A 115,343-nucleotide genomic window follows, 5' to 3' on the forward strand; every position below is an offset into this window, starting at 1 on the left:
ATCCCAAACATCACACTCCGCCGAATTGTGGTTTTACATAACCACGGTTCGCCTCCATCATGAAAATCCATAACCGATTCCGGTTATGGATTTTTGCTTTCCCCAGATAAAAACAGGCCGAGCCTTTTCATTCTCCACTCGGAGCCGTCGCATGCAAAGCCATAGCCGCATGAGAATGTTACCATCCAGATTCCCAACCATAGGCCCACAGATATCCTTTGGATTCTAGCAGAGGGGCATCCGGCCTCTCTTTTGGTTTCATTACGATGCTATTATTCGTATTCATAATATAACCATCATTCATTCGTTCGATGACGATGGGAATATCAAGTTCCATAAACAGCTGACGCATCCGATAAATTGTATTATACAAATTAGAAAGCGCACGTTTTTCATCCACGTTCGCCCAAAGATCATCGATAATTCTCCACTTTTGGCATAATTTATTTTCATGAAGGAGCAAATAGTAAAACAACTCCTCCGTTATACGGGTAGGCCATTTCACAAGCTGCTCTCCTTTCATAACGGATGCTTCTCCATATAACTGAACATCGAGTTCCTTCTTATGAGCTAGCTTTGGTCTTTGCCCATAATACTTCTGAAGGCGTTCATCAAGTTGCTTCACTATATTCATGGTCAACGGTTTTAAAAGATAATCCAGGGCTTGCACGCGAAAGGCTTGTACGGCATATTGTTGGTGAGCGGTCGTGAAGATTACAGGTACGTCAATACCGTTCTCCACTAAGTTCTGAGCAAGCTGAAGTCCCGTCATTCTTGGCATTTCAATGTCGAGCACGAGTGCGTCCAATTCCAGCTTCGGAATTTCCTGCAGCGCATCGAACGGCGATTCGAAGCAGCCTACAACTTGAAAGGGGCCATACGTTTCAAGCAATCTGGCATGCAGGCCTAGAATCGGTTTCTCATCCTCCACGATGATGATTTTCCACATTACTCTTGTCCCTCCTTCAGGGGAATCATTATTTGAATGGTTGTTCCATTGCCCGGCGACGAGTTAATCTCCAGGCTTCCTTGGGTGAGATCATGGACGCGCCGACGAACATTAGTAAAGCCGATTCCGGTCTTGGCATTCGCTCCCCTCATTAACTGAGCGCACTGCCTGGCGGACATGCCTACGCCATCATCGGCGACGCATATGTTTAAGAAGGATTCGTGCAAGGAAACGGTGACCTGAACGTGACCTGGACCTTCCTTATCGAATAGGCCGTGGCGAATCGCATTCTCAACTAAAGGCTGTAGGAGCAGACTAGGAATCCGAACATGCTCCACGGCAACGGACGGATCGATGTCACTAGCGAAGGTCAACCGCTCGCCAAATCTAGCCTTTTCCACCTCTACATAGGCCTCGATAATCTCCATTTCCTTCTGGAGGGTAGAGAATTGTCCATCCCGGCTCGTCTCAAATATATAACGCAAGAAAGAACTGAGCATCGTTAGCAGATGAGCTGCACGCTCTCCATCCGTATAACAGAAGGCAATAATGTTGCTAAGCGCGTTATAGAGAAAATGCGGTTTGATTTGGGTTTGCAGAAATGCCATTTCATACTGGATCGCCTTCAGCATAGACTGCTTCGTTTGTTCTGTGGCGTTCAAGCGAGCCATTAAGGTCTCTTTGGAAAAAGGCTTTAGTAAATAATCATTAGCGCCAGCAGCGAAAATCATCTCAATATGTCTGGGATATTCGGAAGAAATCATCATTAAGATCGGCAGGTCCATTAAGGATGCCTGGGTACGGATTTGCCGCAGCAATTCCAAACTATTCATGTCGCCAGGAATGATATCATCTACGATCATCATCGCGATTTCAGGATGATTGCTATAATACTCAAGTGCTTCTTGAGCCGTATAAGCGATTCGCACCGTGTAGGTATCCCCCAGCATGTCCCTCATGACTTCCGCATGCATCGCGTCATCATCGACAATCAAGAGCGTTCCTAACGCCCGATCTTCCACATGCACCACAGATTGTAGGTTGTATTCAGGCTCGGTTACGGTAACCGGATCTTTAAATTCGCTAAAAGCTAGTGTGACCGTAAAGCGAATTTCGCCTTGTAAATGTTCATATGTGATGCCTCCGTTCATCTGTTGAATGAGTTCCTCCGTCATCATGAGCCCCGAAGAATGCGGGCGATCCCGATTCGTCGACGTTGATTCACCGGCAGACGTCACTCGAAGCAGGACATCCGTGCCGACCTGCATAGATTCAATGGTCAGTCGGTCTTCTGTGGTATCGTGAGAGATCTCTGTCATAATCCGGATGAATACCTGCGTCAAACGCTGCTCATCTGCCCATACGTAAAGCTGTTTCGGAATCTGTTCGTTGATTAGGATCTTCTTTTTCGTGAAGGTAAACTGCATCAGTTGAATGACATGGAGGATGACCATCCGAAGATTAGTGGATTTAAGCTGAATCGCGTAATCATCAAATCGAATGCGGGTAAAATCATGCAGATCTCTCAATAAGTACACCATGTTCCCCATTAGCTGTTCAGCCAAGTACAATTGCTCCGCTTGCTTCTCGCGACTGGGCTCCCGGGTAATCGCCCCCACTAGATGAATGGCATCATGCAGAGGCCTTTGCAAATCCTGAGTCGTGACTTTCAAGAAAGCATCCTTTGCATCGTTTGCCTTCTGCAGTCTGGTGCTAAGTTGCTCTGATTCCTCAGCCCGGTTCATCAGACGTATGCCAAGAAAAACATTCATCATCACGAGAAACCCAATAAATCCAATACGATTCATGTGGTTCCGCCCTGTGAAGAATAAACTATCCGATGAAGCGCTTATAGCGAATACGGCTAGAAACAGAAGCATCAATAAAAGGATGAAGGCTTCATTTCTACTTATATTAATTCGCTTTTTTAGCGTCAAATAGAAGATGCGAATAATAATGCCTAGGATTAATGCATCGAAGTAATACAAGAGCGGATACTGCGTAACCGATATTGTTCTGGCGGGGAGCACCGCATTTAAGAATGCATAGACCAGGATCGGCAGAAAAAGTAGAAACATCGTCTTTCGACTCATAATGGAAGGAATCATTTTAACGATAAAGACAATGAGCAAGATGGCGGCCAGGAAGGTAACGGTGTCCTGCAGGCGAAAATAGAGCTCAAAGGGAAACGACGGGAACTCCCGAATGAATAACCGCTCTCCTCGCAGGACAATGACCAACGCCAACAGCAGAAAGTGCAGCCCACTATACAAGAAGGCTTCGTCCTTCGTTCGCAACAAGTAGATCGTCATATGGAACATGCTGAAAAGAAGCAACCATAAGGTGGCCGTCCACTCCAGGGAAAGATCTCGCTGCACGTCTTCCTTCATCTGCTCGGCGTCGCCGAAATCGATCGGCAGGATGATGCCGCCTCTCGTGTTGTAGAAATTGGATGCATGAATGGTAAGAAGGAGCTGTCGGCTGCCCGGTTTAAAATAGGCTTCATAGGAAGGATTGTCCGGGGTTGTCGTTTGTTTGGTTGCGGCCACTGTTCCTATTTTTGAGAGGGGTATGCCATCGACGTAAATGGTGTGGGCGGACCAAATATTTCGAACGCGGAGACCAAGCTCATCTGACCAGTAGTCGGGCAGGTATACGATTAACTGATAGGAGCCCCACTCGACATCCGACGCCCAAGGACCGGGTACCGGCAGTTGATCGGCTTCACCATTAAATTCAGTCGGGTCGACAAAAGCTTCGGCGGTAAATTTCCAATCGCCAGCTAACGATACAAACGGTGAATCCTTGAGCTCTTGCAAGTTAAGTACGCCGTCTACGGCTTTGATTTTGACGGCGCCTGTGTCCTGGTCGCTAAAAATGATATAGAGAATGGCGATTAAGGCGCATATTGCACCCAGATAACCAATTAGTTTCTTCATACATAGTCACACCCCTATGGATACTATCATAGGGGAATGATCTCTCAAAAATCTACCTGTCGACAGATGTCGAATTTGAGAGATATTTGAGAGATACTTCTGATATGTTGGAATTAGCAATTTTTACAATATACTTCGTTGGAGGGTGTTGTAGCACAGTTTATTTATTCATGATTATGGGATAAGGGGTCACAGGTCGGTGTAGATTGTCATAGGGTTACTAAACTTACAGGATGGGTGAATTAGTTGAAAAAAACGAAAACGATAATCTCGATAATAGTGGCAACGCTGTTAATTATTACGAATATGCCGATGGCATATGCGCTCTCGCCGGTAGCAGAGGTTTACTATAATTCCGGAACGAGTGTCTATGATTCTAGTGATTTTGAGAGCCAATTGAATGATGCTGTTAAAGCTAAGCTGGTAGCGGGAGGCGTAAATCCTAAATATGTGTCGATCATGGACGCGAGCGCAGACCGGACAACGGTAACGGATACGACTTATGTGCATAACGGATATGACAGCTGGTATATAAAAAATGGTGGTTTTGGAGCTACCCCTCCGATGGTTGAAACCCCCGATTATAATCATGTTCAAATTTCCAATGGAGGCAACACGTTAACCTTCTATGGCTATACCTCACCTGCTTATAAGGATTTCATGCTGACGCAAGGAAGCCCTTCAGGCAAAAAAATCATCACCTTCGACATGGATGAATCCAAAGTGGATTACCACAGCATGGAAGGCGGCGGTTTTCTATTTAATACGGAGATCGACGGCAACGGAAAATTAAGCGGTTATTCGATTTTATATGTTCAAGGTGCTGTCAAAGTATATAAAATCGATGGTGTGGACGCAACCGCACTACATAATGAGACGGGAAGAGCTTTGAGTTCCATGCCAGGCGTTACCCAAATCGGAAATTTCTCGAAAGGGGCATCCACTCACCACAGCATTAAAGTCGTCGCAACGGATACGACGTTGAACATGTGGGATAATGGTGACCAAATCATTCGAAATTTAACCCTTCCGGATGTTTACGGGAATGAATTCGGTCCGATCGTTAGCCATATAGGCCATGGCTGCGGGATTATCTCGATTTTTGCATTTGATAATATGAAGTTGTTTTCGACTTCGAGCAAGCCATTGGATGTAGCCGCGGATAAGATCAATTGGGGAACGTCGCCGCTGCGTTATATCGTGAACATTAACGATGACCCTCGCGGAGAATTAGACGGGGGAACGAATCAATCCAAACTGACGGAGTCGTTCGATAGGAGCGGCGCACAATATATTGGAGTAACCAGCGCCACGTATGAGAGCATCGACCAAACGTTTATCGACGGCATTATAAACGGCGGTCAACATGTTAATTCCAATAAGTCCAGCACGGATATCATTCAAGAAATTGCTGATCGAATCGCGAACCAACTCATTTCAGATTATAAAGATGGTATTCTAGCCATTGAAAAGGCAGAGGACAAAACCGATATCCGGTATCAGCCCGGAGAAACGAAAAACTCGGTGAAAAACAATCTTACGCTACAACAAGACGATGGCGTAACCACCGTCTGGTCCTCTGACCAGCCGTCGGTCATCGCGCCAGATGGAACCGTGAAGAGGCCGGTAATCGCTCAATCGGGAACTTATGTAACCTTGACGGCAACTATCACCAAAGACGGACTTACAAGCGAGAAGACATTTACGGTTTATGTGAAAGCAGCTGACCCAGCTCCTTTAGGCGATTTGTCGGCTGTTGCAGGCAATCAGCAATTGACATTAAAGTTCCCTGCTTTAACAGGGGCAACGAGTATCGTTGTTGAACAATCTACTGATGGAACAAACTTTACTCCGGTTAGCCCGGTGGAGACGCTGGATGCTGCTTCAACAAGTGCAACCTTAACCGGATTAACGAACGGCGAAACCTACTATTTCCGACTGAACGTCGGATCGGGTCCATATGCGGGTCTGTCCAATGTGGTCGATGCCTCGCCTTCAAAATCGTTGACCACTTTGTCGGCCGTTGCAGGCAGTCAGCAAGTGACATTGAATTTCCCTGCTCTAACGGGGGCAACGAGCATCGTTGTTGAACAGTCTACCGATGGAACCAACTTTACTCCGGTTAGCCCGGTGGAGATGCTGGATGCTGCTTCAACAAGTGCAACCTTAACCGGATTAACGAACGGCGAAACCTACTCTTTCCGATTGAACGTGGGATCAGGTTCATATGCAGGCGTGTCCAATGTGGTCGATGCCTCGCCTTCGGAACCAATCACCACTTTGTCGGCCGTTGCAGGCATTGAACAAGTGACATTGAATTTCCCTGTTTTGACGGGGGCAACGAGCATTATTGTAGAACAATCTACGGATGGAACTACCTTTAGACCGGTTAGCCCATTGGAGACGCTGGATGCTGCTGCAATAAGTGCAACGTTAGCGGGTTTATCGAGTAACGAAACCTACTATTTCCGATTAAACGTGGAATCGGGTCCATATGCAGGCATGTCCAATGTAGTTACTATCAAACCAAACGCGCCTGCTGAAGTCCCACCTGTAGAAGTTCCACCTACAGGAAATACGGATGTTGTACAACAGCCTGCACCTACAATGAAACCGGAAGTCATTGTTTCGGACCAAGCGAACGGTGGCAAGGTCGTTCAGGAGATCATTACGAAGCTCGTCGGAAACAACTTGAAAGTGTCAGGGGAAATAATATCAGCAAACGGCCAAAAGCTGAATCTGCCGAATATTGTGATGAACCAAGACGGCAGCTTTACGCTTCCGCAACTCCCATCTGGCGAATATACCTTGTCGCTGAACGTGTTTGCGCCTAACGGAGAGAAGCTGGCGGGTCCTGCCGGTAAGCTAACTGTTGATAGCAATGGAAAGGCAAAGTTAGCGGTTGATCTGGTCGATCCATATGGTACTATTCTCGATAAGGTGACAAATCAGCCTGTTGCAGGAGTAAATATGCAATTGTATTGGGCGGATACGGAACTGAATCGTTCCAAAGGCAGAGTGCCGGGAACGCTTGTTCAACTTCCTGAGCTTCCGGATTTTGCGCCGAACAAAAATCACAACCCACAGATTAGCTCAACCAGCGGTCAATACGGCTGGATGGTTTACGCAGATGGTGATTACTACTTTACAGGTGAGAAGAATGGTTACATTATTTTTGACAGTCGTGCCGATAAGCGTGAAGAGCGTTTTGGGGATGACAGCTTTATTAAAGACGGCCTCATCCATGTCGGAGACACGATCGTGGAATTCAGTTTCTCTACAAAGCCGAAAGTGAAGGCAACAGGCGATCATAGTGCTTACATGGTTGGATATCCAGATGATACTTTCCAAGCGGATCGAGGAATTATCCGGTCGGAGATGGCTGCAATCTTGTCCCGTTTGTATACATCTGCAGCGGACTCTAACAAAGTATCGTATTCGGATGTAAGTGCAAAACATTGGGCTGCGAATGCGATCACGACTGCATCCAACAATGAATGGATGGTCGGATTCAGCGACAAGACTTTCAAGCCGAAGAAACAAATCACTCGGGCGGAATTCGCGCAGATCCTCATGAATGTGTACCAATGGGACACCGCACAGGGGAGCACATATACGGACGTAGCTGGACACTGGGCTGAAAAAGCCATCGCAACGGCCCAGAAGCAAGGTATGCTGTTGGATTTTACGGAGAAGAACTTCAATCCGAATCAATCCATTACGAGATTAGAGGTCATTAGAATCCTTAATGGGCTGCTGGATCGTAAACCTTGGGATATCAAGGTTGGACCGGAATGGACCGATATTCCGGAAGATCACAGCAATTATGTAGACATCATGGAAGCTTCGATTCCGCATTCGTTCGAGCAGCTTGAAACTGGAATTGAAAATTGGAAGGAATAGTGGTGGCAGCGAGCTGTGGCTTTTAATAGTCACGGTTCGCCTCTATACTACCTAAAGCCCGCTCTGTAAGCGGAGCAGAGTGCCGAGAAACCCGCGTCTTTTTTCAAGACGGTAGGGTTTCTCTTTTTATTCAGACCAAAATGAAGAGGGCTAAGGAGGATTATTCCTCTTTAGCCCTCTTCTCGTTGAGAAACGCCATCTTCTTCATTATCTGCACGGCTGCAGTCGTTCTATATGCTCCCTTTTTCCTCTTAGCGTGTAACTTGCGCAACCTGTCTCACCAAATACCTAGAAAAAGATCCCCATACTCAAGTAGCGTTCGCCCGTATCCGGGGCGATGCACAGCACCCGTTTGCCCGGGCCGAGACGGCGGGCTTCCTGAAGTGCCGCCCAGACGGTGGCGCCGGCGGACGGGCCGACGAGGATGCCTTCGCGGGAAGCGAGATTGCGCGTCGTTTGCACGGCGTCTTCGTCCTCCACCTGCACGATCTCATCGTAAACGTTCGTATTCAGAATCGCGGGCACGAATCCGGGGCTGGTGCCGACGAGCTTGTGGGGACCAGGCTCTCCGCCAGAGAGGACTGGCGAGCCCTTAGGTTCGACGACGAGAATGCGGATACCCGGCAGCTTCTCCTTCAGGACTTCGCCGGTTCCGGTAATCGTGCCGCCCGTTCCCGAGGAGGCGACAAAGGCGTCGAGACGGCCATCCATCTGCTCGATAATCTCGAGAGCTGTTGTCGTGCGGTGAATGTCCGGGTTTGCCGGGTTCTCGAATTGCTGCGGGATGAAGCTGTTCGGAATTTGTGCGTTTAGCTCCTGCGCTTTGCGAATCGCGCCAGGCATGCGCTCCGCTGCCGGAGTCAGCACGACTTCCGCGCCGTAAGCCTTCAGCAGGTTGATACGCTCTTTGGTCATGTTATCCGGCATGATCAGAATTGCCTTGTAACCTTTGGCTGCTGCATTCATCGCGAGGCCGATGCCGGTATTGCCGCTCGTGGGCTCAATAATCGTTGCGCCTGGCTGCAGCCGACCGTCTAGCTCGGCCTGAGCAATCAGGTTATAAGCGGCACGGTCTTTTACACTGCCACTCGGATTAAACATTTCAAGCTTGATGTACACCTCGGCATCGTTCGGGCCGACGAGACGATTAATGCGGACCGCCGGGGTGTCGCCAATCAATTCGATTACGCTGTTCACTATTTTTTTGCTCATTGCCTTGGGTGCTCCCTATTTCTCTGACTTAACTTCTTCAAGCATCGACAAGTCGACGAATTCGCTCAGGTCAAGGGTATCGACCGTAATATCTTTAATATAACCCGCTTCGATGGACACCTTCGCCATTTCTTCGATTGCTTCCTTACTGACATCGGAAGTGATGTGGCAGCGGGCCAGAGCAGCCTTAATCAGCTCGACGTCCATCGCTTTGCCCGTCAGCTCTTTCAGCTGGTTGTTAATCGAGGCATAGGCTTCGTCTGGAGATTTCTCAATGAAGTCGATGGCTTGAAGGTTAGCCTTAATCGCGGCTTTGACCAGATCGCGATGCTCTTTAATAAATTTATCACTCGCGACCATGATCGACAGCGGATAGTCGCCGTTATTTGGAGGAATCTTGTTCCAGTCGACGAGGATGGAGCCAATGCCCTCTTGCTCCATTTGAGTCCCCCACGGCTCTGGAATAAGAGTCGCGTCGATCTCCTTCTGGCGCATCGCAATAAGCGTGTCGGCAGGCGCGCGAGCGATGATCTGTACGCCCGTGGAATCGTCCGTTACTTTAAGGCCGGCCTGCTGGAGCAGCAGGCGTAGGGAGATTTCGTTTGTGCTTCCCTTGGTTGGAATCGCGACTGTTTTGCCAACGAGGTCTTTCACATCGGTGATTCCCGAATCCTTGCCTACGACGAGCACGGCGCCGCCGTTATTGGAGCCGGAGACGACGCGGAAGTTTTTCGATTTCACGTATTGGTTCGTGGACGGACCGGGACCGACTGTACCGAGGTCGATCTCTCCTGTAGCCAATGCGGTGGAAAATTCGGAGCCGTTATCAAACGAAAGCACTTCGATTTTCACGTTGTCTCCAAACTCTTTCTGGAAGTAGCCTTTATCAAGCGCGACATAACTCGGTGCATGTGTAATGTTTTTGAACACGCCGAGACGGACGGTGATCGCTTTGGAGGATGATCCTTCGGATCCGCTCGGAGCCTCACTGTTTTTGCCGCCACAGGCGGTCAGTACCGTCATGGTCAGGACCACGGAAACAAGAGTGGTGATCAGCTTTTTCATCTACTATACCTCTTTCGTAAGTTGAATTTATTTCTTAACACCGGCTAAGCCATAACGGACAAGAATTTTTTCCTCAAGCTTCTTGAAGCAGAAGTGGTCGGAGATCGTTCCGAGAATGCCGATGATGAAAACGACCGACAAGATGAGCGCTGTATCGCCAAGATCGCGACCGGCCTGCAGGTTCTGGCCAAGCCCGACGCCTCGGGCAATTAGCTCACCGGCGACAAGCGCGCGCCAAGCGAACGCCCACGCCACCCGTACCCCGGTGATCAGATGAGGGAATGATGCGGGAACCATGATTTGAAAAAACATGCGAAATCCCGTACCGGTTCCGAGCGTCTGAGCTGCTTTAGTATAAATAGGAGGGATGTTGATAATACCTGTTCGGCTTGACATTGCCATCGTCCAGGTAGCTCCCAGCGCGGTAATGAAAATAACCGAAGTGTCGCTGAGGCCGAACCAGATGATTGCGAACGGGAGCCAAGCGATGCTTGGCACCGTCTGCAAGGCGACGACGAGAAAGCCGAGCGTTTCGTCCAGCCACCGATAGCGGGCGAACAAGAAGCCGAGCACCGTGCCAATGAAGATCGAGATGACAAACGCGGTTAGCAGCCGCTTCATGCTTTGGTAGGTCGCTTCGAGCAGGTTACCGTCAACGAATCCATAGTACAGCGTCTCAAAAGTCTGAAGCGCCGAAGGAAACTTCCAGGAAGGCCAGCCGATCAGTCTATATGCCGCTTCCCATGCCAGGATCAGAATCGCCAGGAACAGCGTCCTTCTTAAGGCTGTACTCATCGCCCATTTCCTCCTTGATGACTTTATCGATCTCGTCCCGCAGGCACTCCATAATGCTATTCTCTACATGATGAAGCAAAGAGTCCGCCTTGTGACGGGGCCTTGCGGCTTGAACCTTGAATTCCTTTTTGATCGCTCCCGGGCGAGTCGACATGACGACGACGCGATCGGAGAGCATGACCGCTTCGCGGATGTTATGAGTAACGAACAAAATGGTTTTCTTCGTGCGCAGCCAGATGTCCTCGAGCTCGCGGTGTAAAATCAGCCGGGTCTGTTCGTCCAGAGCAGCGAAGGGTTCATCCATCAGCAAAATGTCAGGATCCATTGCCAGCGCACGCGCGATGGCAGCACGTTGTCGCATACCGCCGGACAACTCATGTGGATACCGATCGACGAACTTGCTAAGGTGCACGGATCGGATCTGCTCCATCGCGAGCTCCGTCCGCTCCTTTTTGCCGATGCCTTTCTGCTTAAGTCCAAAGGCGACGTTCTCCAGAACGGTCAGCCATGGGAAAAGAGCATGCTCCTGAAATACGACAACGCGGTCCGGCCCGGGTCCTTTTACCTGCTTCCCTGCAACCTCGACCGAACCCGTCGCTGTTTCGAGTCCCGCGACCAGGTTCATCAGGGTGGACTTTCCGCATCCTGAAGGGCCAAGCAAAGACACGAATTCGCCTTTGCCGATTGTTAAACTGACATCGTCCAAGGCCGTAAACAGCTCGCTCTGACCCCGGGATTGGAATTGTTTCGTGACATTCCGGATTTCTATCAACACGGCACCCCCTATTGTTCAATGTCAATTATATAACGAATATAATCTCTATTTATCTTATCGGAATTAATAATTAAATTCTATCGGAATAGCCAATGATGTCAACGGAAATTTGTGTGTTATTGTCCCGATTGGGATTTGTTTACCTTAGGGTCGCTTTTTTTGCTGGCTTGGATTGCGGTGCGGTGATAGACGCAGGTTGGACTGGCTTTAAAGTACCGCTCAATTCTGATAAGATGTACATATATTATAAAGTTATTACTGTAATAAGGTATTACTTTATTCATGACGATCATACTATAGGAGGAACCTCGAATGAATGGTGTGATTAAAGTGACAAATGATAAACCGAATGTGACCCGATATTCCCGAAAAGTAGGGAGAATGGGCAATAGTTTGGGAGTCAGCTTGCCCAAAGGCTTGGCAACCAAGCTCGATATTTCGCAAGGTGATGAAATTGAATTTATTGAAAATGACCGTGGGGAAGTAATCGTAAAGAAAGCTCGGCAAAACAAACTTCCTGAACATGTTCGTCCTGAAGTTCTTGAAGCTTTTTTTGATGTATTTGAAGAGGATGAAGGGATTCTTGAAGACCTGAGGAACCGATGAGATGACGCTCTTTTTGACCAAAGAGGAAGTCGTCTCAGCCCACTATTTCATGATGAAAAAAATGAATGATATGAAGCAGTCAGGCGTCAAGGATCACGGCTTGCTGGAATCTGCTGTTCATAGGCCTGGGCAAAGTATCTTCGGAGAAGATGCTTACGCAACCATATTTGATAAGGCTGCAGCATTGCTGGAATCTCTGGTGAAAAACCATTGTTTTCACAATGGCAATAAGCGAACGGCGTATCTCGTTTCTAAATCCTTTTTGATTCTAAATGGATATCATCTGCACATGGAACGTGAATATGCAGTTGAGTTTGTCGTAGATATTGCAGTAGGAGTACACTCGTTTGAAGCGATCGTGCATATTTTAAAAGAACATTCGGTACCCGTGGACAGTAAAAGAAGATGACTTCTGTGAATTCAGGAAGTCATCTTTTATTTGTTTAAGCCAGACCCGCCTTTAAATTTAATTCCGATGAAATTGCCCACTAATGAATTTTTCTCCCCACTGGCACAGTTGATCCAAAACTGATTTAAGCGATTCTCCACTTTCAGTCAATTCATAAACGACTTTCGGTGGAACTTCATTGTAGACGGTCCTGAAAATAATGACGTCATCTTCCAATTCTCTAAGCTGCTGCGTTAACACTTTTTGCGTAATACGGGCATTGCTTTTTTTAGCTCATTCGTTCGTTTGGACCCGTAGGCCAAGTGGCATAAGATCAGTGTTTTCCACTTCCCGCCGAGTACATCGAGAGTAGCTTCTGCAGGGATATTGTATCTGTTTTTCGGCTGTAATTCCATGAATCAACCTCCTGTCGATGGACGAAGTCACATCAAAAACACAGGTACTTTTTGGTGCCTATATCACCATTTGGTGCTAATGGCACAATAAAGTGCGTTCTTCTCTATTGTTATTATATGGAACATACTCTCTACATACCAGTAATTCAAACCTAAATGTGGAGGGAAACAAAATGACACAACGCTTATTGATCGCCGGAGGATACGGTATTGTCGGCAGCGCACCAATGACGGTAGGCGATTCGGAGAGTTTCATTGGCCGGGCACTTATTCGGGAAAGCGGAAAATGGGCCTGGATCGAAGCCAATACGAGCCCTAGGCATGTCGAGTTGACCGACGGATCTATTTTGGAAGGTCTCCCCATGGGGCTGCTTGATGTACCAAGCTTAGCGGCAGCTACTGGCGCGCCGAATATCCGGTTTGATTTTATAGTGGGGGAATCCATCGGGATTCGTGCTGGGTATGTGGCATCCCAGGATCTTTATATTGAAATGGAAGGCGTATTGCAATCGGGTCAGCCGTCCAAGCGGCAATGCTCCTGCAGAGGGCGGAATACAACTTCCTGAGATGCTGGTGCCGGTGGATGCAGCTATCGCGCGTCTGGAGCAGTTCGGTGTACGGGTTTTTGACCAGGCATGAACGTACAGTTCTAATTAAACTAAGGAAGCGGGGAAAAGAAGATGAAAGTATTAGTCGTGGTAAGCCATCCGAGAATTAATTCGTTAACGTTTGCGATTACCAGATGTGTGAAGCGGTTAGGTTCCAATGCTTTTTCATTTGTAATAGAAAATGCTGTAATGTTCGTATTTTACGAATATTATATTAGAAAATTCTCAAATAGTTCGTAATTTTAATTAAAAATCACGTAAATTCGTTGACATCCCATCCGGAATTGAGTATTCTAACCAAGGAAACGAACATCTCATATATATCCTCAACAATCTGGTTTGAGGGTCTTTAGTAGGAGCCTAACAATCCTAGCTTTGAGTATGGGCGCGTGTACTTTAGCGCATCCTATACTATGTTTAGGATTATTTTATTTTCGGAGGATGTAGCGAATGGAAACATTGTTTAAACTCAAAGAAAGAAACACTACAATTAGGACGGAAATTCTGGCTGGCATTACTACGTTTTTTACGATGGTATATATCGTCATTGTGAATCCCGGTGTGCTTAGCGAAGCTGGAATGGATTTTAACGGCGTGTTTGTAGCAACGGTACTAGCAAGTATGATTGCAACATTAATTATGGGACTTGCTTCGAATTATCCGATAGCCATAGCGCCTGGAATGGGGCTTAATGCTTACTTTGCTTTTAGTGTTGTAGGTGGCGAAGGGATTTCGTGGCAGACGGCGCTCGGAGCCGTTTTTGTTGCAGGAATAATATTCGTGTTATTATCTTTAACTTCATTTCGATATATGCTGTTGGATGCAATTCCTTCAAGCTTAAAGCATGCAATTACGGTAGGTATTTAGGTATTGGATTGTTCATCACATTTATTGGACTGCAGAGCTCCGGAATCATCGTGGACTCTCCCGCAACATTGCTTACGTTAGGTTCGCTTTCTGCACCTATGACGCTGCTCACTATCATCGGACTTATTGTGTCGCTTGTGCTCATGTCCTATCGAGTAAAGGGCTACCTATTCATCGGGATGCTTGTTGCGGCGGTCATTGCAGCATTCATGGGATTGCTGAATTTGCCCGAAAAGTTCATGTCGATGCCAACCGGACTTTCGGCGACTGCGTTTCAAATGGATATTGGCGGTGTTTTCTCAAATGGGCTTTATGCCGTAATCTTCACTTTCCTGCTCATTACGTTATTCGATACGACTGGGACCATGCTTGGAGTTGCTGAGCAAGCGGGATTGACGACCAAGGATGGAAAGTTCCCTCGTTCGCGTGGAGCGTTGCTTGCGGATGCTGTAGGGACAACAGCAGGTGCAGTTCTGGGAACAAGCCCAACGTCGGCGTATATTGAATCCAGTGCCGGTGTTGCAGTAGGCGGCAGAACTGGGCTGACAGCAGTGACGGTAAGTGTGCTTCTTGGGCTAACGTTATTTTTCTCGCCAATTGTAGCCGTGCTTGCTGCTGTTCCAGCCATTACAGCACCTTCGTTGATCATAGTCGGATTCTTAATGATTAGTGTCGTATCCAAAATTGACTGGAGCGACTTTGAGGTTGTATTCCCTGCGTTCTTGATTATCGTGCTTATGCCTTTGACTTATAGCATTGCTACAGGGATTGGCGTTGGTTTCATTGCGTACCCGATCCTAAAAGCTGTGAAGGGCAAGTGGCGTGAGGTTCATCCGATTTTCTACTTGTTCGCTGTGTTATTTTTTGTTCAGCTTGTGTTCTTCGCTCATTAAAAAGGTTGAACATAAAAACCCCAGTCCGCATACGGGCTGGGGTTTTTGATGTATGGAGGTGCGGACAGTTTGATTATTTTGATTTTTCTGAATTCAAAAGGGTGAATAGTTCCAGTTTATGCTATGGTATTCCTTGGTGAATGTCATAACTATAGGGGCTGCATAAAAATGATAGGGGATACCACAGAAAAAGAGCGGACGATATTTGATCATACTGGGAATTCAATCAAGACAGAAGATCGAGAGATTCGTATTCTTGCCAAGTATGAGGCGCCATTGGTTGTCGTACTAGGAAATGTGCTTAGCGATGAGGAATGCGATGAGCTAATAAAACATTCTAGGGAACAATTGCAACGTTCAAAAGTAGGTGGAGATCATGCAGTCAATCCGATTAGAACGAGCAGTGGGGTTTTCTGTGAGCAGAATGAGACGGTAGTAAGAATCGAGAAGCGATTCTCTCAAATTATGAATATTCCAATCGAGCACGGTGACGGCTTGCAAGTTCTGATGTATACCCCTGGTCAAGAGTATCAACCTCATCATGATTTCTTTGCAGAAACGAGTCGAGCAAGTGCTAACAATCGAATTAGTACGCTCGTGATGTACTTGAATGATGTAGAGGAAGGCGGGAAAACGACATTCCCCATGCTTAATATCTCCGTTATTCCTAACAAAGGCATGGCTGTTTACTTTGAATATTTTTACAACAATCAAGAATTAAACGATTTTACTCTACACGCAGGTACACCAGTGATCAAAGGAGAAAAGTGGATTGCAACGATGTGGATGAGAAGACAAGCCCTTCGCTTACCCTAGATGTGGCGAGTTGTTCATCTGTAACGGAAGCGAAGTCATGCTCTTTCCTCGGCTATAGACAACCGTATCTAGTTCCCAATAGCCGAACGTGGTACAGTTGTGGATTTCCTGTGGAAGCTTGCTGATCGGATTGCCAATAGGGAAGCGGCCGCGTGTCTCTACTGGTTTTTGACGGTTACCATTATGCTGAAGGACGCGATGCGTAGCGGCGCTACCTTCGTTGGCGGCGTTGATCCGGCTACCGTTGACGAGAACATCGAAAAATCACTGCAAACGATCATGGAAATTGCCGTTGAAGCCAACGCGGGTATTGATGTACATATTCACGATCGCGATCATCTCGGTATTTTTACCATGAGAAGACTCGCCGATCTGACGGAGGAAACGGGCTGGCAAGGAAGAGTGACGGTCAGCCATGCCTTCGGTTTTGCAGGAGCCCCTGCGGGTTCTGCGGCCGAGCTTGCAGAGCGGTTCGCCGCACTTGGTATTACGGTTACATCCACCGTTCCGCTCGGCGGTCTTATTATGCCTATTCCTATGCTGCATGAAAAAGGAGTTAAAGTTGAGCTCGGGCATGACAGCATTACAGACCATTGGTCACCGCTTGGTAACGGTGATATTTTGGAGAAGGTAGGACGTTTAGCGGAAGTGTACCGTTGCATTGATGAATTATCCTTGGCTCAATCGCTCGGTTTTATTACAGGCGGCCAAACGCCGCTGAATCGAGCAGGGCAGAGAGAATGGCCTGCCGTCGGCGATGAAGCCAGTGTCGTTTTCGTGCATGCAAGCTGTTCTGCGGAAGCAGTGGCGAGAAGATCGAAGCGGCAAGCCGTTATGTATAAAGGAAACATCGTTTCGGGCACGCTAAGTTAATAGATGGGTACGGGAAAGAGGCCAATAACGGTCTCTTTTTTCCATTCAAACGATATACATGATAGTTGTTGCGGATCGGTTTAGGAAAAAGCCTGAACATCTGTTATAATAAGAGGATGAAGTCAGTGGAGATATTGGCTAAGAAGAGGAAGGATGCGACGACATGAATGCATTCGAAGACTGGAACCAAAAAGTAAAAAAGACCTTTAACGCTACAAGTACGGAAGATGTTTTAACGGTTACGGAAGCAGGTAATTTGTTAGGCCTTTCTAAAGACCAGATGAAATCCTTTGCAGATAAGAGCAATCTCACCAAAGTGCCGATCATGAGAAGTGTCCATAGGTACCTCTTATTGAAAAGTGAGATAGATGAGCTAGTAAAGAAATAAGCACAAGTCACCTTCAGAGCGAACACCAATGAGGTGTTTTTTTTATTGTGGGGGCTTGCTCCATCAAACCTGTCAGAGAGTACCGCATAGGGTGCTCTCTTTTTTGTATGTAGGAAACCCAGTAAACTCCCCGTTGCTAATACCATGGATTGGAAATATAATATTTTCCAATTGAAGTAAAAAAGAAGGTGGATGCTTACCGAGATAAACCTTAATCCATACAATAAGGGATTAGTGTAATAATAAGGAAACGTCAATATTGAACAAACCTAGAACGGTAGCTCAATATATCAAAAGAAGGCTGTCGATACAAATGGACCGGCAGCCTTCTCAATTATCTAGGTATATAAAGACTTATAACTTTTTACAATCAAATGCAAAGCGCGGTAGGGGCTAGCGGCATTAAACTCCCTCGGTACGATTTAGTTTTCTCACGAATGCTCGCTTATTCGCAGGATTTCACCCTTGCCAGAAATGCAGAAAGATAGAGTAGTAGCCGTTCTTGACCATGTCCGCAATGACGAGCGCGTCCTTTTTGTCGCTCTTGGATGGCGTATTGTCGCGGTTTTCCTTATTCTTTTTCACCAGATGAGGGTTAACGAGAACAACTTCAAACTGATGATTTGCGAGCCAGTTAGAGAGATTATGCCAGTAATGACCGGTTGGTTCCATGCCCACAATGGCTGCAGTTAGGGTATGAGTCGCTTGGAGCGATTGGATCCAGCGAATAAGGTTTTGAAAGCCTTCTTCGTCATTCGAGAAGGATAGGGGATGACCAAGCGCGATCCCCCGAAAGTTAGCCGTACGTGCCACATGGGTTTGTTGAGCGATATCGATGCCGACGATCAATGAGTTGATTTTGTTTATCCTGCGCTTCAAACTTCATAGTAGAGCGTCCTCCTGGATGATGGGATTTTAAGGGCTATGACCCGTTGCGTACTCCCATCGTACCGAGGCGCTTTTCTTTTTTCAAAGACGAAATTAATCCATCTACAGGAATGCTAACGGGCAGTTTAACACAATTCCAAAAAAGGAATTGATTAATTTCCCAAGAATATTTAAGGTGAAATATCCAATCTTTGGAGGAATGAAATGACTGCGATGCTGTGTCTAAAATTTAAAAATTATATTATGGGAGTTGTTTAGATGAGAATAATAAAAATGATTGACAACTACAATGAGATGTGTGACATGACAAAAATTCAGGGCAAATTTAACGCTTATAAGTGTTATACTGAGAAATATCCAGATTTATATGACGGTATTTTTAAGTATTTTTATATGACTGATATTAGCAATTTGCAATCAATGATAGAACAGTGTGACTTTAATTCTTGTCTTGCGAAAGCGAAAGAAAATATAAATAACGGTATTGTTGATAAGATTGTCAATACAGTGAATAAAACCATTAAATTGTTGAATTATCATGGTGATTTTGATTTATACATTGGGCTTGACCTAGGTATGCACGGAGGCGTTGCACTTCCGGTTAATCACGGAAACCCCTATGCTTACATTGGAATTGACCGAAATATAAGTGAATCAAACGTCGAGTCATTAATTCCGCATGAACTAAATCATATGGTGCGCGGTGCTATTTTACAAAACATAGATATGTTTGACTTCACCGAACGGGTAATATCGGAAGGTTTGGGCACTTATTGTCCTGTCGCTTTCAGATATGGCAGCTGTGATTTTGACTTAACTATTGAGATAGTGGCGGAAGTAATGGGATTGCCAATAAATAAAACAATGGAACTCATGAATAATAAAAATTTGTTAGAAAAGGCGGTTGTAAACGAATTTGGGACACCCTTGACCGCAGAGAAAATGAGTCAGTTTTTTATGTGGAGTGGTGATGATGCTACCGAATATCCTTTAAGCGGATATTTCATTGGTATGTATATAATTCACGATTTAATCACCAAAGGGTACACAATCTGTGAATTAACTGCAATGTCATCACAGGTTATTTATCAAAATTATACAAAATAAGCGTTATCCTTATTCACCTTTGTTCCCAACAATAAAGGCTGTGTTTTCTAGCGATTCGCACACCGGACCATCGTGCTTAGAACCAACCGTCTCGGTGACTTGAAGGGGTTGCATCGTTTGAGCCTGCAAGGCTACATGCAACTTTACCGCAGCACGTTCTCCGTGGTAAGGTGCCCATGGCAAGCGTGTTTTTCCCACCGTCATGGTCGTAGAGTCGATCAGCAGCAATTCTTTAGGAAAGCCAGTTTCCGCCGTGTTTCTCGGTTGCATTTGCGGACGATGAGGTGAAAGATTTCCTTAAATACCGCAAACGGTACATCAGCTGCTTTGCCGGAAAAAGAAGAGTAGTGCACGGGGCACAAACCGCTGCTGGCCGCATGATCCGCTCCAAAACGATAGCTGGACCATTCTTCACTGGCTGCAACACTCCAATACAAGAACAAATCATAGACCGATAATTTCCGGGCGTTGTCCACATAGCCGACAGCTTGGACCACAAGCTCGACTTCATCGGGTGTCAATACAGTTTGAAGGATAGATGGAATCAGGGTAGACTTTTTCATGGAGTCGCCACCTTTAGGTTGTTTGTAGGGGTACAAACATTTTACCGAGTTGGCGACTCTTTTTCTACCATTTAGTGGTTAATCAACAGGCCTGTTACAGACGCTGCTAAGGGATCTTACGATCCTGAAACTCGCGTCTCGGTGGAACGATGAAGCCAGATTATCTGCGATTAGGCGAAGGAGAAGAAGTAATATGTGGCTTGAAACGGACCGTCTTATCATACGGGAGTTCACACATGAGGACACTGCTTCCGTTCATCAATACGCCTCGGATATCGAAGTGACCAAACACACGATTTGGGGGCCGAATACGGAAGAAGAGACCCGTGAATTCATTGAGCGAGTAGTCGAAACGCAGGGGCAACAACCACGTGTAGACTATGAACTAGCAGTAGTGTTGAAAGTCAGCCATGAACTAATCGGAGGCTGCGGCCTCCATACTTCAGACCCGCGGCAAGCTGAAATCGGTTATTGCTTCAATCCTACATTTTGGCGAAAAGGATATGCATCAGAGGCCGTAGGGGCTCTGGTTCAATTCGGATTCGGAGAGCTTGGCTTACACCGCACCTATGCGAGATGCCGTCCTGAAAACACGGGCTCTGCGAAAGTCATGGAACGCATCGGCATGAAATATGAGGGCCATTTGCGTGGGCATATGTGGTACAAAGGGGTATGGCATGATTCTTTACAGTATTCGATCTTGGAAGATGATTATGCTGGAGGGCGATTATGAACATTAGAAGGGCCACAGAGAAGGATATCGAAACACTGATCTTGATGCGATGGGAATTTACTTTTGAGCATCAACCAGAAGTAAACGGTGATTTCGAGGTTTTTGCAACGGAGTGCCGTGCGTTTCTTGAACAAGCTATGCGGGGCGAACGCTGGTATATTTGGGTTGCAGATATAGATGGAATCGTCGCATCCCATATGTACATCCAATTAATCGATAAAGTGCCGCGGCCAGGACGAATTACATATCCATTTGCCTATATGACGAACGTCTACACCGATCCTGGATATCGGTCACAAGGCATCGGCAGCCAACTGCTTAAGGCTATTCAGAAGTGGTCAGAGGAGAATAAGTTTGAATTTATTATCGTATGGCCTAGTGATGAGGGCAGGGAATTCTATGCTCGGAATGGATATAGGCTATGTGTCGATCCGATGGAGCTTCACTTGTGAGAGAAAAACCTCAAGCGATTAAGCGAAATCAAGATGTTATCATGGCATTTTCGAAGCCACAAATGAAGGAATTGTTGTCTATATATGGATTATCGTTCGAATACGAGCAAGATGAAGATGGCCGTTACTCTGGGTCAATTGAACAAATTGATGATATTGTAGCAGACGCCGAGACGCTTGAAAAACTCAAATATGAACTATCAAGGCACTTGATTGAATATGCAATTGACTATGAAGATAATTATGCTCGTTACTATAAATAGTCCCAATCGCCATAATCATGCGCCGTATATTCTACGTGTGTTATTGGAAGAAGACATTGATTCGGTAGCAAATATGCTACATGCCTAGTTGGAGTGACTTGGAAAGTTTCTTACGACGCAATTGAAAGTAGATAAAGAGTACTTCAATTCGAAGAAGTAGGGTCAGAAAACCCACAACCGATTACGGTTGTGGGTTTTCTTAAATCTGCAAATAGACTATAGAATGACCTCTCTATTTGTCGTCAATGAGGAAACTTCCACTTTCAAAAACTGTCATGATCGGCCCAGTCGTGGTGATATTTGTGACATTTGTAAAAACACCGCCGACGTTTTCAAGTGTAAACGAGAGTTTAAACGTCACTCCGTTCGCTACACCTGTGAGTACAACATCAGCCCGGTTAATTGTAAATACTTGGGACGGGGTCTCGAAATCAAATCGGCCGCCAGGAGCAAGGATCGAGCCAATAGGCGGCATCCCCGTTCTCCCTGTAACAGAAGTAAGTGTAAAGGTAATTTTAGCAGTTTGGTTGATTACCAAGACGCCTAGTGTAGAACCAAGAAGCGGCGGGCATGGCTTGCACGGCTTGCACCGACTCGAAGACCTGCACGGCTTGCATTTCTTGCATGGCTTGCGCGACTTGAGCGGCTTTAACAATTTGGGCGGCTTTGTGTTCATACTTTTCTTCGGAGCCCATTTAGCTCTCTTGGTTCCACTCTTATAACTACCAATTTCCACTAACCGATCATCAATTTTTACATCGCTCCTTAATGTGTGATTTGCAAAGCAGACAGTATTGAATAAGACCGACCTCTGAAGTCTCTCAAATCAATTGATCAGCATAAGTAGACCTACGAGGAGTAAGAAAAGGAAACAAACCTCTGGCGATAACTTGATGACCGCGGTTGTTGGGATGGATAGGGAAGAAGCCGTTTAGCGCGTCTTCAATGACGCCATTTTGATAGCCATAGATCAGATTTTGCTGCCTGCCTTCGAACCAGCTATGAACCGGAGCGGTCACGGCGCCGAACCGTCTAGCGACTAGATTTGTGGTGGAGTTCAGCTGCTGAATACCGGCAACGGCAATAGGACTGTTAGGAAAAGGATTGTACTGAGTGCAGCAAACGATTCTTGCACGGCTGTTCGCTCTAATATAGCTCAGAATGGCACCTAAATTTTGTGAATACTCCGCCAGGATCGGCACCAGATCGATTGGCTGCTGGTTCCTGTAGGCCTCCAGAGCATAGTTAGCTACATCAATGCCTCCGATCCATACGGTGATGACTTCGGCTTGCCGAATCAAATTTCTGCCTGGTCCCTCGATGGCCCTCAGCAAATCCGAGCTGCTCCAACCGGACCTAGCAATTACAGCGCCTCTCGTTGGATAACGGCGAGCATTTAAAGCGGCTGTAGATAATTGGGGATAGGCTCTTGCCCGTGAAGATGCGCTTTCCCCGAAAGTTATGGAATCGCCCAGAGCTACATAAAGCATGATCACAATCACTCTCCCAGTCTCGTTTTTTCGTCTTTGTCGTATACTATTCCGTCTCGTAGAAGTCGTGTGGACACTTTGGATGAAATTTCGAGTGAGAGAGTTTTAGAGTTTGATAAAAATAAAAAAGAGCGGGCACATAGTCATCTTCATGACCACGTACCAGCCCTTTAAAATCTGCGCCAAGTTCTTGCGTCAAGCTCTTGTTCCTACTTCAAACGCCAACTCAAAATTCCTGCATTCATACTGCGGCATGACGTCAAAGCAGCTTCAGGTGTATTCAATGACTCTCCCCAAGCGACAAGATAACGGAATTCATAAAATCCGCCCAAGGTGGCGGGGAAGTTCGTTTCCCAGTAGTTGTTCATCGCCCAAGCATACAGATGGCCAGGATCCTGCTGAAGCTTCGCATCTCCATTCAGCAGGCGGAAGCCATGCTTCAACGAGCCGAGCTGAATGAGCGGTGTATCCGGCATAGCAATCGCGACGCCGTTAGCGGCGGATACATAAGCCGCGCCTTCACCCAAGCAGTAATAATCAGCCAAGCTGCCTGGCAATTGGTCTTTGCGAGGGCGCGTCAAGGCTTCCATTTTATCAATCCACAGTTCCTCGGTCTCGCTCATAACCGGACTTCCAAATGGAAGTGAGATATACAAATTCTCAGGCTCCCAAACGCTATCCTTATGCATACGAACGGCCACATCTACACGTGGTTGGTTGGCATAAACCGTCACGAGCAAGGAGTAGTGGGAGCAGCCTGCTACCTCATAGGTGAGCTGGACCGTGGCAAATACATCCCCTTGGGAGAGGATCTCCCCTTTGGTCAGCATGCCTACAGAAGTAACCGCTCCGGGACCTTTACGATTACGTCCCATTTTGCGCCGCGCATCATACATTTCCATAACAGTAGATGCGTGGGTTACATCATACACCGGTGTAAAGGCATTATGATTGCGGTCCGAGCGCAGCATATCCTTATTTGTGCGTTTGTCGATCCAAGTGGTAATACCTTCTCCTACGGCCCATTCAATTTTCACAAAAGGTGTATCAATATAGGTAGATGTCACCCGGAACGATTGCTCGTCGCTCGTTACATCCACATCCATCATGCCGTCCGTTGCGACATAGTCATTTTGAAACGCAGTTCTGACGGCATCCGACTTAACCGGCTGAATAGTAACGATTCTTTCTTCCCCTGCCTGCAGGGTGATAGGAAGGGTGACGATAACGCCGCGCATAACTCGGCTTAGCTGAGCTACATATAGTTCTCCGCTGTCTGCGTCGCGGACTTCAAACCCGTCTTTGATGAGATCGTAATGCCAGCCTTCCATAATGAGCTGAGCGATACCTTCTTGAACATATTCGAAAGGATTGGACAGCTTAAACTTCATCGGCCGGTTGGGAGCGAGAAGTGCGTCTCCTTTATGCTCAAGAATGTCGTACAACGCGCGATGAGCCGCCGTGCTGGCATTGGCTGAAAAAGCTTCTTTGCGCAAGCCTAACTCCTGGACAAAGGGATTCCAAGGTTCGATAACCGATGAATGGTACCCCCAAGTATGCTCAGCAAACAGCGTCAGCTGATACTCCATATCTTCAAGCGCAGCCTGAGAAACGACCTCACCGTTAGGGTCCAATCTGGTTACCTTTTGGTACACACGCTGAGCTTCGCGATACACCTGGACATGCTTCGGTGTTGAGCCGACGCCATCTGTCCACCAGTCCGGCCAATCGCCGCGATGCACGGGAATATCTTCAGGATGCTCCGCAGCATGCTCGCGGACTACCTGGAAGAAGTCCTCCAGCGTAGCCGGTACGATCTTAACTCGGTCGCCGTGGTTTTCGTTCCATTTTTGCGCAAATTCCATGATTGCCGTATTCGGAGCTCCGTTGTCTGTTGGCAAGCCGGAGAACATCGTCGGAGCAAAGTTAAACGCATATCCATCCTGCTCCATGCGATCGATGTAACGGTGAATCCGGGCTTCTGCGATTTCAAAAGTAACCCCGCGGCTCGTATCGAATTCATCTCGAATCATGTAAGAGCCGCCGAGGCCTGGGATCAATCCCAGATCGTTGCCGAACATATAGTGCTCGCCGTTCCAGGTCAGCAGTCTTTCTCCACTCGGCATTTCCCACCAGAAAGGCTGTTGTTTCTTCCACAGCGGATACATGGAATGATGCGTATGAATGCAGGTGATTAAGTTTTGAACTCCCGCATCGAGCAGCACTTGGCCATATCCCCAGCTGAATCCCGTAATATCGGCGGTCATGGCAGAAGTCACTGGAGCCCCAATGGATTCCCCATAGCGGCGAACGCGCCCAATCATTGATTCCAGCAGCTCTTTGCCGACCAACTCGGTCATGTTGAGATAGGTGCCGGACAATCCGATATCACCGCGGCGAACCGCTTCTTCGAATTCGTTTTTCTCTTGCTCGCTTGCTTTTTTCAGGAAAGTTTCGATTGGCCAGAACGTTTCGCATACCCACTTGAAGCCCGTCCAGTCGGGGCGGTTGCCGGATCTGATTTCACGTAAAATATGGAGTACTTGCCGGATATAATCGACATGGTATTGCTGTATTTTCTCTTGGCGTTCGGTATAGCCGATATCGGTATGGGAATGATGGATCGCATAAATCGTCCATGGTTTTTTCGTTGCCATTTATAATCTCTCCTTTGCGATATGCGTAGCAGGGCAGCAGCGGACGATAGTCGTCCGACAGTTATTTTTCGAACAGTCGCGAGATGCCTTTGAAGGTGTGCTCAAGCATGTTTTCGGATGTGTGAATCACAATAGTCGGTGAGTTTATGCCATCTTGAAGGGCTTTGCCAAATAAGTCATAACTTTTTGAAATTTGCCCTCCAAGCACGATGAGACTTGGTTTATATAGCTGGATATAGGGAGTGAGCATATCGGCCAGACGTTTACCGAATTCCAGGAAAACTTCTCTGCCAGGGGCGTTGCCGAGCCTCGCTGATTCAGCGAGTTCTTTTACATCCATTCCCGGATGGAGGGCTCCTAAGTCCTCTGCCAGTTGAAGCAGCCCTCTTCTGGAAAAAGCATCATCGATAAGGCCACCCCGATACGGTTGATCGTATAACCAGCCATTCTCAGGAATGCCTGGGACATGCCCGCTAACTTGCGCTTGATCGATAAAGGCAGAGCCGAGTCCGGTGCCCAAAGTTAAGGCGATAAAGCGATCCCGAGGAAAGTCGAGACTTACGCCTAGCGCAAACAGTCTGGCATCATTTTCAAAACGGATTTCAGACCGCTGCAGCTGTACCGCCCATTCTTCTTCCTCTTTTTGCAACCGTTCGTAGAGAGCTTCTCTTATATTCATTCCGTAAAGGGATTCGAACTTACCCAGTCCCTGCACATAACAAATCCCTTGTTCGTAGTCGAATGGACCGGGAAAGGCCAAGCCAATCTGCCAATGGTAATTCAGCCCACTCCCTGTAACCTGTGAAGGATAGAGTTGGTATCGGGATTTGAGAATATGCATAAATTGAGCGAGAATTGTACCCTCATCCTGATCGGCAAGAGCGGGAAAGACCTCCTGGCTCCACGCAAGGGGGAGGCCGTTTTCCACGATGCAGGTTTTGATGAAAGTTCCACCCACATCAAGCGCGATGACGATATTAGCCATCCAGGAGACTCACATCCCAAGTAGGGGACACTCCGGCTTTGATGAGTTTACACGGTTTTTTGCCGAGATTAATGATTTTGTATTCCCCGAAGCTAGCAGGCAAAATGTAGGATTCAGCGTACCTGAATTCCACATACACGGATTCATCCGCACAGGAAACGATCCGAACCAGCTCTCCCTCTACGAGATTGTACATGACCATTTCGTTCCCGGTATTATCCTGCCATGTATCTTGCAAATGCAGTCGGCGAACATAGAACAACAAGTCATCACGCTGGCCTAAAAGATACTCCTCATTATCCCCTTGGGACTTAAGCAGGGTAGGAGTTGGGATTAGATTGTTTTCGACCCACTCCGTTTTTTTGTAGAAGTCGATATTTTCGAAGGCATGATCGATATTGATCGGACGCGGTTTACCATCCATGCCTTTGCGGAGATAGTCGTATATTTTAAAGGTGAACCACCAGGTGGTCGACGAAATCTCTAGCACTAAGTTGCCTCTGCCCGATGCATGAACAGTTCCTGTCGGAATAAGAAAGAGATCGCCTTTCTCGGCCGTATAGCTATTCACATAGTCCGTGAACGGAATAGGAACGCCGGTTTCTTGAGCGGTTTGCACCGCGTCAAGGAGTCCGTCCTTGGTGCATGAATCCGTCAGGCCCAAGTAGACGGTGGCGTCGCCTTCTTTTTCCATAATGTAGTAGGATTCTTGCTGTGCCATGAACTCGTTGAACTCGTTGCGAATATACTCCTGCTGCGGATGAACCTGGAGGGACAGGTTGCTGCCTTCAATCGTATCGAGATAATCAAAGCGGATCGGGAAGTAGTCGCCGAATAGCTCCACCAGCCGTTCTCCGAGAATATGATGGTGCTCATAATGCATGACGGTGAGAAAAGGAAGCTCAAGCTGCGTGCCCTCATAGTCCACAATGATGGAGTTTTCCGGAGCGATAGGCTCGAAGCCCCATGCACAGTTCGCCCAATCCGCCGGTAAATCCGCAAACTCCTTGAGGAACTGGCCGCCCCATACGCCGGGAGCAAAAAATGGCTTTACGCGCATTGGTGCTTGGGCAATGGCTGCGATCATTTGGCGCAGGGAATGAGTTGTCGTGAGAACCGGAGCCTTCGGCTGATTCATATCAATGTAATAATGAATAGAATCCAGGACGTTTTTGCGATAAGTTTCGAAGATAGGCCATTCGACAAACAGGGATATTTTATATTTCTCCACATCATCCCTGTTCCAGTTGAACCCGAAGTTCAGCAGATGTTGTTTATGCTCCATCTGTTGGTATTCGCGGGAAACATCCAAGAAATAGGTGATATCAAATTTCTCGTCGCCAAGCCAGTAAGCGCCTGGGCCGAAGGTGATAAGAATCGTTGCTGTGCCTGTATCAGAAGCGGGTAGCGCTTCTTGCATTTTCGTCAGGAGGGCTGAAGCCTCCTGTTTGGCCTCGGGCCGAAAGTAATCTTCAATCGTTCCATTGGTAAAATATCCGAATGCACGGTTATCCGTAATATTGGAATTGAAGTGATGGCGCAGCTCTTCACTCGTTTTTAAGAAGCTGCTGGTCGCTGCGACAACGACGCGATGGCCTCTTTTCTCAAGCGCTTCTACGGTTGTTTGGAGAACGGGTTGGAAATGGGCCCCATGAGTGCCGTCAAAGGCAATATGGAGCAACTCGCGCTCATCGGCCAATTGAATGATTGGAGCTAAAATTGGATCGAATCCTTGCTGCAAGCCTGGCTCGGCAAAAGGAGCCTGTGAACCAGGCTGGATCGGTTGCTGGATGCGAACGGGATTCACCGGTCTTTTCTGAAACATTGGAGTCAACTCCTATACATTGAATAGCTTCATTGTAAGAAGTTTGCGACTTCAAATCTTTAGAAATAGGCTCCTTATTTTTGTACAATTCGGACATGAGGTTAAGGGGGAGGAGAGAGAAGACATTTTTGGGCCGTTAGGCTTGCGGCTTATTTTGCCTTCCATCCGAGAATTGGGATTTGCGGAATTTTGCAGGAGCAACACCGAGCATCTTGGTAAACACACGGGTAAAATAATGAACGGAATCAAAACCCGCACGTTTGGCAATATCCTTGATGGCGATGTCGCTGTTAAGCAGCCATTGTTTGGCCCTTTGAACTCTTTGTTCCTGAACATAATGGACAAATGTTTGGCCGAGCTGATCGTGAAAAAGCCTCGATAAATGCCTTGAAGAAATATTGAGCTCTTGAGCGACCTGCTCGATTCTCAAAGGAGAGGACAAATTGTCGTTGATATAAAGCTTCGACCGCTTCAGCAAGCGATGCCCCTCGGTATCTTCGTTCAAGGAATCTGCACTGGAATCAGGTGAGGAAGAGAATCCGTGCAGAAAAGAAAGAAACAAGGAAAGTGCAAGATGCTGCACCATATCCTTGGAGGCGGGTTGTTTGCCCTCCATCAGGCCGAAAATCGTCTGCCAGATCGGAGCGGATATGGCGGCGTCTTTGGGCTCGGCAATGATTTTCCCGCGCTGGATCAAGCTTCGGAAGCTCCTCGAATAAGCTTCGGAAGTTTGCGACTCATCGATTTCAAACGCAACAAAGAACAATTTGAGCCCTTGTTCACTGCGAATTTGATGCCATATGCCCGGCCTTGAGCAAAATAAAGTGCCGTCCTCCAGAGGATAGTCGATCTCGTTGTCCGTGTACTCCCCGCTGCCTTCTAACACATAACAGATTTCGAAGAAGGAATGCCGATGCACAGAGTTGTTGAAGTGAAGAGGCATGAACCCCCAATAATGAATTCGGAAGCTAATATTTTCCCCGGCAAGCTGAGACAAATGTTGATTGAGCAAAGCGTTTGCTCTGCGGAAGTCTAGATCCGGCATGATTAATTCCTCCATATGGACTTGAGATCGGCGATTCTAATGGAGACGAACTCATCCTCGGCGGTCGTATGAAATGGCGACGACTTACACCAGCCTGTAAAGCGAGCTGTTCTACCGTCAAAGGCTCCGCAATATGCAAATGGATGAAATCCAGGATGGCGGAAAAATTCAAACGCCCCGGCTTGAGAGGGCAATTCCTGGTCTTTGACTCTGTGGAATCCTCTTGCTTCAAAAGGCGTGCGATCCGCACCGTCAACTGCATCAGGCCAGCGATCAAGCTCGCTTGAAAGCCCGGTGGCTGTTCATGATATTCCCGGTGCATTTGATGAAACAGCCCTCCAAGCTCCATATTTCGATCAACGAGTGTCAGATGGGACCCGGGAGCGCCTTTAAACAAGGAGAAAGAATCACCATCATCGCCGAAGCGCGATAGCCATTGTTGAAGCTCGTCCACAAATTCTGACCGGATGCACAGATTATAAACAAGGAGTTTATTTTTGTTGGACGGGCCGCTTGGGCGGAAAAGATGTGAAGTGCCGACTGGCAAAATGTACAGACAGCCTTTGTTTGTTTTTGCGACTCGGTCGCCTACATAGTGAAAACCTTCGCCCGACATGACGTATGCCATCTCCAGAAATTCATGGTCATGCTCTCTGAGTTCGAAGCCTTCCTCCCAGCAATTCATATACAGGGGGAAACCGCTATGAAAATGCTCTGAGTCGACATAGTGATCGATCCGCGTTTTAGGGGTGGCACTATTCACCATGCTTTTTGTCACTTCTCTCGGCTTTGTCTTCTGTCCGCCTATTATACAATCAGCTTTAGAAGACGGAAAGGGGCCAGCTAATATGGAACAGAGTGTACAGAAACGAGCAGCAACCTGGATTTGGTATCCCGGTGATTTTGAGATCCGCCTGCTTGAAAAAATATCTGTAAAACGTCGGGCGCGCGACGTTATGTATCCAACCACATGGCGGATCGATCGTCAATATTCAAACATCAAATTCCGCTATACGTACGATTTGCCGCAGGAGGAACAGATTGCGATCGCCGCGGAAGGTGTGTTCTCTCTTTATCTTGATGGACGAGACAATAATCGCTCGGGCGACTCCACGATAACACTCCCAGCAGGACGCCACGAAATAATCGTGAGTGTATTTAATGATGTCGAGGCTCCGGCCCTGTTCATCGATGGGGTAAACATCAGGTCTGATTCGGCCTGGGAAGTGACCTCCTATCAGAACGATTGGCTAACCCCCGGTTCCTGGACATTCGATTCAGCGGATAATCGGCCATCTCAGTTTCGTCTGGCCGTTACTCCGCAGGAGCCTGCTTTACAGGAAGTTCGGGACGGTCACATTTTGCTGGACTTTGGCCGGGAAACGTTCGGTTTTCTGCGTTTTCACGGGCTCGCGGGGTCGGGAGATGTGACCGTATTTTATGGCGAGTCCTTAGCTGAAGCGCTATCCCCGGATGATTGCATGCTTCTGGATCGCTTCTCTGTGGCTAAGGCGGCTGAGCGGGCAGAGGCTGACATTTATACGCTGGATGAAGGCAAGGCATTCCGCTATGTATGGATTCACGCTGATCCTGGCGTTCGCTGGGAGCATGTTTCGATGCTGTATGAATATGTGCCGCTCGATTATCGCAGCTCTTTCCAATGCTCGGACCCGAAGCTGAATGAAATTTACGAAATGTCGCTTTATACGCTTCATTTGAACACGAGGGAGTTTTTCATCGACGGGATTAAGCGGGATCGTTGGGTTTGGTCGGGTGACGCGTACCAGTCGTTTCTGATGAACTACTACAGCTTTTTCGATTTGGATGTGACGCGTCGGACGCTTGTTGCTCTGAGGGGCAAGGACCCCCTCACGATGCATTTCAATACAATCCTGGATTACTCCTTTTATTGGTTCATATCCCTCTATGATTATTATCTGTATAGCGGCGATTTTGCATTCATTCGGCAGTATTATGACCGCGCTGTGAGCTTGATGGAGTTCTGTTTGAAACAGCGGAATTCAGAGGGGCTGGTGGAAGGCAGGCCGCAGGATTGGGTGTTCGTGGACTGGGCGGACCTGACCAATACAGGCGCCGTCAGCACCGAACAGATTTTGCTCGTTAGAAGCTTGGAAGCGATGAGCCTATTCGCCTCGCTGCTTGATGATGAAAAGGCCGCTGCCTCTTATAAAAAGCTGGCGGAAGAGATCAAAGCAACAACGATGGGGCTGTTCTGGGATGAGGAGAGGGGCGGCTTGCTGCATCACCGGGTTGACGGCGAGACAAAGCCGATGCTGACGAAACATGCGAGCATGTTCGCGATGACTTTTGGTTATCTTTCGCAGGAACAGCGGGAGAGCGTCATCCACAACGTAATGTTGAACCCTGATGTGCCGCGCATACGGACGCCGTATATGCGATTCCATGAGCTGGCAGTGCTTTGCGAAAGCGGGGAGCATGACTATGTTCGCAGGGAGATGCTCTCTTACTGGGGCGGTATGATTGAGCTTGGCGCGACCTCGTTCTGGGAAGAGTATGACCCGTCGCTGGCAGACGACGCACATTACGGTATGTATGGGATGCCATTTGGCAAAAGCCTGTGCCATGCCTGGGGGGCTAGCCCGATTTATTTGATCGGCAAGTATTTCCTCGGCGTCACCCCGGCTGCGCCTGGCTACGAGTTATACCGAATCACGCCGAATCTCGGCGGGCTAACACATATGAACGGCACGGTGCCGATTGGTGAAGGTCAGGTCACTCTAGAGATGGATTCCTCCTCAATTCGTGTGGAAAGCACATCGGGGACTGGTATTCTGACGTTTACGAGCGAAGAGCCACCGGCGTGCAGCGAAGGCGAAGTCCGGAATATCGGCGGGAGCTCTTATGAGGTCACGATCGAAGCGGGGAAGAAGTATCGGGTTGATTATCGGGCGGTTCTTAGGGGATAATTTCAAAATTGGAAATTACTTATTTTAACTATTTCATTGTGGTAAAGGCCAATTAGTCGTATAATAGGTATTGTAAATTAAAGGATCCCTCATAGGGATCGCCGAACAGCGGCGCTTCGGTACGCCCCGGGGGCGTCTCACAAATTCCTTGTATACCCAACTTTCTTGCCGTGAACGAATTTATTCTTTGCTTTACAGATATACTAAATACATGTCATCTGTTTAGTGCAGATGAGCTGTGCACAGGCGGGCTCAGTACGCTCCGGGGGCGTCTCACAAATTCCTTGTATACCCAACCTTTTCCGCCTAATTACAAGACCGAGGGCTCTGATGTTTATCATCAGAGCCTTTTTATTGCCAAGGAGCAACCTTAAAAATGTCTAGATTAGACCTCCCCGGATTGCTTGCTTTGACCTCTAAAGCGAATATAGCACAGATCGAATTGAGTACACTTCAAGAACTATACTACAAGTGTTTGTATCCATACACCTTTGTATTCAAGCTAGACAACGGTGACGAGTTGAAATTGAAATTCGATCGCGATAAGTTCTGTCACTTGATTGGTCTAGACAAAGTACCTAAAGCCTTACTAGCTTCCAAATCAAGAGGGTGGACTTCCCGACGTGTCAGCAACTATAAGGGTGTACGCGGATGGGATGGTATTTTGGATGGGTCCATTAATATTGCTCACATTAATGCCTTGGCGGCTCGAGTCAGAAACGGTTTAGGGGAATCAGAGCGGAAACTTGTTAATTTCTACTATCTTCCTACACTATTAAAGGTCGGGAATTTGGTGATACGTTATCTAAATCCTCAACCAGGATCCAGGGTTACAAGTGAGTTATTCATTTATGACACGCATGACAACTTGTATTTACAATTAGGACTTCGGAAAGACTCGAATAATTACGATAAGTGGTATTATCCGGAGACATTCATTATAAACACTGCTAACCCAGGCAACTCAAATCCTAGGGCTGCTGGGAATCCCGTTCATCGTGTGGTTAAAAGAACTGTATTACAACGATTTAATTATGGTTTATATAGACCTAAATCACGAATTCTACGCGTTCCCAACTCTAAGCGGAAAAACAGACGAGTAAAGAATTAAATACATATAAAATAGCTAAAGACGAGGCTCTTTCCTCGTCTTTTTGTGTTGATTATTCAAGGCGTGGGAGTATACTTCCCTTTAATCATTTCGAAGTAATAGTTGCTACCTTTTTAATATTATCCCAATCTACAGTTCCTCCTACAGCCTCAGCGACAACCCGAGTATTTACTAAGAACTTATTTTCTAATGAATCATGGAACGGAGATTGAGTTAGCGGGACTATTTTTTCGTTTATAGTGACTGTTGAAACACCCATGGTCAAAACGATTTTAATATCTGCACCTTCAGCTATGACGATTTTCTTTTTTGGATACCATTGCACCGTCATTCCAAGGTTTTCAAATAACTCCCGGAATGGAATCATTGTATTACCGTTCACGACGAGTGCAGTATCCTTTAATGTTGTTCCATCAATAACCACTGTTCCAACTACACGTTTTTGCTCACCGTACGCCAATGATCCAGGGATGAGAAGGAGAGCGAGAATAACGATTAACCATATTTTTTTCATTTTTCATTCCCCCTAATCTAATATTGCATAAAATTCGTATTACCATATATCCAGAAATTAACACAAATAGGGTTGCGTTAAACACTACGGTTAAAGCGCTCCTAAGTGGTGGTAAAACGGGGGAAAACCTTCCTTTTGGCCGTATCAGACAGCTTATTGTCCCATTCGATTGTTCTAAGAAAACGGAAGTAATTGTAAGATGAGTATGGGGTAATCCGAGTTCTTTATTCAATAATATACGGTTGACTTTACATACATAAACCACGATTCAGAGCACTGCAATGAATTAAATTCACATCCAGAATTGAATCCCCAACCCTGCACACATCAGACCTCACCAACTGGACAGGAATAGAACAATTATAGTCCTTTTTTAGCTTTACCACGGTACATAAATATGAGTTAATGAGTTGGCGAAGAAGCGGAGGTAGATCATGTCATTTATTGATAAGTTACCCAACAGCATAGAGCTTCAGCTAACAGAAAAACCTCTGTTCCACGCCGCAGCGGACTTGATGAAGGACGGACAATTTGGCGAGCAGTGGTTAGTATTAACGGAAAAAGAAGCCTCCATATGGGGCGCTGACGGTGAACAAGTAACAAAGCTTTCGATTGCGGAAATAACCGATGCTCGCGTTGTGGGCGGGGTAGGCGGCGGTTCGCTGCTTGCCGATACGAAGAATGGCCCAGTGATCTTGATCCGGTATACGGCATCGCTGACTTCGGTGTTCGGTCATGCCTCCAAGCTAATTGGAGCTTTGGCCAAAGGAGAGGAGCTGCCGACGGCTTCGGAGAAGGATTTCCCAAGACTTTGTCCGAAATGCCGCACTCCTTTGCCGGAGGATTCGCAGGCTTGCCCAATTTGCAAAAGAAACGGCAGAGTAATGCTGCGGATGCTTAGTTATACCAAGCCCTACCGAAAGCAAATGGTTGTGGCAGCAATCATGCTGATTTTTACAACCTTGATTGAACTGATCCCGCCATTTTTGACCAAAAAGCTCGTGGATGATGTGCTGACGCCAAAGGATCTCGGCTCCGCCCTCCTCTGGATTGTAATTGGCCTTGCTGTGACTTCGGTGGTGCTAACGCTCATGCAAACTGTGCGGGGATTAATCGGTGTATGGATTGGTTCCAAGCTGATGGGCGATCTTCGCCGCGATGTTTATCACTCCTTGATGAAGCTGTCGTTATCCTTTTTTGATCGAAGGCAATCCTCGCAATTCATCGGGCGGGTCAACAGCGACTCCGAGGCGATGCGGCAGTTCATGACGGACGGTGTCATCTGGGTTTCCGGTGAAACGTTAAGGGTCGTTGCGATTTTCATCATCATGTTCAGTCTCGATTGGAAATTAACGTTGCTCGCTATGTTGCCTATGCCAATTATGATTATTGTGTCCTCCGTGTTGTGGCCGAAGATCGGCAAGCTCTGGTACCAACAGTGGAGATCCATCTTCAAGCTGAATTCCATCGTAGGCGATTCACTCCAAGGAATACGTGTCGTCAAAGCGTTTGGCCAGGAATCAACGGAAATTTCCCGCTACACATCGGCGAATAAGGAATTAGTCCGGCATAACATCAAAATTGAAGGAGTTTGGCAGGGGATATTCCCGATTTTCGGTCTAGTTGCTGGCGCCGGCACTTTGTTAATTTGGTATTATGGCGGCAAGCAGGTCATTAATAGTGATATGTCCATCGGTACGCTGATTGCGATGATCACTTACCTTGGCATGCTGCTTGGTCCTCTGCAATGGGTGAGCCAAATGATCAACTGGGCATCTCATGCAATCTCAGCTGCGGACCGTGTGTTTGAGATTATGGATACACCGGCTGATGTGCCAGACACAACCAATCCGGCTCAGATTGGCCGCGTGAAGGGCGATGTCGAATTTAAGCAGGTCACGTATGGATACGAGAAGCATCACCCGGTTCTCAAAAATGTAGATTTAAAAGTAGCTGCAGGTGAGATGATCGGCCTGGTCGGACATTCAGGCGCAGGGAAATCAACTTTCATCAACATGATCTGCCGGTTTTATGACAGCGATGAAGGTACGATTACGATTGACGGCACGGATATTCGCAATATTAGTCAGATGGATCTGCGCCAGCAGATCGGAGTTGTGCTTCAAGAGACATTCCTTTTTGACGGTACAATTGCCGAAAATATCGCCTATTCCAAGCCGGATGCAACGGAAATAGAGATTATGCGTGCTGCGAAAATCGCCAACGCCCATGATTTCATCGTTCAATTGCCTGACGGTTACGATACGAGGGTTGGCGAGCGGGGACATAAGCTGTCCGGCGGCGAGAAGCAAAGGGTATCTATTGCTCGGGCAATCATCCACGATCCGCGGATTTTGATTTTAGACGAAGCGACAGCATCAGTAGATACCGTTACAGAACGGCTCATTCAAGAGGCGATCTCGCGTCTGGTCAAAGGAAGAACAACGTTTGCGATCGCTCACCGACTGTCGACTTTGCGTAATGCGGACCGGCTTGTTGTGCTGGATCACGGCAAAATTGTGGAAGTAGGCACGCATGAAGAGCTGCTCCAAGCAGAGGGCGCGTATTTTAAACTGGTGGAGGCTCAAAGGGAGTTGTCCAAAATAAAAGGGGTGGAAAGCGCATGAGTGAAGTAGAAGTCATCACTCTTGAACAACCGAGCGTGAAGGACCCTTTTGAAATCAACATGCTTGAGCCGGATAAAGTCTCCTTCAGCCGCAGTCAAGGCGGAGTGTTTCAAGGAATAATTGAAGGTCAGGCTTACGAGGAAATTGTGCTGTTTCGTGTCTTCCCTTTTCAATATACAACACAGTTCATATCGGTCCGAAACCCCAAAAACGAGGAAATCGGTGTCATCCGCGATATTGCCCAGTTGGATGAGGAAAGCCGAGTAGAAATAGACAAAGAGCTGCAGTTGCGCTATTTCCTCCCGCTAGTGGAGCAGATCAATTCGGTTAAGAACAAAGCCGACCTGTGGATTTGGGAGCTGCAAACGAATCTTGGGCCGACCCGCATCATCATGAGGAACCTGCATGAATTCATGCAATTTCCAAGTGAGAACCGGATTATCCTAACCGATATCAACGGGAAAAGATGCGAAATCCGCGATTATCAGGCTTTGGACAGCAACAGCCGGAGCCAGTTGAAGGACGTATTATAAGGACGTATTATAAGGACGTATTATAGGGGAAAAGAAACCGACACCGGGTTGAGGTGTCGGTTTTTTATGTTTCGGTTATGGTCGCACAATGGTTTTGAATGATAAGAACCAGTTCTTGAAAATTGTACTTGTGGATCACCATATCCACCGTAAAGTCCTCGGCTTGTTTTGCATCCATTTTGAAATGCCATCCATTCAAACGCAGGAAAATGACAAGAGCTGTAAAAGCAGTCCGTTTGTTTGCATTAAAAAAAGAGTGATTTTGGCCAATTGATTCAAATAATGCGGCTGCTTTTTCAAAAATGGTAGGATAAGCATCGTTTCCAAAGGCTGAGGACTGCGCTCGAACAACAGCGGATTCAAGTAAACCGGGCTCTTTTACTCCCACATGTTCACCTGGACTGTAGCGCTGGATCATAGCGAGATTGATTGCTATCACTTCCTGTGTCGTTAAAAATCGGATCTGTTTCATCTATCCTTAAGACCTCGTAGCGTATCGTCGTACTCACCTATAACATCTACAAGAGAGTCCATAAAATCATCGCCTATTCCATTAGGTAGCGTTACCTTTACTGATTTTTTGATGATAATTTCTCCGCTAGCCTGATTTACATCTATACTAACCGTGTCGCCTTGCTGGAGTCCAAGTTGTTTCAAAGCATCAGTCATGGTCAATCCCAAGCTATTTCCGAACTTCGTCACCTTTCGTTCCATATCAATCATCCTATTCATTAGGTAAGTCACTCCTTGTTATAATATTCAACTGTTATAACAATTATACATGTTCTTATTCAAAAATAGCTAGAAGACCCCCAAAGGGACTTCTAGCCAGGGCTAATTCGAATTTAGTTCGAGCTAAGTTTAACTCCGTCCGCAACAGCCCAAGTTCCAACCGGCGCTACTTCAAACTCAACACCTGCGGCAATTTCCGGTGAGAAATAGAAATCGAACTTGGCATAGCTAATTCCCCGCCTCCTTCGCAGTTTTATTGTTAGGTTAATACACCCGCAATCGTTCAGATCGGAGAACAGTTCATGCAGCGTTTATGGTACCATGAAGCAGATTCGGAAAAAAGATTAACGAATAGAAAAAGGGAAGGAAGCTGAAGTTAATGCCTAATGGATCGCATTCGGTAGAAATCGCTGTTCCCCTTCAAACAGTATGGGCATTTATCAAGGATGCCAACAATTGGGAGCCTTTGGTGCCCGGCTACATCGAGCATGAAATTTTGAATAATCAAGAGTCCACCTGGACGTTCAAGGGAGATTTGGGATTCACCAAGAAGGTCATTAAGCTTCAGATTGTGATGAAAGAGCCCGTTGAGCCGACGAGAGTCTCGTTTGATCTGACTGGCATCTCAGACGCAGTTGAGGGTGAAGGGTATTTTGAAGCGGAAGCTCTTAGCAATCATTCTACAAAACTAACCGGTTATCTGGAAATCAGCGGCAAAGGATTCATGGCTGTGATGATGAACAGCGTAATGAAGGATTTCGTGCCGAAAATGGTCGAGGAGCTGACTGACGCTGTGTCGGAAAAGCTTAAATAAACGTGGATAAATAAAAACGGCCTTTAACGGGGCCGTTTTTTGATATTGCATTCAACACGAATTTCTTCATCCCTTCAAGGGAATCCGCTATACTATAAAAATGGATATTATTGCTATGTGATCCGAAATTATTCGGACAGAAGAGGTGATCGGATGACCGCATTGTCAATACGTGGATTGGCTTGCCATGTTGAGCATACAACATTGTTTCCGGCTGTGAATATAGAAGCGGCCCCGGGTGAGGTTTTGGCTATTTATTCAACGATGAATGTGCGGCATGTGCTGATGGCGATGTTGGCCGGTAGCATGCCGATTCATCAAGGAGAGATCCGGATTGGCGAGTACGCCCCGTCAGACAGTAAGCGGGACTCTCGTCTAATCGGCTTCATGAGGCTCGATGAAGGATTATACGAGCGGCTTACGGTGAAAGAGAATTTTTCTTTTTATCGCGATATATATGGTTCAAGTGTTGCGCTTGAAGAGGTTCTCCGCATGCTGAAATTGGATCAAAAAGCGAATCACAAATTAGTAAAGCTTACTTCATCGGAGAAGCGAAGAGTCCAGTACGGAAGGCTGCTGCTGCAAAATTCGGAGCTGTTGGTGTTCGAAGAGCCGGATCAGAATGTAGATATTGAAACGAAGCTTGTTTTTCACGGGTTAGTACGCTCTCTGTCGGCAAAAGACAAAATGGTGCTCATTCTTACGGGTAGTATGGAGACAGCTTTGAGCACGACAAGCCGGGTATGCCGACTGGACGAAAAGGGGCTTCATGTGTTTGATATTCAGGAGAAATCCGAGCGTGATGCCGAGCCGTTGAACGGATTCAGTGCCGGGAGAACATCCCTTGAGCTGGATAGGGAGCGAACAATATCAGACATACATAATTTGGGAATTAGTGAAATGGAGGTAGGACTCTCTCAGCAAACTATTGCCCAGGAAATAGTTCATGCTGCCGCCGATGAGCCTGCTGCTTCGCTGAACGTGGACAATGCATCGACGTCTGCACCGAATCGGTCCGAGACGGAGGAGTCGAATATTGGCGAAGAATCGGTATTCGGGTCGTTTCGGTTCGAGAAAATTCCTACTCGGGTTAACGATAAAATTATTTTGTTCAATCCGCCTGAGATCGATTATATCGAGAGCAGCGAGGGACAATCCAACCTTTATGTAAATGGAGAAATGTACGCGTCTACTTTTAAGATCAACGAGCTTGAGGTAAGACTGCAAAGCTGCGGCTTTTTCCGCTGCCATCGTTCCTATCTGGTTAATCTCCAAAAAGTCAAAGAGGTCATCACCTATACACGTAATAGCTACAGTCTTGTGTTGGATGACCAATCCAGGACTCATGTGCCCCTTTCGAAAACAAAAATGGCTGAACTCAAAGAAATGATGGGGCTTAAATAGCTCCATTCACCCTCTGTTATGCTGCATTCATCCTCTTCCTTGCTCCTTTCATGGTATATATAATGCAGGGATTCCTTCCACCCTCTACACTTGGGGTATCAAGCAAGCGAACAAGAGAGGTGGACGGACAATGACGAATATAATGGAGATTACGTCTCTGGCAAAAACCTTTGACGGGACGGCTGCACTTAAAGACGTTTCATTCTCGGTGCGCAAAGGAGAGATTTTCGGATTTCTTGGGCCGAGCGGGTCGGGAAAAACGACAACGATTAAAATTTTGACTGGCCAGTTGAAGCCAACTTCCGGAGATATCTATATATTCGGAACAAGCGCAGATAAGCTTCAAGGAGAGAAGTATCGCAAACGTTTCGGTATCGTAACGGATAATACGGCTCTTTATAGCCGACTTTCCGTTAGAGAAAACCTGAAGTTGTACTGCGATCTGTACGATATACCGGTTGGGCGAATTGATGAAGTTTTAGCGCTGGTTAATCTCTCTGGAGAGGGTGGCAAGGCGGTATCCAAGTTATCCAAAGGCATGGTGCAACGCATTACGCTGGCTCGGGCTTTCCTGCATGAGCCGGAGCTGCTGTTCCTGGATGAACCGACTTCAGCTCTCGATCCAGTTAATACGAAGCATATTTACGAGGCGCTGAATGGATTCAAAGAACGTGGTACTACGATCTTCCTAACGACGCATGACATGAGCGAAGCAGAAACGCTCTGTGACCGAGTTGCCTTTCTCAATCATGGACAGATTCAACTGCTCGACTCGCCGCAAAAGCTTCGTGCCCGCCATAGTAATGGACGTCTGACGGTAAAGCTGACGGACGGTACAACAGTGGATATTGACAACGGCAAGGGGGGCGCACAGGAGCTTTATCAATATATGAGCAGCGATCGAGTGCAATCCGTGCATTCCAATGAACCGACACTCGGAGATATTTTTGTCGAAGTTACAGGGAGGAGTCTGGTATGACATTTTCTACGAAGAGAGTAACTGCGATTTTCGTTAAGGATTTCAAAGATATGTCACGCAATATGTTTGTTTCCGCGACGCTGGTCCTGCCGCTGCTTATGGCGATTATTTACAGCCGAACGGGCACCTTATCCATCGATATGATCTACCTGATTATTAATATGACCTTTAGCTTTGTCGGGGCATTTATACAATCCAGCCTAATTGCTGAAGAAAAAGAGAAAAATACACTTCGCGGGCTCATGCTCTCCCCAGCTAGCACGTTGGAAATTTTCTTTGGCAAAAGTCTGTTGAGCCTCATAGTCACTCTGGTTTTAACGGCGGGCAGCATACTTCTATTGGGCTACAGCCCAGCTAATGTTCCCGTTATAAGCGTGGCTTTGGTGCTGTCGGCGGTATTTTACGTTGGACTAGGTACGCTCATCGGGCTAATCACAAAGTCGGTTATGGAAGCGTCCGTTGCGATCCTTCCCGCAGTGGGTGTGTTTACATTCGGCTCGTTGCTTACGCTCTTATTTGATAAATATCCGTTTTTAAAAGTGGCGGAGTATTTGCCGAACCTGCAGCTTATTGAACTGGCGAGTGCCGTAGAAAGGGGCGAAAGCTGGGGGGAAGGTTGGCCGAAGCTGCTTGTTATTTTCGCTTGGATAGTCGCAGTTTATCTTGTGACGACGTATGTCTACAAAAAGCGCAGAATGGACGATTAAGACCAATTATAGAAAGAGGGCTCATGGTCCCGCGCTTCTGGCGGTTGACCGTGAGCTTTTTTTTGCAGTGCCCCTTGACTCTGACGTACACGTAAGACTTTATAATGGAAAAGTCAGGAGGGAATGGGCGATGTATAGAATTGGCGAGTTGGCCAAACAAACGAATTTATCGATCCGAACGTTAAGGTACTACGATGAAATCGGGTTGCTCAAGCCCGCGAAAGTAGCCGAATCCGGGTACCGATACTACTCAAACGAAGAAATTAGGCGACTCCAGCATATAACAGCTCTGAAGGAGCTCGGTTTTACGTTGTCGGCCATTAAAGGCATGCTCGGTTCCGGTCCGAAGCTTGCTGCGCCTCAGTGGGAGTCTTATTTAGAGCTAACTGTCGGCAATCCGCAACGAGCGGGCGAGACTTGATGAGATGGAAAAGCTGCTGTTTAACGCTCGTTAACCTACCGGATATTGGCGAGGACGATGAACGAAACTTAGTCTGGGTGAAGCTGATCCGTCAAGTAAGAGAGCAGCTTCACGAACCGCCGGATTCTCCGGCTTCGCAACAGCTTGCTGTGCATTTGATAGATGTATCAATGGAATGGTTCGGCCAGGATGAGCAGCTCATCGAGAAATACTGGGGAAAGATTCGTTCCGAGGAAGGTGAAGAGCTTAAGGTGTACGGGATGGACGCTCAGGTGATGGAGTACATGGACCGAATCGTGGATTGGTACCTGCAGCATTCAGAGGAGGGGACGAACGGTGGAGGCGAAAGCGCAGAAGAAACCGATAAGTGAAGCGAGAGCATGGTGTTATGTCATTATTGGAGGTATCCTCGAAATTATTTGGGCGAGTGGATTCAAGTATGAATCGATAAATGGAGCCATCGTTCTGGGCATGATCTTTTTCAAGGAGCCAAGAAGCTTGTTTAGGGTCGCCTGCATTGTCGGCATTATCTTTGCTGTGATGGGGTTGAAGCTGACTTCCTAGCTGTTCGTGGGAAGGCTTACCGTCGTTCGCTGCTCATGGAAAAGTCGCTGGCCAAGTGGAGGCTGGTGGCTTTTTTTACATTTTATAGACAAAACCAATCCCTGTAAGTATTATATGTATTATATAAAATAATACTTAATGAATAATAAGGAGAGAATGCCATGATCATCACGCTCGATCCCGACAGCAGCACTCCGTTCTACGAACAGCTGCGCAATCAGATCGTGCTCGGCATCGCTACGGGCCAGCTGGAGCCTGGGGAGAAGCTGCCGACGGTGCGCCAACTGGCTGAGGAGCTTAGTATGAACCCGATGACGGTCAACAAGGCATACGCCCTAATGAAGCAGGAGGGCTTTATTGCCATAGATCGGCGACATGGCGCCAAGGTTAAACCGCAGCTGAAAGCATCCCAAGAGCGCAAAGAGTTGCCGCCCCGCCTGGAACAGGAGCTGCAGCTGTTGATTGCTGAAGCCTCCATCCATGGCATGGATAGGGAGGGCTTCCAGGAGGCCTGTGGGCGGATATTCGCCCGGATGGCGGGGGGAATCGATCAGGATACAGATTCCACTGAGCATCAGACAGACGGGTAAGCCGAGACGCAGCCCAGACCATTTGTTTTTCGCTGCTGCCCATACCAGTTCTGGTCCCCGCTCCAATTTGTCTGTCACTGCCTGCACCGGTTCCGACTAGCGACAGCTTAAGCTAAATTTAACGCGCGATGAGAGGGGCCTTCCAATGATCGGTCTTCATATTGTTTTTGCTATTACGGTCCTTATCCTGTACTCGGCCTTTCTAATGGTTTATATCCCCCAAGCCAGCTATCGCAGCGGCATGCTGTTTGCAGTCAAGCTGCCGCCGGACGCGATGGGGCATCCAGAAATTAAATCTGTGCAGGATCGCTTCCGCAAGGAAACGCGCCAGGTTTCACTTTGGACGGCAGCTGCACTGCTCCCGTATGTTCTGCTTTTTCCCTGGATGGGATTTCAGGTTGTTTATTTCATGGCTTGGATGGCCGGGTTCACTATTGTCATGGTACGGCCTTTTCAGGAAGCTTTCCGCAGAACGCTGGAGCTCAAGCGCAGGGAAGATTGGTTCGTCGGTCCTCGCAAGCGGGTGATGCAAGTTGATCTGCGGGCAGCCAGAAGGAAAAACGAGCGCTCGCTTTCACCCTGGCTGTTCCTGATTCCGCTTAGCTTGGGAGCTGGGCTGATTCTTGTAGCGGGACTGGAACTGATTCCGGGAAGCCGTGATTCAGCCCTTCTGCCACTTGCAAGCATGGGGTTAATTTTGACTCTGGTCATGCTTGGATTGGCGCTGATGTTTCGTCGCATGAAGGCTGAGGTGTACAGCGCGGACAGCGAGGTGAATTTGCTGCTGAATCAGGCACGGCGGCGCAGTTTATCGTGGATGTGGCTGCTGCTGGCGATCCTAGAGAACGGGCATGTTTTGCTTTTACTGTTAGCTTTTTCAGGGAGTAACGAGGGGCTGCAGACGGTTTGGTTCTATAGTTCGTTGGCGTTCGCGCTTGTGCCGACCTTGTTGATTTACCGGACTTTCCGCAGTATTCGCAAGCTGGAGGAGGATGTTTTGACCAGTGATGGAGGGGCGGTTTACAGCGATGACGATGAATACTGGGCTAACGGCTTTACTTATCACAATCCGCAGGACAGCCGAATTATGGTTCCCAAGCGCTTTGGGATTGGGGCAACTTTCAATACAGCGACACCGGTCGGGAAGTCGCTTTACTGGGGTGCCCTGGGCTTGGCTGGAGCGGTAATGCTGTCTGTCTGCGCCTTGATGCTGATATCGGAGTTTGTATCGCCGTCGATGGAGATTGCGGAACAGCGTCGGGTTCATATTTCCTACCCAATGTATTCCATGAGCTTTAATGTTGTGGATGTGCAGGAGCTTACGCTTGTGGACGGAATACCTAGCGGATCCAAGCGGAGCGGGGAAGCGACAGATAAGGTGCTGCGGGGGAGTTTTAGCCTGGACGGCCTCGGCAAGTCCAATCTGTACGTATACAAGAATAACCCGCCTTATATCCGCGTGAAGCTCAAGGAGCGATTCGTGTTTTTTAATGAAAGAGATCGCGTAAGTACGGAGGAGCTGTTCCGGCAGCTTCAATCTGTGGTGGTTAATCAAAAATAATGATCGGACCGCGAAATCCCCTAAATGTCGTTTTCATCCGGGGGTTGTGGTTGATTGAGATCCATGGAGATTTCGTTGCGTTTTCCGCCTCTCGTCACTTCCTATTTGGAAGTGGCTTTTTTTATCTGAAAATTCCGCTGTCCCCGCAGTGAAGGGCCGCAATGATTCCGAAATCGCATAGAAATGCGGTTTTGAGTAGACATTGCGGCCTATTTCCGCAATCGGTTTGTGGGAAAACGAAGCATGGTTTTCGGTGTGAAATGGAAAAAAGTCGCTTATGATTAGTTCATGGGAAACACGAGAGACGCAAAGCCGGCAAGCGAGGCGGCGGGCAAGCAAGCATTAACTAAATCAACGGCAGGAGACGGAAAGGGAGGAAACGGCATGCTGGGGTTTTCATTCGGAAGCGGACTTACGCTGGTACATCTGGAGCCGAGTTCACCAAGGCTGTTCGCAGCGGCGGATCATCTGGAGTGCCGATATGTACGGGCTTACTTCAGGGAGCAAGGAACAGCCGCGGCGCAGTACATACAGGTCAACCTGGCAGGCATGTACGAGACGGCGGAGGACCTGATCGCACTTGGCAACGAGGCCATCGCCTTCCACGTAGAGCCGACCTCCTACCGTCTATGCCAGGAGCTGAGCGGAGTAATCAAGCAGCTGGATGGGGGCATGCGAATCTTCTGGTTCGGTGATTGGGCCGCGAGTTTACCTGAGAGAGAGCTGCCCGAGACAGTGGAGAGCCTAGTGCGTCGGCAGCCGGAACGAATGCTGCACCGCTTGGTGGAGCCGGATGTGCAGGGTAGTGAGGGCGGTTCGGACAGGGGTCGGGATGAACTAGATTTGATCCCGAGCATCTGGGAGGAAGCCGCTTCGTCGCGACAGGCTCCGCTGCTGGCCGTGAAGCTGGCCGATCGCCTTGGCCGCGGCATGGGAGCGTATGGCGGACGGCGCACCCACTCGCCGCAACGTCTGCGACGGGATCTGGAGCTGGCTGTAGCAGCATCGCGGCAGCTGCGCCCGGAGCTCAAGCTGCAAGGCTTCCATGAAGCGACAGAGGAGGCTGCCCGCTGGAACAAAATCGTCGGCGTGCTGGAGTCATGCCGCGAACGGGCCGCGTGGAGCATCGATTTACCGATGGAGCGCTGGCTTCGGGGAGACGCACTGGGGTTGGCGGAGGTCGGAGCTTGCGAGCTTGGTCTCGAACTGCCGGTCAGCCTCAAATCCGGACAGCCCATCGCTGCGGAGATCATGCAGCAGCTGAGGCAAATCCGCGAAGTTAACCCAGACATTCGATTTCGGATCATCCTGCAGCCATCGGCGGAGGACACCGAATCGGGCGCTCGCTCAACTGCGATATTGCTGCAGGAATGTCTCGACAACGGGTTGATTGGGCCCTCCGCGATCCATGTGAAGCTGGACGCAGCAGACGGTCCGCTAGCTCGGACCGTACTCCCAGCATCATTGGAGGAGCTGGCACGGGAACGACTCGGCTCGGAATCCGAGGGTGCGCTAATCAATGGTTTCTGGCCTTTATGACCGGGCATTATCCACCGCATGTTTTTGGAAGAGGAGCGAAGCATATCGGCTTTAACGCCGAGAACTGTAATACAGCGACGCTTCATCGTTTGGGCGAGCATTCCGCCTTAAACAGCGCTGTCTTTTTCGAAAATAACCAACTAAATAGGGAAAAAAACAATGAATTTGATGAGCCTGTTTTTTATGACCAGGATGGCAAATGGGTATTATGCGCTCACGAATCTCGGCATGAGCCTGCTCGATCTGCTGCCGCTCGTTAAGCTCGATGGTTACTGGATACTCAGCCACGGATTAGGCATTGCGAACCTGCGTACAAAGGCGTTCCGCGCCGTGTTTCAGCTGCTGCGCTTTCCTGGTGCTCGGCTGGCGGAAGCGACGCGTCCGGTTAACCACCGAGAACGCTCGATTTTGCTCAGCTATGGTCTGGCGGCGGTCCTGTTCACTCCCTGCTTCTGGTTATAGGGTGTGATGAAGGTACAAGAACGGCTTTACAACATGATCGGGTGGATGAGCTTCCTGATTGTCGTCGTTATTGCCGGAATGATGCTCTACCATATGATGAAGTTTATTTCTTCGATGAGAAAGCCGGCTTAATCGGCCTATATTACAGACAAGGCGGGATTCAAAATGGGATTGGAAGCCAAACATTTGATCAAGCGATACGGAGATAACACAGTGCTGCACGGCATCTCGCTGGAGGCGGGAACCGGCAAAGCGACGACGATCCGCTCGATTCTCGGAATGGTCGATTATGACTCCGGCGCGGTGACGTGGAATGGACGTCCGATTACCGAGAATCGCCCTAGCATCGGCTATTTGCCGGAGGAGCGCGGCAGGAGCTAACAGTAGTCCGCATCCATTTCCATGATGTCAGTCAACAGGTTCATCCGGTCCGCGCGGCCGGAAATCCATCCCTTAAGGGCGTGATTCCATGCAATCCAAGTTTATCGACTGGCGTGCCGATGTCCATGCCGAGGAGGATCGGCTCTCGCTGACGTACCCCCTCAATTCAAGCCATTATCCTCAGTTAGACGTACTGACCCGTTCCCGGATGAAAATGCTGCGCAAACTGTTCGCGCAAATGAGCGCGCCAGTAACACCTGCCAAGCGTTATTATGCCGCGCCGCGCTACAAGCTTCCGGGTGGCGGAGCCGAAGAACCGGGGCTTTTCGGTCCAGCCGCCGGGGAGCCGAGCCAAACGAGCTCAGCGAGTGGGCTGAGTGCTCATCCGGCAGTGAAGGAGTTGCTGGGTCGTCTGCGGGAAACGCAGCCCCAGTCGCAGTCGTTTGCGGACTCCGGGCCGCTGGAGGAGCTGGGCGGAGCAGCGTTGGATTCGCCGGAGCTGTATGTACTTTCGCGCAGTGGGGCAACAGGGGGCCTGGAGCTGCTCTATTTTCACCCGCATGGAGATTGCTTGCAATCGCTCGGTCCCATCGAGGAGGAGCGCAGCTCTGCGCTATTCGATCCCTCCGTTGCTCCTGCGCCCCTGGAGGGAGCGATGTTCATCGCCGCCAACCTGCGCCGCACGCTGCAACTGTTCGGAGAGCGTGGTTATCGGCTTAGCTTGCTGGAGGGTGGACGCCTTACGGAGCGGTTGGCTGCTTGCGCACCGGGAACAGGTTGCCGCCTGCAGCCGTTGCTCGGCTTCTATGACAACCGGGTGCATGAGCTGCTGGGATTGGACGGCCATTATGAGGTTGTACTTTCCTGCCTAATGATGCATAAGGAGGCTGAATCGAGATGAGCTATGAATATAAATTTGTCAAAGTTGAACTGAAGGGCGTTTTTGAGAGCAAACCGAAGCAGGACTATCGGGAAATCGTCCGCGAGCATGCCGGAGAGAACTGGAAACTATTCCAGATTTTCGCGCCTGGTACGCATGGCTACGGTACTGCCACTTGGTTCGAGCTTATTTTTGAACGTGCGGTACGGGGCTGATCGTCCTCAGGGGGAGCGGCCGGCGCCCGCTCTCTCTGAAGCGTTACCTCTCACAATCTCCCATACCTCCTCCATGCCTCTTTATGTGCAGCTTCGCGACCAACTTCGTAGTCTCATTCGCAGTGGTGCACTGCAGCCGAACTTTCATCTACCGTCTCTGCGGGATTTGTCCCGTCAGCTCAGTTGCAGCCTCATAACCGTGAGGAGAGTCTATCTGGATTTGGAACGTGAAGGACTGCTCTCTATTCAAAAAGGGATTGGGACTTTTGTCCGGTCTGATGACACAGGCCAATCCGCTCGTCGCTCCTGGTCTCGTGCACTCGTTTATGAAGCTTTCCGCAGCGCTGTTGGCACTGGAATAAGGCATGGCATGGCGCCGGAGGAAATGGAAGAGGTGTTGCGAGAGCTGCTGGCTTCCATTCCCGATAAAGAAGATGCCTAACTCTTTCATCCTGTGGGGATGAGAGGATGACGTCTAAAAGACTTGTTCTTTTATCCTATGAGGATGACAGAGCAGGTCTTTTTGCACTAATATGTCCTCCATACCTAGAAGGAAATGGTTAATGACCCATGGAATATGTCATAGGACATTATTCATATGGGGCAGCAGGCGGGCAGACAAATATGGGGCATATGAATCAGAACAGGGGGGATACCATGGCAGGGTTGGCGGAGCGATTGGGACAAGAGATGAGAGAGAGTCTGGCGGCATACTTCGTACTGCCGAGGTTACAGGAGATGGCGCAGGCTTGCCTGGAGGAGAAGCTGCAGGAATCGCTGCTTTTTGGCAAAATGACCGTACTTCACTACCGGATGTTCGCTGGTGAGGATGAGCGGATCTATCGTGCAGCGGCAGCGGTAGAACTGATGGTCCTCAGCCTTGATATGATCGATGATGTGCAGGACAAGGATAATAAGTCGGTCGTGTGGAATGGGTACGCACCGGAAATTACGCTTAACTTGGCGCTCGGCATGCTGATGATTGCACAGCGGCTATTGCTGGAAGGCGGATTTGATCCGGAACGCGCTCGGCAATCGGCCCGGCTGCTGAGCATGCAGGTGCTCACCGCTGTGCATGGCCAGACGCTGGACTTGCTCAATGAAATTCCCGATGAAGAAGCGTATCTCGACATGGTGAGCCAAAAGTCGGCTGCCTTGCTCGTATGCGCGTGTATGATCGGCACGATGCTAGCCACCGGCGAATGGATGGAGCAGGTGCGCGGCTACGCGGAGCAGCTCGGCATTGCGGCTCAGATCAAGAACGATATTCGTGATCTGGCTAATTGGGACAACAAAAATGATTTTCTGAATCGCAAGCGCACATTGCCCACGCTGTTTCTACTGCAGGCGGTAACCGACGAGGACCGCTGGATTCTGGACTACTTCGAAGGACGGCTGACGATGGAGGATGTCCTCCATCGTCGGGATGAGCTCGAAGCAATCATGGAGAAGACGGGTACGATGCTCTATTCATCCGTGCGGATGAGGACGCATTATTATCGTTTTCTTGACCTGCTTGGCGAGTTGAACCTGGATGTCGGCTGGCAGGAAGAAATGCTGGCGCTGGCTGAATAGACGTAGGGGGCAGTGCAGTTAGTAGGTTAACTCAGTTGGGCCAACGCTGGTCGCCAACCAAGGCGTCCGCTGGCGGCGGCCCGCTATCACCCCCGCAACACACCGCAATCAGCACGCAATGATGTTTGTGGGAACTACTGGAATGCTTTTCGTTTTCGTCACGCACACTCCTTGTTATAGTGGAATTAAGAGATGACAACGCTCTTAAACACGAATCGGAGGGATATACAATGTTGAAGGAAATGATTCAGGCTATGGTGAAAGATCCAGGTTCTCTGTTGCGCGCTCAAGGTGGACAACTTCAACTGGCAGGACTTAGCGACGTGGAGCAAAGAGCGTTTGTCGACGTGGTGAGCAAGCGAGAAAGTGGAAGTGAGCCGCGCCTTTTTCAGGAGAATGTCTGGATGTAAATTTTAACCGGGAGAAAGGGTGGGTCAGCTGCGCAAGGTAATCGGGTTCACCCTTTGTATCTTTCTAGCCGTGTTGTATCTGATTCGTAGTATTGCCATGTACCCCCTCACGGGAGTAGAAGCACATCCGGTTCAGGGGAATCAATATCGGGTTGATGCGGTAGATCCGGGATACTGGGCGGAAGGAAAGCTGCAGCCAGGTGATCTGCTCGTCGAGGTCAACGGAAAGTCTCCGAGCGAATCCTATGTGCTTCGAACCTTTGAATATTTGGAAATGGCATCCTCCGTTAAAATTATCCGGGAGAGCGCAGGAGAGTCACGGGAGCTGTCCTTTGATATTCCTAGCGATCTTACACGCAATGAACTGGTTTTCCGTTTAATATTGCCAAGTCTCTCTATGCTGGTCTTTGCATCCTTTGCTTTTTTTGTTTACCTTCGTAAAAAAGAAGATCCGGCAGCTATATATCTCATTCTGTTTTTTCTCAGCATAGGACTTGCCTATCTGAGCTCCTTCTCCTCGGGAAAAGGAGATCTGGTTGGCAGGACCATCATGACAATTTCTTTTGCTGCTGTCCCGCTGACATTCTTGCTGTTTCTCAATCGCTACTTGGCGAGATACGGAAAAAGTTTTGCTTCCCGCAAGGTCATGACCGTCATGTGGGGTGGCTTTGTGCTGAATCTCCTGCTTCAGGTAGTGGAAGTTTTCCAATTCATCGGAATAAAGCCGAAAATTCTAATGGCTTACTTTGCAATCAGCAACCTATATATTCTCTATAAGCTAATTCGTATGTATATCACGAACAGGCAAGCTGATCTCAAATCTTTGTTCAAGTTTACGTTGCTCGGCCACTTGGTCGGTTTTCTGCCGTTTTTGTTATTGTTCGGGGTGCCGAGTTTGTTCGGCGTGCCTCTTATTTCGCCAGAAGTAGCGGCCATATTCCTGCTGGGGCTGCCCTTGGTTTACCTGTACATGTTCACGACCCAGCGTCTATTCGATATCGACTTTTTCCTCAGCCGTTTTTCTTATTACACGATGCTTGCGTTTGTCCCGACACTGATTATTACTGGGCTGGCTGTCCTCATCATGAGCCAGAACCAGCTGTCTTGGGTGAACTGGGTACAGCTATTTCTGATCGTTTATTTGCTGATCACTGTATTTCTGTTCGGCAAGGAGTTTCTGGACTATCGGCTGCGGCCGAAGTGGAGCAAAGACTTGAATAATTTTCAAGGCAGCCTCGACCGCTTCTCTTCGCGCATCTCCCGGGTCATGAAGCAGGCCGACCTAGAGCGGGTGCTGGAACAGGAAATACGCACGATCCTTCCCATTCGGGATGTGAAGTTTTTCAGCTATGAGCCTGATACCACTGTAACGAAGCGAGCGGTTGAAAAGTCTGGTCAGGCAGCATCGGCCCCGATTCCGGAAAATGAGCAGGTCACTGCGCGGGCAGTACGGGAGCTGTCGGAGAGCGGGCGCAAGCTAGCTGTCGGAGTTGCCGTTGTGCTTCCGAGAGGGCTTGCCGTCGTAATCGGACAAAAAAGGTCGACCTATCATATTCTATGGGTAGGCGATAAGACCAACCGAACCCAGTTTAATCTCGATGAGCTGAGTTGGCTCAAGACACTGGCTAACTACAGTGCAATCGTTTATGAGAATCTATATTTAATTGAGAATCTGATCGGCGACCTGGAGGCGGAAATGTCAAAGCGGCAGGGCACACCGACCTGGGTGCTGCGGATGATTTTCCAACTGGCGGAAAGCGAGCGACGCAAGCTGGCATCGGATCTGCATGATTCCGCTTTGCAGGATCAACTGATTTGGTACCGTAAGCTGGAGGCCGCCATACTTGACCATGAGCTTTCGGAGGAGCTGCGCAGCGACTTGACGGACATCCGGGAGGGGCTGCTGGACGTCATTCATCAAATCCGAGAAACTTGCAACGAGCTGAGACCGCCGTTGCTTACGGAGATGGGGCTTGTCGAATCACTGCGCAGCTTGTTCGAACAACAGCAGATTCGGGCGAACTACTCCATTGAGTTCGAGGCCGGACCGCTGACAGAAGCACTGAGTGACGAGGCGACGCTGACGCTGTTCCGCATCGTGCAGGAGCTGCTGGTGAACGCCGGTAAACATGCCAAAGCGTCGCGTATTTGGATCGAGCTGGGGCAGGAGAACGGCATCCGCCTGCGGTATAAGGACGATGGAATCGGGCTCGCGCAGGAGAAGCTGAGCGATTCTTACCAGCATATGGGCTTGTCGGGCATCAAGGAGAGGGTACGCAGCCTTGCTGGCAAGATCCGGTTCTTCTCAGAACCGGGCGAAGGGCTTGAAGTTGACATCTGGCTGCCGGAGAAGACGGCAGTGAGTGAAGGAGAAGATGGGCATGATTCGAATCTTGCTGGTTGACGACCACCCTTCCGTGGGCGAAGGAACCAAAACGATGATTGAGCAGGACCCCGAGATGAATGTGACGGTTCTTTATTCGGCGATGGAGGCACTGGAGCTGGTCAAAACGGAAACATTCGACGTTATGCTGTTCGATCTGAACATGCCAATCATCAGCGGTTTGGAACTGACCAAGCGACTGATGGCCACAGGACCGGAATACCGGATTCTGATTTACACCGGTTATGAGATCAGCCCGAACTTCAATTTGCTGATTGAGTCGGGCGTTAGCGGTTTTGTGAGCAAAACGGCTTCCCGTGAGCAGCTACTGACTTCAATACGCTGTGTTTTGCGAGATGAGGCGGTTGTTCCGGTATCGCTGCTGCGCCAGCTTCGGCGCCGCGATATTCGGCTGAATCAGGATCGCGAGGAGAAGGCGCTCGAAGAGGTCAGCATCAACGAGCGTGAGCAGGAGATTCTGCAGGAAGTCGCCAGCGGCAGCAGCAATAAGGATATTGCGAGCAAGCTGCTTATGAGCCAGCGCACCGTAGAATACAACCTTACGCGCATTTTTGAGAAGCTGGGTGTGCGCTCGCGATCGGAGGCAATTGTAGAGGCGAAGCGGCTTGGAATCCTCTCGGTGAGCCAGTTTAGATAAAAAAATGAAAAAAATTTAGCCGATACTTTGCGATTGCATGCTCGGCGTGATACAATAATGGAATCGTATAGGAGACACCAGTCGCCTAGGAGAAAGGGCCCGCGATGCTGCTCTTATCCGCAGGCGGCTTTTCTTTTGTTTACGTGCACTCAATAAAGGAGGAATGACCCATGCAACAAGGTACAGTAAAATGGTTCAACGCAGAAAAAGGTTTTGGCTTTATCGAGGTTGAAGGCGGCGAAGACGTATTCGTACACTTCAGCGCGATTCAAAGCGAAGGCTTCCGTACGCTGGACGAAGGTCAACGCGTTGAGTTCAACGTCGTTGCCGGCAACCGCGGCCCACAAGCCGAGAACGTTGTTAAGATCTACTAATCAAAGCGCCCTGCTATGCAGGGCCTTTTTTGGCACTTTGAACAGGAGGCGAAGCATACGATGTATTACTCCCGCAAGAAACCTCAGGCAGAGTTGCCTACCGAGATCACCGAGATCTGGTCATGCGTAAGCGAGGACTGCAATGGATGGATGCGCAAAAACTTCGCTCTGGACGAAGTGCCGGTGTGCTTCCTCTGTCAGTCGCCGATGGAGCATTCCACTCGGGAGCTTCCCGTACTTCATGAGTACGGAACTTCAGCACAAGCGCTTAAGAAGTCGGCCTCGGGCAACGAATAAGCAGGACTGCTGAAGCCAGCTGCCAGCAAAATTCGCGCAGAGCTTGTATTACCGGTTCCCGGCATACAATGGAGCAGCAGAGGGTACCCTTTCTGCTCCGAGCATACTGTCAGACAGCCTCCTTTGGGAGGCTGTCTTTTTGTTTAGCATGTAATGTGTTTAGCATGTAACTGGGCGGTATGACGTTTCGCTAACGAAGTCCATGAGCCGTATTCCACGAAACTCGACCTAAACCCTTCTAAATCCTCCTAAACCCTCGAACGTACAAATAGCTTACCTCATTTTCTATTAGAGTAATCGTGCTCTATACCCGTGCATTTATACGAAAGACTATTTGCTTTGGCCGTCGGAGCCGCAATCGAGCGTTTCAAGTAACTAAGACTACTTGCTTTGCGCGTTGGGGCCGCAATCGAGCGTTTCAAGTAACAAGGATTACTTGCTTTGGCCGTCGGAGCCGCATTCGAGCATTTCAAGTAAATTGGACTACTTGCAATGGCCGTCGGTGTCGCATCCGAGCGTTACAAGTAACTTGGAGGAGAAACAAGGGGTTCCTACGCGACCACCATACCCAGGCGAGACTCAGAGGCGCAGCTTGACCGCTCATACATAAGAGAAACTCGTCGCACGGCAGTTCAACTAATCATGCTAGTCCATTCATACACAAGCAAAGCTCAGCCACTTCACTCACTTCGGCTTGGGATATGCATCAAGTTAATCGCTTAACCTAAATTGGACAAAATATAGAAAAATATGCCGATAATAGCTTGTAAAAAGAGGAAAATGGGATTATAGTCTAGTTAAACGTATAACTAACGAGGAGCACTAATGAAAAAACCTACGATCAAAGACGTAGCCAAGGCGGCGGGCGTCTCCGCAGCAGCTGTATCCTACGCATTGAACGGCCGAACCGACAAGGTATCTGGCGAAACGATGGAACGCATTATGGAAGTTATTGAATCCATCAATTACATTCCGGATTTCTCGGCGAGAAGTCTGGCGAAGAACCAATCCAAGCTGATCGGCATAGTCATTCCGCAGACAGAATCGCATAAACAACTCATTCTTGAAAACCCTTTCTACAGTGAAATTATTAGTGGAATTGAAGGCAAACTGCGGGAGCATGGATATCATCTGCTGCTCTCGGGAGTCAATCAGGGCGAAAGTTATCTGGATCTGTCCGTGCAGCGGAATTTGGACGGAGCCATCCTGATGGGAATTTACCCGGAGCCGTTTTATGACGGCTTCAAGAAGATCAACATTCCGATTGTACTGATCGACAGCTACATTAATGACAGCTATTTCAAGCGGATCGGTATCGATGATGAATATGGCGGTTATCTCGCCACTCGCCATCTTATCAACCAAGGCCATTCCAACATCGGCCTCATCACCGGCGCGATTCGCAAGGACGGCGTCGTGGAGAAGCGTTTTCTCGGTTATAAACGGGCGATGCGGGAAGCCAACCTCTTTTACAATCCGGACTATGTGTTTGAGGAATCCATGAGCTACGAGCACGGACTGGCGGCCGGCAAGCTGATCGCGGATAAGTATCCGGAGATTACCGCTATTTTCGCCACGAGTGATCTGGTCGCTTTCGGAACGATGAGAAGTCTAATGAGCGAAGGAAAAAGGGTGCCGGAGGACATATCGGTAATCGGCTTTGATGATATCTCGATGTCGAAGATGTTCATCCCGCCGCTGACGACGATCCGCCAAAGCATTACGGAAAAAGGTGCGATCGCTGCCGACAGTCTCATCCAAATGATTCAAGGACGTACCGAGCTGGATGAAAAGGAAATTTTGCTGCCGCTTGAGGTTGTGGAGCGGGGAACGGTCAAGTTTAAGTCATAACCGTGAAGACAGGAGAAGGAGAACGCCATGGTAGGACAAAAGAGACTGTCAAAAGCTGTTGTCATCCTCGGTTTTTTGTTTCCCAGCTTGGCTGGGCTGCTGTTGTTCCAACTGATCCCAATGCTGTCCTCGGCAGTGATCAGCTTTACGGATTGGGATCTGCTGACAAAGGCCCGGTTCGTTGGGCTTGATAATTATCGTGAAGCTTTACAAGATGAGCAAACGCTTACATCGATGCTGAACATCTTAAAATACATCGCTGGGTACCTTCCGTCGGTGTTAGCGCTGGGCTTGCTGTTCGCGGTGCTGCTGAATCGAAAGTTAAGAGGGGTACAATTTTACCGAATCGCCATCTTCATCCCCGTAATCACCTCTTGGGTAGCGGTCTCGATCATCTGGCGCTGGCTGCTCAACGGCCAGAGTGGACTCGTCAATTACGTGCTCTCACTGGTCGGCGTCCAAGGGCCGGTATGGCTGCAGGACTTCTTCTGGGCAATGCCGGCGATCATCGCAGTGAGCGTGTGGAAAGATCTCGGCTACGTGACGATCATTCTACTGGCGGGTCTGCAGGATATATCCGACGACTACTACGAGGCGGCGACGATTGACGGAGCGGGCGGTTTCCAGAAATTCTGGCGCGTAACGCTGCCGCTGCTGACGCCGAGTCTGTTTTTCGTACTCGTCATCTCGCTAATTAACGGCTTCCAACTGTTCGACCAGGTGTTGGTGATGACCAATGGCGGGCCGGCTGGCAGTACGAGCACGCTTGTGCAGCAGATTTACGAGAATGCTTTCCAAAGTTACAAAATGGGCTTCGCTTCCGCACAGTCATGGATTCTGTTTGTCATTATCCTCATCGTAACGATTATCCAGCAACAGCTGCAAAAGAGGTGGGTGACTTATGACCGATAAGTTCGCCGTTTTCAAAAACCTGCTGTCCCATCTCATTCTCATCCTAGCTGCTATTGTTCTGGTTTTCCCTTTCATCTGGATGCTCTCGGGGTCGTTCAAAGACAGCCTCGAAGTCGTCAGGATGCCGCCCAATCTCATCCCAGAAACATTTCTCTTCAGCAATTATGTGGAAATTACGAAGTATTTCCCGATTTACCGGTTCCTCGGCAATAGCGTGTTTGTGGCGATTGTTACAACGCTTGCGCAGATGGCGGCTTGTGCGATGGGCGCGTTTGTTTTTGCCAAAATTCAGTTCCGTGGCAGGGAGACGCTGTTCGGTCTCTACCTGATCACCATGATGATCCCGATGCAAGTAACGCTGACGCCGCTTTTCATCGTGTTCCAAAAGCTAAACCTGATCAACACGTATCCGGGCCTGATCCTGCCGGGAATATTCAGCGCTTACGGCACCTTCCTGCTCCGGCAGCACATGATGACCATTCCCGACCCGCTCATCGAGGCGGCGAGAATGGATGGAGCTTCTTATGCGAGGGTGTTCGCCCAAATTATTATTCCGCTTAGCAAGCCGGCGCTGGCAACGCTGTCCATCTTTGCCTTCATGGCTTCATGGAATAACTTCCTTTGGCCGCTCATCGCGACGAGCGATAAGGAGCTGATGACGCTGCCGATCGGGCTCAGCAAGCTGACCGGTAGATGGGCTACGGAGTGGAATATTTTGATGGCCGGCAATGTAATTAGCTTCGTTCCTATTTTCATCGTGTTCCTGTTCGCGTCCCGGTATTTCATTAAGGGAATGACGATGAGCGGCGTTAAAGGCTGAGCAAACTGGGCTTGAACGCTCACGACAGGCTTTCTTCATATAAAAATTTAAAGAGAAGAGAGGCTTTACAACATGACAGTGAAACGTAAGGGATGGGTCGCAATACTAGGTATGACTGTTGCTCTTGCAGCGAGCGGCTGCGGTTCGAACACATCAAACACGGACAATGGGGCTTCTAATTCTAATTCTAATTCCAATGCTGCAAACAACTCCAGTACGTCACCAGCGCCAAGCGGGAAAACGAGTGAGCCGGTAACGATCAAATTCATGCAGTACACCGCAAGCGGCTCGCAGGAAGAAACACTCCAAGAAATGGTCAAAGCATTCGAGACCGCGAATCCCGACATTAAGGTGAAGCTGGACATCGTGGATTACAACAACTATTACACGAAGCTTAACACGCAGCTCGCATCAGGAGATGCGCCGGATGTTTTTGAGGTTGGGTACGAGAATTTCGTCTCTTATGCCGCGAAGAACACGCTGAAGGACTTAACGCCGATCATCGCGGAGGACACTTCCTTCAAGCCCGAAATTTACAAAGGCCTGGCCTATGACTCATTCAAATACGACGGCAAGCAGTACGGTGTTGTAGAGTCTTTCTCTGATGTGGTGCTGTTTTACAACAAGGATCTTTTCGACCAGAAGCAAGTAGCTTATCCTACAGCGGACTGGACATGGAAAGAAGAGCTTGAAGCAGCGCAGAAGCTGACGGATGCCAAAGCGGGCGTGTGGGGAACGTACTCTCCGATTCAGTTCTATGAATTTTACAAAACGGTTGCGCAAAATGGCGGAGGCATCTGGGGTGATGACGGCAAGCCGACGGTCAACAGCAAGCAAAACATTGAAGCCTTCCAATGGATGCTTGATAAAGGGGGCAAATACAAAGTATCACCGCCACTCAACGATGATACGTTCAACCAGCCTGATGCGGATTTGAATGCCTTTAAATCGGGCAAAGTTGCGATGCTGCGCGCCGGAATCTGGAACTTTGGCCGCTTCGCGGACGCTTCGTTCAAATGGGATATTGCCCTGGAGCCAGGCAACACGAACAAAGCCCATCACTTTTTCGCAGACGGACTCGTTGTAGCCGGCAAATCGAAAAATGCTGAAGCGGCTTGGAAGTTCATTAAATTCATGTCCTCTGATCCTGCGGTTGTAAGCAAACGGATTGAAAAAGGCTGGAGCGTGCCTGCTGTATCCGACGAGAAGGTTATGGACGCTTACTTCAAGCAGACGCCTCCGGAATCCAAAAAAGTGGTCATGGATGCGCTCGAGACTCTCGTGCTGACACCAGTTGGGCCGATTCCGGACAAATGGAGCGATCTGACGAAAGCGATCGGGGATGAACTGGAAAAAGCGAAGCTGAAACCGAATTATACGGCAGAGCAAGCTTTGAACGAAGCGCAAAAGCAAGTTGAAAAACTGATGGAGAAATAATGGAATCGCAAGCTTTGAACGAAGCACGGAAGCAAGTTGAAGGGCTGATAGAAAAATAAAAGCAAGTTGGCTTAGTTAGGCGGAAGGGGCATGAACGTGGTGCCCCTTTTCTTTTACCGAAATGCAGCAAGAATTAGGATAGGGTGGAGGAATAAGGATGGAAAGCAAGGGGAATGAGGTGCCGGCAGTCAGCGGCAACGGGGGGATCGCTGCTCTTGTAGCGGGGCATGAAGGTATGAAGGAGATGGTGTTTTTAAGTCGGTTACATATGCAGCGGGGGGAGCCTCAGCTAGCTTTGTCGCTGCTGCGGCGCCTAATGGAACAGGTCGAGGGAGATTCCGGGACCAGCCTGACCGATGCGGCGCTTGCACTTTGGGCATGGGGAGAATATGTCAAAAGTAGTGACCGGGACTTTGATGTCGCATCAGGACAAACGTTTGCAGCGGACGTAGTTGGCCGGATCGAGCAGCAGTGGCAGCAGCCGCAGCCTCATTGGCTGCAGGGAGGTTCGAGGCAGCAGGAGCGGGGATCAAGGCAGCAGGGATCAAGCGGCATCTATTTGAGCCATCTGGCTCTGTATTACGCTGCAATTCAGTCTGCTCCCCCTCATAGTGCGGAGGAAACTGGCATCAAGCTGCTCAAGTCAATCCGCGAACTCGTATTCGAGCGGTTCATCAAGGATGGCCGAGTTGTGAGCGAGCTGGGTGATACGGCGATCCATGGCGATATCATCGCGGCGGCGATTCCTTTTGGCATGCTGGGGATCGAAGATCGGATTCTCATTGAAGCGCTCTACAAACTTGAAGAAACATTGGTGGGCAAAGGGGTTCGTCTGAAGCCAAGCGACACTTGGCTTGGGGGTTGCGAACGCCCTGATCTGACTTGTCTGCTGGCATGGTATTACGCCAATAAAGGCGACCTGGCCCGGGCCAAAGAATTGCTTGGGCATGTGGAAGGGTTGCGGGAGGAGCAGGGCCGTCTCTACGAGGTGGATTTGGCGACGGCAAGAGAGCCGCTGATGCGCGACTACTGGCTGGCCCAAAACGGTGAGCAATCCCCTGCGAGTTCATGGAGCGAGATACTGCTTGAGCTGGCCCTTGGCGCACTTGCAGGGGGCGGTGCAACTGGCGGCGCAGGTGGCCAGGAAGGCATCATGCTTGTGCATACACCGACCGGTTACGACGACCCTTACGTGACGATGCCATGTGAGCGATTCCCTCGCCATCCCGAAGAAGGGGAGGTCGTTCTGGTCCGCGTGCTGGCGCAGCCTTTTCAAGCGAGTCAGTCTGTGACTGTGCTGGCTGAGGTGAACGGAATCGCCGCCGCAGAGCCGGTGCCAGCTGTGATGAGGACGGCGCCTGACGGCGAAAAAGTATGGGAGGCGCGCCTGGGGCCTTACCTCTCCCGTGACGAGGTAAGCTATTCCTTTGCGCTGCAAAGCGGGGAGCGGTCGGCCGCGACCCCGGCTTACCGCTTTAACGTTAGGTCATGGACGGCGCTGGAGCGCGTCCATGCATTTTATGCGGCGGCGGACGGTGGATTCGCCGCCCTGTTGTTTGCTCCCCCTGTCATCGGGGAGCAAGGGGATGCCGGCGGCGCAGCGCAGCCGGCACTGATCTTCCGCGCCGATGCCAGCGGCGCGGTGAAGATGACGTTCGCCGCAGCCGGCGCGAACGTCATTGGCGAGCCGCTGCAAAGCGCGGCTCTGCAGCTTGGTGCGGGGCGCCTCGAAGTATCGGCGCCCGGGGGCAAGCTGGCGCTGGGGCTACGCAGCGCCGACAGCACCGTGTTGGCGGAAAGCTTTTCCGCCAACGGCAAAGCAGCGATCGAGATCCTCACGGATCGATCGGGCACCGTTCACAAGCTGCGCCTGAATTTGCGGGCGCAGCCGGCGCATCGCTGGTTCGGCATGGGCGAACGCTTTTCTCATTATGATTACTCGGGCCAGGAAGTGGACCAGTATGTATACAACCAGTACAGGGATCAGGGGCTCAAGACGTATATGCCGGTGCCATTTGCCGTCAGCTCGGGCGGGTACTCCATCTTCCTGGATTCTCCTTTGTACTCCACATTCCGTTTCCACACCCGTTTGTCCGGTTTAGTCGAAATGGAAGCGGATCTGTCTCCCGAGTCGCAGCAGCTGACGGCCTGTTTCTTGGTGGGGGAGCCGCTGGAAATGGTGCGCGGTTTTGCCTCCTTAGCCGGATTGCCGGTGCTGCCGCCAAAATGGTCGTTCGGGCCGTGGATGTCCAGCAACAACTGGGATTCGCAGGCTGAAGTCATGAAACAGGCCGAGCTGACGGCTGCCTATGAGATTCCATCTACTGTGCTCGTCATTGAGCAGTGGAGTGATGAGGCGACGTTTTACATCTTCAATGATGCGCAATATGAGGTGAAAGACGGTAGCGAAGCTCTGAGTTACGACGACTTCAACTTCCCAGAGTGGGGACGCTGGCCGGACCCGAAAGGAATGGTCGCAGATCTGCATGCGCAGGGGCTCAAGGTGCTGTTATGGCAAATTCCGATCCACAAATGCATGTACGGAGTGGCGCATGGCCAGCGCGATCAGGATGAGCGGACGCTGCTTGAGAAGGGGTACAACGTCGCCAATGCGGATGGAACACCGTTCACGCTGCCCTACAACTGGTTTAAAGACAGCCATATTATCGACTTCACGAACCCGGAGGCAAGAGAGTGGTGGTTCGATAAGCGGAAATACTTGGCAAATGAGATCGGGGTGGACGGCTTCAAAACCGACGGCGGCGAGTTTGTATTCGGCCACGATCTGAAGTTCCATGACGGCTCCACAGGACGCGAAATGCGCAATCTTTATCCTAACTTATATGCAGGCAGCTACTATGATTTCGTCCAGGAGTACTCCCCGCAAGGCGGCATCACGTTCAGCCGGGCAGGGTATACGGGAGCTCAGAAGTATCCGATGCACTGGGCGGGCGACGAGCGCTCAACGTTTGGGGCGTTCCGCTCTTCCATCATTGCTGGACTGTCCAGCGGCATGTCTGGCATTCCGTTCTGGGGTTGGGATCTCGGAGGTTTCCATGGGGACATTCCAACAGCGGAGCTGTTCGTGCGCTCGGCTCAGATGGCGGCATTTTGCCCGGTCATGCAGTACCATGCCGAGACGAAGGGTGAGTTCAATCAAGACCGCACACCTTGGAACATCGCAGAACGGACGGGCGAACCTCGGGTCATCCAATGGTACAAAAAATTCGCAGATTTGCGGATGAATCTCCTGCCTTATATCTATGACCAGGCGATTCGCGCCAGCCGTACCGGCCAGCCGATGATGCGCGCGATGCATATGCAGTTCCCTGCTGATCCCAATTGCACGGAGTTGATCAGCCAGTACATGTTCGGTGAAAGTTTGCTTGTTGCGCCGGTTACCGAAGAAGGGCATACCGTCAAAGAGGTTTACTTGCCGGAGGGCAGCTGGCTGTCGTTGTTCGGCGGTGACGAGGTGCAAGGCCCGAAACTGCTGAAGGTGCGCGCAGATTTGGATGAGATCCCGGTGTATATCCGGCAGAACAGCATGTTTGCGCTTGATTTGGCGGATGATTATGCACTAACGGGCCATGTCGGCAGCAAAGTGGATGGGTATAAACATCTCTGTTTCCGCTTATATGTCACAACAGAGCTTCAAGATACTTTTGAGGATGATCTCGGTAATGTTGTGACAGTGTCGGCATCCAGAGTGGGAACCCGGCTTGAGCTTTCTTGGCAGGGAAACCTGCAGCAGGACGTGACTTTCCTGATCCACCAACAGGACTGGGACTCGCATTGGGACGCGGACTTGCATTTGAACTCGCACAAAGCGGCATCCCTGGTATCCGATAGCGGCCAGTGGACGCAGGTTCAAGATGTAACAAGTCTTCGTCCGGGCAGTTATGCTAAAGTCGGAAAAGAGCTGTTCCTTGCGGCCGGCAGCCGGCCGGGAAGCCTAATTATTGGGAGGTGACGCCTTGCGGAATGCTCCGCGAATGGCAGAAATGGGCCTGCACTAGCTCGGCTACTAGTTAGCCCGCCAGCTCTAGCTCATCTGCTCGCTAGCTCATCTGCCCGCTAGCTCGTCTAATAGCAGCTCGTATGCTCATGAGCTCGCCCGCTAGCAAGCAGGCCCGCTTCCTATTCCATTCGCAGGGTGATAAATGCATTCACAACACTCGTAAACGATGAAGTCCATTCGAGAGGAGCTTAATGATGAACGTTAAGAAAATGCGTCTGCCGTTGAAAATAACGTTGGCCTGGCTGCTTGTGTTTTTCCTGATGGTACCGAACATTTATGCGATTGATGGGGTTTACCATTCTCCATTCGGCACGGACGATCTGTATGAAATTCAAGCGACTGAGCGCAGCCCCAGAGATCCGGTAGCGGGTGATGCGGTATTCGTCAAAATCACGACTTGGCCGATCGAGTCTGGTCAGTCGGTATGGCTGACATGGACGAAAAACGGCGTCAGTCAGCCCAATATCGGAGCCGCCTACAAATACAACAATGGAAACAACACCTACTGGGAAGCGAGCTTGGGGACCTTTGCAAAAGGCGATGTGATCGCCTATACGGTTCGCGCTAATAAGGACGGAGCGAATGAGAAGACGAGCGATCCGTTCACATTCACGGTTACGGGCTGGGAATCCGTCAGCAGCATAAGCTCAGTTACGAACAACACGAACCGGGTTGTGCTGAACGCGGTGCCGAACACAGGGAGCATGACGCCGAAAATTAATCTGTCCTTCACGGCGGATGATGTTTTCCGCGTCCAGGTGTCTCCGACAGGAACGGGGTCGCTGACCGGAGGTTTGAGCAACTATACGCTTACCGACAGCTCTACCGCTGCCTGGATTTCCACTTCCAAGCTGAAAATCAAGGTGGACAAAAATCCGTTCCGCCTGAGTGTTTATAAGCCGGATGGGACGACGCTCATTGCGCGTCAGTACGACAGTACAGTCAACCGGAATTTGTCCTGGCTGACCAATGGAAGCAGCATTATCACCAAGATGGCGGACCATTTCACCTCTCCGGCATCGGAAGAATTTTTCGGCTTCGGGGAGCGTTACAACAACTTCCGCAAGCGGGGCACGGACGTTGATACTTATGTATTTAACCAGTACAAAAATCAAAATGACCGTACTTATATGCCTATTCCGTTCATGCTGAATAGCAGCGGTTACGGTATTTTCGTAAACTCGACCTACTATTCCAAATTCCGCTTGGCGACAGAACGCCCTGACATGTATAGCTTTACGGCGGATACGGGCGGCAGCGCGAACTCAACGCTTGATTATTACTTCATCTATGGCAATGACCTCAAGGGTGTTGTCAGCAACTACACGGGTATTACCGGCAAACCTGCAGCGATTCCAAAATGGGCGCTCGGCCTGTGGATGTCGGCCAATGAATGGGATCGGCAGTCTGAAGTAGCATCCGCGATCAGCACAGCGAATGCGAACAATATTCCAGCGACCGCCATCGTGTTGGAGCAATGGAGCGACGAGAATACGTTCTACATGTTCAATGATGCGCAGTACTCGGCGAAGCCGGGGGGTAGCACGCATGCTTATTCCGACTTTATTTTCCCAGCCGCCGGGCGTTGGCCAAACCCTAAACAGATGGCTGATAATGTGCATAACAACGGGATGAAGCTGGTGCTCTGGCAGGTGCCGATTCAAAAATGGACCGCTGCTACCCATCAGCAAAAAGCGAACGACGAAGCGTATATGATCGCGCAAAATTACGCTGTGGGCGACGGAAGCGGCGGCCAATACCGTATTCCGGCTGGACAATGGTTCGAGAACAGCCTATTGCTCGACTTCACAAATGCAGCCGCTAAAAACTGGTGGATGTCCAAGCGTGCCTACTTGTTCGATGGCATCGGCATCGACGGCTTCAAAACCGATGGCGGCGAAATGGTATGGGGACGCGGGAACACGTTTGCCAACGGCAAAAAAGGCGATGAAATGCGCAATCAATACCCTAACGAATACGTTAAGGCCTACAACGATTACGCTCGTTCCAAAAAGAGCGATGCGGTTAGCTTCAGCCGCTCTGGAACTCAGGGGGCCCAAGGGAATCAAATCTTCTGGTCCGGCGATCAGGAGTCAACGTTTGGCGCATTCCAACAAGCTCTGAACGCAGGGTTGACGGCGGGAATGTCCGGCGTTCCTTTCTGGAGCTGGGATTTGGCTGGCTTCACAGGTACTTATCCATCGGCTGAGCTGTTTAAGCGCTCAACGGCGATGTCGGCCTTTACGCCGATCATGCAGTTCCACTCCGAGTCTAACGGCAGCTCCGGCATCAATGAGGAGCGCTCGCCTTGGAACGCGCAAGCCCGTACCGGCGACAACACGATTATGGGTCATTTTGCGAAATATACGAACACCAGGATGAACCTGCTTCCATACTTGTACACCGAGGCCAAGGGATCCAGTGATACGGGTGTTCCGATGATGCGCGCCATGGCGCTCGAATATCCCGCTGACAGCAACACCTATGGCCTGAACCAGCAGTATATGCTCGGCGGCAATCTGCTTGTAGCTCCGGTCATGAATCAAGGGGAAACGAGCAAAAGCGTCTATCTCCCACAAGGAGACTGGATTGATTTTTGGTATGGAGCCCAGCGTCCAGGCGGCCGCACGATCAATTATAATGCCGGAATTGATGATTTACCCGTATTTGTAAAAGCAGGCAGCATCCTCCCGATGAACTTGAACGGCCAATATCAACTTGGCGGCACGATCGGCAACAGCTTGACTACGTACAACAATCTGACGTTCCGAGTCTATCCGCTTGGCACGACTACTTACGATTGGAACGATGATATCGGAGGCTCGGTCAAAACGATTACTTCAACGGAGCAGTTTGCAGCCAATAAAGTGACGGTAAGCGTTCCTGCTATCAACTCTACAAAAACGCTGCAGGTGTACACAACCAAGCCTGCCTCAGTGACGCTTGGCGGAACGGCAATGACCGCACATAACACGCTTACTGCACTGACGGGAGCCCCTAGCGGTTGGTTCTACGATACGGTCCAAAAGCTGACCTATGTGAAGCTTGCAGCTAGCGCTTCGGCGCAAAGCGTCGTGCTGGATGGAGTCAACAAAGCGGAGTATGAGGCTGAGTTCGGCACTTTATCCGGAGTAACTACCAACTCTAATCATGCCGGATTTACGGGTACCGGTTTTGTGGACGGATTCGAGACGTCAGGAGAATCGGTTAGCTTTGACGTGAGTGTAAAATCAGCGGGAACCTACGCTCTGAAGGTCCGTTATACGGCCGGAACGAGCGCGGCTACGCGAGCTATTTACGCCAACAACGTCAAAGTTACCGACCTGGCTCTGCCAAAAACGACGGACTGGGGAACTTGGAGTACGGCAACGTTGAATGTCACGCTCAATGCCGGACTCAACACGGTCAGAGTCAATTATGACGGCAGCAATGCTGCCGGAATTAACCTGGACAATATCTCCGTGGTCGAGCAGTAGTCTTTCTAAATCTAGATGGCAGCCGGCGAGGACGCTTCTTATAAGGCCTCTTTTGCCGCTTCGCACGGCTGCCTTTTTTCACTCATTTGAAAGGTAAGGTGGCACTGAAATGAGTCCATGGAGTCATAAAATACCACGGTTATTCATTGTTGTTACAGCAAGCGCATTGATCGTATCTTCCGTGGCCGTGCTGCCAGCGCCGGCTGTTCATGCCGCCGTAACTTCTCTTGGTAATATGCTGACGTCTGCCGTCAACGGAGATACTCTTACTCTGACGGTAGACAATGGAGCAGAGCCAGGAGACGATATTTTGGTCGTGCAAGCCGTTCAGAACGGTATTTTGAAGGTTGATTATCGTCCAAACGGAGTTGCATCCAGCCCAGACACGCCGATGCTAGATCCGAACAAAACCTGGGCGGCCATCGGAGCTACGATCAATACGACATCCAATCCGATGACGATTACGACCCCAGCGATGAAAATTGAAATCTCGAAGTCGCCCGTGCGCATGACCGTCAAAAAGCCGGATGGAACGACTCTTCTGTCGGAGCCTTCCAGCGGCGGTGTGTACTCGGACGGCCTGCGGTTCGTCCACTCTCCCGCTGACAATATGTATGGCATCCGCAGCTTTAACGCTTTTGACGGTGGAGGTGATCTGCTGCGCAACAGCTCCAACCATGCTGCCCATGCCGGGGAACAAGGTGATTCAGGAGGCCCGCTGATCTGGAGCACAGCCGGATACGGCGTTCTTGTGGACAGCGACGGCGGATACCCGTATACGGAAGAGGGAACCGGCAAGCTGGAGTTTTATTACGGAGGGACGCCCGTAGAAGGGCGCCGCTATACGAAACAAGATGTAGAGTATTACATCATGCTCGGAACGCCCAAGGAAGTTATGTCCGGCGTGGCGGAAATTACGGGCAAACCGCCTATGCTGCCGAAATGGGCGCTTGGGTTCATGAATTTTGAATGGGACACAAATCAAACCGAAACGACGACCAATGTGGACCTTTATCGCGCCAAAAACATTCCTATCGACGGCTACGCGATCGATTATGACTGGAAAAAGTACGGAGAGAACAATTACGGCGAGTTCGCTTGGAACACAGCTAATTTCCCTTCCGCTTCTACGACCGCCTTGAAAACGGCGATGACCGCCAAAGGCATCAAGATGATCGGAATTACGAAGCCGCGTATCGTGACAAAAGACGCTTCAGGCAACGCTACCGTGCAGGGCACGGATGCAGCCAACGGGGGTTACTTTTACCCGGGTCATAACGAATATCAGGACTATTTTATTCCCGTAAACGTACGCAGTATCGATCCTTACAACGCCGCGCAGCGCACCTGGTTCTGGAACCAATCCAAAGATGCGTTCGACAAAGGGATTGTCGGATGGTGGAACGACGAGACGGACAAAGTATCCTCTGGATCGGCTTCCTACTGGTTCGGTAATTTCACGACGGCGCATATGTCCCAAGCACTGTATGAGGGGCAGCGGGCTTATACTTCAGGCAACCAGCGTGTGTGGCAGACGGCCCGTACGTTCTACCCTGGAGCGCAGCGATTCGCTACGACTCTCTGGTCAGGCGATATTGGGATTCAGTACAACAAGGGAGAGCGCCTCGACTGGGCAGCAGGAATGCAGGAGCAGCGTGCGGTGATGCTGTCTTCGATTAATAATGGTCAGGTAAAATGGGGCATGGATGTTGGCGGCTTCAATCAACAGGATGGCATGATCAATAATCCGAATCCTGATCTGTACACCAGATGGGTGCAGTTCAGCGCGCTTACGCCGGTATTCCGTGCTCATGGCAACAACCATCAGCAGCGGCAGCCTTGGTACTACGGCCCAACTGCGGAAGAAGCGTCTAAAGCAGCGATTCAGCTGCGCTATTCGCTGATTCCTTACATGTATGCTTATGAAAGAAGCGCCTTCGAAAATGGAAATGGGTTAGTTCGCCCGTTAATGCAGGAATATCCGGGTGACGCTCAAGCCAAAAACTATACGGATGCCTGGATGTTCGGCGATTGGTTGCTGGCTGCTCCTGTAGTCGACAAACAGCAGACGATCAAGGATATTTATTTGCCGGCAGGCACCTGGATTGATTACTCAAGAGGTAATGTGTTGTCCGGAGGAGGGACAATTCGTTACCCAGTTAATCCTGATACGCTGACGGATATTCCGCTGTTCATCAAGAAGGGCGCGATCATTCCTTCGCAAAAAGTGCAGGATTACGTAGGGCAAGCTCCAGTCACAACGGTCGATGTGGATGTTTTCCCTAATACGACGCCGTCCAGCTTTACGTATTATGACGACGACGGAGGCAGCTACAATTACGAGAGCGGCGCCATTTTCAAACAAGCGATGACGGCTCAGGACAACGGGGCAGGCGCGATGAGCTTCAATCTTGGAGCGAAAAATGGCACTTATACACCGCCGCTTCAGTCCTATATCGTGAAGCTGCATGGAGCCGCAGGCAATGCGGTGACAAGCAACGGCGCAGCAATGACGTCGTACGGCAGCCTGCAAGACTTGAAGGCTGCCGCGGGTGAAGGCTGGGCCAAAGGCAAGGATGTATATGGCGATGTCACCTATGTGAAGCTGGCTGCGGGAGCAGCTTCAGCTAAGGCAATTGCCGTGAGTGGCAGCAGCCCTGCAAGCGCTGCGGACATCCAGTACGAAGCGGAGGAGGCTTCGCTCTCGGGCAATACAGTGGCGACCAAAGCGGCCGTCAACACGAATCGTTCCGGTTATACCGGAAGCGGATTCGTGGACGGACTGTCCAATCCAGGAGCGGCGGTTACTTTTTATCCTAAGGTCAAAGCTGGTGGAGATTATAATGTTTCGCTCCGTTATGGTAACAGTACGGGTTCGGCCAAAGCGGTTAGTATCTTTGTGAATGGTAAACGGGTGAAGTCGACCTCATTGCCGAATTTGGCTAGCTGGAATACATGGGGCACGCAAAGCGAGGTGCTGCCGCTTACCGCAGGCACGAACATCGTGACGTATAAGTTTTACTCGGAAGCAGGGGATACCGGCGGTGTGAATCTCGATAACGTGTCGATTCCACTCTCAGCTGCTGTTGGCAAGTATGAGGCGGAAAGCGCCGAGCTTACCGGAGGAAGCGCAGTGAACCAGAACCATTGGTTCTACAGCGGAACCGGATTCACGGAAGGCATGAGCGCAGCGGGTTCACAGGTTAAATTTACGGTGCAGGCTCCGGCAGCGGGGGGCTACCAGCTCGCCCTGCGTTATGCCAATGGGAGTGGGTCCGCGAAGAGCCTTAGCACTTATGTCAATGGTGCAAAGGTGGGCCAGAACAACTTCGCAAGTCCCGGCGCCAACTGGAATGTATGGCAGGATAACATCCAGAACGTGACGCTAAGTGCTGGTGCCAATACCATTGCCTTCAAGTATGATGCCGGCGACAGCGGCAACATTAATCTCGATCGCCTCCTATTGTCCTCGGCCGCTCCTGGTACTCCGGTATCCGAGCTGAACCTGCTGGACAATGGTAGCTTCGAGCGAGATTCGGGCCAGAACAGCAACTGGGCGGAATGGCATCCGGACACTCAAGCGGTAGCTTACGGAGTCGACAGCGGCTCAACAACGAATCCGCCGGAATCGCCTTGGGCCGGAGACAAGCGGGCATATTTCTTTGCTGCCGGAGCTTACAAGCAGAGCATTCACCAGACGGTCAACGTTCCGGTCAATAATGCCAAGTACAAATTCGAAGCATGGGTACGGATGAAAAATGCGACGCCAACAATAGCGAGAGCGGAGATTCAGAACTATGGCGGCTCGCCTGTTTACGCCAATATTACCGGTGATGGAACCTGGAAATACATTAGCGTCAGTGACATTCAAGTTACGAATGGGCAGATCGACATCGGGTTTTATGTGGATTCTCCAGGTGGAACTACCCTGCACATCGATGATGTGAGGGTGACGAAGCAATAGATGGAATAGATGTATGATGAGCAGCTCTCTGCGCCTGCATTATGGGCTGTGGGGAGCTGTTTTAAGGTATAGACATGCTCTTTTAAGCGTGGTAAAAAGGGGAGAATAACCGCGAGGCTAATACCCAATTTCGTGATTTTTAATCCTTTTTTTTAAGTTCTAAAGGAATTCGACACATTTTACCGAACCTTTAGTAGTAAAGAAACGCTAAAAGGGTGAGTGACGGATGAAAAGTATTGGAATCGTTCGTTTAATTGATGAGCTGGGACGCATTGTCTTGCCTATCGAACTTCGTCGAATGTTGGAGCTGAACGAGGGCGATCCGGTCGAGTTTTTCATGGATGAGGCAGCGAAGCGCCTCGTGCTGCGCAAATTCCGCTCGCAGGAATGTTTGTTTTGCCAATCAACGGAAGCGCTCGCTTTTTTCAAAAATCGATTCATCTGTGGTAGCTGTCTAGCGGATGCTTCACCGAAACCTTCTTTACTCCGAAATGCTGAGGCTCAGCAACGGACAGCAGAGAACAAGGCTGCAGTGGGATTCGGGAGTTCGGTAGCGTCACGCAGTAATGTTACGCATCCGTCAGCGGGAGTTTTCGCAAAACCTCAGGTAGCCGCAACTCGGACGGAATCGGTCGGTCAACCTAACGCAGAACGGCGAGCAGGGGGTCCGTCAGCATCCCTGGCGGCAGGCTTTTTGAGTCAGCAAAGCAAAGGTGAGCAGACAGCCAGACGCCTGGCCGAAGTCATGCAATCTCATCCTCGGGCTTCACAAGGGGAATGGGCTCGGATGCTCGGCATCTCGCAAGGCAGGGTCAGTCAATTATTACGAACGATGAAATAATTTCATTCAACAAAGAGGGGGATAACTTGAGGTGCCAATGGGCAGCTTAAGTTATCCCCCTTTAACACGTCCAGTGCTCACAAGCCTGAACCCCAATAAAGGTGCTCCTCTCTTTGGTGATGTGTTCACGACAAACACATTCTGCCAAAGATCAGGGCACTTTTTTTGTTTTTTCTCAATGGCAATTATAGAGGTTTATTAATTTTTTTTTAAAAATATTTAAAATTTGATCTTCGAAACCGATGTAGTAATGGTAACGATAATAGGAATATGTAACTATCTTATGGTTCAATAGTCTTATATAAAAGGTCCATTCGCAGGCTTTTTAATCAAATTAGGAATGCTAGATATTCTATTATTGATATTTATATGATCATATACCAATAGACAAAATGGTTGGAAAATAGTGTGAATATACATACTATATACCATGCACATGAAGGCTGGCTATCCCACTGGAAGGGGTGGTTAAGAGAGAGAATAGTTCAGCAAGTCAACGAAATCATGAATATATCTTAGGGGGAAAAACATGCGTAGTTCAATGAAAAAAGGGTCAGTTTTGTTAATGACAACAGTAATGTGCTTTTCAATTTATGGGGAATCTGTTAATGCAGCTAATCGTCCTACGACGATGGCGCCGAACGGAATTGTTACAACACCTCATTATTTAGCTTCCGCTGCAGCGCTCGAAGTGCTTGAAGAGGGTGGTAATGCGGTTGATGCAGCGATTGCTGCACAAGCGACACTCGCGGTTGTATATCCGCAATACACGGGTATCGGCGGAGATGCATTCTGGCTTGTTTACAACGCGAAGACGAAAGAGCTTAAAGCGTTGAATGCAAGTGGTCGTTCCGGCGAGAAGACAACAATTGACTTTTATAAAAATAAGGGCTTTGAAAAAATTCCTTCCCGCGGCTATCTAGCAGCTAACACCGTTCCAGGGACAGTATCGGGTTGGGGTGAAGCTTACAAATATGCAGAAAAAACGATGAACTTGTCCATGGACTGGGATGACCTGATGGAACGCGCAATCAGTTATGCGGACAAAGGTTACCCTGTAACTCCTAACCAAGAAAGATGGACAAACTCTGCTATCGATCCAACCGATAAAGAGCTTAAAGACTTGGGACGTTTTGAATCGTTCAGCAAAGTTTTCTTGAAGCCGGATGGCAAGCCTTACAAAACAGGCGAAATGATGGTACAAAAAGACTTGGCGAAAACGTTGAAGCGTATTGCTAAAAACGGCGCTAGTGAATTTTACAAAGGTGAAACCGGTAAATTGATCGCTGCTGACATTCAAGCTAACGGCGGCTCCTTGACTCGTAAAGATTTCATTGATCACAAAGCGGATTGGGTTAAACCAATTTCTGTCGACTACCGTGGCTACCAAGCTTACAACGTTCCACCGAACTCTCAAGGTATGGCTTCCTTGTCTATCTTGAACATTTTAAACAACTTTGACCTGAAGAAAATGGGCGATGGTTCAGCTGACTACTACCATGTTATGGTTGAAGCAACTAAGCAAGCTTTTGCTGATCGTGACAAATATTTGACTGACCCAGACTTCAATAAAATTCCAGTTGATGATCTGCTTTCTAAAGAGCACGGTAAAAACCTCGCGGCACGCATTGATATGAACAAAGCTGCAGAGAACGTTAAACCGCTTGACCCTAAAGGCGATACCGTTTGGCTCGGAATTGTTGATAAAGACGGCAACGCTGTATCCGTTATCCAAAGTCATTACTTTGACTGGGGTGCAGGCGTAGTTGCAAAAGACACAGGCGTTCTATTGCAGAACCGTGGCAGCTTCTTCTCCTTGGATAAGAATCACGTAAACGACCTGGAGCCTAAGAAACGTACGTTCCATACGCTCAACCCTGCCATGTTGATGAAAGACGGCAAACCGTATATGTTATACGGCACACAAGGCGGCGAGGGACAACCTCAAACACAAGCATCATTAGTAACGCGTTATGTTGATTTTGGCTTGTCGGTTCAAGATGCAATTGAAGCACCAAGATGGTTGCATGGCCGTAACTGGGGAGAGTCAGTTAACGGATTAAGAATGGAAGGCCGTATCCCGCAATCCGTAATGGATGAATTGGTTCGTCGCGGTCATCCAGTGAAAAAGATTGACGACTACACAGACCAAGTTGGTCAATCCGGTATGGTTGTGATTGATCCGAACACAAATGTTAAGTTTGCTGGCGCTGACCCACGTGGTGAAGGTGCGGCTTTAGGCTATTAATCAGTTTAAGGCATAATTAATTTCAAGTCCGTATGAAGAGGTTGTCAAGAAAGGTAGCTAGGGTAGATTACCTTGACGACCTCTTCAACATGCCTAATTCGTCTCATGCGACCAGAAAATAAGGCTGTGAAAAAAGATTCAGAGAAATATCTGACCAGAAAAGGGAGGTATGAGGTAATGAAAGAAAATGTAAAATCAAATGAGAAGGTTGTATCCACCGTTAATTTAGTGGGCAAGGTGCTTAAGGGTAAGCTTAAAAATCGACTAATAACTTGGTTTATTGTCGTGTCCCTTATTCCCCTTCTCCTCACCTCAGTATTTGTATATAGTACAGCGTCATCCAAATTGATTGAAAAACAAAGTGATTCCTATGTTTCGCTTGTGAAAAGTAGAGCTGAAATGATGGATCAGTATTTTAAAGAGCGTATGAGTGAAATGAAAATCCTCGCAACTACGACTGATATCCGTGCAGAAGATACTGCGAAAAAGATGACATTTATCCAAAGTTTAAAACAGAACGCCCCGCACTATGACGGTAACACATTTATCGGTATGGATGGCCTTGTGAAAGCAGACACATTTGAGAAGAGTGTTGGCATTGATTTAGGCATGAGGCCTTTCTTTAAAAATGCAATGGAAGGAAAAGAAACATACACGGATGTTATTTTAGCGAAGACGACAGGTCAACGCTCGATTATTGTAGCCGTACCTGTAAAGCAGGCGGATGGAAAAGTGACGGGCGCCTTAACTGGACTAGTCAATTTCGAAAAGTTTACTAGCGAGATTTTTAAAAGCTTGTACATTGACAATGGGGTAGGGTATCCGATTGTCATAGACAGTTCAGGGAAGATTCAACTCCACAAAAATAAAGAATTAATCGGAAAGACGGCCCAGGAAGCGAAGTTGCCGTCAGGATTAGTTAATATTTTGGGTCAAAAAAAGGCTGAAGCAACGTCTTTTGACTACTCGGATGCTGGAGAAGAGTATACCGTTGCGTATGCTCCAGTTCCTACCACAGGATATAACATCTATATGAACATTCCCGAAGATTCGATTACAGCAGCCGTTTCTTCTATTAAATGGTCGGTGTTCATTATCGTAGTTGCCGTCTGTTTGGTTGTCATCCTGCTTGCCTACTTTATCGCACGGCAGATTACGCGTCCGATCGTAGCGGTTGCGGAAGCGGCGGAGCGTGTATCTAACGGCGATCTGAATCAAGTAGAATTAGCCGTGAAGTCGAATGATGAAGTTGGCAAGCTGACTAGCGCAGTAAATACGATGATTCGTACGTTGCGTCAGTTTATTCAGCAAGTTAATCGTACAGCTGAAAATGTAGCAATATCTGCAGAGGAACTGTCTGCTAATGCAGAGCATACGAGCAAGGCGACGGAACATATTGCAATGTCGATTCAAGAGGTAGCAGATGGTTCTGATCAGCAAGTAAATAACGTGGAAGAAAGTGTGCGTTCAATCCATCAAGTTGCCCAAGGGGTTCAACAAATATCAAACAACGCTCAGAGTGTTGCTAATTCTGCTTTGAACGCTTCGGAAAGTGCTGAAATGGGTAACCGTAAATTACAATCGGTCATGCTGCAAATGCAATCGATACAACATACCGTTAACACGATAAATGGTACCGTTAAGCAGTTGGGACAGCGCTCGTCTGCCATCGACAATATCGTTCAGGTCATCTCTGGTATTGCGGCGCAAACGAACTTGTTGGCGCTGAATGCTGCGATTGAGGCGGCACGTGCTGGTGAGCAAGGACGCGGCTTTGCAGTCGTAGCTGGTGAGGTACGCAAGCTATCCGAGCAATCGGCTCAATCAACGCAGCAGATTGCTAAGCTGCTCGCTTCCATTCAGAGCGAGACCGCGATAGCGATTGATTCAATAGAAGCAGGCACGCGTGAAGTTGCGATTGGCATGGATGTCGTGAACCAAGCAGGTGCAGCGTTTACTGAGATATTAGATTCTGTTCAGCAAGTAGCTACTCAAATTCAAGAGGTAACGACCTATTCGCTCCAGATGAACAGCAACACGGAACACGCTGTTGAGCAGGTGAATGTTATTACCGAAATTGCCGGACGTTCAGCAGAGGGGACACAAAATGTATCGGCTGCAACGGAGGAGCAATTGGCGGCAATGGAGCAGGTAAGTGCTTCGGCAACATCGTTAGCAGAGATGGCAGAGGATTTGCAATCTTACTTGCGCCAATATAAAGTGTAGGGGGAAGGGGCGATAAGCCCCTTTTTTTACGTGTTGGAAGTATAGAAAATAGCACCGCCATGCGTTCAAGGTGTTGTCACACATGGCGGTGCGGCATTTCTCTATAATGAAAGACAGAACCCCGCATGTAATGCGGAAGGAGGTTAATCGCTCTGAAACAGACTCCCGATTCGTACAAGCCGACGACAAAGCGTAATTTTACGACTTGGATCATCGGTATTTCCTTAGTCGCGAACTTTGTTATTCTAATGCTGTTTTTTGGACCGGTCGGTTATAAAGGCAGTCTTTCCTGGGATATCACGATTCTGCCGAGGATCAATGCTATCTTGAACAGCTTCACGTTCATCTTCCTTGTGGCGGCTCTTGTGTCGATCATCCGCAAAAACATCAAGCTGCACAAAGGTTTCATTCTAGCTGCGTTCACTTCGACGCTGCTGTTCCTCGTCACCTACTTGACCTTCCACTACCTGTCTCCGGAGACAGCGAAGTTTGGCGGAGAAGGTATTTGGCGCCCGATTTACTTTACCATTCTCATCACGCACAGCTTCCTTGCTGCGGTCATTGTGCCACTGGCATTGTTCTCTCTTGTATGGGGCTGGACGAATCAGGTGCAAAAGCATAAGCGCATCGTGCGGTGGACGATGCCGATCTGGCTGTACGTCAGCTTTACTGGCGTCATCGTGTATCTATTCATGGCGCCATATTATGTAAACGGCTAAGCTGCTTTCAATGCAGCTGGCCAGAGGGCCTAGCCGGAGCGCTGGTCTCAAAGCGCTATGTACTGGAGATCTCTCGGAGCTCCTCGGAACCACTAAGCATGCTGGCTTCCCATAGGGGAGCGTCGATTATCTCGTGCTCCGGCCTGACGAACGGAGTGCAGTTCACACAACCTAAAAAACCCTCCCAACCGGGAGGGTTTTTTAGGTTCAAATGCAGTAACACAAAGCATTATTACAGGGCAGTAATGCAAAGTAATACCATCATTTGCCCAAGTTCTGCACTTGCTCCAGGATCGAGGAAATTTGTCCTACGGTCTGTCCTACCTGCGACTGCTTCAGTGTTTCTGCAGTCAGCTGACCGGATTGCGCCGTCGCCATCAAATTGGTGAGTTGTCCGTCCAGCGTGGCGTTATACTGTTCCAACTTGGCGTCAATACTTTCGGCGAATGCCGGTGGAGTGAGGCTGTTGAATGTGGCAATGTCAGCCTGCATAGCTGTAATTTCGGATTCCAGATTGGCGAGAGCGTCTGGACTGGTCAGCGCTTCCTGGGCGAGAGTCGGCAGCTGTTGGGAAAACTGAGTTGCATCATTAATATAAGCAGTTGCATCGTTCACATAAGAAAGGGAGTCATTGACTTTGTTGAGTCCTTCATCGACACTGCCTGGAAGAGAGCATCCAGCCAGCAATGCGGGCGCGAGGATTAGCGCCATTAGCCATCTTTTGGACATCGGTTCTTCATCCTTCCGCGAGTTTATAACTCGTTTATACTGAATCAGACCAGGAATGGTTTCAGTTTTTGCCAGTAAGCCAGCTTTCCATACGTGGGCTTAGGGTATACTGCTAGGTACTTGATATGATGATGCCTCGTTAGAATGGCTATGATTGACTCCGTTTGGAAAAAAGAGAAGACATCAACATTATTTTCCTAACGGTTAAAAATGAAATTGTTGACAAAATCGTTGGCCTTGAGCTTGACGTTGATGACTTTTTGTTACCTGTTCCTGGTTTATACAACCCATCAGCAGGGATGGTATACTGGCGATATGAGGCAAGATCAGCTGTAAGGAGGAATTAGGTTTTTATGGAGCAGTCACCGAAGCACGAACAAGAGCAAGCCGGGCCTGAGCAGAAGATCGCACAGTGGATGGTGGACGAGATCCGTGACAAGAGCCTTCTGCGTCAGGAAGATGCCATTGCGCATGTGCGCAGCCATTATGGAGATCAGTATGTGTTCGTGAACGAGCAAGGGAACGCATCGCTGGAAAAAGAGGTCAAGAAAGCCTTCCGCAAGCTGCACCGCGGCAGGATCGCTTGGGATAGAGACGGTTTTTTCTGGGCTTGGACATAGGCATCGACATAAGCATGAACATGAGTATGAACAGAGGGCGGGGTTGGCAGGAGTAGGGCTGCTGCTCTCGAGCCCTTTTTTTATTTCGGGTTCAGGTAACCTTTTTACGCTGAAATGGCACTATACCCTGACACGGAAAAAAGGAGCCTACAAGGGATGGAAGATACGGTGAATCGGGCGGCCGCCGGAGATCGCGCCGCTTGGGAGGAGCTGGCGGTCCGATCTTTGCCGCTGGCAAGGGCAGCAGCCCGCAGCCGTTTGCGTGATGCTGCGCTGGCGGAGGACGCCGTTCAGGAGGCGCTGCTCGAAGCCTTTCTTAATCTTCACAAGCTGCGGGAAGCAGAGGCTTTCCCGGGTTGGCTGGGACGCATCGTTGAGCGGCAATGCTGGAGACAGCTGCGCAAGCTGCAAGCGGGCACGGTCTCCTATGAGGAGCAGCAGGCTCGGGATGACGGCGCGATGCCGCTGCCGGAACAGGCGGTGCGTAGTGAGACGGCGCAGCTGGTGCGGGAATCGCTGGCGGCGCTTCCGCCCGGGCAGCGGCTGGCTGCGGAGTTATTTTACTTGGAGGGTTATTCGCTGAAGGAGCTGTCGTCGTATCTGGACCGCCCGGAGGCTGTGCTGCGCAAGCGGCTGTTCGACGCCCGACGCAAGCTGAGAAGTGCTCTGCCGCTTACCGATGCGGCTTCCGTGATTCAGGATTTGTACGGGAGGAATACGAGGATGCTGCATATCGTGAATGGGGACTTCGTTGGGGACAAGCTGCGGAAGTACGGGCTCGAGGGCGACATTTTGGTCTGGAGGGAAGTTTACTCGTTTGGTCCGGTCAGTGAGCGCTTGATCGGTGAGGGTGTTGACCGGAAGAGAAGGGCCGCTTATCTGGAAAAGACGTTCGGCATCCCGCAGGCGGAATATCTGGAGGGCTGCAAGTACCAGGAGGAGAAACTTGAGGCATACCGGGAGCAAAAAGGTCAGATTATCCTATGGTTTGAGCATGACCTGTTCGATCAGGCGATGCTTGCAGCGCTGCTGCATCGGCTGTCGGAATGGCCGGATGCCGCCGAGGGCCGCATCAGCCTGCTCTGCATCGGGGAATATCCCGGTGTGGAGCCTTTTCTGGGGCTGGGTCAGCTATCGTCCGAGCAGCTTGGTCGTCTGAGCGGCAGCTGGAGTCAGGTGTCAAGGCGTGAGCTGGAGCTTGGCCGCGAGCTGTGGCGCGCCTATACCGCCGCAACCCCGCTGCCGATGCAACAGCTGCTGGATGGCGATCTGTCACCGCTTCCCTATGCGGCTGCGGCATTCAAAGCTCATCTGTCTCGGCTTCCGTCGATGCAGGACGGGCTTGGAATAGAGCAGCGCACTACACTGGAGCTGCTGCGGGAGTTCGGGCCGATGAGTCCGCTAGAACTGTTCGGGCTGTTTGGACCGAGGCTCCATCAGTTAGGCTCCGGCGACCTGCAGTATTGGCATATACTGCGAGGCATGTTACGGGGCGAAGCTCCGCTGTTGCAGATGGAAGGAGAGAGCGCTTTGCCGCTCTACAAGGAGGATTCATCCGGGCTGGAGCGAAACCTGCTGAAGGTGACGGAGCAAGGGCTGGCAGCGCTGGAAGGCCGATTCCAAAGTGACGCGGCAGACAGATTGCGGGACGAAGCGGCAGGTCCATTGCTGAGCATAACGATGGATGGAGAACAGGAAGAAGAATGGCTAGGTGGTGTTCGCTTAAGCGCCGGTAAAACGTGCTGGCTATGGGATTTGGAGCAGCAGCGCACCATAGAAATGGAAGCGGATAACTAAGGGAACGGCTAGCGACGGACAATACCCAAAAGGCCTGATGGGCAAGAAATGTCGCCGCTTTCAGAAAATTTACCTTTTAACTGGAAGGCTTGTTGCAATTGCTTTCTTGAATATGCTACCATAACCGTAATAACCACTCGGCTGAATCTTCATATTAGTTGCGTTATTGTTCAATAACCGAATGAATATGTTGCATCTCAGATACAAAGGTTAGAACCCAGCAAGGCAGGAGGTGTCACATATGCAAAGAGGTACTGTGAAATGGTTCAACGCTGAGAAAGGCTACGGCTTTATCGAGATGGAAGGCGGAAGCGACGTATTCGTACATTACTCCGCAATCACGGGCGAAGGCTTCAAAACGCTTGACGAAGGTCAAGCTGTTGAGTTCAACGTTGTTGACGGAAGCCGTGGACCACAAGCTGAGAACGTTGTAAGACTGTAGTCTTATTGACGATCCGGATTGTAAGAAGGGCTGCTCCTCATCCTAGGATGAGTGAGCAGCCCTTTTTTTGTGTTATTACCGTACATCCGAGACAGGAATCAGCGACCAGAGCTGTCCGAGCTGCCAGGCAAGCAAGCTGGATAGCAGGATGTAGATGGCATACCAGGCATCGGCGGCAGACAGGGAATATTGGTAAAAATAAGTGCGTTGCCCGGAGCCGCTACTGAACCGTTTGGCCTCCATGGCGGCGGCGGTGCGGTGAGCGCGCCGGATACACTGCGCCAGCAGGGGAATGGCGTACATACGCAACCGCTCGTACCAGCCGCGGATGCCGCGTGGGCGGCGACCGCGGATTTGCAGCGCCTGTCGCAGCGTGACGAACTCCTCCGCCAGCAGCGGCAGCATGTTGAAGGCCGCAAGGAAGCTGTAGGCGTAGCGCGGCGGCAGTCGCAGCTGCTGCATGAGCGAGTAGAACAGAGCGACAGGGCGCGTCGTCAGCGCGAACGTCAGGCCGACAGCCGCTACCTGCAACGAGCGGAAGCCGAGATGCAGACCCCGGTAGAAGCTCTCCTCCGTAATGCGAATGAAGCCGTATTGGAACCAGAGCGTCTCGCCGGTGCCGAACATCATCATCCCCGTAGCCGAGCTGACGAATAACAGGAGGAAGGGCGAGGCGTACAGTAGCAGCCGCAAGGGCGGATGGCCGGAAAAGAATAGCAGCGGCAGCAGAGCCGCGATGGTGAGAGTGATCATCACGTTGGGGTTATGCGTCAGCAGCACAACGAGAAAGAGCAGCGCAGAGACGATCAGCTTATGAGCGGGATTGACGCGATGCAGCCAGGTCTCCTGATGCGGAAAGGTGAGGTTCATCTCGTTGCGGCTCCTTTCGCTAGCGGCACAAGCTCAGGGATAGACTGGGTAGGGAACGCTTGGAAAGGGGCTTCTGCTGGTGCTTGCCCATGCTCTTCCCTCACTTCCCCGTCCACGATCCGCCAGTGGCGGGTCGCAAAGCGGCTTACAAGCTCAGGATCATGCGTAATCATCAGAATGGCACAGCCGTCCCGGCGAAGCTCCTCCAACTGCTCCATCATCGAGACCGTTCCTGCGGCGTCAAGGCCGAAGGTCGGCTCATCGAGCAGCAGCAGCCGCTGGCCGCGAGCCATGGCGGAGGCGACGCTGAGGCGGCGTTTTTGACCCATGGAGAGTTGATAAGGATGCCGCAAGCCGAGCCCGTTCAAGGAAAAGTGATCCATTAGCTGCTGGACACGCCCTGTGCGCTCGGAGCCTTGCAGCGTCTCCGGCAGTGAGTAGTCGAGTTCTGCGCTCACACTGTCGGTTACGAGCTGGAACTCGGGATTTTGGAAGCAGTAGGCGGCATGCTCCGCCGCCTGCCTTGGTTTGCGCAGCCGGCGCTCCGGCACGCCGCATAAGTGAAGCTTGCCCTCGCTGCGAACCAGGCGCATAATTGCCAGCAGCAGCGTGCTTTTCCCGGCGCCATTGGCTCCGGTCAAGGCGATCCAGTCGCCAGGAAAGACGCGGAGCCGCTCGGCCCGCACTTTGATCTGGCGGCCGCGCAGCCCGGCGAAGCCGTCCAGCTCCAGCAATGGGGCTGGGGGCGCGGCGCAAGCGTTGCTGGCAGCCGCTGCATGCCCGGCAGAAGCGAAGCTTCCGAGCGGCTTTTTCCCCTGAGCATAATCATCCCAGAACCCGGGATACCAGATGCCGTATTGTTGCAGTTGGCTGCGGCAATCGCGGAAAATCTGCTCCGGCGGGCCGTCCGCCTCAATCGAGCCGTCCGGCGCGAACAGCAAGACGCGGTCCATGTCGCGGGCGATCAGCTCGATTTTATGTTCCACGATGATGACGGTGCGTCTGCTCCAAATGTTCCGCAGCGCGTCCCATACTTGAGTGGTGCCTTCCTCGTCGAGCAGCGCGGTCGGCTCGTCAAGAAGCAGTGTATCCGGCTCAACCGCCAGCATAGAGGCGACGGCCAGACGTTGCTTCATGCCTTGCGACATAGTAGCGATCGCCGTATGGGCATTGTCCAGCTGCAGACCAGCCTCGTCCAGACAGCGGGAGATCAGGCCCGGTATCTCCTCGCGCGGCACGCCGCGATTTTCAAGAGCAAAAGCAATCTCCTCATCCGCATAAGGCATGCAGAACTGCGCATCAGGATCCTGAAATACATAACCGGAACGCTCCGGCACGACGAGCTGCTCCGCTTTCAAAGGGATCGGCACGATGGAGGGCATGAGCCCACCCAGTACTTGCAGCAGCGTGGACTTGCCGCAGCCGCTCGGCCCGAGCAGCAGCACCTTTTCCCCTTGATGGATCGTCACGTCAAGGTCGCGGAACAGCAGCGGCGCTTCATCTCCGGGGTATTTGAGCCGAAGACGGCTCGCCATGGCTGCGACAGGGCGAGGAATAGCGCTCATCGATCAGCCCTCCAGCGCGTCATAATCCTTGGCTGATGCGGGCCGCAGCAGGTTCAGCACTCCCGTGCGCTCAAGCGCACGAGCCAGCGCCCAAGCGAACAGGCCGGCGATGATGATGCTGCCCAAGACGCGCATGGAGATGAACAGCGCATAGTTCCAGAACGCCAGCTGGTCGATATAACCGTAATGACGGTCGATGAAGATCGAGGCGACGGCAGAGCCGATGGAAGCGAGAATGGCGACGAGCGGACCGGCTTTACGATACAGGAACATGGCGAAAAACAGTTCGGCTCCAAGCCCCTGGAACAAGCCGTACCAAAGGGTGGAGATTCCCCATGATCCGCCGAGGAACGCCTCAATGGCGGCAGCGGATATTTCGGCAAGAATCGCAACGCCCGGCTTGCGGATAATGAGGAAGGCGAATGTGCCAGCCATGAACCACATCCCGTAGCTGAGCTGTTCCGCATGCGTGCCGAATGGCTTCAGCACATCGTACATCGGACCCCAGATTTTGTAGATGAGGCCGAACACGACGGAGATGACAATCGTTACGAGAATGTCGGTGAGCGTGAGTCCTTTGGAATTGCCGCCGGGGCGGATAGAGGTTGGTGCAGTGGACATGAACTTCAGCTTCCTTTCGAGATGGGAGTGGAATTTTCCACAGAATGCATGGCCCGGAGCATTTCGGCAGAAAGGGCAAAAAGCCCGCCGGAAGCCGGCGGGCAGATCGAACGTAACAAGCGCGCATGGAAGCTGTAAAACGGCTTCCCCCTGTCCTTGAGGACGGCTGCAGCCTGCCTCAACAGCGAATGGACTCGGCGGAGGGATGGTTGTCCCAGCCGGAGCCTCTCGTTAACTCGGAAGGCGAAGCTTGGTGTGCGCGATGCATTCTCTCTACGCTGGCATTACCCAGATCAGATCAATGGTCAGCGGCATACGGCCGCAGTCTCAGCCCGACTTAATCGAGCACCCATGCATGCTATGAAATTGATCTAACTATACCCTGAAATGGATAAAGCGGCAATAGGTGGGAATAAGCAGGCGCATAGCTCCGTTATGGTACTGTTGCATTGGCACTGGCGCGCGGGTAAGCTGGAAGTACAAGGAGGGATTGACGAATGAAATACAGACGTCTAGGCAAAACCGACCTGAATGTATCGGTCGTTGGCATCGGAACTTGGCAGTTCGGCGGGGAATGGGGCATGGACTTCTCGCAGGACGAGGTCGACGCTATCCTCGATAAGGGCGCAGAGCTCGGCATCAATCTGATCGACACGGCGGAATGTTACGGAGATCATCTGTCGGAGGAGTTCATCGGGCGATATCTGAGTCGCCGCAAGCGTGAGGACTGGATTGTCGCCACGAAGTTCGGCCATCACTTCCATGAGCGGTTCACGCGCACGGATGTGTTCACGGCGGATGATGTTGTGCGCCAGCTGGACGCCTCTTTGAAAGCGCTCCAGACGGACTATGTGGATCTGTACCAGTTCCACTCCGGGCCGGATGCGGTTTTTGACAATGATGAGCTTTGGACCGTGTTGGACAAACAGATTGCAGCGGGCAAAATCAGGCATCTGGGCACCTCCATCGGCAGCAACGACAACCTGCATCAGACGGAGGCGTCCACGCAAGTTGGCTCCAAAGCGATTCAGGTCGTCTACAATCGCCTTGATCGGACGCCTGAGGAGCGCGTATTTCCATCCTGCCAGGCTCAGGATCTCGGCGTGTTGGCGCGTGTGCCGCTGGCGAGCGGTTATTTGAGCGGCAAATATAAACCTGGCACAGAATTCGGCGCGACCGACGTGCGCCATCGTCATGATGCGGAGCTGGTGCAGCGCCGTCTGGAAGAGGTGCAGCAGATCGCCCGTGAGGAAGTGCCGCAAGGCGTGAACATGGCAGCTTGGGCGCTGGCTTGGTGCCTGCGTCATCCCGCAGTAACGAGCGTCATTCCCGGCTGCAAAAATCCAGAGCAGGTACAGGGCAACGCCGATGCGGTGGAGCTTGTGACTGAACCTCATCCGCAGGATGTGGCAGCTCCGGTGCGTGGTTAGAGCGTTATCCATTCCATGCACAAAAGACCTCCCGTTCCGCAGCGATGCGGATCAGGGAGGTCTTTTTGCATGAACCATTTTAAACCATACTAGCGAACGATAATCTGATACGGATATTCTCCAATTTGCAGCTGTCCTTTTTGCGTGCCTTCTATAATAATTTCTGTTTTGAAAACATCCGACTTTTTATCCGAGCCAAACCAGACCCTCTGGCAAACAGCCAGAATGAACAATCCTTCTTCATCTCCTAAAGCTCCAAATGTATCATAGCTGTTTTTGTAGCCATCGATGGAGAGGGCGGATGTCAGCAAGTCCTTCGTACCTGGCACATCGTTAACGACGAGCCCAATTTCGCTAATATTAAGTAAATCTTTGCTTGAAAAAGGAGCTGAGCTGGTATGATCGAGAGTGTGCCTGGCAATGAATTCAACAATATTATGGGCGGAATCGTAAAAGTAAATTGAAGTTGAATTCCAGGTTTGTGAAAAGGATGTTTTCGAGTTGTTCGGCAAGTCAGCAATTTCAATGCAAGCGGAGTTTAGCCAAGCTATGGATTCATCCATTTTGTTGCCGGGAATGTTAAAAGCAAAATGATAAAACGGGTTCTCCCCGGTAGCTTCCGCCTGTTCAAACGTTAATTGCGATTGCCCAACTTGTACGGTGAATGCAGTCTTTGACTGCTCTACAAGAGAAAGCTCGAGTATTTCCGTGTAAAATCTCTTGAGCTGTTCCAGCTCACTCGTGAGCAGTTTTAGAGCCTGTATCCGCAAAAAATCTCCCCCAAATTAATCTGCTTCCAAATGTTTCTGCTTATTATACGGCTTAACTTTGCTTTCGGCTTCGCCTAAAAAGAAGCATGATGACAAATGCAGCCAGGGCAACTCCGCCGGCTAGTGTGGAAATGGTCCACCCAGCGGTGGACGAATTGGGAGTCTCTGCGGGTTCGACAGGCAGCGGAAGCTGGCCGGAGCCAAGCTGGACTAGCCTCTTTGAAGAGCCCGTATCCGTCAATTTCTCTGTCGCGCTGCATGAGCTTGCGACGAGTTTCCCTTTTTTATCCGTATAGGCAAACACTAGATAACGCTGACCGTCCTGGAATTGGAATCCGCAGCTCTCCCCGCTCATAGAGGTGTACACGACCGCTTCGCGGCCGATCTCACCTTTCCAGACGGCTTCTGTCACCAGCCTAACTTGATAAGGATTCCCGTCGTCTTCTATGAAGGGAGCGGTGAAGGGGTTCGCAAAGCGATCGCGGATGAGGACAACTTTGCCGCTGAATACGGCGTCGCTTTTAGCCAATGCTTCCTGTGTGGTGCCAGGAGCGACACAGGAGCAGGCTTGGACAGGGCTAGGTAATACTATTATCGAGAGCAGCAAGGCCAACACTAAAGTAATTCCCGCGTACTTTTTCATTCTATCGATCCCCCTCTTTTCTGTTTTCAACGTTCAAAGTCTGCCCTTTCGACGGCACGGATTTACAAATTGTTGCAGGACCTAGGGAGGGGAAAGGATGTTATGATTGACCTTTATCGCTATTAGTGATGCAACTTGCCAGCCTGTGAGGCGTATAGAGAGGGACGATTAAGGGGGAGCCGTATGAAGGTTGGAGAAGAATATAGTCTAGATGAGAACCAAGAGAATCAGAAGAACCAGGAGAGTCGGGAATTGCTGAAATTGGATCCGCGAGTTATTGGGGTCAACAAAATGGAAGGGCTATTCTCGCTTGCGGTTGAGTTGGTCATTGTGCTCGTACTGCTGTGGCTGACGATTCGGTTTGATTGGTACGTGTGGATCGTGAGTACATTCGCAGCCTTGCTGGTGGTACATATCCCGGTCGAGTTGTTCTGGATGCCCAAACTGCAATATAAAAGCTGGCGCTATAGCATTCGGGAGCATGAGATTGAGCTGCATTATGGGATCTTTACCCGCAAGCAGACGCTGATCCCGATGGTACGCATCCAGCATATCGATACGAAACAAGGACCGATCCAGAAGCGCTTTGGAATCGCGACGCTTACTGTAGCGACGGCTGCAGGCAGCCATTCTATCCCCGGGTTGACGGAAAGTGTCGCCGAGGATTTACGCTGTCGGCTTGTTACCTTAACGAGGGCGGCCGATGATGAAATCTAATCCGCGGGAAAAGGGAGAAATGAAGCGGCTGCACCCGATTTCTATATTGTTCTTTTGCGCCAAGGGGCTTAAGGAAATGTACGGTTTCCTCCCGATCCTGCCGCTGATTGTTCTATGGGGACCGAGAGTGACGGGTATGGAAGTGAGCCGCTTTTGGCTGACGCTTGTAGTCGCTTCTTTGGCTGTAGCGCTGCTCGTACTGACCGCTTGGCTGAGATGGAGCCGTTTCCTCTATGTGGCAGATGCAACGGCAATTAGCATCGAGCATGGCGTCTGGACGCGTCAGAACATGTGGATTCAGAGAGAGCGGATTCAGTCTATCGATACTACGCAAAATATTGCCGATCGCATGTTTGGCCTCATCCAGCTGCGCATCGAGACGGCTGGCGGCGAGAAGCCGGAAGCGGTGCTGCCGTCGTTGTCCGCTGCGGAGGCGCAGCGCATTCAGTATACGCTCGGCTTTGCCGGAGCTAGTGCTGGGCTTGGCGCTGGGGGTGAAGTGGGCCGGGAAGTGCCACTCGCCGCTGTTGGACTGCAACCCCAAGCCGATTCCACGGCTGACAGATTGACGCCGGAATGGCATCAAGCAGCAGCTCTAGAGGCAGCCCATTCCACGGCCGGACTGCGCCAAGCTGCGGCTTCGACCGTTCAGGGGGAGGGGGCTTTGGCTCCTCATGTTGGATCAGCAGCTCAGGGAGCGGCACTGGAAGATGGGGCGTCGCGAAAAATAAGCCCTGTCATGTTGTGGAGTTACGCTCTTACCTCGTACAAAACGGGTTTCGTTTTCCTGATTTTAGTTGGGATCATTTCACGACTAGCAGACAATTGGTTCAAAGATATTGATTTGCTGGATCTGCTAAGCACTTGGCTTGGCTCCTCCTGGCTGCTCATATCCTTACCAATTCTGTTTCTGCTCGCCTGGGCGATAACCACGCTGGAGCTGTTGAATTCCAACTTCGGATTCCGGATCCAGCGCATAAACGGCAAGCTGAAGGTAGAAAAAGGATTGCTGGAGAAAAAGCAGCAAACAATTGAATTGGAGCGGATTCAGGCTCTGCAAATCGTGCAGCCCATCCTGCACCGACCGTTTGGCTGGTTCAGCGTCCGTGCTTCTATTACCGGCAACTTGGATGAAAAGGAAAAGTCCTTTGTTCTGTTCCCGATTTTGAGGAAATCGGAAACCGAAGCTTTTTTGCAGGAGTTTGCCCCAGCGTTCCACATCCCGGAAACCTGGAACAAGGTGGAGCGCTCGGCGTGGATGCCTTATGCGGGATGGCCGACGTTAATCGCCATGATCGTAGTCGTCCCCGGCCTGATCTGGATTCCGGAGCCGTATCACTGGTTTAGCTTGCTGTTACCGCTGTTCGTTCTGTTAACTGGCTGGCTGGAGCATCGCAATGCAGGCTGGGCGCAAGGGGAAGGGCAGCTGGCTATAAGCGGAGGCGGCCTGGAGCAAGTGCAGGTGCTGATTCCGAAACGGCGAATTCAGTGGCGCCGCATGTCGCAAAACCGGATGCAAGATCGAAGCTCCCGAGCTACGCTGCGGATCAGCTTGGCCGCCGGCAAGGGCGAGCAGTCGTTCAAGCTGCGGCACGCGCCAGCTGATGCCGTACTGACGCTGCTGCAGGAAGCCTCGACGAGGCAGACTCGTGTTCGCGTGCCGGATCGTTTGAGCTAACGGAAGTTCCACGACTTCAATGTTTTCTGTTCCTCATCAAGGCCTTCACCGCGACCCGGTGTCATATAGGCCGCACCAACTTTTTACACACGTAATTTAACAAGCTAGTGGACTTGGGAGGATTAAAGGTGGATTGGGAAGAGTACATCCAGATATGGGATACTTCATGCATTCAGCTGGTGGACATTCGCCAACATAATCGCTTGTCTCAGCCTTGTCGGGACAACTACGGCTTAGATAGGCCTAAGTCGTACCACCAAGTCAGTCTCGTATTAATATGGTCCAGCACAATTTGTATGATTTTTCACTCAACCTGCATTCGGGCCGTGCTGAGTTTTTGGATTTTGTACGATAAATCGTACAAATTAGCTGGGCAGAGATGACGAAAGCTCGGCTTTGTATGTTTTATCACACAAAGTGTTGAAAAGCGGCGGCTCCACACCATTTTTTGTATGATAAATCGTACAAAAAAAGTTGCGTTGCCCGAGAAATACGAGTTCAAACCCTATTCAATTCAAATCGAGGGTTCCGCTATTCGTTAACAACTGCTGCTTCGTAAAGCGGGTTTCGTTCCCACTCTTCCCGCAATAGTCCCATCCGTATGGAGTCGTAATACTCACCCTTCCAATAGCGAACTTTGCGCAGCCGCGCTTCCAGCGTCATGCCTAGCTTCGTGCCTGCCCGCATCATGCGGACATTGCCGGACCAGGTGGTGAAACCAACACGCTCGAGCGGCATTGTACGAAAAAGATGGCTGATCCACTGGCGCAGCGCCTCGGTGCCAATGCCTCCGCTCCAATATTTCGGTTGAAAGATGACGATGCCCATTTCTAGCCACAGAGAAGGCTTATGCTCCCAATAATAGCTGACCGTACCGATCAATTGCCCATCCGCCTCTATGGCCCAGATGTCATCCTGATCGATATAGCTGTTTTTGTCCCCAATAAAAGTCTCGTAATCCATCGATTTATGTTCATAATAGGGCGCATCCCAGAGCTTCCATTCAGGAGACTCTTCCTTGCGGCTCAGCTCCCACAGCGGCATTAGATCTTCTTCACGGAGGGGGCGAATGACGGGATGCTGAGCAACGGACTGAGAAGCTTTTGCTATTGAAAAAGTGAACCCTGCGACCGCTGCTGCATCCTTCTCCTCGAACTCTCCACGTCGTCTATATTCAATCCCAAGCTCCTCGAACCACAGGTTCAGTCCGCTCCACAGCTGCTCGCAGTCGGCATAAACTTGCTCCATCTCCTGTAGCCGGCCTGTTGCAACTCGTTCAGCCAGCTCGGCAAAGCCGTCCGGTCGGGAGGGCATAGCTGCTGCCTCCTGCATCGTCCGTGCACGCGTCGTGAAGGGCTGGCGGTTCGCGAGCCCAATTAGCTTTGCTGCTTGCCAGCTCAGATCCATCGCTGCATACGGAAGATGGGCCCAGTTGCCCTGCTCTTTGCTGTTTCGGATTTTGCCCATCGTTTCATACGGCTCCCACACCATGAAATCCCGCATCACCTCGCGGAAAGCCGCATCTGAAGCGCTCGACGCCGCTTGTGCGCCTAAAGTGAACAACCCTTGTGGATCATGCAGCGAAAGGATGGCTGTATAGCTGCCCGACCAAATCGCCCAATTGTCATCAACAGAGGCGGCCTTGGTCAGCCACTGTTTGCGGGATTTAGAGGTAATCTCCAGTTTGAAAGGAAGTTGGATATATTCATCGCCCGGAATCCCCTCTCCGTCATGAGTCACGAGATGCAGCTCGATGTCGGAATAGGGCCCGTCACTGCCCCTGGCGACAGAACCATAAACGCCGATGGCGAGAATTTGCCTAGGGTAGGCGGCCAGTAGATTTTCTTTGATTTCATGGATGAAAGCCATCTTTTGCGTATGAGAGGTAGGGACAGGGTAGGGGAGCATGAGTTGTTCTCCTTGTAGTTGCGGCAGGGGCGGCGAACTCACTCCATGCGGCAGGTTTGATACATTAAGTATACTTGAGGCGTTACTTGGCTGGCAGGGAGAAAACGATTTTGAAAAAAGTACGTATGAGAGGTTGTTCAAAAAGGCCCCCATTGATCACGAAGTAAAGCAGGAAGCCGACTCGACATCGAATCTTGTGTTCACCTTCGAAGTCCGGTGCTCATGTAGGTTTGCCAACCTCCTTCTTCCCGTTCACACAACCTTCTCGGTGCTGAATGGCGACCTTTTTGAACTCGCACTATGAGGGAATAAATTTACGGAACTGTGTACCAGTCATCTGCCATTTAACATTGATAATAATTACAAAGTAAACCCGGGTGCCGACTAATGCTGTTAAGCAGATGCTCTGCTGGTTGTAGCTCGGCACAGACAGAAATGGTCGGCTTCACACAAAACCAATAAGATTTACGATTGTCACATAGACGCGCGCTACGGCTCCTTTTCAAAACAGAAAATAGCCGACCGCCATGTCGAATCTAATGTCGAAATGCGGCATGGCGGCTCCAGATAATCCCGATCAATAAGCCAATCAATAAGCCAATCAATAAGTCCTTTGAGACCATTCCTTTTATTTGGATTATATGAAAAAATTAGCCTAAAGGAACATATCATACCTTTTTTGTTCTTGTGAGTATTTCAAATGCTAGTGAATAGAGAAAGGCGGCGATTAATGAAGTATAACCAAATCCTATATCCAAAAAAAATGGAGCTGCTCCAAAACCCAGAAGAATTAACACTCTGAAAACTGATGATTTAATATCATTTAATCTAAAAAAATATATGGCTATTAGTGAAGCCAAAAAACCGTAAGTAAACACATACATGGCAGCATAAACTGATGCCACAATAAAAAATGCTATTGTGAAACTTTCATCAGAATCAATCATTATAACCAACGGAATTGCAAATGTAACTATCGATGCTGATATTAGACTAATTATAACTTTATTTATCATCTGTTGAATCGACCTCCATAATATTAAAATTTATTTCTTAAAGGAGATTGAAATTCTAAATGAAATTCAAAATTGCCACAGTTCTTCTTACCAGTGCTCTTTTGTTCTCACCACTCTCTAATCAAAAAATGGATGCAGCTGAGATTGATCAAACTCTTAACTTCCTCCCTATTAAAGCTTCCACAGATTCAATCTCCCTTGAATGGAATAAAGCAGGGAGTTTTTATGAGCTATATAAAAATGAAAATCTTATTTATAAAGGAACTAACAACAATTTCACAGACATAAACTTAGAAAGTAATCATCCTTATCAATATTATTTGCGTGCAAAAGATAATAGAGGGAATGATCTTGACGTTGCTAAAATTAAATCCAGCACTCTTAAAGAAAATGGTAATGGTTCCAAAAGGATGGTTTCTGAAGATGGAATTGCTGCAAGTAATTCATTTGAAAACCTAAGAATTGATACAATTAGCAAGAATAATGAAATTAAACTTGATTGGACCGACATTGACGGTGTATATGAATATACTGTTTTCAAAAATGATAAACAAATTGGGAAAACCAATGAAAGCAATTGGATTGACTACATTGACTCATCTCAAAAACAAGTTTACAAAATGATTGGTAAACGGAAATTGACATATGATGAAAAATTAAAAAGATCTAATCAATTGAAAGGTACTGTTACTGAAGATGTTTACAATTCCGATATTTCGCCTATAACAGATGAGGTTATTTATGAATTAACAAAAATTGTAGAACCATATAAGACTGAACTTCAATCATTGAAAGCTTCCGCAGTTTCATTGAACTATACTATTCGATATCAAACCTTTATTGGTGAAGATTATGTTGAGGCCCCAGCTGATACCCAAAATCGTTGGCTTAGAGGCAACAATAGAGGTTATGACCCCGATGCAAACTATAACACAAAAACTAATTCAGACGCGTTTGTATGCTTCTGTAAACCTTCCGATGTAACATTTTATAAATTTGTTGGTGCAACAGATGTATATACGAAAGTGAATGGAGAGTTGCAATACCTTACCACTGACCAAGCAAGTACTGATGGAATTACAATGAAAAATCTAGAGAAGACATCCGGTCACATAGCTTTCCAGATTTATCACGATGTAGGTATTCCTATAAAAGTAAGAAATATCTCACCTCCACATATTAACGTTGAACTTGCTGCAGACTTTTGGTCAGATGGGACTTATAAGTTCGCAGGGTGGCATGATGCTGCACCAAATCATGAATTTTATTTAAGAGAGAATGGAAAATGGGCCACATTACATCGTGCTGACAAAATTGACTTTATCTATCTCGCTCCTCCTACTACAGATATTTTCTTCCATGCTGAAAAGTAAATCTTAAATAATAAACAGATCCCATTACATTAAACATAAGATACTCCCATTGCAAAATCAATCCTTGAACTAGGTTGAAGCTCGCCCGATTGTTCCGCCGGCGAAGCCGCGTCCGGGATCCGGTAAAGCTACTGGCGCGCCAGTAGCCCCTCCGGAGCCGGCCACGGACGTCAAGGGTTGAACAAATGAGCGCAGGAGATTCTGACGCTCCAGACCAAGCAAGCAGACGGGGTCAACGACAAGCCGAAGAGCAGATAGCAGGGCACAGACGCGCCGAGATGGGGGCCACATGGGGAACCGTGTTGGCTTTTTTGTGTTCTCTATGGGGGCGCGCGACTACGAGCGTGGGTTGATCCGAAGGATGTTTGGCCAAGCTGCAGCTCCACCCCTGGTGTCACCAACGTGTTGGTCTGGATGAAACTGCTCCTCGGGCATCAATAACTCATAGTCACATTTAGTCATGCTGCATTGAAGACCCTGCTCGCACCAATGCCCACATCCAAATGTAGCCAAAAGCTTGGAGAGCAGTCATAGTCATACCAGGCTGTGAACGCTTCTTTCCATTCCCACACGCTGCGAAGAAGTGGAGTGTAGTTCAGAAGTGTCTCCAAGCGGGTTCGACTTGTTTGATCAAGCGATTCCGCTGATGGATTCAGCAACCGATGATTTGCTTTCAGATACGCCTTTGCCTGCGGTTAAAGCTCGCGCTGAACCGATTTCCGAACTTCCTGCACGCTTTCAATCACGTAACGGTGTACGTGAAAACGATCCGCGATGCGAATCGCATTCGGAAAGCACTCGCTAATCCAGGTATGATAAACCCGGGCCATATCCATAACCACCGCTTTGAGATGAAGCAGCAGGAATCCCGGATGTTTTATGGTATACATCCGCAAATCCTCCATCTTTCGGCCAGGCAGTACATCCAGCATACTTTCGCCTTTGAGGTTGTGAATGCCCGTGTTATAGGTGTGGCCTTTCTTTATGGCAAAGTCATCGACTCCCAAAATCAGTCCTTCCATTTTTCACGCTTCTTCCCAGACGCGTTCATAGATCTTCTCACATTCCGCTGGAACCGCCTCGTTATGCATGCGTTGTACGGTACTGGCTGGCGCTTGTTGCATCCGGGCGCTGTGCGCAGCCGTGGAACCAAGAGCTTGTTCGACGGTATGGGAGCGAAAAAGCTTGCTGTAACGCTGCTTGAATCCGACGAATTCCTACGTCCAACCAAACCCGATTTCGCAGCAGGTACAATACATCCGGATGGATGTATTCTGCAAATAGGTTTTCTTCTCGAATACACAAAGATGACGGACGATCCGCATGTCGTTGGTTCCTTTACAAATAACAGGTTGGACGGATCCGCAGCATGGACAGCACTGCTTGTCGTCTACGGGACAGGTTTCCAGATGAAGTTCTTCCGTATCAATGGACAGGATTTGGCGAATCTCTAGCTCTGGTAAATAAATCCATTCATTGATATAATTAGTCTGCATCTGCTCATTCCTTTTGTTGTGGGGTAGGACTTACAACAATACAGGAATAGCAGATGTTTTTCCGTTTTCAGCCTTGGATTATTTCGTCAAGCACTGATTTCGGTTTTGAGCCGTAATTGTTCTGGTGTTAATTTTTGGTTTAAAAATGATAAATAAACAGCGTCAAGGAATAGGAGGGACAGTATGAAACAATACCGGTATCGTCGCATGAATCCATCCTTTCAGAACTATTGAGTTGCTTGTTATTGGAGCACAAACTGAATCAGACGACACTCTTCTCCTCTATATACTTCCATGCCTGTTCGGCTCAACTCTTTAAATCCTGATTTCTCCAGCATTTTGATGGAACGGATATTCGATTCATGTGCTTCTGCATAAAAAACGGTAATGCCTAGTTTCTCTGATGCATAGTCCATCCAAAGCTTCGTTGCACTAACCCCAATTCCCTTGCCCCATAATCCACTTTCTCCAATTGCAACACCTATTTCAGCAGTATTTCCTTTTATACTGGCTAAATCTACATATCCAATTAGTCTATTTTAAACTTCTATCCCAAGCCGAATAAAATCTTCTGATTGGAAAAGTTAAAGTCCCCCTCAGTCAGTGGTCTGATTGTTAACGGTGGAATGTCATTGGACTCAAAGTTCATTTTAATTAGCATATGGATTACCTCGGATTATAAAAGTTTAAATTATGCAAATTTATAAAAATCCTCGATTAAGAGCGAAGCTCCGTCGCCGCGAGCTCCGGTGCGGCCAGACAGGTTTCCAGCCAAACATTTTTGAAGTCGACCCAGCCGAGACGATTGAGGCGCACACCTTGCACGGACGGATGCAGATAGGTGCTGAGCTGCTGATGATGCAGAAAAATAATGGTTCCGTCGTCACGCAGATGCTCCTCCACCTGCCGCAAAATCTGCCGTCTTGCAGCTGCGTCGGGTGAAGCTAAAGCGGCATCGATTCGCCCGATAATCCATTCATGCGTATCATCTTCGAGATAGTTGTGCAGCAGGCATTCCTTATGCTCGTAGGCTTCGATTTCACATACCTCATCCTCGGCGATAACAATTCTCCAGATCGCCAGATCTGAATCGTGGAAAGTCAGTCCGCATCCGTGGACGACATATTCGATCTCCAGTACAATGTCCCACTCGGCAAGCCGCTTCTGCATCCATGTGATTTCATCTCTGTATTTCGGGTCCACGACGACATGAATCGGTGTTCCGTCATACTCTGCCTCGCGCAAGGCGGAGCGCAGCCGTTCTGGTCGGAGCGGCTCTGATGTGCGCATGGCGCTCGTTTCCGGCAGGAAGCCGTAGGCTGGAAAAGAATTTTTTTCGGCCAGATGTTCTACTAGGTCAGCCGGGTCCAGAATCATGCGCACCGCACGTCGGAAAGCTTCCGATTGCTGCGGCCCAGGCTTGCGTAGATTCCAGCCCATCATCGCGCAGCCATGGCATAGCTTTTGGATGGGTTGCCAGTCATCTGAAGGTGGCAAAGTATCCGGAGAAGTCTCCGGATCATAATAAAAACCATCGCGAATCTGCATCATGCCTGGCTGTGATTGGGTTAGCGGCTGACATTCTTCCGGCATAATGATCATGTCCACGTAATCGAGGTATGGACGGCCTCCATAATACAGCTCATGAGCGCTAAGCTCGATGCGGCATGAATTATTGCACAGAAGTCGGAAAGGACCCGTACCGATCGGTTTTTGCCAAAATTGTTCTTCCGCATGTCCTCCGAATCCGTCCGGCAGCAGAGATGCAGCCGTTGAGCAGACGAACCGCTCAAAAATATAGTTGGGCTTGCTGAGCTGAAAACGGACGACATGCGATCCAATGGCTTGAATATCTTGTACTCCCCGCAGAAGCCAGCGATTCGCCGTCTCGCCGCGCAGCCTTTGGAACGTAAACACGACATCGCGGGAGTTCAGCTCCCGTCCGTCGTGGAACAGGATTCCTTTGCGCAAAAAGAAGGTCCATTCGGTTCCTTCAGCGTTCACGCTCCAGTGGTGGGCGGCAGCGGGCACGATGCGCTGCTCTTCCTCGCAATAACGCAGCAGCCGATCGAACAGTTGTCGCAATAAATGAGCATCAAGCGCAAAGTTTACTTCCGCTGGGTCCAATGTATTGACCTTATTTAGGATGGGGAAGCGGAGCCTATCCTGGGCTGCGCTGTCTGTTTTTTGCTCTTTTTTATAGCCGAATTGACCGTCTAGCCATCCTAGAAACCTCTCCCTAACGTCCGTTCCCCCTGTATATTCGCCCAGCAGCTCGAAGGCAGCCTTGTAATTGCCGCCCGTCGCCGCCTCTTGCAGCAGCTTCATCAGATAATCCTCCATAGGTGCCAGAAAAGAAATCCGGGAACGATGCCCGCGTCCTCGCCCGGGATGCCAGGTTATCAGCTCCTCTTGCTGCAGGCGGCGGAGAATGAGCTTGGCGTTGCGCGGTGTGCAGTAAAGAGCTGCAGCGATATCTTCCAGTGTAGCCTCGACAGACGAGCCTAGTTCCGAATCGCCCGAAAATCGGTTTAACAGAGTCAAGTAGCGCTCGTTCGCATACATTGGGGTTGGCCTCCTTGGTGAGCGATGATGGCAAAAGAGGAAAATAGTTGAAGCGATTATACGCTTTTTAACCCTTTTTGCACAGAGCATACTTGAGTCATATCGAAGAACGGAGGATGGACCTATGTTGGATTATAATTACTTGATTGAAAAGCTGAATGAACACCGTGAGAATGAGCTGAAAAAGAAAGCCTATTGGGAGTGGGAAACGCCGTCTCGCAGGGATCGGCGCTTGTATCGCGCAGCCCGGAAACAAGCTTCCCGGGGAGGCTGGCTCAGCAGAGCTGCCGCGAGACTCACTGCACTGATGTCACTTCGCCGGTGAAGGGGCGGATGGTAAGGATGTGGCTGGCAGCTTTTACGCCCGTCGGGCGTAGCATGATCGATGAAGTAGCAGGTATCGCGCGAGTCGGTGTGAGCAGCGTAAGTAAACAGCGGCGGGGTTTATCCGCCAGGGGCAGAACTTCCTACATGATCAGGGTCGAAAAGGTCTGCTTTTTCATGGTGAAGCGAAAGCCCCTTAGCCGTATGCCTGCAGGCAATGGCGAGGGGCTTTTTGCATGTTAATAAAGAGTGCTCAGGTGGCATGACGAAACTCAGAAGCCTTATTTCGAGTCGTTAACCCCAGGAGAATCACCGCAGCACCTGAATTCTCGGCCGACCATTTTCCTTTGTAGCATTAAAGGGGAAAGAAGCGTCACCTCACGAACCCCTTTTAACCAAACTATTCCCCCCTAAAAAAATCGCCTTCACTCTAGACATGGAGGCTCGCCGCAATTTCGGCCAGCGGCTTGTCGGCAATCGGTGGAATGCAGTCATCCGCCCTTTTCTGACCCTCTGCGCCATCGGCCCAAACCATCTAATAGATTCCCCCATAGATTAGTAGAGCAGTCTGAGAGGCTGCAAACAGAATGAAGGGGCTGATCGAATGATGGATTTGCATTGGCTGCCGGTCATGCTGCTTTCTGGAGCAGTTGGTGCTTGGTGGCTGGCCGGATGGGCCAAAGGCTGGATTGCGGAGGGGAAAATGCCGGAGCATGAGCCGGGCGAGTTAATCGTTAAATTCCAGGAGGGATTGACGGCAGCGGCTAAATACCGCATTCATAGTGAGTGTGCTTGTCTGGTCTCCGAGGAGCAAAGTGGGACAGGGCTGCATATCATCCGAGCGAAGCGTGGCGGGGCAAGTTCACTTAAGCTGAGGGATCGTTATCACGAATATCCCGAAGTGGAGTACGCCGAGCCTAACTATCGGTACCGCAGCTGCTTAATGCAGGATGATTCTTACTACGGTCTGCAGTATGGCGCCAAGTTGATTAAGGCGGAACAAGCCTGGGATGTGACGGTTGGAAAAGAGGATGTTATCATCGCTGTGCTCGATACGGGTATCGATTTTACCCATCCCGACTTGGCGGGTAAAGTTTTGGCCGGTAAGGATTATATTAATCCGGCAGGTTCGGCCAATGATCCTAACGGGCATGGTACACATGTCGCCGGCATCGCCGCGGCTCGTGCAAACGATGCTACAGGTATAACCGGCATTGCTCCGGGTGTTTCCCTTTTGCCAGTTCGTGTGTTAGATGCAGAAGGCAATGGTACATTGCTAAATATCGCCGCAGGCATTCGATATGCAGCAGATAGGGGAGCTCATGTGATTAACCTCAGCTTGGGAGGACCGGCACGCTCCTGGGCTCTGCGCTCGGCGATTCGTTATGCCGTTTCGAAAGGGGCGGTCGTTGTCGCAGCGGCTGGCAACACGGGTTCATCGGCACCGGTATATCCGGGTGCTTACGACGAAGTTATAGCTGTGGGCTCGGTAGGCCCAAAGGATAGTCCTTCGACATTTTCATCGTATGGCATGTGGGTTGATCTTGCAGCTCCAGGAGAGCGAATTGTTTCGACCTACTCCGATTCGCGCTATACGTACTTCAGCGGCACCTCGATGGCTGCTCCTCATGTGTCGGGCGTGGCTGCATTGCTGGCCAGTGTAGGGCTGTCCGAATCGGAAATCCGCAGCCGCCTTTTTGAGACAGCAGACCCATCAGGTGACGCAGGAACTCATTGGCGGCATGGCCGGGTGGATGCAGGAAAGGCTGTTTCGGGCAGCGATTTGTAGTAGGAGACACGTAATAAATTGCATCGTAGTGTCGATGAAGAGAAACGAAGAAGAACTGCTGGCAGCGGCGCTCATCTTTATTTAGGAATTGAGGGTCTTCCGAATTAAGCGCTGTTGAAAACATCAAGCCCGCATACGGAGGCATTCCGGATGCGGGCTTGTTCGTTTATGACACCTTGCTATACAGAGGTTGTGTAGAAGGGCCGCCGCGCTCATGCCAGTCGAACATGATTTTGTACAAAACGGCCGAAGCGGCAGCCAGCAGCGCCAGCACGCCGAATGTCCACGGGAAGCCGATCCAGCCGCAAAGCGGAATCGATAAAGGGGCAATCGTGCGGCCGATTGTGAAGCGCAGACTGGCCGCGGCGAAATACTGGCCCCGGATTCGTTCCGGTGCGAGTCTGCTGATGAATGTCTGCTGAGGACCGGCGCACATTAACTCGCCGAGCGTAAACACGGCCATGATCGCAGCCAGGCTCCACAGGCTGACCGGCTGACTGAAAAGAGCCATGGAAGCCGCATAACAAAGCGCTCCGCCGATGAAGATCCAACGATCTTTAAGCTGTGTAGTCCATCGCGTCACAGCAACTGTGAACAGCGCTACGAGTAGTCCATTCTCCGCTAAGAGCAGCGCGAACGTCTGCTGGCCTGTCAATTGCAGCTCCATGCCAACCCAAAGGGACGAGGAGGGGTACACTTCTTTCAAATAAATCGGCAGCAGCATATCGAGCTGCATGAACGTTTGAGAGAGCAGTACTCCTGCGATGATGAAAAGCAGAAAGACCCGGTCCGAGACGATGATTCGGTAACCTTTCAATTGAGCGGCTATCGCCCTTTTCCACGAAGTTGGAGTAGGTGCTGAAGCGGCCGCAATAGAGTCTGCAGCAGCATCTCCATGTTCGACAGCGACACCGATATTACCTTCGCTGCTTCCGGCATTGGTCTCCGAGCCAGTGGCTGTGCGAGCCCGCACATCAGCGGCAAAAGAAGGCATCGTCTCGCGAAGCCGACGTGAGAGCAGCGTCGCCAGTAGTCCGCAGGCGATTGCTCCGACCGCCGGCATGTAAAACGGATTGCCGACGTAGACAATCGAGCCGAGCAGCGGCCCGACGACAACAGCGATATTAAGCGAAGTGTAGAACACCGCGAACACGGAGGAGCGATCCTTTTCCGGCACGATGTCAGCGACCATCGCCTGACTAGCTGGGTGATATAAGCTGATGGAGCAGCTGGCCAGTGTGAATCCAGCAAAAGCGATCAGCGGCATGGAAATCAGCGCGGAGCTGCCCGCGGCCAAAAGGCCGTAGCCGACGGACTGGCACATAGCGGCGAACACCAAGACGCGTTTGCGGCCGTACCGGTCGGTGAAGTATCCGCCGAGCAGGTTGGCAAACACGGAAATTAACTGCGAGATTACGAGCAGCAGACCGGCGGTGCCTTTGCCAAAAGCGCTGGCGAAATAGACGGATAGGAAGGGGAAGATCGTCCAGAAGATCACATTGGTTACGAATTCGCCGCCAAGGCGGAGCTTAAGGTTGGCATCCCATTCACGGAGTTTCACGAGACAGGACTCCTTTACAGGGGATTGGTAATTGATGCATGAGCATCGTAGCGGTTTTTCTTTGACTTTGTCAACGAATATCTTTACAATCTATGGGAAAGCCGCGACCCCGCGGTAAAGACGCTTTATTAAGGAGAGGATGCGTATGTCGGCGAAAGAGAAGCAGGCGGAGGGCGCGAATGCAACGCGAACCCGCAGATTAATCGTAGACCTCCTCAAGCAGCATGGGCCGCTGGATGCAGGTGCTTTGGCGGGCATGTTAGGCGTCTCCGGGATGGCAGTGCGGCAGCATTTGTACGGATTGCAAAAGGAAGGCTTGCTCGACTTCCGCGAGGAGCCCCGGGCGATGGGGCGTCCCGCCAAGTTGTGGAGCCTCACGACGGAGGCGAATAGGCTGTTCCCCGCTGGTTATGCGGAGCTGACGATCGGCTTGATCGACTCGGTACGCGAAACCTTTGGCGAAGATGGATTAGAGAAGCTGCTCGCTGTGCGCAACGGCAAGCAGATCGCCCATTATTCCTTGCCTCAGAAGCGGGAAGTGTCCGGAACGGGCCCGTTGCTGGAGGAGAAGCTGAAGCGGCTCGCCGAGCATCGGACAGCGGAGGGTTATATGGCCGACTATGAACGGCAGCCGGACGGTTCTTATATCTTTACGGAAAAACATTGCCCGATCTGCGATGTAGCCAAAGTCTGTGCCAGCCTATGCCGCTTTGAAACCGGCATGATCCAGGGTGTGCTCGGCGATAGCGTGCAGGTAGTTCGAACGGAGCATATGTTAAGCGGCGGTCGCCGCTGTGTTTACCAGATATCCCAATGATCCAAGCCTCTAGGCTGCCTAAAAGGCATGTCTAGAGGCTTTTTGCGTAGTTGGGTCTCATTTGAAGGAGGGGAAATTCATTGTTGGATTGGGCTTATATGGAACAGAACTACTTGATGAACAAACATTCGCATGTCACCTATTCGATGTTTGAAGATTGGGTGGAGAATTTCTTGTTTTCAAAAGTGAAAGATAGGACTTTATATTTATCAAAAAGGGAACCGACTACTGACTGAACTAGGTCTTGACGGGTTTGGAATTGTCTGACTATAATTAATTCGCGAACAAATGTTCCTAAATAGGAAATTTTGGGTATATTTGGATAAATCAAATCTATCGAAAAAGGAGGAGAGGTCTTCCGAAATATTGCATAAAGAAGGGAAACGAACGAAAGGGGAGTAATTATGAACAGGGTCCATTTAGCCGTACAGAGGGAGCGGAATAGACGGATTCAAGTCAGCTCGGGTATTGGAGCAGGTCGTGTAACTCGTGAGGAACAATGAATTACCGCTGCTTCTAATTAGGCTCGATGCGGTATTTTATTAGTAAGGTAGGAAAGAGAGGGGATTATGGCTCCTCTGCTGAACCGGGGAGAGAACATGAACAATTAAGCCGATTCCGGCTCAACAACCTTGACGAGCAAAGGAGAACTGTGATGCAAAGACCTACAGAATGGCCATACTGGGCTGAAGTCGCGCAAGATGTGCTAGCGGTAGTGTTGGCCTTGATGGCTATTATGGTACTACCGATATTAAGCACGCGCGCCACAAAATATATGACCGCCAAGGGCAAGGAGCATCAGCGAGTTATGCTGCATCGCATCGCGGAGGAAGCGGCCGCTCTGGCGGAAGCTGCTTATCCAGGTGGAGGTGGACCGCAGAAGCTAGCTCTAGCGATGAGATATACTCAGGAACAAGCCGAGAAGTCGGGTATTCACGCGGGCACAGATGCCATTCGAGCTTCAATTGAAAAAGCGGTCATGGACTATAATGCGATGGTCAAGCCATGGGCGGGTATCCCGGCTTCAGCTGTACTGCGTCCTCCATATGGAGAAGGCGTCAGCCAATAAACACGCTGGGACTGGTACACCCCGAAAGGACGGCTTGAAGGTGAAGTCTGGCGGAACGAGACAAACCTTCACAGTAACGTCAAGCTTCGCTCGCGATCTCTCGAAGGGAAGCAAGCGGGGCTTGCTTACATGAGAACAGCGTCATAGGAAGGTTCTCCATGGAGTCTTTGACAACTTCTATTGAATGCGCTTACAATTATTGGTACAGAATGAAGTTATACCGGAGGGGCTGCAGATAATACGGTAGATGTCATTGGTCATTGCAAAAGCTTCTCATCTAGATTATAATAATTATCAAGTAGAATTAATTCCTGAAGGGAGCTTGATCGCTATGGCTATATCGCCATCACGCCGCAATGTTGTCCCGTCCTCTGCTTCGCCGGCTGCCCGTTACCGCTCTCCCTCCGCTTCGCGCGGGCTGCTAGCTGCCCTCGGCAAGCTGGAGCACCAAGGAATCCACTTGAATCCCCAGCGCTATATGCTTCTGGAATATTTATATACAGCTGATGAACACCCTACTGTTGAAGAGCTTGTCTCCCAGCTTAATGCGTCTGGCCGGGTTCGCGCGGTCGGTGCGACTGCCGTGTACAGTCAGTTGAGAGTATTTGAGCGTCTGGGACTCGTGCAAGAGTGGAACGACGTGAGCTCGGCTCCGCGTTATGGTCCTGCCGCTTCGCAAGGCTCCAAGGCCGTCGTTTGAATCCTTATCCGTCTCTCGCTCGTCTATGGAGCAGGAGACGGATTTTTTTGATGTTTTGGACGTGGCCAGCTGAAACCCTAATCGGTTTGCTTAAACTGGAAGTGAACTCAGTTATTTCAAAAATGGGTTAACCGTTAATTGACAATGAGAATCATTTTCATTAAGATGGATGAATAGGCCAGACACGGCAGGACTGGACAGCGGGCAGATGACAAATACAGAAACAGGACGGTGGAGGCAATGGGCGGAGTGGAGAGAAACGTTGAACAAAGGGAAGCGCTGATTCTTCAGGCTTTGGACGAGATCTGGTTCAAGCTTCGGGACGCCGCGCCATTTGCGGCGGTGGTTGACCATAGCCAGGTCCGACCGGAATGGGAAAGTGACTGCAGGCTGATCGCGGTAACCGGAGGTCAGGGCAAGCTGATTACAGGCGATAGGCAGATTCCGCTGAAAAGCGGCATGGTATACATGAGCGCGCCGGGCGAGAAGCTGCGCGTATGCGCGGATTCCGCTTACCGGCTGGAAATGTATTTGTTCCGCTTCCAGGCGCTTGTCCCGGACGCGCATGAGGGTGCAGCTTTGCAACTGCCACGGCGAATGGCAGATTTTCCACTTTTGGGCGAGCCTACGCCTTATCCTGCTTCGGCGCTCATTTCTCTATGCAAAACGATCTGTGTCTGCCGGAACAGCCTGGATCCGCTAGAGCGGTTCCGGGGGCAAGCCGTCTTTGAGGATCTGTTGCATCGATTGTTCAAAGAATCCATGAGCGGCACCGATCAAGAGCTGGATGCAGCTCTGGAGACGGTGAGAACTTATATTGAGCAGCACTATGAGAAAGAACTGACCGTCAAGAAGCTGGCGGAGATGTCGAGAATCAGCCCACGCCACCTCATGCGGCTGTTCAAAGAAAATTACGGGATGACGATCGGCGAGTACACCAAGGAGCTCAAGCGTGCGGGAAAGCGTCCGACGAACATTTTGGCTAGAAGTTCCCTCGGTGAAAGGTACCGGATGCCAGATACCGCCTCGCATCGCTTCGGCTAAGTGTTGATTGGCATGACTAAAATGATCCCTTATCGGGTATAAGTAAGGCATATGCGGCCGCCAAATGGCAGTTGTACCCGGGGGAGGCGATTAGATTGACAGAAGTTATGCCAATCAAGGAAGGCAATGGATACGTCATCCGGCGCGAAGGCGAGATCATCGGTGAGATTACGTATGTTCCGTCAAATGAAGGCAAGGTATGGATCGTTGACCATACGTATGTGTCTCCGGAGCAAAGGGGACAAAATCTGGCGAGCAGCCTGCTGCAGGCTGTCGTGGATGAGGCCCGTCAAGCGGGCGTGAAGATTGAACCGGCCTGCTCCTATGCCGCCGCGCAGTTCAAACGGCGCAAAGATTACGCTGATCTGCGGGCTTGAATGGAGCGGATGCGGCTCATGGGTGGTAATGCACGGAATAGTGGGAACGGCCAGCCGGAACAGCGGTTGGCTTTTCTTTTTGCAAAAAACTAGAATAGTACGGAAGGCATAAAACACAGAAATACGTGGAATTGCCGCTGTAATCGGTGCTTCAACCCGTGCCGAACATGCTGCAACTCTTCGACTCTGTGGCTCGTCTATCTAGTTGATTCTACCAGTATCCGCAAGAGAGCCCAGCTATGCTATAATAGACGGGATAAAGTCCCGGCAGCAGAGGGAGCAAGATTCCCCACTCTATACGCTGCAGCATGGGAAGCAGAGAGGAAGGGACCCGACATGGAAATTCAAACTTCCCCGCAAGTTGAAGCAGGGACATTAAGACCTGGAATTGACAATCTGTTCTCCATTATTTTGGGGGAGTTAGATAACCGGATTCAGAATGGCCTTTCCGGTGAGGAAGGCGACGCCCTCAAGGGACTGCTTGCCGAAGCACGCGAGGCGCTAGTCAAGGAAGACTACGCGGGAGCCGAAGAGCATTTTACCGCGATGAAAGAGCGCCAGCCAGAACTGGGTTCCATCCAGGCGGCTTTGTTGTACACTTTAATTGGCCAACAGAAATGGGAAACCTTCGAAGAGCAGGTTCCTTTGCTGCTGCAAACGGCATCCAATGTCGAAGAAACATCCGATATCGAAGCGATGCTGGCCAACCTGCTCGGTGAGCAAGGACATTACGATCGTGTTGTGGAGCGCTTGGAGAAGCTGAGTGTTGCTCATCCCGACCGTAGGGCGAACTTTGCTGCGCTGCTTTCCGCTGCTTATGTTCGTACGGGGAAGGGCGAGGACGCCTGGAACGTCGTAGAGCAAGCGTTGCCAGCGGAGGGCGAGGAAAACACCTCTCATCTGCCGCTTATTGTGGCGTACATTAACCGAGTCATCGATCTCAAGAAATGGGACCGCTGGTCCAAAATACAGCTGCGCGTCCGTCGTTTCCTGAAATCGCTGGAGACGGAAGATGACATCATCCGCGCTCGCGTAGTTCTCCTGTTGGAATGTCAGTCCTACATGCAGGCCGGCCGTTTCCGCGAAGCGGAACTGTTCGCTGAGCTGGTGTACGGCATGGACAGCAAGAGCGAAGAGATCCGCGAGCTGCGCAAGCAGATGCAGGAGATGCATGCTCTTAGCAAGGAGCTTGAGAAGCTGCAGAAGGATACGGCGGTTCACCCAGCCATCGTCATCCGCAACATGGAATGGTATTACGGCGAGTTCAACGAGGAAGCCGCGGCAGGCCTTCGCGCTCAGCTGCCACCGGAAGTTCTCAGCCGTATAGAAGCAGATCCGGAGAAACTCATCAACGGAATCTTGCAGCTCCGCTTCCGTTATCCTGCGTTCTACCGTCGTTACCAGGAAGAATGGCAAGAAGTATACAAAGCGAAGCAAGCTGAGCTTGCTAGCAAATAAAGCTTGAAGTCCAGCGAGTTGATATGGCGGACGTTTTGCGTCTGGTCGATCGATTCATTGAAGAAAAAGGATTGCTGCCCTCATGAGGCGGCAATCCTTTTTGGCGTTTAGTGAGAATCGGCTCCGAGCGCACAATCAAGGTCTGCTGCGGCGAGACATTGGGTTGCTGCTACCCGTGAATAGCAACAGCAGAAAAGAAAACAAAATGATCGCTGCAGTCCAGGCCCAGGCCATAGCTGTCTGTCCGCTATCCACGGCAACGTAGATCGCCGTTGGCACTGTCTGAGTGACGCCGGGAATGTTACCGGCGATCATAAGCGTTGCGCCGAATTCGCCGAGGCTGCGGGCGAAGCCGAGCACTAGCGCAGCGAGCAATGAGCGCAGCGCTAGCGGCAGTGCTACGTAGCGGAGCACTTGCAGCTCTCCCGCGCCTGCGGAACGAGCCGCCTGCTCCAAGTCAGGATCGATGCCGTTGAAGCCTGTTTTCATCGTCTGGTAGACGAGCGGAAAGGAGACGACCACCGCCGCTACTACGGCCGCCCACCATGAGAAGATAAGTGGGGCGGAGAACACCGCTTCAATCAGTTTTCCAACGGAGCTGCGGCGGCCAAGCATGACGAGTAGTACGAAGCCAACAACGGTGGGCGGCAGCACAAGCGGCAGTAGAAAAGCTGTTTCTAGGAGCAGCTTGCCCCGGAAGCGAGCGCGAGACATCCAGCGAGCTGCTGCTGTGCCAAGCAGCAGGGAGAGAATCGAGGCCAGCATGGCTACTTTCAAAGAAAGCAGGACTGGAGGCCAGAACACCTTCCAGTCCACCGCTGCGCCAATCATGGCGCGGCGGTGAAGCCGAAGCTCAGAAACACATCGAGAGCTTCAGAGGAACGAAGGTAGTCATAAAAGGCAGTTGCTTGAACAGGGTGGCTTGTACTGCTCAAAACCGCAGCCGGGTACAGGATTGGAGAATAGGAAGCAGGATCGATCTCCATGATGATTTTGGACTTGTCCGAGCTCTGTGCGTCGGTTTTGTATACAAAACCAGCTTCGGCATTGCCGGTTTCCACCATTTGCAGCACGGATTTAACGTCCTTTGCCTGAACGAGCTTTTTCTCCAGTTCCGTCCACAGTCTAGCGGCTTCTAACGCTTGTTTGGCGTACTGGCCTGCAGGCACGCTTTCAGGGATGCCGACAGCAATATAGGAATAGCTGTCTTTCTTGAGCTTGTCGAGCTTGTCGAGCGTCCCAGAGTGATCCTTACCAGCGACCAAGACGAGCGTATTGGCTAGCAGGTTTATAGACTGATCCTTGCTAACAAGATCTTTGGCAATCAGGGCGTCCATGTTTTTGCTCGATGCGGAGAAAAAGAGGTCGGCCGACGCTCCCTGCTCGATCTGCTTTTGCAGCGTACCGGATGCTCCGAAGTTATAGTTTATTTCAATACTTGGATTAGCCATTTCGAACTTCGTCTCAATTTCACCCAGCGCTTCAGTCAGGCTGGCCGCAGCGGATACCGTCAGCTCTACCAGTTCGGTGGGCTCATCCGGCGGGGTGGTTGGAACAGTGGTATTCGCATTGCCGCCATCTGTAGTTGTGTTGCCCACAGATGCGGAATCGGCCGGCGAGGCTGTCGGCTCGCCCGCAGTTGCATTGTTGCTGCTGGAATCTGTTGCTCCGCAACCTGCGATCAGCAGTAGCAGCATCACGAGCAGAGCAGCGACATACATCGAATAGCCCGGTTTATTTCTCCTTGTTTGTTTTACAGCCATCACTTCCAGCTCCCCATATTCTTATGATTTCGTTATATCTAGCTATAATTAGTGATTATATTAAGGGAGTGGGGCTTGTAAATCAATCAAAGACGAGTGATGCTTGGTAACACTTTGTAATCCGACTGTCGGAGCGTCAAGAAGCAAAAAAACGGTGGGTTGGAAACAGTTGACACGAAGAGAGAAAGTTACGTATAGTGACTTTATAAATAAAAAAGTTTAAAAAGTACCTGGGCATGAAACCGAACACCGGTTCAGCCGAAAAGGAGCCGGTGAAAAGATGGCTTATCCACGGATGTTCCGTGTCATGTGGGCAGGGCAAAGCATCTCCAATCTAGGAGATACGCTGTACCTGCTGGCAATTGTTACGATGGTCTACCAACTTACAGGTTCGGCGATGTTCGCATCCTTAGTGCCGCTGGCCCGAGTAGTTGGTCAGCTCATTTGCGGCGTCGCCGCGCCTCTAGTTATGGATCGGTTCCAGCTTACGCTACTGATCAAGCTGTCTCAGTTGCTGCAAGTTGTCCTATTTGCCTTTCTCATTGTGGTCTGCCGAGGCATGGTAGAGTCGGATATTCCGACTGTGCTCGTTCTGATTGCGATGTTATCTTTCACGGATGGAATTACCACTCCGGTACGAAATGCGCTTATACCGCAATATGTCGGCAGGGGAGAGCTGCTGCGAGCAAACGGACTGATGTCTACGACGGACCAGATCGTCATGATGTCGGGTTGGGCTGCGGGCGGTGTCATTGTCGCTTGGCTCGGAGCATCCACCGTCATGCTAGGCACGTTAGGCATTTATGCCGCGGCACTGTTCCTCACTCTGCAACTGCGAGAGCCATCAACGCCAAAGGCTGCTATCACAGCGGCGGTGCAAGCTGAAGGCGGCATGCAGACTCACGATGAGAAATCGTTATTGCCTGAAGGAGAGACACACATAGGCAAGGAAAAGGGCAGCGCTTGGGAGTCCGTTAAAGAAGGTTGGCAAAATATTTGGCGTAATCCGGTGCTCCGTCTACTGATTTTTATCGATGCGATTGAAGGCACGGTTGGAGCTGCTTGGATCGGCGCTATGCTGCTTGTTTATGCAACTGAACAGCTTGGTTCCGGAACGGAATGGTACGGCTTCATTAATGGCGGATATTTTGCAGGATGTATCGTCGGCGGGTTGCTGGTTGTGACGTTTACACGCCGTCTGTCGCGCTTCCCGGCGTTATCAATCGTAGTGGGAGCGGGCATTATGGGTCTGCTTACGCTGGTTTTCGCCTGGATAACAGCTCCCGCTCTAGCATTGTTGATCGTCATCTTGATGGGTCCTCCGCAACAGCTGCGAGAGGTAACCCGCCGGACGGTGTTCCAGAAGGCTTGCCCTCCTGAGCAGTTGCCGAAAGTAATGAGTGCAGAGAATACGTTGGTCTACTCTCTCTTTGGCCTGTCGGTTGTGCTGCTGTCATGGATGGCTGATCGCTGGGGAGTCGAGGTCGTATACACGATGACTGGAGTGTTCTATCTGATTACGGCATTGTTGGTTGGCATTAACCGTAAGAAAATACAGGCCGCCGCCTTAGACGGTCAAAATGTGAAGCCCGTCAGCCCGTCATAACCCCATACCCTGCTAGCTGGCTGCGAGCTTGCTCGGCAATCGCGGCATAACGGCGCTCCAGCTCTACAATCGCTTCCCATTGTTTGAGCAGTTGCTTGCCGCTGGCAAGCATTGAGGTCAGTGAGCGTTCCATAAGGATGGCATCTCCCTTGCGGGCAGCAGAGGAGAAGTCCTTCAGGGCATCGCGCAGAGCTGATTCCGGTATACGCGCTGTAGATTTGCGGACACGGAGTTCATCATTGGCATCTTCAAGGCCGGACAATGTCTTGCGGATGGCGGCGATTTTGGCAGAGCGCTCGCGAGTGAGCTTCTGCAATTGCTCCTGTTGCAGGCGCACTGATTGCCGGGCCAGCTGAACAGCGGCCTGGATCGTGTCAGCCTGCATGCGCAGCGCTTTGGCGGATTCTTTGTTGCCGGAAGACCTAATGCGCTTGTTCAGAGCTGTATAACCCGCATACATCGGCTCGTAAACGGACTTGACCTTAGCTACTCGACTCTCTTGGTTACGGATGGCATCCCTATCGATGGAGCCAGAGGCTTGGCGAACGGCGGCAGCCAGCTTCACTGCGCCACTGTGCAGCTCCTGAGCTTGCTGGCGATAGGCGGCTAGCTGTTGAAGCTGGGAGGCATAGTTCTGGCGGCTAAGGTTCAGACGCGCAGCAGTCGCTGAATCTGCCTTGGCTGTCGTTTTTTCAAACCCTGCTTGAGCCGATGGGCTAATTTCCAATGAAGCGGCTGCCGCTGGAGCGGATGAGAGCAGGATGGACAGTAGAAGTGCAGCCGAGAAGGCTACAATCGGCAGGCGGGCAAGCGGGCTGAATCGAACAAATAGAAAGCGTGTCATAATAATCCTCCTTAGATTGTCTCCAGAACGCAGAAAAGCACCGCAGCAAACCGGCTCAAAGAGCCAATTGCTGCGGTGCTTCCGCATTCAGGGACGTACATATGTTCGGTGAATCAACTATAACTCGCTGCCCTTAAAGTTGTAAAGGTTTACCAACACATAAATGAAAGAAGCGAACAAAATTTCCTTTGGTCAAGCGCGCGGTGGCCTCGATCTGGAAGCCAGCTTCCTCGATAATCGACTCTATTGACTCCGATGTCACGATGACGGCGCGGCCGGACAGGCGCAGTAGTGATTGAAGCATTTCTAACTGTTCCTCCGGTGGAGAGACCGAACAGAGATTGTAGGGCATGTCCAAAATAGCAGCATCGAAGCGTCCTTCAAGAGTGCGCATGTCGGCAATAACGGCAAGCTCCGGCGAGTAACCGAAATGCTCCAGGTTCACTCGCGCACCTGTGACCGCCAAGGGGTTAAGGTCGCTGCCGCGGATGTCCATCCCCATAGAAAGAGCCTCCAGCAACACGGTTCCAATGCCGCAACAGGGGTCAATGAGCCGCGCTTCTGTTGATTGGGGAGCAGCAATATTGACTGCGGCTCTGGCAGCTCGCGTTGGCAGCGCCGTGGAGTATTGGCGAGGTTTGTCCTTGTGGCGCAGCCAGACTGGTTCCGACTCGATGAGCTCACCCGCGAACCAGCGGCCTTGGAACCGCGTCAGGCCAAAAACCATGTCGGGCCGCTTGAGGTCCGGCTCTCCAGTTACAGAGAGGCCAAGACGTCTTTCCAAGGCGAGCCTTTGCTCATTTCCGGGCTCGTTTGATGCACCTATTTTGACATAGCGGGAACGAAAGGTCCCCTCTCCAGAGGTAAGAACGTCGGCTGCCGCCTCCATTAACTCCTCCTCGGAAGCAGTGTCCAGTCGAATGCTCAATCGCTGCTTAATAAAAGGACTGCGGCTCGGATCGAGCCGCCGGGAGTGGCGGAAAGCGCGTAAGTCCGGGTCAGGCCTGACACCGGGAAACAGGCAGTGCAGCTCAAGCGAACAAAGCTCCACCTCGGATTCATGGCAAGCATAGGCATATAAATAGTCGAGGACGATGTCGTCACCGTCGCCGTCGCGGTTGTATGGGAGACTGGGAGTAGCTTGGTCGGATGGGATCATTATGTTTGAACTTCCTTTATCTAAAGTTGGACGACTGCTCCAGCCGCCGACGCTTTATTGTACCGCTCCTGGGCGATGGAGGCCAGTTTCATGGGAATGCGAGGCGACAAAAAGAGAGCCTGTTCGCCGTTTCAACGGTTGGCAGGCTCTCTTTTTGTCCGATTATGAGATTATAAGTGCGAGTTCAAAAAGGTCGCCATTGGGCACCGAGAAGGTTGTATGAACCAGAAGAAGGAGGAGCGGAATGTAGGCAAACCTACATGAGCACCGGACTTCGAAGGTGAATACAAGATTCGATGTCGAATTCGCTACCTGTTTACATCGTGATCAATGGTGGCCTTTTTGAACAACCTCTATAGGGGAGTATAGAAGTTCTGGGTATAACGAGAGTCATAAACGCCCACTCCAAGGCGAGTATAGAGCTCGTTCAGCATGGCTTTCCGGTGGCCGGAGGAGTTCAACCAGCCGTTATGCGCCTCGATGGCGTTGCGGTAGCCAGAAGCGATATTTTCCCCTGCGGCGGAGTAGCGGATGCCTTCAGCTTCCATGCGGTCGAAGGGGCTTTTTCCATCTGGATTTGTATGATCAAAATAATCCCGTTTAGCCATATCTTTGCTATGCTTACGCGCTGTTAGAGCGGCTGTATCATCCCAAGTCAGTGTCGGGACGCCGCGCTTCGCACGAAATGCATTCGTCAGGTCAAGCACTTCGCGTTCATAGGCGGAAGCGAGCTCATCGGCGCTTGGAGCGGTGCCAAAAGAGCTGCCGGACAGGACGAGCATGGCATCCAGCTTGCCCTCATCCAGCGTGTCCAGGTAGAAGGTTGTTTTGATTCCGCCGGATGTGAAGGAAAAGGTTTTGTTTGCGGCTGGAATCGTCTGGCCTGAAGCCTGTTTCAGCGAAGCGGTGCTCATGCCGGGGCGAAGCTTTTGCCACAGTCCGCCGCCATCCTCGAATGCTTGCGGAGAACCGGAGTAGAGCGCGACGACTTTGCCGCCGCTCACACCAGCCTGCATGTAACGGGTGTAATCCTTATTGTAAATGTACCAGACAAAACCTTCCTGCGCCGGGTCCTTGCGATCTGGTGCGCCAAGCTTCCCGATCAGGGCCGCTTCGCTGTCCCCGAGCCCGATGCCGCGCAGCTGCGGCCCGGCGGTATTGGTCGAAGGCGCGCCGCCAGGTGCCGGATGCGCCTTCAGCATGCGGCGGAGGAGGGTAACCGCCTCCGCCCGGGTTAGAGTGCTGCCGCTCTCGTAGCCGGCAGCAGTAGACGCCGTGCGCCCGCTCGCGATGCCTTCCGCGAGCAGCCAGGCCACGGCGTCAGCTTCGCCGCCGGAGCGCCCAGCGACGGAGGCAAGCAGCTGCGCTGCCTCGCCCCGCGTATAGCGGGCGTTTGGCTGCGCAGCATGGAACGCCGCCCAGCTGTGCGCGGCGGCGGCAGTGTAGTACGGCGCGTGCCAGGCCGCGCCGGAAGCTGTGCCCTTGGCGGGCGCGATGCCGTAGGCGCGCGCCGCCAGGGCGAGGAACTCAGGCTCGCTGAGCTTGCCGGAGGGACGAAAGCGGCCGTCGCCGTCGCCTTGGACGTAGCCGGCGGCAGCGGCCCAGGCGATGTCGCTGGCCGCCCAGTGTTTGGCCGCTACATCGGCGAAGCCAGTTGCGGCCGTTGCAGGCGCGGCCGATGCCGCTTGCGGCAGGAAGCTGCCGCTGCCGGCAAGCAGGGCGGCGCTCAGTAGGACGAGCGCCGCTTTGCGGACAGCTCGGGGGGACCATTTTTCATCGATTTTATGAAACGAATCATGGGAGTTATTCATCAGAGTAAAGTCCTTCCTGTGTGTGGTCTCGACACAGTTGGACGCGCTTATCGCCGCTACAGTTGTGCAGCGGTCTGGAATATGCTCCTGAAGTCCCAGGTTTTCGGATCAATAGCTATCGCCCCGCATCCCAGGCCAAGGCCTTTGCTTTCAGAGCGGATACAAATGCTTTTTTGGCCGGGCTGTAGTCCCGGGTTTCGGTATAGCGCTCGGCAAGCTGCTCTTTGAAGCGGCTGTATTCCATAGAAGCGTTAAAGCTGTCGATCCGACTGATCTCGCGGACCTCGACCATCATGTCGATGACCGGCTTTGCCATCATGCCCGGCACTGAAGTGCTGCCGAAGTGATGAAAAGCAAGCGCCTCGTCACCAAGCAAAGTGGATAAAACCCCAGCCTCTTCACGAAATTGTTCAACCCAAGCTTCCGAATAACGACTCAGTCTTACTTCCATAGATAACTCACTCCTATCTGCTCTTACTAAAGCAAGCTTCCCGCCTTTAAACGAATTTTAACTTCCGCGAGGAGAGAAGAGAAGGCTATGATGAAGGGAAGACAGGGGGAAGCAACTATGAATGGCAAAGCAAAACTGCTTTACATCGAGGATGATCCCGACATCGGCAGTTGGCTCTCGCGCGACCTGAAGGAACGTGGGTACGAGGTGGAGTGGCTGCCCAGCGGAGAAGGCGCGGAGGAGCTGGCGGCCGATGCCGACTTGGCGATTCTGGATGTCATGCTGCCGGGGCTGGACGGTTTTACCGTTGGTCAAAAGCTGAAGAAACGCTGCCCGGGCCTGCCGATCCTCATGCTCTCCGCCCGCTCGGCCGTTGAAGATAAACTGCAGGGCCTGCATTTTGCAGATGATTATGTCACAAAACCTTTCCATCCAGATGAGCTGGGGGCAAGGGTCGAGGTGCTGTTAAGGCGCTTTGGCAAAGGAGAGGACCAGCCCGTGCGGCTTGGCCATCTGGAGGTGAGACCGCGTGAGCTGACCGTTACCGATGCGGGCAGTGGAGAGGAAATTGCGCTGACGCCGAAGCAACTGCAAATTCTGCTGTTTCTGCTGCGCAACCCGGGGCGCATTTTGACTAAAGAGCAGATTTATGAATCGGTCTGGGGCGAGTCTTTTTTAGAGGGTGACAAAACCGTCATGGTACATATCCGCTACCTGCGGGAACGAATCGAGCGTGACCCCGCCAATCCGCGGCTAGTGGAGACGGTGCGAGGCATCGGCTACCGGGTGCGTCCCTCATGAAAAAGCTTATCCAAAAGCTGAAGCGTCCGTCGCTGATCGCCCGTTACAGCTTAATTGTGCTCTCCGCGCTTGTCATGCTGCCGCTCTTAATCACGCTTGTCGGCTTAGTGACGATGACGTCGCTGAGTTGGCTCCATCCGCCAGCTTCGCCTTCTATTTATTCTAATACGACCAAGCTCCGTCTGGCTTGGGAAGCGGAAGCGGCTGCCATGGGCGGAGAGAGCAAGGAGCAGGCAGCGGTCCGGCTTAAAGCATGGATACAGAAATATCCGCGCTCCAAAGTATTCCGCGTCGACGGGGAGGGCAGCCTCCATGACGCCATTCCCGCACGCAAGGATTTCCCGGCCCAGTGGTCGGCCGCCTACACCGTCGAGTATATGAAAGAAGCAGTTAACGGCGTTCGCTACACGGTCGTTTCCTTTGTCGGCGATAACCGCAGCGAAGGTTTTATCGTCGTGGAGGTGCCCCGCTACCTAACTCTTCCTTACTCTCAAAGGTTAGACGGAGTCGGCAGCACCGTGTACGCGATCGGTGTGATGATCATGCTCACTTTGTATCTGTTTGTCTCGTTCCTGTTTTTTATCCGCATCCGGCGACGCCTAGTGCGGCTGCAGGCAGCGATGGAACTGCCTTCGGAGAGCGGCTTGCCGCTACCGGTCTCTCTTTCGGGTAGTGATGAGATCGGTCGGCTGGAACAAAGCTTCAACGGCATGATCCGCGAGCTGGAGCAATCACGCCGCCGCGAGGAGGCGGAGGAAGCGCTGCGGCGCGATCTTGTAATGAGGCTGGCGCATGATCTGCGCACGCCGCTCACCGTCATCCGTGCTCATGCGT

General features: G+C 50.4%; 102 protein-coding genes, 7 pseudogenes and 1 riboswitch (1 of these 110 cut by a window edge). Of the genes and pseudogenes, 68 read left to right on the forward strand and 41 right to left on the reverse strand.

Going from position 1 to position 115,343, the window contains the following annotated elements:
* Positions 1-178 precede the first annotated feature (178 nt).
* Entirely contained in the window at positions 179-949 is a 771-nt protein-coding gene (locus tag CGZ75_RS17905; RefSeq protein ID WP_089525573.1) for a response regulator, read from the reverse strand.
* A complete protein-coding gene (locus tag CGZ75_RS17910) occupies positions 949-3,888 on the reverse strand; it encodes a histidine kinase (protein WP_089525574.1) in 2,940 nt (979 codons plus the stop codon). Before CGZ75_RS17910 ends, CGZ75_RS17905 begins: the two co-directional genes overlap by 1 nt.
* Before the next feature lie 246 nt (positions 3,889-4,134).
* Here CGZ75_RS17910 and CGZ75_RS17915 point away from each other — a divergent pair, with 246 nt between their 5' ends.
* The gene (locus CGZ75_RS17915) at positions 4,135-7,791 is read left to right on the forward strand and encodes an S-layer homology domain-containing protein (RefSeq protein WP_245850906.1); all 3,657 of its coding nucleotides are present in this window, start codon (positions 4,135-4,137) and stop codon (positions 7,789-7,791) included.
* A 288-nt stretch (positions 7,792-8,079) separates the two neighbouring features.
* Here CGZ75_RS17915 and cysK read toward each other — a convergent pair whose 3' ends face one another.
* The 4 genes from cysK to CGZ75_RS17935 are packed head-to-tail and all read right to left on the reverse strand — an operon-like array spanning position 8,080 to position 11,635.
* Positions 8,080-9,003 (reverse strand): cysteine synthase A, encoded by a 924-nt coding sequence (gene cysK / locus CGZ75_RS17920; RefSeq protein WP_089525575.1) that lies wholly within the window; start codon positions 9,001-9,003, stop codon positions 8,080-8,082.
* A gap of 15 nt (positions 9,004-9,018) precedes the next feature.
* The gene (locus CGZ75_RS17925) at positions 9,019-10,068 is read right to left on the reverse strand and encodes an ABC transporter substrate-binding protein (protein WP_089525576.1); all 1,050 of its coding nucleotides are present in this window, start codon (positions 10,066-10,068) and stop codon (positions 9,019-9,021) included.
* 27 nt (positions 10,069-10,095) lie between these two features.
* A complete protein-coding gene (locus CGZ75_RS17930; RefSeq protein ID WP_089525577.1) occupies positions 10,096-10,863 on the reverse strand; it encodes an ABC transporter permease in 768 nt (255 codons plus the stop codon).
* Positions 10,796-11,635: an ABC transporter ATP-binding protein gene (locus tag CGZ75_RS17935; RefSeq protein ID WP_089525578.1), complete on the reverse strand. Its 840-nt coding sequence runs from the start codon at positions 11,633-11,635 to the stop codon at positions 10,796-10,798. Before CGZ75_RS17935 ends, CGZ75_RS17930 begins: the two co-directional genes overlap by 68 nt.
* A gap of 315 nt (positions 11,636-11,950) precedes the next feature.
* Between CGZ75_RS17935 and CGZ75_RS17940 the strand changes: the two genes are divergently transcribed.
* Together CGZ75_RS17940 and CGZ75_RS17945 are read left to right on the forward strand one after the other, a co-directional pair.
* Positions 11,951-12,244, forward strand: a complete 294-nt coding sequence (locus tag CGZ75_RS17940; protein WP_089525579.1) for an AbrB/MazE/SpoVT family DNA-binding domain-containing protein — start codon at positions 11,951-11,953, stop codon at positions 12,242-12,244.
* Position 12,245: 1 nt separating this feature from the next.
* On the forward strand, positions 12,246-12,653 hold the full coding sequence (locus CGZ75_RS17945) for a type II toxin-antitoxin system death-on-curing family toxin (RefSeq protein ID WP_089525580.1): 408 nt from the start codon (positions 12,246-12,248) through the stop codon (positions 12,651-12,653).
* A gap of 57 nt (positions 12,654-12,710) precedes the next feature.
* On the opposite strand, the pseudogene CGZ75_RS17950 reads toward CGZ75_RS17945, so the two are convergent.
* Positions 12,711-13,048, reverse strand: a pseudogene (locus tag CGZ75_RS17950) (winged helix-turn-helix transcriptional regulator).
* Positions 13,049-13,221: 173 nt separating this feature from the next.
* Here CGZ75_RS17950 and CGZ75_RS17955 point away from each other — a divergent pair.
* From CGZ75_RS17955 to CGZ75_RS17965, 3 genes and pseudogenes are all read left to right on the forward strand, one after another.
* Positions 13,222-13,614 (forward strand): hypothetical protein, encoded by a 393-nt coding sequence (locus CGZ75_RS17955; RefSeq protein ID WP_089525581.1) that lies wholly within the window; start codon positions 13,222-13,224, stop codon positions 13,612-13,614.
* Between the two features lie 501 nt (positions 13,615-14,115).
* Positions 14,116-15,416 (forward strand): annotated as a pseudogene (locus tag CGZ75_RS17960) (NCS2 family permease).
* Between the two features lie 168 nt (positions 15,417-15,584).
* Positions 15,585-16,232 carry a 2OG-Fe(II) oxygenase gene (locus CGZ75_RS17965; protein ID WP_089525582.1) on the forward strand — a complete coding sequence of 216 codons (648 nt, stop codon included), beginning with the start codon at positions 15,585-15,587 and terminating at the stop codon, positions 16,230-16,232.
* A 39-nt stretch (positions 16,233-16,271) separates the two neighbouring features.
* Here the strand turns inward: CGZ75_RS17965 and CGZ75_RS25995 are convergent.
* Positions 16,272-16,424, reverse strand: a pseudogene (locus CGZ75_RS25995) (IS30 family transposase); the annotation flags it as partial.
* On the opposite strand from CGZ75_RS25995, the pseudogene CGZ75_RS17970 reads away from it, so the two are divergent.
* Positions 16,356-17,105: pseudogene (locus CGZ75_RS17970) on the forward strand (amidohydrolase family protein); the annotation flags it as partial. The pseudogenes CGZ75_RS25995 and CGZ75_RS17970 sit on opposite strands and share 69 nt — an antisense overlap.
* 163 nt (positions 17,106-17,268) lie before the next feature.
* The gene (locus tag CGZ75_RS17975) at positions 17,269-17,493 is read left to right on the forward strand and encodes a DNA-binding protein (RefSeq protein WP_089525583.1); all 225 of its coding nucleotides are present in this window, start codon (positions 17,269-17,271) and stop codon (positions 17,491-17,493) included.
* A 486-nt stretch (positions 17,494-17,979) separates the two neighbouring features.
* Here CGZ75_RS17975 and CGZ75_RS17980 read toward each other — a convergent pair.
* Positions 17,980-18,379: pseudogene (locus tag CGZ75_RS17980) on the reverse strand (IS110 family transposase); the annotation flags it as partial.
* 260 nt (positions 18,380-18,639) lie between these two features.
* Between CGZ75_RS17980 and CGZ75_RS17985 the strand changes: the two are divergent.
* Entirely contained in the window at positions 18,640-19,488 is an 849-nt protein-coding gene (locus tag CGZ75_RS17985) for a DUF2268 domain-containing putative Zn-dependent protease (protein WP_089525584.1), read from the forward strand.
* Positions 19,489-19,497: 9 nt separating this feature from the next.
* Here the strand turns inward: CGZ75_RS17985 and CGZ75_RS26530 are convergent, their stop codons facing one another.
* Entirely contained in the window at positions 19,498-19,758 is a 261-nt protein-coding gene (locus CGZ75_RS26530; protein ID WP_141136808.1) for a transposase, read from the reverse strand.
* On the reverse strand, positions 19,707-20,051 hold the full coding sequence (locus CGZ75_RS17990; RefSeq protein ID WP_089525585.1) for a hypothetical protein: 345 nt from the start codon (positions 20,049-20,051) through the stop codon (positions 19,707-19,709). The genes CGZ75_RS26530 and CGZ75_RS17990 overlap by 52 nt, the downstream gene beginning before the upstream one ends.
* A gap of 193 nt (positions 20,052-20,244) precedes the next feature.
* Here CGZ75_RS17990 and CGZ75_RS17995 point away from each other — a divergent pair, with 193 nt between their 5' ends.
* From CGZ75_RS17995 to CGZ75_RS26255, 4 genes are read left to right on the forward strand one after another with little or no spacing between them, the layout of a single operon-like run.
* Positions 20,245-20,784, forward strand: a complete 540-nt coding sequence (locus tag CGZ75_RS17995; RefSeq protein WP_089525586.1) for a GNAT family N-acetyltransferase — start codon at positions 20,245-20,247, stop codon at positions 20,782-20,784.
* A complete protein-coding gene (locus tag CGZ75_RS18000) occupies positions 20,781-21,236 on the forward strand; it encodes a GNAT family N-acetyltransferase (RefSeq protein WP_089525587.1) in 456 nt (151 codons plus the stop codon). Before CGZ75_RS17995 ends, CGZ75_RS18000 begins: the two co-directional genes overlap by 4 nt.
* Positions 21,233-21,499 (forward strand): hypothetical protein, encoded by a 267-nt coding sequence (locus CGZ75_RS26250; RefSeq protein WP_281255119.1) that lies wholly within the window; start codon positions 21,233-21,235, stop codon positions 21,497-21,499. Before CGZ75_RS18000 ends, CGZ75_RS26250 begins: the two co-directional genes overlap by 4 nt.
* The gene (locus tag CGZ75_RS26255; RefSeq protein WP_281255120.1) at positions 21,480-21,587 is read left to right on the forward strand and encodes a hypothetical protein; all 108 of its coding nucleotides are present in this window, start codon (positions 21,480-21,482) and stop codon (positions 21,585-21,587) included. Before CGZ75_RS26250 ends, CGZ75_RS26255 begins: the two co-directional genes overlap by 20 nt.
* 144 nt (positions 21,588-21,731) lie before the next feature.
* Here CGZ75_RS26255 and CGZ75_RS18010 read toward each other — a convergent pair whose 3' ends face one another.
* From CGZ75_RS18010 to CGZ75_RS18045, 8 genes are all read right to left on the reverse strand, one after another.
* On the reverse strand, positions 21,732-21,974 hold the full coding sequence (locus CGZ75_RS18010; protein WP_089525588.1) for a hypothetical protein: 243 nt from the start codon (positions 21,972-21,974) through the stop codon (positions 21,732-21,734).
* A 40-nt stretch (positions 21,975-22,014) separates the two neighbouring features.
* The gene (locus tag CGZ75_RS18015; RefSeq protein WP_089525589.1) at positions 22,015-22,194 is read right to left on the reverse strand and encodes a hypothetical protein; all 180 of its coding nucleotides are present in this window, start codon (positions 22,192-22,194) and stop codon (positions 22,015-22,017) included.
* 126 nt (positions 22,195-22,320) lie between these two features.
* Positions 22,321-22,989 (reverse strand): SGNH/GDSL hydrolase family protein, encoded by a 669-nt coding sequence (locus CGZ75_RS18020; RefSeq protein WP_089525964.1) that lies wholly within the window; start codon positions 22,987-22,989, stop codon positions 22,321-22,323.
* A gap of 209 nt (positions 22,990-23,198) precedes the next feature.
* Complete coding sequence (locus CGZ75_RS18025; protein WP_089525590.1) at positions 23,199-25,646, reverse strand: glycoside hydrolase family 38 N-terminal domain-containing protein; 2,448 nt, start codon at positions 25,644-25,646, stop codon at positions 23,199-23,201.
* Positions 25,647-25,707: 61 nt separating this feature from the next.
* Positions 25,708-26,631, reverse strand: coding sequence for an ROK family protein (locus CGZ75_RS18030; RefSeq protein WP_089525591.1), 924 nt, complete (start codon positions 26,629-26,631; stop codon positions 25,708-25,710).
* Positions 26,624-28,456: a class I mannose-6-phosphate isomerase gene (locus tag CGZ75_RS18035; protein WP_089525592.1), complete on the reverse strand. Its 1,833-nt coding sequence runs from the start codon at positions 28,454-28,456 to the stop codon at positions 26,624-26,626. The genes CGZ75_RS18030 and CGZ75_RS18035 overlap by 8 nt, the downstream gene beginning before the upstream one ends.
* Before the next feature lie 136 nt (positions 28,457-28,592).
* Positions 28,593-29,501 carry an AraC family transcriptional regulator gene (locus tag CGZ75_RS18040; protein WP_089525593.1) on the reverse strand — a complete coding sequence of 303 codons (909 nt, stop codon included), beginning with the start codon at positions 29,499-29,501 and terminating at the stop codon, positions 28,593-28,595.
* Positions 29,425-30,267 (reverse strand): AraC family ligand binding domain-containing protein, encoded by an 843-nt coding sequence (locus CGZ75_RS18045; RefSeq protein ID WP_089525594.1) that lies wholly within the window; start codon positions 30,265-30,267, stop codon positions 29,425-29,427. The genes CGZ75_RS18040 and CGZ75_RS18045 overlap by 77 nt, the downstream gene beginning before the upstream one ends.
* Positions 30,268-30,349: 82 nt before the next feature.
* Between CGZ75_RS18045 and CGZ75_RS18050 the strand changes: the two genes are divergently transcribed.
* Together CGZ75_RS18050 and CGZ75_RS26535 are read left to right on the forward strand one after the other, a co-directional pair.
* Positions 30,350-32,449, forward strand: coding sequence for an alpha-L-rhamnosidase-related protein (locus CGZ75_RS18050; RefSeq protein ID WP_089525595.1), 2,100 nt, complete (start codon positions 30,350-30,352; stop codon positions 32,447-32,449).
* A 376-nt stretch (positions 32,450-32,825) separates the two neighbouring features.
* Positions 32,826-33,560 carry a PBECR4 domain-containing protein gene (locus tag CGZ75_RS26535; protein WP_089525596.1) on the forward strand — a complete coding sequence of 245 codons (735 nt, stop codon included), beginning with the start codon at positions 32,826-32,828 and terminating at the stop codon, positions 33,558-33,560.
* An 85-nt stretch (positions 33,561-33,645) separates the two neighbouring features.
* Here the strand turns inward: CGZ75_RS26535 and CGZ75_RS18060 are convergent, their stop codons facing one another.
* The gene (locus tag CGZ75_RS18060) at positions 33,646-34,074 is read right to left on the reverse strand and encodes a copper amine oxidase N-terminal domain-containing protein (RefSeq protein ID WP_089525597.1); all 429 of its coding nucleotides are present in this window, start codon (positions 34,072-34,074) and stop codon (positions 33,646-33,648) included.
* A 434-nt stretch (positions 34,075-34,508) separates the two neighbouring features.
* Here CGZ75_RS18060 and CGZ75_RS18065 point away from each other — a divergent pair, with 434 nt between their 5' ends.
* Positions 34,509-36,701, forward strand: a complete 2,193-nt coding sequence (locus CGZ75_RS18065) for an ABC transporter ATP-binding protein (protein ID WP_089525598.1) — start codon at positions 34,509-34,511, stop codon at positions 36,699-36,701.
* A complete protein-coding gene (locus CGZ75_RS18070; protein WP_245850907.1) occupies positions 36,698-37,234 on the forward strand; it encodes a DUF1854 domain-containing protein in 537 nt (178 codons plus the stop codon). The genes CGZ75_RS18065 and CGZ75_RS18070 overlap by 4 nt, the downstream gene beginning before the upstream one ends.
* Positions 37,235-37,298: 64 nt before the next feature.
* Here the strand turns inward: CGZ75_RS18070 and CGZ75_RS18075 are convergent, their stop codons facing one another.
* The gene (locus CGZ75_RS18075) at positions 37,299-37,706 is read right to left on the reverse strand and encodes a type II toxin-antitoxin system death-on-curing family toxin (protein ID WP_089525599.1); all 408 of its coding nucleotides are present in this window, start codon (positions 37,704-37,706) and stop codon (positions 37,299-37,301) included.
* On the reverse strand, positions 37,703-37,966 hold the full coding sequence (locus tag CGZ75_RS18080; protein ID WP_089525600.1) for an AbrB/MazE/SpoVT family DNA-binding domain-containing protein: 264 nt from the start codon (positions 37,964-37,966) through the stop codon (positions 37,703-37,705). Before CGZ75_RS18080 ends, CGZ75_RS18075 begins: the two co-directional genes overlap by 4 nt.
* 379 nt (positions 37,967-38,345) lie before the next feature.
* Here CGZ75_RS18080 and CGZ75_RS18085 point away from each other — a divergent pair, with 379 nt between their 5' ends.
* From CGZ75_RS18085 to CGZ75_RS18235, 33 genes are all read left to right on the forward strand, one after another.
* On the forward strand, positions 38,346-38,780 hold the full coding sequence (locus tag CGZ75_RS18085) for an SRPBCC family protein (RefSeq protein ID WP_089525601.1): 435 nt from the start codon (positions 38,346-38,348) through the stop codon (positions 38,778-38,780).
* 153 nt (positions 38,781-38,933) lie between these two features.
* Positions 38,934-40,184, forward strand: coding sequence for a LytTR family transcriptional regulator DNA-binding domain-containing protein (locus CGZ75_RS18090; protein ID WP_089525602.1), 1,251 nt, complete (start codon positions 38,934-38,936; stop codon positions 40,182-40,184).
* Positions 40,185-40,314: 130 nt separating this feature from the next.
* A complete protein-coding gene (locus CGZ75_RS18095) occupies positions 40,315-41,163 on the forward strand; it encodes an ABC transporter ATP-binding protein (protein WP_089525603.1) in 849 nt (282 codons plus the stop codon).
* The gene (locus CGZ75_RS18100) at positions 41,160-41,870 is read left to right on the forward strand and encodes an ABC transporter permease (RefSeq protein ID WP_089525604.1); all 711 of its coding nucleotides are present in this window, start codon (positions 41,160-41,162) and stop codon (positions 41,868-41,870) included. The genes CGZ75_RS18095 and CGZ75_RS18100 overlap by 4 nt, the downstream gene beginning before the upstream one ends.
* A 130-nt stretch (positions 41,871-42,000) precedes the next feature.
* On the forward strand, positions 42,001-42,291 hold the full coding sequence (locus CGZ75_RS26000) for a MerR family transcriptional regulator (RefSeq protein WP_245850908.1): 291 nt from the start codon (positions 42,001-42,003) through the stop codon (positions 42,289-42,291).
* Entirely contained in the window at positions 42,291-42,662 is a 372-nt protein-coding gene (locus CGZ75_RS26005; protein WP_245850909.1) for a MerR family transcriptional regulator, read from the forward strand. Before CGZ75_RS26000 ends, CGZ75_RS26005 begins: the two co-directional genes overlap by 1 nt.
* On the forward strand, positions 42,628-42,855 hold the full coding sequence (locus tag CGZ75_RS18110) for a DMT family transporter (RefSeq protein WP_089525605.1): 228 nt from the start codon (positions 42,628-42,630) through the stop codon (positions 42,853-42,855). The genes CGZ75_RS26005 and CGZ75_RS18110 overlap by 35 nt, the downstream gene beginning before the upstream one ends.
* A 161-nt stretch (positions 42,856-43,016) precedes the next feature.
* Complete coding sequence (locus tag CGZ75_RS18115) at positions 43,017-43,445, forward strand: GntR family transcriptional regulator (protein ID WP_089525606.1); 429 nt, start codon at positions 43,017-43,019, stop codon at positions 43,443-43,445.
* 145 nt (positions 43,446-43,590) lie between these two features.
* Positions 43,591-45,006 carry a DUF5808 domain-containing protein gene (locus tag CGZ75_RS18120; RefSeq protein ID WP_089525607.1) on the forward strand — a complete coding sequence of 472 codons (1,416 nt, stop codon included), beginning with the start codon at positions 43,591-43,593 and terminating at the stop codon, positions 45,004-45,006.
* Between the two features lie 384 nt (positions 45,007-45,390).
* Positions 45,391-46,545, forward strand: a complete 1,155-nt coding sequence (locus CGZ75_RS18125; RefSeq protein ID WP_089525608.1) for a hypothetical protein — start codon at positions 45,391-45,393, stop codon at positions 46,543-46,545.
* Between the two features lie 183 nt (positions 46,546-46,728).
* A complete protein-coding gene (locus tag CGZ75_RS18130; protein ID WP_141136810.1) occupies positions 46,729-47,007 on the forward strand; it encodes a hypothetical protein in 279 nt (92 codons plus the stop codon).
* Between the two features lie 6 nt (positions 47,008-47,013).
* A complete protein-coding gene (locus tag CGZ75_RS26260; RefSeq protein WP_281255121.1) occupies positions 47,014-47,139 on the forward strand; it encodes a hypothetical protein in 126 nt (41 codons plus the stop codon).
* A gap of 33 nt (positions 47,140-47,172) precedes the next feature.
* Positions 47,173-47,388 carry an ATP-binding cassette domain-containing protein gene (locus CGZ75_RS18135; protein ID WP_089525610.1) on the forward strand — a complete coding sequence of 72 codons (216 nt, stop codon included), beginning with the start codon at positions 47,173-47,175 and terminating at the stop codon, positions 47,386-47,388.
* Between the two features lie 88 nt (positions 47,389-47,476).
* On the forward strand, positions 47,477-48,289 hold the full coding sequence (locus CGZ75_RS18140) for a nitroreductase family protein (protein WP_089525611.1): 813 nt from the start codon (positions 47,477-47,479) through the stop codon (positions 48,287-48,289).
* The gene (locus tag CGZ75_RS18145; protein WP_089525612.1) at positions 48,286-48,483 is read left to right on the forward strand and encodes a DUF4177 domain-containing protein; all 198 of its coding nucleotides are present in this window, start codon (positions 48,286-48,288) and stop codon (positions 48,481-48,483) included. The genes CGZ75_RS18140 and CGZ75_RS18145 overlap by 4 nt, the downstream gene beginning before the upstream one ends.
* Positions 48,484-48,556: 73 nt before the next feature.
* Entirely contained in the window at positions 48,557-48,925 is a 369-nt protein-coding gene (locus tag CGZ75_RS26265) for a GntR family transcriptional regulator (protein WP_281255126.1), read from the forward strand.
* A 215-nt stretch (positions 48,926-49,140) separates the two neighbouring features.
* Complete coding sequence (locus CGZ75_RS18155; protein WP_176444904.1) at positions 49,141-50,058, forward strand: polyprenyl synthetase family protein; 918 nt, start codon at positions 49,141-49,143, stop codon at positions 50,056-50,058.
* A 230-nt stretch (positions 50,059-50,288) separates the two neighbouring features.
* Positions 50,289-50,468 (forward strand): competence pheromone ComX, encoded by a 180-nt coding sequence (gene comX, locus CGZ75_RS18160; RefSeq protein ID WP_089525615.1) that lies wholly within the window; start codon positions 50,289-50,291, stop codon positions 50,466-50,468.
* A 19-nt stretch (positions 50,469-50,487) separates the two neighbouring features.
* Entirely contained in the window at positions 50,488-52,872 is a 2,385-nt protein-coding gene (locus CGZ75_RS18165) for an ATP-binding protein (protein ID WP_089525616.1), read from the forward strand.
* Entirely contained in the window at positions 52,850-53,509 is a 660-nt protein-coding gene (locus CGZ75_RS18170; protein ID WP_089525617.1) for a response regulator transcription factor, read from the forward strand. Before CGZ75_RS18165 ends, CGZ75_RS18170 begins: the two co-directional genes overlap by 23 nt.
* A 170-nt stretch (positions 53,510-53,679) precedes the next feature.
* Positions 53,680-53,883 carry a cold-shock protein gene (locus CGZ75_RS18175; RefSeq protein WP_089525618.1) on the forward strand — a complete coding sequence of 68 codons (204 nt, stop codon included), beginning with the start codon at positions 53,680-53,682 and terminating at the stop codon, positions 53,881-53,883.
* A gap of 60 nt (positions 53,884-53,943) precedes the next feature.
* A complete protein-coding gene (locus CGZ75_RS18180) occupies positions 53,944-54,180 on the forward strand; it encodes a cold-shock protein (protein WP_089525619.1) in 237 nt (78 codons plus the stop codon).
* Between the two features lie 825 nt (positions 54,181-55,005).
* Complete coding sequence (locus CGZ75_RS18185) at positions 55,006-56,031, forward strand: LacI family DNA-binding transcriptional regulator (RefSeq protein ID WP_089525620.1); 1,026 nt, start codon at positions 55,006-55,008, stop codon at positions 56,029-56,031.
* A 27-nt stretch (positions 56,032-56,058) separates the two neighbouring features.
* Entirely contained in the window at positions 56,059-56,943 is an 885-nt protein-coding gene (locus CGZ75_RS18190) for a carbohydrate ABC transporter permease (protein WP_089525621.1), read from the forward strand.
* Positions 56,933-57,763 (forward strand): carbohydrate ABC transporter permease, encoded by an 831-nt coding sequence (locus CGZ75_RS18195; protein WP_089525622.1) that lies wholly within the window; start codon positions 56,933-56,935, stop codon positions 57,761-57,763. Before CGZ75_RS18190 ends, CGZ75_RS18195 begins: the two co-directional genes overlap by 11 nt.
* 72 nt (positions 57,764-57,835) lie before the next feature.
* Complete coding sequence (locus CGZ75_RS18200) at positions 57,836-59,200, forward strand: ABC transporter substrate-binding protein (protein ID WP_089525623.1); 1,365 nt, start codon at positions 57,836-57,838, stop codon at positions 59,198-59,200.
* 157 nt (positions 59,201-59,357) lie between these two features.
* The gene (locus CGZ75_RS18205) at positions 59,358-63,173 is read left to right on the forward strand and encodes a glycoside hydrolase family 31 protein (RefSeq protein ID WP_089525624.1); all 3,816 of its coding nucleotides are present in this window, start codon (positions 59,358-59,360) and stop codon (positions 63,171-63,173) included.
* A 239-nt stretch (positions 63,174-63,412) separates the two neighbouring features.
* Positions 63,413-66,697: a TIM-barrel domain-containing protein gene (locus CGZ75_RS18210; RefSeq protein ID WP_245850911.1), complete on the forward strand. Its 3,285-nt coding sequence runs from the start codon at positions 63,413-63,415 to the stop codon at positions 66,695-66,697.
* Positions 66,698-66,806: 109 nt separating this feature from the next.
* Positions 66,807-70,661 carry a TIM-barrel domain-containing protein gene (locus CGZ75_RS18215; RefSeq protein ID WP_089525625.1) on the forward strand — a complete coding sequence of 1,285 codons (3,855 nt, stop codon included), beginning with the start codon at positions 66,807-66,809 and terminating at the stop codon, positions 70,659-70,661.
* Positions 70,662-70,887: 226 nt separating this feature from the next.
* Positions 70,888-71,502 carry an AbrB/MazE/SpoVT family DNA-binding domain-containing protein gene (locus tag CGZ75_RS18220; protein ID WP_089525626.1) on the forward strand — a complete coding sequence of 205 codons (615 nt, stop codon included), beginning with the start codon at positions 70,888-70,890 and terminating at the stop codon, positions 71,500-71,502.
* A 529-nt stretch (positions 71,503-72,031) separates the two neighbouring features.
* The gene (gene ggt, locus CGZ75_RS18225; protein ID WP_089525627.1) at positions 72,032-73,750 is read left to right on the forward strand and encodes a gamma-glutamyltransferase; all 1,719 of its coding nucleotides are present in this window, start codon (positions 72,032-72,034) and stop codon (positions 73,748-73,750) included.
* 177 nt (positions 73,751-73,927) lie between these two features.
* Entirely contained in the window at positions 73,928-75,976 is a 2,049-nt protein-coding gene (locus tag CGZ75_RS18230; RefSeq protein WP_089525628.1) for a methyl-accepting chemotaxis protein, read from the forward strand.
* 152 nt (positions 75,977-76,128) lie between these two features.
* On the forward strand, positions 76,129-76,695 hold the full coding sequence (locus CGZ75_RS18235) for a DUF420 domain-containing protein (protein WP_245850948.1): 567 nt from the start codon (positions 76,129-76,131) through the stop codon (positions 76,693-76,695).
* A 261-nt stretch (positions 76,696-76,956) separates the two neighbouring features.
* Here the strand turns inward: CGZ75_RS18235 and CGZ75_RS18240 are convergent, their stop codons facing one another.
* Complete coding sequence (locus CGZ75_RS18240; RefSeq protein WP_089525630.1) at positions 76,957-77,424, reverse strand: DUF6376 family protein; 468 nt, start codon at positions 77,422-77,424, stop codon at positions 76,957-76,959.
* A 353-nt stretch (positions 77,425-77,777) separates the two neighbouring features.
* Here CGZ75_RS18240 and CGZ75_RS18245 point away from each other — a divergent pair, with 353 nt between their 5' ends.
* From CGZ75_RS18245 to CGZ75_RS18255, 3 genes are all read left to right on the forward strand, one after another.
* Positions 77,778-78,044, forward strand: a complete 267-nt coding sequence (locus CGZ75_RS18245; protein WP_089525631.1) for a DUF6953 family protein — start codon at positions 77,778-77,780, stop codon at positions 78,042-78,044.
* A gap of 156 nt (positions 78,045-78,200) precedes the next feature.
* On the forward strand, positions 78,201-79,841 hold the full coding sequence (locus tag CGZ75_RS18250; protein ID WP_176444905.1) for a sigma-70 family RNA polymerase sigma factor: 1,641 nt from the start codon (positions 78,201-78,203) through the stop codon (positions 79,839-79,841).
* Positions 79,842-80,082: 241 nt separating this feature from the next.
* Positions 80,083-80,283: a cold-shock protein gene (locus CGZ75_RS18255; protein ID WP_089525633.1), complete on the forward strand. Its 201-nt coding sequence runs from the start codon at positions 80,083-80,085 to the stop codon at positions 80,281-80,283.
* A gap of 75 nt (positions 80,284-80,358) precedes the next feature.
* Here CGZ75_RS18255 and CGZ75_RS18260 read toward each other — a convergent pair whose 3' ends face one another.
* From CGZ75_RS18260 to CGZ75_RS18270, 3 genes are read right to left on the reverse strand one after another with little or no spacing between them, the layout of a single operon-like run.
* Positions 80,359-81,153, reverse strand: coding sequence for an energy-coupling factor transporter transmembrane component T family protein (locus CGZ75_RS18260; protein WP_089525634.1), 795 nt, complete (start codon positions 81,151-81,153; stop codon positions 80,359-80,361).
* The gene (locus CGZ75_RS18265) at positions 81,150-82,718 is read right to left on the reverse strand and encodes an ABC transporter ATP-binding protein (protein WP_176444906.1); all 1,569 of its coding nucleotides are present in this window, start codon (positions 82,716-82,718) and stop codon (positions 81,150-81,152) included. The genes CGZ75_RS18260 and CGZ75_RS18265 overlap by 4 nt, the downstream gene beginning before the upstream one ends.
* A 3-nt stretch (positions 82,719-82,721) precedes the next feature.
* Entirely contained in the window at positions 82,722-83,339 is a 618-nt protein-coding gene (locus CGZ75_RS18270; protein ID WP_089525635.1) for an ECF transporter S component, read from the reverse strand.
* 253 nt (positions 83,340-83,592) lie between these two features.
* Positions 83,593-83,702: riboswitch (TPP riboswitch) on the reverse strand.
* A 134-nt stretch (positions 83,703-83,836) separates the two neighbouring features.
* Here CGZ75_RS18270 and CGZ75_RS18275 point away from each other — a divergent pair.
* Positions 83,837-84,769, forward strand: a complete 933-nt coding sequence (locus CGZ75_RS18275) for an aldo/keto reductase (protein WP_089525636.1) — start codon at positions 83,837-83,839, stop codon at positions 84,767-84,769.
* Between the two features lie 89 nt (positions 84,770-84,858).
* On the opposite strand, the gene CGZ75_RS18280 is transcribed toward CGZ75_RS18275, so the two are convergent.
* Both CGZ75_RS18280 and CGZ75_RS18285 read right to left on the reverse strand, forming a co-directional pair.
* Complete coding sequence (locus tag CGZ75_RS18280; RefSeq protein ID WP_089525637.1) at positions 84,859-85,539, reverse strand: VOC family protein; 681 nt, start codon at positions 85,537-85,539, stop codon at positions 84,859-84,861.
* A 52-nt stretch (positions 85,540-85,591) separates the two neighbouring features.
* Positions 85,592-86,182: a hypothetical protein gene (locus CGZ75_RS18285; protein ID WP_089525638.1), complete on the reverse strand. Its 591-nt coding sequence runs from the start codon at positions 86,180-86,182 to the stop codon at positions 85,592-85,594.
* Positions 86,183-86,365: 183 nt separating this feature from the next.
* On the opposite strand from CGZ75_RS18285, the gene CGZ75_RS18290 reads away from it, so the two are divergent.
* The gene (locus CGZ75_RS18290) at positions 86,366-86,899 is read left to right on the forward strand and encodes a PH domain-containing protein (RefSeq protein ID WP_089525639.1); all 534 of its coding nucleotides are present in this window, start codon (positions 86,366-86,368) and stop codon (positions 86,897-86,899) included.
* On the forward strand, positions 86,886-88,577 hold the full coding sequence (locus CGZ75_RS18295) for a PH domain-containing protein (protein WP_089525640.1): 1,692 nt from the start codon (positions 86,886-86,888) through the stop codon (positions 88,575-88,577). Before CGZ75_RS18290 ends, CGZ75_RS18295 begins: the two co-directional genes overlap by 14 nt.
* A gap of 531 nt (positions 88,578-89,108) precedes the next feature.
* Here CGZ75_RS18295 and CGZ75_RS26015 read toward each other — a convergent pair.
* From CGZ75_RS26015 to CGZ75_RS18310, 3 genes and pseudogenes are all read right to left on the reverse strand, one after another.
* A complete protein-coding gene (locus CGZ75_RS26015) occupies positions 89,109-89,648 on the reverse strand; it encodes a GNAT family N-acetyltransferase (RefSeq protein ID WP_281255127.1) in 540 nt (179 codons plus the stop codon).
* A 117-nt stretch (positions 89,649-89,765) separates the two neighbouring features.
* A pseudogene (locus tag CGZ75_RS18300) lies at positions 89,766-90,638 on the reverse strand (kanamycin nucleotidyltransferase C-terminal domain-containing protein); the annotation flags it as partial.
* Between the two features lie 515 nt (positions 90,639-91,153).
* Positions 91,154-91,501: a hypothetical protein gene (locus tag CGZ75_RS18310; protein ID WP_089525642.1), complete on the reverse strand. Its 348-nt coding sequence runs from the start codon at positions 91,499-91,501 to the stop codon at positions 91,154-91,156.
* A gap of 59 nt (positions 91,502-91,560) precedes the next feature.
* On the opposite strand from CGZ75_RS18310, the gene CGZ75_RS18315 reads away from it, so the two are divergent.
* On the forward strand, positions 91,561-92,874 hold the full coding sequence (locus tag CGZ75_RS18315; RefSeq protein WP_089525643.1) for a DUF3238 domain-containing protein: 1,314 nt from the start codon (positions 91,561-91,563) through the stop codon (positions 92,872-92,874).
* 474 nt (positions 92,875-93,348) lie between these two features.
* Here the strand turns inward: CGZ75_RS18315 and CGZ75_RS26540 are convergent.
* The 3 genes and pseudogenes from CGZ75_RS26540 to CGZ75_RS18330 form a co-directional block, all read right to left on the reverse strand.
* A pseudogene (locus CGZ75_RS26540) lies at positions 93,349-94,370 on the reverse strand (ISL3 family transposase); the annotation flags it as partial.
* 242 nt (positions 94,371-94,612) lie between these two features.
* Positions 94,613-94,900 carry a GNAT family N-acetyltransferase gene (locus CGZ75_RS18325; protein ID WP_089525644.1) on the reverse strand — a complete coding sequence of 96 codons (288 nt, stop codon included), beginning with the start codon at positions 94,898-94,900 and terminating at the stop codon, positions 94,613-94,615.
* Between the two features lie 187 nt (positions 94,901-95,087).
* Positions 95,088-96,935, reverse strand: coding sequence for an ABC transporter substrate-binding protein (locus CGZ75_RS18330; protein WP_176444907.1), 1,848 nt, complete (start codon positions 96,933-96,935; stop codon positions 95,088-95,090).
* A 124-nt stretch (positions 96,936-97,059) separates the two neighbouring features.
* Between CGZ75_RS18330 and CGZ75_RS18335 the strand changes: the two genes are divergently transcribed.
* Entirely contained in the window at positions 97,060-97,260 is a 201-nt protein-coding gene (locus CGZ75_RS18335; protein WP_089525646.1) for a hypothetical protein, read from the forward strand.
* Positions 97,261-97,863: 603 nt separating this feature from the next.
* On the forward strand, positions 97,864-99,048 hold the full coding sequence (locus CGZ75_RS18345; RefSeq protein WP_089525648.1) for a S8 family peptidase: 1,185 nt from the start codon (positions 97,864-97,866) through the stop codon (positions 99,046-99,048).
* Between the two features lie 166 nt (positions 99,049-99,214).
* Here CGZ75_RS18345 and CGZ75_RS18350 read toward each other — a convergent pair whose 3' ends face one another.
* Positions 99,215-100,609 carry an MDR family MFS transporter gene (locus tag CGZ75_RS18350; RefSeq protein ID WP_089525649.1) on the reverse strand — a complete coding sequence of 465 codons (1,395 nt, stop codon included), beginning with the start codon at positions 100,607-100,609 and terminating at the stop codon, positions 99,215-99,217.
* Positions 100,610-100,754: 145 nt separating this feature from the next.
* Between CGZ75_RS18350 and CGZ75_RS18355 the strand changes: the two genes are divergently transcribed.
* The 6 genes from CGZ75_RS18355 (at position 100,755) to CGZ75_RS18380 (ending at position 106,074) form a co-directional block, all read left to right on the forward strand.
* A complete protein-coding gene (locus tag CGZ75_RS18355; protein WP_089525650.1) occupies positions 100,755-101,426 on the forward strand; it encodes a helix-turn-helix transcriptional regulator in 672 nt (223 codons plus the stop codon).
* A 655-nt stretch (positions 101,427-102,081) separates the two neighbouring features.
* Entirely contained in the window at positions 102,082-102,495 is a 414-nt protein-coding gene (locus tag CGZ75_RS18360) for a phage holin, LLH family (RefSeq protein ID WP_176444908.1), read from the forward strand.
* Between the two features lie 331 nt (positions 102,496-102,826).
* Positions 102,827-103,195: a transcriptional repressor gene (locus tag CGZ75_RS18365; protein WP_176444909.1), complete on the forward strand. Its 369-nt coding sequence runs from the start codon at positions 102,827-102,829 to the stop codon at positions 103,193-103,195.
* A gap of 249 nt (positions 103,196-103,444) precedes the next feature.
* A complete protein-coding gene (locus CGZ75_RS18370) occupies positions 103,445-104,239 on the forward strand; it encodes an AraC family transcriptional regulator (RefSeq protein ID WP_176444910.1) in 795 nt (264 codons plus the stop codon).
* Positions 104,240-104,334: 95 nt separating this feature from the next.
* The gene (locus tag CGZ75_RS18375; protein ID WP_245850912.1) at positions 104,335-104,616 is read left to right on the forward strand and encodes a GNAT family N-acetyltransferase; all 282 of its coding nucleotides are present in this window, start codon (positions 104,335-104,337) and stop codon (positions 104,614-104,616) included.
* Positions 104,617-104,952: 336 nt separating this feature from the next.
* Complete coding sequence (locus CGZ75_RS18380) at positions 104,953-106,074, forward strand: tetratricopeptide repeat protein (protein ID WP_089525654.1); 1,122 nt, start codon at positions 104,953-104,955, stop codon at positions 106,072-106,074.
* Between the two features lie 135 nt (positions 106,075-106,209).
* Here CGZ75_RS18380 and modB read toward each other — a convergent pair whose 3' ends face one another.
* The gene (gene modB, locus CGZ75_RS18385; RefSeq protein WP_089525655.1) at positions 106,210-106,905 is read right to left on the reverse strand and encodes a molybdate ABC transporter permease subunit; all 696 of its coding nucleotides are present in this window, start codon (positions 106,903-106,905) and stop codon (positions 106,210-106,212) included.
* A complete protein-coding gene (gene modA / locus CGZ75_RS18390; protein ID WP_245850913.1) occupies positions 106,902-107,837 on the reverse strand; it encodes a molybdate ABC transporter substrate-binding protein in 936 nt (311 codons plus the stop codon). Before modA ends, modB begins: the two co-directional genes overlap by 4 nt.
* 280 nt (positions 107,838-108,117) lie before the next feature.
* Here modA and CGZ75_RS18395 point away from each other — a divergent pair, with 280 nt between their 5' ends.
* Positions 108,118-109,443: an MFS transporter gene (locus CGZ75_RS18395; protein WP_089525656.1), complete on the forward strand. Its 1,326-nt coding sequence runs from the start codon at positions 108,118-108,120 to the stop codon at positions 109,441-109,443.
* On the opposite strand, the gene CGZ75_RS18400 is transcribed toward CGZ75_RS18395, so the two are convergent.
* The 4 genes from CGZ75_RS18400 to CGZ75_RS18415 all read right to left on the reverse strand — a co-directional run bounded on the left by CGZ75_RS18400 (position 109,430) and on the right by CGZ75_RS18415 (position 113,708).
* Positions 109,430-110,287, reverse strand: coding sequence for a hypothetical protein (locus CGZ75_RS18400; protein ID WP_089525657.1), 858 nt, complete (start codon positions 110,285-110,287; stop codon positions 109,430-109,432). The two genes, CGZ75_RS18395 and CGZ75_RS18400, sit on opposite strands and share 14 nt — an antisense overlap.
* 133 nt (positions 110,288-110,420) lie before the next feature.
* Complete coding sequence (locus CGZ75_RS18405; protein WP_089525658.1) at positions 110,421-111,446, reverse strand: TRM11 family SAM-dependent methyltransferase; 1,026 nt, start codon at positions 111,444-111,446, stop codon at positions 110,421-110,423.
* A gap of 353 nt (positions 111,447-111,799) precedes the next feature.
* Positions 111,800-113,257: a CAP domain-containing protein gene (locus CGZ75_RS18410; RefSeq protein WP_089525659.1), complete on the reverse strand. Its 1,458-nt coding sequence runs from the start codon at positions 113,255-113,257 to the stop codon at positions 111,800-111,802.
* A 115-nt stretch (positions 113,258-113,372) separates the two neighbouring features.
* Positions 113,373-113,708 carry a GrpB family protein gene (locus CGZ75_RS18415; RefSeq protein WP_089525660.1) on the reverse strand — a complete coding sequence of 112 codons (336 nt, stop codon included), beginning with the start codon at positions 113,706-113,708 and terminating at the stop codon, positions 113,373-113,375.
* A 117-nt stretch (positions 113,709-113,825) separates the two neighbouring features.
* On the opposite strand from CGZ75_RS18415, the gene CGZ75_RS18420 reads away from it, so the two are divergent.
* The gene (locus tag CGZ75_RS18420; protein WP_089525661.1) at positions 113,826-114,509 is read left to right on the forward strand and encodes a response regulator transcription factor; all 684 of its coding nucleotides are present in this window, start codon (positions 113,826-113,828) and stop codon (positions 114,507-114,509) included.
* Positions 114,506-115,343, forward strand: the 5' portion of a protein-coding gene (locus tag CGZ75_RS18425; protein ID WP_089525662.1) for a sensor histidine kinase. 590 nt of this gene lie beyond the right edge of the window; only the first 838 of its 1,428 coding nucleotides appear in the window; its start codon is at positions 114,506-114,508; its stop codon lies beyond the right edge, outside the window. Before CGZ75_RS18420 ends, CGZ75_RS18425 begins: the two co-directional genes overlap by 4 nt.

Origin of the sequence: Paenibacillus herberti, from assembly GCF_002233675.1 — a bacterium.
GTDB lineage: Bacteria > Bacillota > Bacilli > Paenibacillales > Paenibacillaceae > Paenibacillus_O > Paenibacillus_O herberti.

Bases quoted from the DNA above. Each gene is read 5' to 3' on its own strand.
- CGZ75_RS17940 (WP_089525579.1), top strand. From the start codon at position 11,951: ATGAATGGTGTGATTAAAGTGACAAATGATAAACCGAATGTGACCCGA.
- CGZ75_RS18255 (WP_089525633.1), top strand. From the start codon at position 80,083: ATGCAAAGAGGTACTGTGAAATGGTTCAACGCTGAGAAAGGCTACGGC.
- CGZ75_RS18205 (WP_089525624.1), top strand. From the start codon at position 59,358: ATGGAAAGCAAGGGGAATGAGGTGCCGGCAGTCAGCGGCAACGGGGGG.
- CGZ75_RS18140 (WP_089525611.1), top strand. From the start codon at position 47,477: ATGCAATCCAAGTTTATCGACTGGCGTGCCGATGTCCATGCCGAGGAG.
- CGZ75_RS18090 (WP_089525602.1), top strand. From the start codon at position 38,934: ATGACCGCATTGTCAATACGTGGATTGGCTTGCCATGTTGAGCATACA.
- CGZ75_RS18295 (WP_089525640.1), top strand. From the start codon at position 86,886: ATGATGAAATCTAATCCGCGGGAAAAGGGAGAAATGAAGCGGCTGCAC.
- CGZ75_RS18265 (WP_176444906.1), bottom strand. From the start codon at position 82,718: ATGAGCGCTATTCCTCGCCCTGTCGCAGCCATGGCGAGCCGTCTTCGG.
- CGZ75_RS18290 (WP_089525639.1), top strand. From the start codon at position 86,366: ATGAAGGTTGGAGAAGAATATAGTCTAGATGAGAACCAAGAGAATCAG.
- CGZ75_RS18285 (WP_089525638.1), bottom strand. From the start codon at position 86,182: ATGAAAAAGTACGCGGGAATTACTTTAGTGTTGGCCTTGCTGCTCTCG.
- CGZ75_RS18395 (WP_089525656.1), top strand. From the start codon at position 108,118: ATGGCTTATCCACGGATGTTCCGTGTCATGTGGGCAGGGCAAAGCATC.
- CGZ75_RS18185 (WP_089525620.1), top strand. From the start codon at position 55,006: ATGAAAAAACCTACGATCAAAGACGTAGCCAAGGCGGCGGGCGTCTCC.
- CGZ75_RS18400 (WP_089525657.1), bottom strand. From the start codon at position 110,287: ATGACACGCTTTCTATTTGTTCGATTCAGCCCGCTTGCCCGCCTGCCG.
- CGZ75_RS18180 (WP_089525619.1), top strand. From the start codon at position 53,944: ATGTATTACTCCCGCAAGAAACCTCAGGCAGAGTTGCCTACCGAGATC.
- CGZ75_RS26260 (WP_281255121.1), top strand. From the start codon at position 47,014: ATGAAGGTACAAGAACGGCTTTACAACATGATCGGGTGGATGAGCTTC.
- CGZ75_RS18050 (WP_089525595.1), top strand. From the start codon at position 30,350: ATGGAACAGAGTGTACAGAAACGAGCAGCAACCTGGATTTGGTATCCC.
- CGZ75_RS18200 (WP_089525623.1), top strand. From the start codon at position 57,836: ATGACAGTGAAACGTAAGGGATGGGTCGCAATACTAGGTATGACTGTT.
- modA (WP_245850913.1), bottom strand. From the start codon at position 107,837: ATGGCTGTAAAACAAACAAGGAGAAATAAACCGGGCTATTCGATGTAT.
- CGZ75_RS17965 (WP_089525582.1), top strand. From the start codon at position 15,585: ATGATAGGGGATACCACAGAAAAAGAGCGGACGATATTTGATCATACT.
- modB (WP_089525655.1), bottom strand. From the start codon at position 106,905: ATGATTGGCGCAGCGGTGGACTGGAAGGTGTTCTGGCCTCCAGTCCTG.
- CGZ75_RS26265 (WP_281255126.1), top strand. From the start codon at position 48,557: ATGCCTCTTTATGTGCAGCTTCGCGACCAACTTCGTAGTCTCATTCGC.
- CGZ75_RS18125 (WP_089525608.1), top strand. From the start codon at position 45,391: ATGCTGGGGTTTTCATTCGGAAGCGGACTTACGCTGGTACATCTGGAG.
- CGZ75_RS17990 (WP_089525585.1), bottom strand. From the start codon at position 20,051: ATGAAAAAGTCTACCCTGATTCCATCTATCCTTCAAACTGTATTGACA.
- CGZ75_RS17945 (WP_089525580.1), top strand. From the start codon at position 12,246: ATGACGCTCTTTTTGACCAAAGAGGAAGTCGTCTCAGCCCACTATTTC.
- CGZ75_RS18335 (WP_089525646.1), top strand. From the start codon at position 97,060: ATGTTGGATTATAATTACTTGATTGAAAAGCTGAATGAACACCGTGAG.
- CGZ75_RS26535 (WP_089525596.1), top strand. From the start codon at position 32,826: ATGTCTAGATTAGACCTCCCCGGATTGCTTGCTTTGACCTCTAAAGCG.
- CGZ75_RS18360 (WP_176444908.1), top strand. From the start codon at position 102,082: ATGCAAAGACCTACAGAATGGCCATACTGGGCTGAAGTCGCGCAAGAT.
- CGZ75_RS18170 (WP_089525617.1), top strand. From the start codon at position 52,850: ATGATTCGAATCTTGCTGGTTGACGACCACCCTTCCGTGGGCGAAGGA.
- CGZ75_RS18095 (WP_089525603.1), top strand. From the start codon at position 40,315: ATGACGAATATAATGGAGATTACGTCTCTGGCAAAAACCTTTGACGGG.
- CGZ75_RS18210 (WP_245850911.1), top strand. From the start codon at position 63,413: ATGATGAACGTTAAGAAAATGCGTCTGCCGTTGAAAATAACGTTGGCC.
- CGZ75_RS18330 (WP_176444907.1), bottom strand. From the start codon at position 96,935: ATGTATGCGAACGAGCGCTACTTGACTCTGTTAAACCGATTTTCGGGC.
- CGZ75_RS18030 (WP_089525591.1), bottom strand. From the start codon at position 26,631: ATGGCTAATATCGTCATCGCGCTTGATGTGGGTGGAACTTTCATCAAA.
- CGZ75_RS18260 (WP_089525634.1), bottom strand. From the start codon at position 81,153: ATGAACCTCACCTTTCCGCATCAGGAGACCTGGCTGCATCGCGTCAAT.
- CGZ75_RS18405 (WP_089525658.1), bottom strand. From the start codon at position 111,446: ATGATCCCATCCGACCAAGCTACTCCCAGTCTCCCATACAACCGCGAC.
- comX (WP_089525615.1), top strand. From the start codon at position 50,289: ATGTTGAAGGAAATGATTCAGGCTATGGTGAAAGATCCAGGTTCTCTG.
- CGZ75_RS18195 (WP_089525622.1), top strand. From the start codon at position 56,933: ATGACCGATAAGTTCGCCGTTTTCAAAAACCTGCTGTCCCATCTCATT.
- CGZ75_RS18130 (WP_141136810.1), top strand. From the start codon at position 46,729: ATGACCAGGATGGCAAATGGGTATTATGCGCTCACGAATCTCGGCATG.
- CGZ75_RS26005 (WP_245850909.1), top strand. From the start codon at position 42,291: ATGAGATGGAAAAGCTGCTGTTTAACGCTCGTTAACCTACCGGATATT.
- CGZ75_RS18415 (WP_089525660.1), bottom strand. From the start codon at position 113,708: ATGGAAGTAAGACTGAGTCGTTATTCGGAAGCTTGGGTTGAACAATTT.
- CGZ75_RS17955 (WP_089525581.1), top strand. From the start codon at position 13,222: ATGACACAACGCTTATTGATCGCCGGAGGATACGGTATTGTCGGCAGC.
- CGZ75_RS17975 (WP_089525583.1), top strand. From the start codon at position 17,269: ATGAATGCATTCGAAGACTGGAACCAAAAAGTAAAAAAGACCTTTAAC.
- CGZ75_RS18145 (WP_089525612.1), top strand. From the start codon at position 48,286: ATGAGCTATGAATATAAATTTGTCAAAGTTGAACTGAAGGGCGTTTTT.
- CGZ75_RS18245 (WP_089525631.1), top strand. From the start codon at position 77,778: ATGGAGCAGTCACCGAAGCACGAACAAGAGCAAGCCGGGCCTGAGCAG.
- CGZ75_RS18070 (WP_245850907.1), top strand. From the start codon at position 36,698: ATGAGTGAAGTAGAAGTCATCACTCTTGAACAACCGAGCGTGAAGGAC.
- CGZ75_RS18420 (WP_089525661.1), top strand. From the start codon at position 113,826: ATGAATGGCAAAGCAAAACTGCTTTACATCGAGGATGATCCCGACATC.
- CGZ75_RS18310 (WP_089525642.1), bottom strand. From the start codon at position 91,501: ATGATAAATAAAGTTATAATTAGTCTAATATCAGCATCGATAGTTACA.
- CGZ75_RS26255 (WP_281255120.1), top strand. From the start codon at position 21,480: ATGCTCGTTACTATAAATAGTCCCAATCGCCATAATCATGCGCCGTAT.
- CGZ75_RS18155 (WP_176444904.1), top strand. From the start codon at position 49,141: ATGGCAGGGTTGGCGGAGCGATTGGGACAAGAGATGAGAGAGAGTCTG.
- cysK (WP_089525575.1), bottom strand. From the start codon at position 9,003: ATGAGCAAAAAAATAGTGAACAGCGTAATCGAATTGATTGGCGACACC.
- CGZ75_RS17925 (WP_089525576.1), bottom strand. From the start codon at position 10,068: ATGAAAAAGCTGATCACCACTCTTGTTTCCGTGGTCCTGACCATGACG.
- CGZ75_RS18175 (WP_089525618.1), top strand. From the start codon at position 53,680: ATGCAACAAGGTACAGTAAAATGGTTCAACGCAGAAAAAGGTTTTGGC.
- CGZ75_RS18355 (WP_089525650.1), top strand. From the start codon at position 100,755: ATGTCGGCGAAAGAGAAGCAGGCGGAGGGCGCGAATGCAACGCGAACC.
- CGZ75_RS18270 (WP_089525635.1), bottom strand. From the start codon at position 83,339: ATGTCCACTGCACCAACCTCTATCCGCCCCGGCGGCAATTCCAAAGGA.
- CGZ75_RS18365 (WP_176444909.1), top strand. From the start codon at position 102,827: ATGGCTATATCGCCATCACGCCGCAATGTTGTCCCGTCCTCTGCTTCG.
- CGZ75_RS18315 (WP_089525643.1), top strand. From the start codon at position 91,561: ATGAAATTCAAAATTGCCACAGTTCTTCTTACCAGTGCTCTTTTGTTC.
- CGZ75_RS18240 (WP_089525630.1), bottom strand. From the start codon at position 77,424: ATGTCCAAAAGATGGCTAATGGCGCTAATCCTCGCGCCCGCATTGCTG.
- CGZ75_RS18135 (WP_089525610.1), top strand. From the start codon at position 47,173: ATGGGATTGGAAGCCAAACATTTGATCAAGCGATACGGAGATAACACA.
- CGZ75_RS18010 (WP_089525588.1), bottom strand. From the start codon at position 21,974: ATGCCGCCTATTGGCTCGATCCTTGCTCCTGGCGGCCGATTTGATTTC.
- CGZ75_RS18250 (WP_176444905.1), top strand. From the start codon at position 78,201: ATGGAAGATACGGTGAATCGGGCGGCCGCCGGAGATCGCGCCGCTTGG.
- CGZ75_RS18075 (WP_089525599.1), bottom strand. From the start codon at position 37,706: ATGAAACAGATCCGATTTTTAACGACACAGGAAGTGATAGCAATCAAT.
- CGZ75_RS17985 (WP_089525584.1), top strand. From the start codon at position 18,640: ATGAGAATAATAAAAATGATTGACAACTACAATGAGATGTGTGACATG.
- CGZ75_RS18065 (WP_089525598.1), top strand. From the start codon at position 34,509: ATGTCATTTATTGATAAGTTACCCAACAGCATAGAGCTTCAGCTAACA.
- ggt (WP_089525627.1), top strand. From the start codon at position 72,032: ATGCGTAGTTCAATGAAAAAAGGGTCAGTTTTGTTAATGACAACAGTA.
- CGZ75_RS18000 (WP_089525587.1), top strand. From the start codon at position 20,781: ATGAACATTAGAAGGGCCACAGAGAAGGATATCGAAACACTGATCTTG.
- CGZ75_RS18015 (WP_089525589.1), bottom strand. From the start codon at position 22,194: ATGGGCTCCGAAGAAAAGTATGAACACAAAGCCGCCCAAATTGTTAAA.
- CGZ75_RS18020 (WP_089525964.1), bottom strand. From the start codon at position 22,989: ATGCTTTATGTAGCTCTGGGCGATTCCATAACTTTCGGGGAAAGCGCA.
- CGZ75_RS18060 (WP_089525597.1), bottom strand. From the start codon at position 34,074: ATGAAAAAAATATGGTTAATCGTTATTCTCGCTCTCCTTCTCATCCCT.
- CGZ75_RS18120 (WP_089525607.1), top strand. From the start codon at position 43,591: ATGATCGGTCTTCATATTGTTTTTGCTATTACGGTCCTTATCCTGTAC.
- CGZ75_RS18040 (WP_089525593.1), bottom strand. From the start codon at position 29,501: ATGCCGGATCTAGACTTCCGCAGAGCAAACGCTTTGCTCAATCAACAT.
- CGZ75_RS18215 (WP_089525625.1), top strand. From the start codon at position 66,807: ATGAGTCCATGGAGTCATAAAATACCACGGTTATTCATTGTTGTTACA.
- CGZ75_RS18115 (WP_089525606.1), top strand. From the start codon at position 43,017: ATGATCATCACGCTCGATCCCGACAGCAGCACTCCGTTCTACGAACAG.
- CGZ75_RS18275 (WP_089525636.1), top strand. From the start codon at position 83,837: ATGAAATACAGACGTCTAGGCAAAACCGACCTGAATGTATCGGTCGTT.
- CGZ75_RS17905 (WP_089525573.1), bottom strand. From the start codon at position 949: ATGTGGAAAATCATCATCGTGGAGGATGAGAAACCGATTCTAGGCCTG.
- CGZ75_RS18220 (WP_089525626.1), top strand. From the start codon at position 70,888: ATGAAAAGTATTGGAATCGTTCGTTTAATTGATGAGCTGGGACGCATT.
- CGZ75_RS17910 (WP_089525574.1), bottom strand. From the start codon at position 3,888: ATGAAGAAACTAATTGGTTATCTGGGTGCAATATGCGCCTTAATCGCC.
- CGZ75_RS18380 (WP_089525654.1), top strand. From the start codon at position 104,953: ATGGAAATTCAAACTTCCCCGCAAGTTGAAGCAGGGACATTAAGACCT.
- CGZ75_RS18045 (WP_089525594.1), bottom strand. From the start codon at position 30,267: ATGGTGAATAGTGCCACCCCTAAAACGCGGATCGATCACTATGTCGAC.
- CGZ75_RS18085 (WP_089525601.1), top strand. From the start codon at position 38,346: ATGCCTAATGGATCGCATTCGGTAGAAATCGCTGTTCCCCTTCAAACA.
- CGZ75_RS18080 (WP_089525600.1), bottom strand. From the start codon at position 37,966: ATGAATAGGATGATTGATATGGAACGAAAGGTGACGAAGTTCGGAAAT.
- CGZ75_RS18035 (WP_089525592.1), bottom strand. From the start codon at position 28,456: ATGTTTCAGAAAAGACCGGTGAATCCCGTTCGCATCCAGCAACCGATC.
- CGZ75_RS18345 (WP_089525648.1), top strand. From the start codon at position 97,864: ATGATGGATTTGCATTGGCTGCCGGTCATGCTGCTTTCTGGAGCAGTT.
- CGZ75_RS17930 (WP_089525577.1), bottom strand. From the start codon at position 10,863: ATGAGTACAGCCTTAAGAAGGACGCTGTTCCTGGCGATTCTGATCCTG.
- CGZ75_RS18410 (WP_089525659.1), bottom strand. From the start codon at position 113,257: ATGAATAACTCCCATGATTCGTTTCATAAAATCGATGAAAAATGGTCC.
- CGZ75_RS18100 (WP_089525604.1), top strand. From the start codon at position 41,160: ATGACATTTTCTACGAAGAGAGTAACTGCGATTTTCGTTAAGGATTTC.
- CGZ75_RS18190 (WP_089525621.1), top strand. From the start codon at position 56,059: ATGGTAGGACAAAAGAGACTGTCAAAAGCTGTTGTCATCCTCGGTTTT.
- CGZ75_RS17995 (WP_089525586.1), top strand. From the start codon at position 20,245: ATGTGGCTTGAAACGGACCGTCTTATCATACGGGAGTTCACACATGAG.
- CGZ75_RS26530 (WP_141136808.1), bottom strand. From the start codon at position 19,758: ATGCAACCGAGAAACACGGCGGAAACTGGCTTTCCTAAAGAATTGCTG.
- CGZ75_RS26000 (WP_245850908.1), top strand. From the start codon at position 42,001: ATGTATAGAATTGGCGAGTTGGCCAAACAAACGAATTTATCGATCCGA.
- CGZ75_RS18230 (WP_089525628.1), top strand. From the start codon at position 73,928: ATGAAAGAAAATGTAAAATCAAATGAGAAGGTTGTATCCACCGTTAAT.
- CGZ75_RS18025 (WP_089525590.1), bottom strand. From the start codon at position 25,646: ATGGCAACGAAAAAACCATGGACGATTTATGCGATCCATCATTCCCAT.